Raw genomic sequence first — 115343 nt, forward strand, 5'->3', positions numbered from 1 at the left:
GGGCACGGCGACGATCACCGGGGGAAGCTGTGCCTATCGCGTGGTGTTCGAAGGCGAAAGCCCCATCGAGGGCCAGTTGTTCAATTCCGTCGATTATCGCGCGATGCTCGAATGCCGCCGCGACGGAAAATCCTATGCCTTCGAAATGCCGCTGTTCATCACCGAAGGCCCGTATAACGGCGGCGTCAAGTCGGTCCACCAGATCGGCATGGACGTTCTGGAACTGGCGCAGGAATACGAACGGGTGTTCTCAACCAACCTTTTATATGACGCGGAAAAAGGCGAAGTGCGCCTCGACACCGTCAGCGTCGACAAGTACCTGGCCGCCGGCAAGAAAACGCCGATGCCGGCGAAGGACGTATCGTCGGCTCTGGCCGCCGCTCTCACGCTCGCAGTCCAGTCCTGGTCGCAGGCATTCTGGACCGACTTCGCCAAGGCTCTGCGGGGCTCCGGCGGATAACCTTCGGCCGGGCGTTTCTCACTGATCTACCTCTCAATAGCGTGACTTATTTGCATCGGTCGGGGGCGGGAGCGTTACCTGTCTTATTGCTTGTTTTGTCGCCCGTTTGGGGTGGGCGATCATTTTTGTCCGAATTTTCAGCGTTGAGCGAAACTTCGGGTAAAAATCATCGAATTTGGGTTCTAAAATTGCATAAAAAATAGGCATAAATATTGCGATGCTTTTATTTTGCTCAAAATGATGTGCTATAATTGCAACAATTGGCCTTGAAATTAGCCTTAACTAATTGATTTATATCAATAAAATAATTTGTACGCATCTGGCATCCAATTTGCTACCACCAAGCACAGTGGGGTGTACGCCTCGGGTAAACTGTGAAAAAGGATCAAGAAAATGGCATCTGTGGTGCGGCTTTTTAGTGCCCTCGGTTTTGTGGCGGTGGTGGGTGCGTCCCTCCCGGCGCAGGCCGAAGATATGAAATTCCCCGGTACCTTCTCGGCCAACGCTGGCATCGTTACCGAATATCGCTTCCGCGGTCTGGATCAATCGTCCCAGAAGCCGGCCATTCAGGGCGGTATCGATTGGTCGATGGACACGGGCATTGCTGACACGTCCGTTTATCTCGGCACGTGGGGTTCCAACGTTGACTTCGGCGACAGCGACAAGGCCAGCGCCGAAATCGATTACTACGGCGGCATTTCCGGCTCCGCCGCCAACATCGGTTGGGATGTGGGCTTTATCTACTACTCCTATCCGGGCGCGTCGGATGACGTGAACTACGACCTGTGGGAAGCGACCCTGGGTCTGAGCTACGACATCATGGACGGCCTGTCGATCGGCGGCAATTACGCCTATTCGCCGGACTTCTTCGGCGGCAGCGGCACCGGTCACTGGTTCGCCGCCAACGTGTCCTATGCGGTGCCGATCAAGGTGCTTGCCGGGATCACGCTGGATGCTTCCGTCGGCCGTCAGTTGATTGAAAAGAACGCCACCTTCGCGCAGCCCGACTACACCACGTGGTCGATCGGTGCGTCGCTGGGCATCACGGAAAATGTCTCGCTTGGTGTGCAGTACATCGATACCTCGATCAGCAACAGCCGCCTGGCGGAAGACGTCGTCATCGGTTCGTTGACCGCGTCCTTCTAAGGACGACCGGTTGATCGTCTGAAATCGGCCGACACGGGGGTCGCCCCGTCGTACAGGCCGGTTGAGAAAAGGCCGCAAGCCCCCCCTGCCGGATGATCGTCCGGCAGGGGGACTTGCGTCTTTTTTTGCCTGAATGCCTTCGGCTGCGGCGTGGCGGCGCTTGCCGCCCGGGGATGTCGATGGTAATTTCCGCGCCCGCAGCCGGGCCCTCGAAATGCCCTGCACACCGACCGCCTTTCAAGTCTGGATCCGCCATGTCTCTAGATAAAAACGACGTCCGCAGGGTCGCCTTTCTGGCCCGGATCAAGGTCGACGAGGCCGACCTGGAACCCGTCGCCCAGGACCTGAACAACATCATCGGCTGGGTCGAGCAATTGGCCGAGGTCGATACGGACGGAGTCGCGCCGATGACCGGCGCCACCGGCATGGTTATGACGCGGCGCGACGACGTGGTGACCGACGGGGGTGACCCGGAAAAGGTCTTAAGCAACGCGCCGGACCGGGTGGGTGATTTCTACACCGTGCCCAAGGTGGTCGACTAATGTCCAAGCTGAACGAATTGAGCATCGCCCAGGCCGCCGACGGCCTGGATAAGGGCGAATTTTCCGCCGTCGATCTGGCCGAGGCCTCGCTGGCCGCGGCCGAGGCGGCCAAAGGTCTGAACGCCTTCATTACCCTGACACCCGAGGTTGCGCGGGACCGTGCCGCGGCGTCGGACGCCAGGCGCGCCAAGGGCGGCGCCCTGGGGGCGCTCGACGGTGTGCCCGTCGCGGTCAAGGATCTGTTCTGCACCGAAGGGGTGCCGACCACGGCGGCATCGCACATTCTGGACGGTTTCGTGCCGACCTATGAATCGACCGTCGGCCGCAACTTGATCGACGCCGGTGCCGTGATGATCGGCAAGACCAACCTGGACGAATTCGCCATGGGCTCGTCCAACATGACCAGCTACTACGGCCCGGTGAAGAACCCGTGGACCGGCCCCGGCGGCGAAGACCTGGTGCCCGGCGGCTCGTCCGGGGGCCCGGCCACGGCGGTCGCGGCGCGCATTTGCCCCGGCTCATTGGGCACGGACACGGGTGGTTCGATCCGACAGCCGGCATCGCTGTGTGGCATCGTCGGCATGAAGCCGACCTATGGCCGCTGCTCGCGTTGGGGCATCGTCGCTTTTGCTTCCTCACTCGATCAGGCCGGCCCCTTCGCCCGCACGGTGGAGGACGCGGCCATCCTGCTGGGCGCCATGGCAGGCCATGACCCCAAGGATTCGACCTCGGCCCCCCACGATGTCCCCGATTTCCGGGCGGCGGTTCAAGGCGGGGTCAAGGGCCTCAAGGTCGGCATTCCCCGCGAATACACCATGGACGGCATGCCGTCGGAAATTCAGACCCTGTGGGACCGGGGGGCGGACTGGCTCAAGTCCCAGGGGGCGGAGATCAAAGAAGTCTCTCTGCCGCATACCAAATACGCCCTGCCGGCCTATTACATCGTCGCCCCGGCCGAGGCGTCCTCGAACCTCGCACGCTATGACGGCGTGCGCTACGGGCTGCGGGTTGATGGCGATACGCTCGACGACATGTACGCCAACACCCGTGGCGAAGGCTTCGGCGCGGAAGTCCGCCGCCGCGTGCTGATCGGCACCTACGTGCTGTCGGCGGGCTATTACGATGCCTATTACGTGAAGGCGCAGAAGGTCCGCACCCGCATTCTGGAGGATTTCACCAAGGCCTTTGAGGACGTGGACGTGCTGCTGACGCCCACGGCGCCCAATGCGGCCTTTGCCATCGGCGCCAAGATGGACGACCCCATCGCCATGTATTTGAACGACGTGTTCACCGTGCCCGCCAACCTGGCCGGCCTGCCCGGCATCAGCGTGCCGGCAGGGCTGGACAAGGACGGCCTGCCGCTCGGCCTGCAGCTGGTCGGCCGCCCCTTCGACGAGGAAACGGTGCTGCGCGCGGCAAAGGCGATCGAGGATGCGGCCGGGTTCGACGCGCTGCCGAAATATCTCGGGGGGCAGGGCTGATGAGCTACATCATCCAAGGTGATACAGGTGACTGGGAAGTGGTCATCGGGCTTGAGGTCCATGCCCAGGTGTCGTCCCAGGCCAAGCTGTTTTCGGGCTCGCCCACAGCCTTCGGCGCCGGGCCCAATTCCCAGGTTTCGCTGATCGACGCGGCCATGCCCGGCATGCTGCCGGTGATCAACGGCTATTGCATCGAACAGGCGGTGAAGACGGGCCTGGGCCTGAATGCCAAGATCAACAAGACCAGCGTGTTCGAGCGCAAGAACTACTTCTACGCCGACCTGCCCCAGGGCTATCAGATTTCCCAGTACCTGCACCCGGTGGTGGGAGAGGGCATCGTCACGGTCGATCTGGCCGACGGCACGACCCGCGACATCGGGATCGAGCGCCTGCACATGGAACAGGACGCCGGGAAGTCCATGCACGACCAGGATCCCAAGCGGTCGTTCATCGACCTCAACCGGGCTGGCGTGTGTTTGATGGAGATCGTGACCAAGCCGGATATCCGCAGCCCCGAAGAGGCAGGCGCCTTCGTGCGCAAGCTGCGCTCCATCCTGCGCTACCTCGGGACCTGCGACGGCAACATGGAGCAGGGCTCCATGCGCGCCGACGTCAACGTTTCCGTGCGCAAGGTCGGTGAAGAGGGCTACCGTACGCGGGCCGAGATCAAGAACGTGAACAGCGTGCGTTTCATCATGCAGGCGATCGAGATCGAGGCCGAACGTCAGGTCGACATCCATGAAAGCGGCGGCGAGATCGTTCAGGAAACCCGCCTGATGGATCCGGTGAAGGGCGAAACCCGGTCCATGCGGGCCAAGGAATTCGCCCATGATTACCGCTATTTCCCGGACCCGGACCTTCTGCCGCTCGAACTGACGGATGAGTTCATTGAGGGCCTGCGCAAGACTTTGCCCGAACTGCCCGATGCCAAGAAGCAGCGCTTCATGGATGACATGGGCCTGTCGGCCAAGGACGCATCGGCCCTGGTCGCCGATCGGGAGAGTGCCGAGTATTTCGAGGCCGTGGCCGCCGCAAGCGATCCGAAAAAGGCCGCCAATTGGGTGACGAACGACCTGTTCGGGGCGCTCAACAAGGCCGGTCTTGCCATCGCCGACAGCCCCATTTCGGCGGCCCATCTGAGCAAGCTGCTGGGCCTGATGGACGACGGCACCATTTCCGGCAAGATCGCCAAGGACGTGTTCGAGATCATGTGGGAAACCTCGGGCGATCCGGAACAGATCGTCGAGGACAAGGGCCTCAAGCAGATCACCGACACTGGCGCCATCGAGGCGGCGGTGGATGCCGTCATCGCCGACAACCCGGAACAGGCCGATGAAATCCGCCAGGGCAACGACAAGGCCATCGGCTGGTTCGTCGGCCAGATCATGAAGGCGACCCAAGGCAAGGCGAACCCCCAGCAGGTCAATCAGCTGCTGCGCGAGAAGCTGAAGGGCTGACGGCGGTGCTTATCCGACCCTTCACCCCGGCTGACCACGCCCGGGTCCGCGACATTTTCATCAACTGGAACCGCCACATCACCCAGCCGGGGATGGAGGATCTGTTTGAGTCCTATATCCAGCTTGCCCTGGATGAGGAGATCAACTGCATTCCCGAATATTACGGGCGGCCCGGTTTCGGCTTTTGGGTGGCGGAGATCGACGGCACCGTCGCCGGCATGGTCGGCCTGGAGCGCCTGAACGACAACGAGGCCGAGGTCCGGCGCATGTACGTTGCCGCCGAATTCCGCCGCAAGGGGCTCGGCCGCACGCTGCTGGCCTTTGTCGAGGACCGGGCCCGCGATCTGGGCTACACGCGCATCGTACTGTCGACTTCGGCCCTACAGCCCCAGGCCAAGGCGCTTTATGAAGTTTCCGGCTACGATTTGGAACGCGAGGAAGCGTCCACCACTCAGACCAAGCGCACGGTCGGCTCCGGCCTGACGCGTTACTACTTCGCCAAGCCGCTGGTCTGAATTTCCGAGATTTGAAATGAAGCCTTAGTCGGCGGCGTCGCTTGCGGAAACATCCTCCGCCACGGCCAGCGTGACCGTGAACACGGTGCCGCCGCCGGGATTTTGTTCGATGTTCAGGCGGCCGTCGTTGACCTGCACCAACTGGCGGCATAGCGCCAAACCCACGCCGGTGCCGATTTCGCCCTTGGACCCGGTCGCCAGATCGGCGCTGGCGCCCGACAGCACGCGGCTGACCAAGTCCTGGTCCATGCCGATGCCGGTGTCGGCGATCACGACCTTCGCGTCCTTACCGTCGTGACAGACGCGGACGGTCACTTCCCCGTCTTTGGGCGTGAATTTGAGCGCGTTGTTCACCAGATTGCGGATCACCGTCGACATTTGATGACGGTCGATCCTGACCTTGACCGGCGGCCCCGCCTCGATCCGCAGTGTGACGCCACGCAGGGTCGCGTCGGCGGAATAGACGCCCGCCGTCTGCCGGGCCAGGGCGCCAAGGTCCGTGACCTCCAGGTTTGTCTGGCGCTGGCCCGTGCGCACCAGGGCCCATTCCAGAAGGTTTTCCAGAACCTCGGATGCGTTGCGCCCGGCCTCGTACAGCTTTTCACCGTATTCCTGCACCGTCTTGGGATCAAGCTTGCGGCTGGGATCGGCCAGCAGCTGGGCGTAGATCAGCAGCGGATTGAATAGATTTCGGATGTCATGGCCGATGACGGTCAGCAGGACGTCCTTCTGGCTGTTGCTTTCCTCCAACTCGTCCGTGCGTTGGGCAAGCGCCCCCTGGGCCTGTTCCCGTTCTTCCATTTCCCGGCGCAGACGCTGGTTGAACGCCGCCAGCCATAGCCCGGCCAGCAAGGCCAGCAGAGCGACAATCGTGGCACCCAGAAGCGCCTTGGGCATCCAGGCGGGCAACGTGCGTCTGTCGTCCTGCTCATAGATGAACCCGTCGAGCGACATGTCCTTGGGCAGCAGGCCCAGCCCGGCATAATGCTGAGCGATGCGCTCCCAGCGTGCCGGGTTGATGAAGCCCACGGGGACGACATCGGCCAGGATCAGGTTGGCGGATTGCCGCGCCTCGAACAGCAGGTTGTCGCGTGCCTTCCGCTTGCCGTAGGTGGCGAGGATAAGGTCGACGATCTCTTCCTGGTGTTTCATGGCATAGCGCCAGCCATCAAGCGAGGCATCGAGAAAGGCCTGGACCATCTTGGGGTCCTTTTCCAGCAGGCCTTCCGTGGTGAACAGGTTGTCGCCGTAGAAATCGACACCGCCGTCGATGGGGCGGAACAGGCGAACCGGCCCGACTTCCTTTGCGTATTGATATGGTTCATCCGTGGAATAGATGCTCATGGCATCGACGCGCCCGGACTTCAGGTCCTCGACGTCGAAGGTATGGTCGACAAAATTCATCTGGCTGATGTCGAGTCCCTCGGCGGCGAAATAGGCGCTCAATTCCGTCTCATGCGGGGCGACCATGATCTTGCCGCGGGCGAGCTGATGAATGTTGCGGATATCGTTGCGGGCATCGAGCATCAGGGTCAGCGGCGAATGCTGATAGATCACGGCCAGCACCACCACGGGAATGCCGGCGGCGCGCATCATCAAAAGGTCGGTGGTGCCGACGCCGAACTCGGCCTTGCCTTGGGCTACGGATTCCATCGGCTTGTCGCCGGGCATTGCCGGCAGGATCGTCACATCCAAGCCCCGGTCGCGGTAATATCCCTTGGCCTTGGCCGCGTAATAGCCGGCGAACTGGAACTGATGCGCCCATTTCAGCTGCAGGGTGACCTTGGTCAGCTTGCGCGGGGCATCCTCGGCTGCCCATGTTGGCGCTGGGCGCCCCAGGCCAACGAACAAAGCCGCCGCGAACACGGCAACGAGCAGCCAACGCGATGTCCGCATGTTGCCCCTGTATGCCGCCTTTGCGCCTGTCATGGTCCGCGTTCGTTGTTGGAAGAATGGCACCGGCTCGTATCCGGTGGAAGAGAGCCGCGCACCGTGCCCGGCCTGGAAAGGAATGCTGATCAAATAGGGTGCAAAATTGAGCATAATTTTACAAGGGGGACTAATATGAAAGCCGGATTTTAGGGAGTGGGCCCGTGTTCGATGCCCAACTGGATACCGCAGCTGCGACGAAGTCCGCGGAAAAGCCCGATGACGGCCTTTATTGCGCGCGCTGCGGGCATCTGGTGACGCGCCGCCGCTGGGCATTCGCACCCGACGGCGGGCACGAGCGAATCTGCGCGAATCCGGCGGGCCGCATGTTCACGGTCGTCTGTTTCCTGGAGGCGCCGGGAGCAACCGATCTCGGCGCGCCGACCGAGGAATTCACCTGGTTCGCCGGCCATGCCTGGAACTTCGCCCATTGCCGGGGTTGTGGGGACCATCTCGGCTGGCGTTATACAAGCGATCTTGATCCGCCGGTATTCTGGGGCCTCATCAAGGACCGTCTCAGCAGCTTGTCGAAATAGGAACTACCCATGTCCAAACCGCTTGTCGTGATCACCTATTGCACGCGCTGCCGCTGGCTGCTGCGGGCAGGCTGGATGGCGCAGGAACTGCTTGCCACGTTCGAGAATGATCTGGGCGGTGTGACCCTGGTGCCCGACGACGTGGGCGGGCGGTTCAGTGTGCGCGTCGGCGATACCGTCGTTTGGGACCGAAAGCGCGATGGCGGCTTTCCCGAGATCAAGGTCTTGAAGCAGCGGGTGCGTGATATCGCGGTGCCTGACAAGGAACTGGGGCATTCCGAAGGCGGGTGACCTTGCCCCGTTCCCGTGGCGGGCGAAAAATGGCATAATCGGCCCATGGCAACGACGCTTGAAGGGATCCTGTTCGACCTTGAAGGCGTCCTTTACCAGGGAGGGACGTCCATCCCTGGTGCGGCCGAAACCCTGGCGTGGACCCGGGGCCGGGGCCTGAAAACCCGTTTTCTCACCAATACCACCTTGCGTCCGCGCGCCGCAGTATGGCGGCGGCTGTGCGACATGGACCTGCCCGTGGATGCGGACGATATCGTCACCCCGGCCATGGCGGCGGTGTCGCTGTTGCGCGACCGCGGCCTGCGGCGGGTGCATCTGGCGGCGGAACCGGCCCTGGCCGAGGATTTCGCCGGCTTCGATCTGGTCGACGTCGATCCCGACGCCGTCGTCATGGGCGATCTGGATGCCGGGTTCGATCGGGCCCACCTGTCCGACTTGGCGGGCATGCTGCTCGACGGGGCGGTGCTGGTGGCGCTCCACAAGAACCGCCTGTCGCGGCCGGGCGGAGATCTGATCATCGACCTGGGGGCCTATGTGGCGGCGCTGGAGTATGCCGCCGGGGTGGACGCCGTGATTATGGGTAAACCGTCGGCGGATTTCTTCGCCCGCGTGCTGGTCGACATGGGTATTTCCGCCACCGCCGGCCTGATGATCGGGGACGACGTGGAATCGGACATCGCCGGTGCCCAGGCGGCGGGCCTGCGGGCGGTGCAGGTCATGACGGGAAAGTACGATCCGCGTACGGCGGGCCGCGCCCTGCCGGATGCCATGATCGCCAGCGTCGCCGACCTGCCCGGCGCCATCGCCGCTTGGACCTAGGGGGCGTTTGTTGCTACCGTCCGGGCCGTTCAGTGAAGAAGAAACCATGAAGGAGACAATCCATGGATCTGGTGATCCGAGGTGCTGACATCTATGACGGTCGGGGCGGCGCCCCGTACAAGGGCGACGTCGGCGTCGTGGACGGGCGCATCGCCGCCGTCGGCACGGTTGATGTAGAAGGTACCGAGGAAATCGACGCTTCGGGCTTGGCCCTGATGCCCGGGATCATCGACAGCCATACCCATTTCGACGCGCAGATCACCTGGGACCCCTGGTGCACGCCGTCGCCGGCCTTGGGCGTGACCAGCGTGCTGATCGGCAATTGCGGGTTCACCATCGCGCCCTGCAAGGCGCCGGACCGCGACCTGATCATGAAGAACCTGGTACAGGTCGAAGGCATGTCGCTGGACGTGCTGCGCTCGGGCATCGCCTGGGATTTTGAAACCTTCCCCGAATACCTGGACATGCTGGAAGCGCGCGGCGCGGCGCTCAACGTCGGCGCCTTCCTGGGCCATTCGTCCCTGCGCACCTATGTGATGGGCGATGCGGCGACGGAACGCGCCGCCAACGACGACGAAATCAAGACCATGGCGGACATCGTCCGCGCCGCCATGAAGGCCGGGGCCGTCGGCTTCGCAACCTCGACAGCGCCGCAACACAACGGCTGGGGCGGCGTGCCCATGCCGTCGCGTCTGGCCGACGCCCGTGAATTGGAAACTCTGGTCACCGCCATGGGCGAGGACAGGCGCGGCGTGTTCATGCTGACCAAGGGCAACACCACCGACGTGCCCTACCTGGAAACCGTCGCCGCCAAGTCGGGCCGGCCGGTGATGATCGCGGCCCTGCTGCACAACCCGACCAACCCGGAAGGCACCTTCAAGGACCTGGCCGCCGTCGCCGCCGCCCGTGCCAACGGGCGGGAGTTGTGGGGGCAGGTGTCCTGCTGTCCGCTGTACATGGATTTCTCACTGAAATCCGCCTACCCGCTGGAAGGGCTCGCGGCCTGGAAACCGGCCATGGAGGCCTCGGGCGAGGCGCTCAAGGCCGTCTATGCCTCCGACGCCTTCCGCCAGGCGGTGAAGGATGAACTGGCCGGCCCGGCCGGCGTGCGCCTGTTCAACGGCGAATGGGACAAGATCGAGGTCACGGAAACGGCGCGGCCGGAAAACAAGGCGTTTGATCAGAAGAAGGTCAAGGACCTGGCCGATGCCGCCAGCAAGCATCCCTTGGACTGGATGCTCGACCTGGCCATTTCGGAAGATCTGGAAACGCTGTTCATGGCCGAATTGCTGAACACGGACGAGGACGCCGTGGGCCGCATGATGCAGGACCCCAACGCTTCCGTCGCCCTGTCCGACGCGGGAGCACACTTGACGTTCTTCTGCGACGCCGGTTTCGGCCTGCATCTGATGGGCCATTGGAGCCGCGACCTGGGCAAGCTGACCCTGGAACAGGCGACCCATGAGCTGACCGCCAAGCCCGCCGCCATCTACCGCATCCCGGAGCGGGGCGAGATCAAGGAAGGCTATCACGCCGACCTGTTGCTGTTCGATCCCAAGACCGTGGGACGTGGGCCCAAGCGCCGAGTTCACGACCTGCCCGGCGGTGGTCCTCGCCTGACCACGGACGCCGTCGGTGTGGAAGGCGTCTGGGTCAACGGCGTGCGCGTGGCCGATGCCAAAGGCCCGGTTGGTGCGAAGGGCGACCCGTTGCCGGGCTGCGTGTTGCGCGCCTTCGGCAGCTGAGCAAACAGAGAGGATCGTATACGATGACCGCATCCTGCATCGCCGTCATGGCGCCGGGTGACATGGGCCATGCCGTGGGCAAGGTCCTGGGCGATCACGGACATGATGTCATTACCTGTCTGGCCGGGCGCAGCAAGCGCACGCGAGGCCTGGCGGCCAAGGGAAATTTCCGCGATGTGCCTGACCTGGAAACCCTGGTCACGCAGGCGGATATGATCCTGTCCATCCTGCCGCCGGCCCGGGCCATCAAGCAGGCGAAAGACATGGCGGTGGCCATGAAGGCCCAGGACACGACGGCGGTCTACGTCGACTGCAACGCCGTGTCGCCGGGCACGGCGGCGGAAACGGCGGCGATCCTGGCAGGCGTGGGTGCTCCCTTCATCGACTGCGGCATCATCGGCCTGGCCCCGGGGCCAGGGCGGTCGACCAAGTTCTATGTCTCCGGCCCGGACACGGCGCCGATGACGGCGCTGGACGGGCAAGGCATCACGGTGATCGACCTGGGTGACGGGATCGGCCGGGCGTCGGGCCTGAAGATGGCCTATGCGGGCCTGACCAAGGGGACGAACGCGCTGTACACGGCGGTCCTTATGTTGGCCCAGCGCCTGGACCTGTTCGACGAGCTGATCGACGAGTTCGAAGACAGCCAGCAGACAGCGCTCAAGAACATGCGTGCGCGGGTGCAGCGCCTGCCTGCCGATGCCGGCCGCTGGGTCCGCGAGATGGAGGAAATCGCCGATACCTACCGCGAGGCGGGCCTGCCCGGCGGATTTCACGACGCGGCTGCCGACATCTTCCGCATCCTGGACGCCACACCCTTCGGCGAGGAGACGCGGGAGACCATCGACCCCGACCGCACCATGGAAGACTCGATTCCCGTCTACGTCGATCACATCAAGCCCAAGGCCTAGGGAGCCACCGATGACCGAGTCCGCGACCTTGAAACAGCTGAGCCTGGGCGATGTCCATGATCTTGCCTTCAATTGCCTGATCGCCAACGGCTGCGACGATGCCAATGCCCAAGCCATCGCCGACAACCTGACGGCGGCGGAACGGGACCGGTCGGAATCCCACGGCCTGTTCCGGCTGCCGGGCTATGTCGCGTCCCTGCAAAGCGGCAAGGCCGACGGTAAGGCGCAGCCCCGCATCGAGGACGCGGCCCCCGGCGTGGTGCGGGTCGACGCCCTGGGCGGTTTCGCGCCCCTGGCGTTGGAGGTCGGGCGCAAGCCCCTGGTCGCCAAGGCGAGGACCCAAGGCGTCGCGGCCCTGGCATTGGTCGGCGTGCATCATTTCGCGGCATTGTGGCCCGAGGTCGAAGCCCTGGCCCGTGACGGCCTGGTCGCCTTCGCCTGTACCTCGACCCTGCCGTTCGCGGCCCCGGCGGGTGGTGCCAAGCCCCTGTTCGGGACCGATCCCGTGGCCTTCGCTTGGCCGCGCAAGGACGGCTCCCCTGTGGTGTTTGACATGGCGACCACGTCAATGGCGCGGGGCGAGGTGATGATCGCCGCCCGTGAAGGCCACGACGTGCCGCTCGGCGTCGGCCTGGACGCCGAGGGCCAGCCGACCCGCGACCCCAAGGCGATTTTGGAGGGCGGTGTGATGTTGCCCTTCGGCGGCTACAAGGGATCGGCCATTTCCATGATGGTCGAACTGCTGGCGGGGGCGCTGATCGGCGAAGTGTTTTCGTTCCAGGCCGGGCAGGCCGACAACCGCGACGGCGGGCCGACCCGGGGCGGCGAATTCATCCTGGCCATTGATCCGGCGCGTACGTCCGGCGGGGCCGACTGGCTGGGGCAGGGCGAGGGGTTGTTTCAGCAGATGCTGGAAACGGGGGCCGCCCCCGGCGCCGTGCGCCTGCCGGGTGACCGGCGATACGCCAACCGCGAAAAAACGCCCCGGGACGGCGTGGCCATCCCGGGGGCGCTTTACGACAAGATTGTTGAACTGACGGGTTAGCGCGTCAGTAAGGGCGGTCGCCGTTCACCGTCACGCGGTGCATTTCCCGGCGATGGCCGTGGTAATCGTTGAGCGCGTAGTGATGGGTGCAGCGGTTGTCCCAGAACGCCATGGAACCGACCTGCCAGCGGAACCGGCAGGTGAATTCCGGGCGCTTGATATGAGCCAGCAGGTAATCGAGGATCGGCCGGCTTTCCTCGGCGCTCATGCCGTCGAAGCGGATCGTGAAGGGCTCGTTCACGTAAAGGCATTTGCGACCGGTTTCCGGATGGGTGCGGACCACGGGATGGATCGTCTCCTTGGTTTCCATCTGTCCGCCCCGCAGCTTGGTCGAGCGCGTCGCGTTGCGTTCCGAATTGACCTGGGTCAGGAAGGCGTCGCTGTGCACGGCGTTCAGGGATGACAGCATGCGGCGCATGCCGTCGGTTAGCATCTCATAAGCCAGGTACAGGTTGGCGAACAGGGTGTCGCCGCCGAACGGCGGGACTTCGCGGGCGTAGAGGATTGATCCCATGGGCGGCTCGGGCAGGAAGGTTGCGTCCGAATGCCAGGTGTCGCCGATGTTGTTCAGGGCGTCGGCTTCCTTGACCACCTGAAGGATTTCCGGATGACCGGGCAGGGGTTCGTACACCGGGTGGATGTTGAGGCTACCGAAGCGCAGGCCAAAGGCCTTTTGCTGGTCCGGGGTCAGGTCCTGATCGCGGAAGAAGATGACGAGGTATTCGTTCAATGCCTTGCGGATTTCCGCCAGAACGTCGTCCGAAACGTCCGTCGACAGGTCGACGCCGTCAATCTCGGCGCCCAACGCACCACAGATGGGCGTGACGCCGATGTGTCGATATCCTTCGGGGACTTTCGACAGCGTGGGCACGGGGTTCAGCATTTTAGGTCTCCTAGAGTTATTCCGGTTGTGTCCGTCTGGACATGATCCAACGGGTTCCCAAGTGGCAAATGACGATGGCGATGCCGATCAGGTCCAACCCGTGATCGGGAACGACCAGGCAATAGGCGGCGAACAGGTAGAGGGCTCTTTCCACCATGGTGCGGGCCGGGTAGCCGCTGATCGCGACGCCGAACAGGATTGCGCCGACTGTGGCGGTCAGGATCGACAGGAGGATCGCATACCAGGCGAAATCACTGCCGATGATCAGCAGGTCCGGGTTGAACACGAAGACGAAGGGGATCACGAAGGCCAGGGCGGCATAGCGAATAGCCGCCAGCCCCGTCCCGGTGACCGATCCTTCGGCAAGGGCCGCCGCCCCGAAACTCGCGACCATGACCGGTGGCGTGATCAGGGACAGCACCGCGAAGTACAGGATGAACATATGGGCGGCCAGCACGGGCACGCCGAGTTCGATCAAGACCGGCCCGCCGATCGCAATCGTGATGATATAGGCGGCAACCGTCGGCATGCCCATGCCGAGCACGACACAGGTCAGCATGACGAAGATCAGGGCCAGGAACATCTGGCCGTTGGTGATGTTGATCAGCTCGCTCGACAGGCGCAACCCGAAGCCAGTCATGTTCAATACGCCGACGACGATCCCGGCGGCGGCGCAGGCAATCGTCGCGACCACGGTCGTCTTGGCCGCCGTGTGCAGGCAGCCCAGAATTTCCGGCAGGGACAGGCGGGTTTCCGCCCGCAGGCTGGACACCACGATGGCCGTGGCGATGCCGACCAGGGCGGACATCATGGGCGAGTACCCGGAGACCAGGGCGACGACCAGGGTGACGATGGGCAGCACCATATGGGCGAGCTGCATGATCTCGCCCCGCTTGGGCATCATTTCCTCGGGCACGCCCTGCATGTTGTCGCGCCGCGCCGTCAGGTCGATGGCGACGAACAAGGACACATAGAACAGCAAGGCAGGCACGGCGGCGGCGACGATGATGTCGGCATAGGGAATGCCGGTGATGTCCGACATCACGAAGGCGACGGCCCCCATGATCGGCGGGGTCAATTGTCCGCCCGACGACGCGGCGGCTTCGATGCCGCCGGCGTCTTCCTTGCGGAAGCCGATGCGTTTCATCAGCGGGATGGTAACCGCCCCCGTCGCCATGACGTTGGCGAGGGCGCTGCCCGAAATGGTGCCGAATGACGCACTGGTGACGACGGCGACCTTGGCCGGTCCGCCGGGGGATTTCCCGGTGGCCTTCAGACCGACCCGCTGGATCAGCATGCCGGTTTTACATTTTTCGATATAGGCGCCGAAGATGATGAACAGGAACACGTAGGTCGCCATGGCGGCCACGGGGCTGCCGAAGATGCCGAAGGTGGTCATGTACAGACCCTGGAACACTTCGGGCGTCGGGATCGGCCGATGGCGGAAAATGGAAAAGCTGTCACCGCCCCAGATACCGTAGGCCAGGATGATGACGATCAGAATGGCGATCGGCAGACCAATGCAGCGCCGGGCCAGTTCAACCACCAGCGCGACCAGCGCGACGGCGGCAACGGTGTCCAACGTCGTCGCTTCCGAATAGGCGAAGCGTTCTTCCAGCCCGGTCGGGTCCATGAGGATATGGACCAGGGACAGTGTCAGGGCGACGCCCAGCACGAAATCAATCGCCCAGGTCCAATCAGGCCTGGAGAAATCCCGCTTGCCGCCGCGAATGCTGAAGGAAAGCAGGCCGACAAGGCTGATCAGCAGCAGGTGCAGCGGGCGCAGGACAAAGGTGTCATAGGCTCCGACAATGGGAACGTACAAATGGTACAGGCTGGCAAAGGTGCCGATGGCCACGGTCAGGATCGCGAGAACCTGCCACCACTTGCGGCCCGCGCCGGCGAAAAACTGGCGCGCGGCGGCGAATTCGTTGACCGGAGCGTTTGTCTTGATTGTTTGATCTTGCATCGGTTTTCGCATTTTCCTTACGCCCGCCGCCGCCCGTCATGACGGGTCGGGGCGGAGGCGGGTGCAGGTTGACAGATAAGGATCGGACGGCTGCTTACTTCAGCAGGCCGATTTCCTTCCAATACTGGGCGGCACCCGGATGGAACGGGATGCGCACGCCCTTGACGGCGATCTCTTCACCGAATTCGCCATAGGCCTTGTGCGCCTGGACCATCCGCTTGCGGTTTTCCCAGGTCGTCTTGACGATGTTGTAGGCCCATTCATCGGGCATTTCGGCATAGGTCGTCACCTGGGTGACGGAACCGATGGTCGGGACATCCTTGTCCTGGCCCTTGAAGGTGCCGGCCGGGATGGTGACCTTTTCATAGTTGAAGGCCTTGCCCAGGGCGTCGGCGACGGCGTCGTCGACGGGCAGCAGGTGGCCTTCGGACACGGACAGGATTTCATCGACCACCGGATGGGGGATGGAGCCGATGACGGTGGCGGACTGCACCACGTTGTCCTGGAACAGGGCGGACATTTCGCCGTAACCGGTGTTGACGATTTTCACGTCCTTGGCGACGCCCATCTCGGCGATGATGCGTTCGAAACTGGCGAGGCCGGTCATGCCGGCGCGGCCGGGGGCGGAGCTTTTGCCGGCCAGGTCGGCGTAGCTTTTGATGTCCGGCTTGGCGACCGTCGACAGGTAGGCGCCGTTGGTCGACATCAGGGCGCGCAGGTTCTGAACCGGCTTGCCTTCGAACTTGAGCATGCCCTTGTAGGCGGCGGTGACGTCCATGGCGAAGGCGAAGCCGACTTCGATCTTCTTGGCGCCGACGCCTTTCAAGTTGGAAATACCGCCGCCCGGGGTGACGGTGGTCGCGGCGCCGGGCCAGACCTTTTTGCTCAGCTCGGCGATGGCGGCAGCCCCCAGATACCAGGCGCCGCCCTGACCGCCGCCGACCATGGTCAGGTATTCGGGGGCCGCCGCCGCCGCATGGGCCTTGCGGGCCAGTGCAGCCGGCAGGACCAGGGCTGAACTTAGCGCCAGGCCGGTGCCCATCTTGATGAAATCGCGTCGTCCATAGTCTTGCATGTGTCGTTTCCTCCTGGTGGTGGTTTTGTGGTTGAGATGGATTTATGGGGTCTGTACGCCGCGATAAGGCCGGGGCGGCAGTTGTCCGACCCAGTCGGCGGTTTGGAAATGCCGTGCCAGATCGGTCAGCCGGACCCCCAGGTCCGGCAGGGAATCCTCGGTGATGCGCGACGCCGGGCCGCCGCAGTTGAAGGCCGCCAGAACGTCGTTCGACAGCGTGACGGCGACGCCGACCGCGTTCACATCGTCTTCCCAGATACCGACGGCCGTGCAGTAGCCTTTCTCCGCGTATTCCTTTTCGGCGGCGCGTAAGGTCCGTTCCACGTCCTTGAACCGGGACGGATCGTGGGTCTTGAACTGTTCCAGGATGGCGGCCTGTTCCGCCGTGTCGGCCGCCGCGAAATAGGCTTGGCCCATGGAGGTCGTCTCCATGGGAATGCGCGAGCCGATGTCGAGCGGCAAGGCGCGCACGGTGCGGTCGCGCGAGCGTTCGATTAGGATCATGGACAGCCCGTCGCGGATGCCGAGTGACACCGTGCCGCGCGAATAGTCGGCCAGTTCCTGCATCATGGGCAGCGCGACCAGGCGCTTGTCCATGGACGCCATGACCGGATAGCCCAGCGTCAACACCTTGGGGTGCAGGCTGTAGCGGCCGGAATCGGGGCAGACGTAGATGTAGCCGGTTTCGACCAGGGTATGGACCAAGCGGGCGATCGTCGATTTCGGCAGGCCCGTGGCCTTGGCCAGGTCGCCAAGGCTCATCCGGATACGATCCGGCGAGAACGACGCCAGGACCTTAAGTCCCCGCGCCAATCCGTTCACGAAAGCGCGGTCTTTGCCCGCGCTCGGGTTCGAGCGATCGCTCACAGAAGTTTCCAATCCCCAAGGTGAGTCCGTTTATCGAACTCTTGTTTGCATTCCCGGATTAAACTTCATATCAAATTGCAGTGTCAATATGCGGTACGCTATACCGCTAAGCGGTACGATTTTGGGAGAGCATCAATGAACGCGACGACAGTCGTCACCGGGGCGAACAGGGGCATCGGCCTGGCCACCGCGCAACTGCTGGCCGATCAGGGGCATGAGGTTGTGGGCACGGGGAGAACTGCGCCGGAAGACTTCCCCGGAACCTTTTACGAAGTGGATTTTGCCGATTCCGCCAATCTGGCGGCCGTCGGTGCGGAAATCGCCGAGCGTCACGCCGTCACCGGCCTGGTCAATAATGCCGGTATATCCCAGGCCCGTTCCATCGACACGGTCACCCTGGAGGACATGGACGCCCATTACGACGTCAACCTGCGCGCCTTGGTGCAGATCACGCAAATCATGTTGCCTCGGCTACGTGCGGCGAACGGTAATGGCCGGATCGTAAATATCGCCAGCCGCGTGGTCGTCGGCCGGGCTGTGCGCACGCCGTATGTGGCGACCAAGGCGGCATTGGTCGGGCTGACGCGAAGCTGGGCCCTGGATTTGGCCCATGACGGCATCACCGTGAATTGCATCGCGCCCGGGCCCGTCGCGACCAAGCTGTTCAAGGGGAATCACCCCGACGACTCGAAGGAACTCGCGGATGTTCTCGCGTCCATACCGCTCAACCGCGTCGGCGTACCGGAAGAGATCGCGGGACCGATCGCGTTTCTCCTGTCACCGGCCGCGTCCTACATCACCGGGCAGACATTATACGTCTGCGGTGGTGGCAGCATCGGGCACGTCCCGGTCTGACCGACCGGAGGGCGTTACTGCGTGGGCTTGGTGGCGAGCGACGGGCTTTCGTCGGCCAGGGTCGGGCCATCCGCCGGTGCGCTGATGGCGCCGTTGGAAACCTCCCACTGGCGGTGCTGTTCGTACAGCGCCTTTTCCGTCGTATAGGGATCAAGCGAATTGGCGGTCGCCGCCTTGATCGCGTCCTGGTTCTCTGAATAGTTCACGGTGCCCTGGGCTGCCTTGCCGACGAGCGGCAAAGGGTTGGCGATCGACGTCAGGATGTCGCCCGTGGCGTCGCGCAGGTTGCTGGGGCCCAGGATCGGCAGGACGATGTGCGGGCCCGGCGCCATGCCGCCCGCACCGAAAGCCTGTCCCAGGTCTTCCTGGCGCGACTGCAGGCCCATGTCCGTGGCCGGGTCGCCCAGGCCGCCGACGCCGATGGTCGAATTCACCAGGAAGCGCTTGGTCGCGTTGCCGGCGTTGTCCGTGTCGCCCTGCAGGAACGAGGACACGGCGGTGACCGGTTCCGACAGATTGCTGGCGGCGTTGGCGATGGCTTCCTGCATGCCGTCCGGCGTTACCGCCTTGTAGCCCGAGATCAGGGGATCAAGGATCAGGCCACGGAAGATGGAATTGAATTCCGAGGTCACGCGGTTGATGGATTCCAACGGATCGTCGTCCTTGGCCTCGGCCTCGGGCGCGTGGAACTGCATCTTGATTTCCGCGGGCGGGGTATTGGCCTGCTCCTGGGCAGGTTCCGCAGCATGGATCGTGCTCATACCAACCAGAAATGCCACGGCCGCAGCGGCGGAAAGGCGGGTGAAGCCGTCAGAAAGGTGGGTTTTATCCATGATCAGATCTCCAAACGGCGCGCCCCCGCGCGCCAGCGTCTAAGTCCCCGGATCCTCTTGCATACAACTGTGCCACAGTCTTTCTAGGTCCGGAAAGTTAAATGTTAGAAAAGGGTGGATAACGCGATGGCGTTTTTCAGGCGGTGCGGCGCCGTAATTCGCTGCCGTCAGGCGAAGGCCCGCAGGGCCAGATAGGCCCCCAGCAGCAATAGCCCGAAAAAGAACACCCGGCGGAAGGTCTCGGCGGGAATGCGTCGGCGGATCATTTGCCCGCCGACCATTCCGACCGCCGCCGGGACCAGAGCCGCGGCCGAGGTCAGGCCCAATTCCGTGGTCATGATGCCGTGACCGGTCAGGCTGACGGCCTGGGCCGCCGTTGCGATGGTGAAGGCGATGCCCATGGCCTGGACCAGTTCATCACGGGTCAGGCCGAGTGCCTGAAGATAGAGCGCACCCGGCATGGTGAACGAGGCGACGCTGCCGGTCGCCACGCCGGCCAGGAAGCCGATGATGGGGGCCAGCGGCTTTTCCCAGCGCCCGGGCGGCGGGATCTGCGGCGTCATCAGGGAATACAACGAATAGACCGCCAGCAAAATCCCCAAAGAGCCCGATAGCAGATGGGCGTCGACGATCACCAGCAGAGACGCGCCGAACCATGTGCCGACGCAGGCCGCCGCCAGCAGCGGCCACAAGCGGCGGATCAGGACGGTGAAATTGCCGCCCACGGCCCCTTGCCAGATGTTGGTCACCAGGGCCGGAACGACGACCAGTTGCACCGCTTCGTGCAGACCGATGACAGCGGTCATCAACCCCATGGCGACGGTCGGCAGGCCGACGCCGACGACACCCTTCACGCCGCCCGCAATCAGGAAAATGACACCGACAAGGGCGAGAATTTGGGGTTCTGGCATGGCGCTGTGCGGGATCCTGGGGGTGGCGATGGCGGGATGATCTGCGGGACGGCACTGATAGCATAATATCCCGAGGCGTCCGGTTGAAAACGTTTCGACGGACACCGAAGCGTCCCGCGGTGAAGCCGTGGGCCGAGAATGCGGCTGCCGGTTGTTTTGCGGGGCCGGTCGGGAGTATTGTCCCGGCGTCTGCCATTGCAAACCTTTTGATATTGAAAAGTGAACGCCCGTCCGTGATCAAGCGACTCTGGAATATGTTTTACGGCCCCGAGGCTGAGGCCAAGCGTCTTAACCGCGACGTGACCTATATCGTGCACGCCCTGAACGAGGAGCATTACGGCCCCATCGCCAAGGATGTCGCCACCGACCTGCGTAAGGACATCGACTACACGATTGAGACCTTCATCCGAAAGGATGAGACCTATGGTTTCAAGCGGGGCCTCGACAACCTGAGCCGCATGCACAACGAAGCCCGCAAACGCCACGACCAACGCGCCCTGACGTCCCTGACCCTGGCCATTATTTACATGCGCGCGGGTAAGATCGGCGACCCGGCCAAGCCGGCGATCGCGGCGATCGAGGCCTTCGTCGAGGAATGGTCGCCCGTAACCGAAGAGAACAGCGGCACCCTGCCGCCATCCCCGAATTGAGGGGCCCGGCACGATAAGCAAAGCCTTGCCCGTGCCCGGCGTTCGCTTATGCTGGCGCGCAATGATCAAATACCGATGACGGAGGAGGACCCCCGATGATCGACCTATATACTTGGGCCACGCCCAACGGGCGCAAGGCGTCCATCATGCTGGAAGAAGTCGGCTTGGAATACACCACCCACCAGGTCAACATCTCCAAGGGCGAACAGCACGCCCCTGAATTCCTGAAGATTTCACCGAACAACCGCATTCCGGCGATCGTCGACCCCGACGGTCCCGACGGCAAGCCGATCTCGGTGTTCGAGACAGGGGCCATCCTGGTCTATCTGGCGGAAAAGACCGGCAGTGAATTGTTGCCGCGCGCGGGCCGCGAGCGTGTCGCCACCTTCGAATGGCTGATGTGGCAGATGGGCGGTGTCGGGCCGATGTTCGGTCAGGCCCACCACTTCCTGTTCAACCCCTCGGAAGTCGTGCCCTACGGCCAGAAGCGTTACCACGACGAGACCAAACGCCTGTACATGGTGATGAACGACCGCCGCCTGAACGAAACCGAATACCTTGCCGGCGATTTCTATTCCATCGCCGACATCGCGGTGTATCCCTGGGTGTCGCGCCACGAGCGCCATCAGGTCGACCTCAACGAATTCCCCAACGTGAAGCGCTGGTTTGATACAATCTCGGCGCGCGAGGCAGTTCAGAAGGGCATGGCGGTGCCGTTCGCGAACTGACGCGCCTTCGGCTATAGACGGGAGCGGGCGGCCATGGCGTTCAAGACCAAGAAATCGGTGCAACGGGTCGTCACGGCGCTCAAGGCCGCGGGCCTGGGTGACCGGGTGATTGAACTGACCGCAACGGCCAAGACCGCCGAGGACGCGGCCCGCGCCGTCGATGCCAAGTTGGGCCAGATCGTCAAGTCGCTGACCTTCCGCATCGGCGATCAGCCGGTGTTGGCGCTGATCGCCGGCGACCATACCTGCAACTCGGCGGCATTGCCCCGGGTTCTCAACCTGGAAGGCAAGGTCACGAAGCCGCAGGCCCAGCGGGTCAAGGATGTCACCGGTTTCACCATCGGGGGCGTGTCGCCCGTGGGCCTGGTCAATGAGATGCCGATCGCCATCGACGCCAGCCTGCGCCGTTTCGACCAATTATTCGCCGCCGCCGGGCATCCCCATTGCCTGTTTCCCGTCAGTTTCGATGAACTGAAACGCCTGACCGGCGGGATCGTGTCTTATAACATCGCGGAAGCCATCGACCCCGACGCGGTCGAAATGCCGCGCTTCCAGCGCAGCCGTACATTCATGAAGGCTGAATAAATATTATCTGCGCCGAATATTTAATGCTCAAAGCGCATAATTAGTAATCCATCATTTAAATTAAAAAACCAATACTTGTGGACAGGTGTCCGCCGTCACTGATTCCTCCTAATCTCTCCGTCGCTCGCGCATAGCGGGCCCGTTGCGTGGCTTCGCCCGGATTGGGGGGGAGGAGACCCTGGACGGTTCAAAAACAACGATCCGAGACGATGCGGCTGTTTCCGGCTGGCAGCTCATGATGTCTGCGGACTATCGAGACCACGGTGATGTCATGAAATTCAAGCTTTCCCTGTTCCATGTATTTCTTCTGCTTGCCCTGATCGCCCTGATCGGGGTCGCGACCCTGTCGGGTATCAGCGCCACGACCATGCGCGACACCATGCTGAACGATCGGCAGGACAAGGTTAAACAGATCATTCTGGGCGTTAACACCATTGTCCGGCACGAACTGGCCAAACAGAAAAGTAACGAACAAACACCGGAAGCCACCCGGGAACGCATCTTGAGCGTGATCCGGAGCGTCCGTTTTGACGGCGACAACTACATCTTCGCCATCACCTACGATTTCTGCACTCTGGCCCACGTCGATCCGACGAAGATGGGCAAATGCAAAAAGCTGCCGCGCCGCGAAGTATTCAACGAGCTTGCCAAGAACGGCGGCGGGTTCAGCCGCTACAAGGGGCCGAAACCGGGCTTCCAGGGCGATACCTTCGACAAGGTGTCCTACATCCATCCCGTGCCCGAGATGAACATGTACATCGGCACCGGCGCCTATTTCGACGACATCAACGACGCCTATCAAAAGCGTTTTCTACAGCTTGGCGGGATCGGCCTGGCGATCATCACGGTGATCGTTGCGTTCGGCTCGCTCGTCGGCCGCAGCGTGTCCAAGGCTTTGCGGACCCTGTCGTCACGCATGAGCGAACTGGCCGATGGCAAGCTGGATGTCGCGTTGGACATCTCCAGCTTCGTCCGCGAAGTCGACGAGATGATCGGCTCGGTGAAGATTTTCCGCACGGAGCTTGAACGCAACAGGAAGCTTGAGGAAGAGAAGGTTCAGCTTGAGAAGAAGGCTGAGGAGGACCGCCGCCGGGCGACCCTGAAACTGGCCGAGGAATTCGACGCCTCGGTCGGCGAGATCGTCAAGGCGGTCGGCAATTCGGCCGGCGAAATGGACACCACCGCGACCCTGATGAGCACTGCCGCCAACCAGGCGACGGAACAGGCGATCGGTGTCGCGGCGGCGGCCGAACAGGCCAGCCGCAACACGGCCTCGGTTGCCTCGGCGACGGAGGAACTGTCGTCCTCCATCGAGGAAATCGCCCGCCAGGTTCAGAAGGCGTCCGAGGTCGCCAATCAGGCGGTCGGCGAATCCCAGATGGCCAACGAAAAGGTCAGCGGGCTGGCCGACGCGGTCGGCAAGGTTGGTCAGGTCGTGACCTTGATCACCGACATCGCCGAACAGACCAACCTTCTGGCCCTCAACGCGACCATCGAGGCGGCCCGCGCCGGCGACGCCGGCAAGGGCTTCGCCGTGGTCGCCAGCGAGGTCAAGAACTTGGCCAGCCAGACGGCCAAGGCGACCGAGGAAATCTCGCAGCAGATTGCGGGCATCCAGCAGGCGACCAATTCGTCCGTGGGGGCGATCGGCAATATCGGCGCCACTATTGACGAGATCAATACGATCTCGGCGACCATTGCCGCCGCCATCGAGGAACAGGGCGTTGCGACCCAGGAAATCTCGCGCAGCGTGCACGAAGCCTCTGCCGGAACGGACCAGGTGACGGAGAACATCGCCAACGTGCGCCAGTCCTCGGAAGAAACCGGCCGGTCGGCGGATCAGGTCAAGACCGCGGCCAACGGGCTTTCAGAACTGGCGGCGACGCTGCAGTCCCAGGTCGACCGCTTCCTGGCAGGCGTGCGCGCCTGACGCCCAATATGGTGACCGAACCCCCACGACGGCGCCGCCGCCGTCGTGGGGCGGTTTCGGCAATCGGCAGAATTCCGAACAGGCTTGTTGAAAGCGGGCGGCGGCTTCGTTATGACTGCGGTTCCGCAGGTGTCCGGATGTCTCGTTTCCGGTGCCATGCGGCCTTGGGGACAGGTGCGCGAGTGGCTGAAGCGGGCTCCCTGCTAAGGAGTTAGGCCCCCATAAGGGCCTCGAGGGTTCGAATCCCTCCCTGTCCGCCAATTTATAAAAAGGGTCCCCTTCGACGGGGGCCTTTTTTGTGCCGGGGGTGCTAATCTGGCCCCGGATCATTTGGGAACGGTGAACGCACGCCATGGCGACCACGCCGACGGGAAAAAGCCCCAAGCCGCCCGCCACCCGCCGTCCAGCGGGGGTCATGGGATCGGTCTTGAAGGCGTTCGAGGTGCTTGAGGTGTTCGAGCGCAAATGGCGGCCCCTCGGCGTCACCGAACTGGCGCGCGAAACGGGACAGCCGAAAAGTTCTCTGCATCGGGTGCTGTCAACCCTGGTTCATGCCGGGGTGCTGGAGCAGAACGAGCAGGGGCTCTACTGCCTGACGCTCAAGCTGTGGCGGATCGGCAGCCTGGCGCTGGCCGAGGTCGACTTGGTCCAGGTCGCCTTTCCGTTCCTGGAAGACCTGTGCCGGGCCACGGACGAGACGATCCATCTGGCGGTGCTGGAGCCCGGCGGCGGCGTGGTCTATCTGTCCAAGGTGGAAAGTCCGCGTTCAATCCGCGTGCAGACACAGGTCGGGCGGGTCACGCCATCCTGGTGCACGTCCACGGGGCGCATATTGCTGGCCCATGACGCGGTGCTGCGCGACAGCGTGCTGGCCGGTCCCATGGCCAAGCTGACCCCCGACACGGTGACCGACCCGGCGCAGCTGCGCCGCCTCATCGACCAGGCGGCGGGCGAGGGGATCGCCGTCACCAAGAGCGAGAACAACCCGGAGATGGGCGGCATCGCCGCCCCCATCCGCGATCACACGGGGCGGGTTGTCGCGGCGCTGGGGCTTGGCGTGCCGGCGTTCCGCATGGATGCGGCCCTGATCGCACGCTGTTCGACCCAGGTGGCGCGGACGGCGGCCGAGATTTCCCGGGCGCTGAATTACCGGCCGGTCGACGGGGAATAGACGCTGTTCCGTATTGCGGAACAATATTCGACTTTACGGCGTAATGGTCCTTTTAATCGCCGATTTTAGGGGTTGTTCAGCATTTGATTTGTTCCGCAATATAGAAAAATCTTTTCGTATTTGTCGTGGAATGGTAGCTTGAGGCTGTCGATACCCCGACCTTTGGAGACAAGACATGCAAGCCGCTGAACTGAGGAATGATCCTTTCCGCCGTATCACCGTGGTCCCGTTCACGGGTGTGTTCGGCGCCGAAATTTCCGGCGTCGATCTGAACAACCTTGATGACGAGACCGTGGCCGAGATTCGCGAAGCTCTGCTGCGCTATAGCGTCGTATTCTTCCACGGACAGGATTTCACGCCGGATGCCCAGGCGGCGTTCGGGCGGCGCTTCGGGGTGTTGAACCGCCATCCTTATGTGAAGCCCATGGACGGCTATCCGGAGGTGTTCCGCATCGTCAAGGAGCCGACGGACAAGCATCACTTCGGCAGCGGCTGGCATACGGATCTTGCCTATACGGAAACCCCGGCGCTCGGCACGATTCTGTACGGCGTCGACGTGCCTGAGGCCGGCGGCGATACCATGTTCGCCAGCCAGTATGCGGCCTATGACTCTCTGACCGACGGCATGAAGGCGATGCTGGTGAATGTGAAGGCGGTCTATACCAACGCGAATACCTATGGAAAGGACGCCGAACGCTTCAAGACCGGTGTGTCCAAGGCGATGAGCGTGCAGCCGGCGGCGGTGAAGGAAGTCGCCCATCCGGTGGTCCGCACCCATCCGGAAACGGGACGTAAGGGCCTGTATCTGAGCCCGATCCATTTTTCACGCTTCGAAGGAATGACGCCCGAGGAATCCAAGCCCCTGTTCGACACCCTGGTCGCCCACGCGACGGGGCCGGAAGTCACCTGCCGATTCCGCTGGAAGAACGGCTCGGTCGCCATGTGGGACAATCGCTGCACCATGCATTATGCGATCAACGACTTTTCCGGCGTCGGGCGCACCATGCAGCGTGTCACGCTCGAGGGCGACCGCCCGGTATAAGGAAGCGGTCTTTCCTCTGTCTGTGGGGGGCGGTATAAACGACGGAACAGCCGGGCGGCCCCGCCGCCGGCATAGGAGCATCCGTCGGCTATGCGGGCCTTCGTCTTCATCGCGATTTTTATTCTGAGCACCGGGCCGGCCCTGGCCGACATGGAAGGCCAGCCGGCCGTGATTGACGGCGACAGCCTGTCCATCGCCGGGGTCACCTTCAACCTGCACGGCATCGACGCGCCGGAAAGCGATCAGACCTGCGACAAGGATGGTGAGCGCTATCCTTGCGGCTTCCAGGCGGCCAATGCGCTCGGCTTCATGACCGCCTATCAATGGGTGCAGTGCCGCGACAACGGCACCGGGCGCGACGGGCGCCATACCATGACCTGTTTCCTGGGTGGTCGTTACGACGTGGGTGAGAAGATGATCCGCCAGGGTTGGGCGCTCTATGACCGGGCCTATCGCATCCCGGCCTATATGGCGGCGGAGGATGCGGCCCGGGCCGAACGTGCGGGGTTATGGGCAGGCGGCTTCGTCGCCCCCTGGGACTGGCGCCAGGGAAAGCGTTAGACCGCGATTGCCGGAAACAGATCGTCCAGGCGGTCAAAGCAGACCCCCCAACCTTCCAGCATGGGCGTCTTCATAGCGTTGTCGCGGGCGTTCTGGGACGAATACAGCACCGTGGTGGTGATCCGCGTGCGGGTGCCGCCGTCCAGATCCTCGAAGGTCGTGGTGCAGACGGTTTCGCCCTCGGTCCAGTCCTGGTCGAACAGTTCGGTGACGACCAGACGTTCCGGCGGGACGATTTCAAGAAACCTGCCGCCCATGCCCATGTCGCCCAGCTGCGGGTTGCGCCAGACATAGCGATAGGCGCCGCCTACTCGGCAGTCGATTTCGCATTCCGCCATGGGCCAGTCGTCGGGGCCCCACAGCCAGCGTTGGACGAGGGCCGGATCCGTATAGGCCTTGAATACCAGGCTACGTGGGGCATCGAATTCGCGGCTGACCCGCAATTCGCGGTCGGAGGGCAGGGTGGCGGTGAGGGGAATGCGCGGGTTCATTGGGTATCATCCTTCGGCGTATTTTCGTTATCTGCGGGGGCCTGCAGGTCGGCGAGCAATGCATCCAGGCGCTGGAAGCGGGCTTCCCAGAATTCGCGATAGGCTTCCAGCCAGTCGACGGCTTCGGCCAGGGGGGCTGCCTCCAGCCGGCAGGGCCGGCGCTGGGCATCGCGGTGGCGCGAGATCAAACCCGCGGTCTCCAACACGCGCAGGTGCTTGGACACGGCCGGTTGGCTCATGTCGAACGGGTCGGCCAGTTCGGCGACCGAGGCCTCGCCCAAAGCCAGACGTTGGAGAATGGCGCGCCGGGTCGGATCGGCCAGGGCGGCGAAGGTCGCGTCGAGACGGTCAGTGGAGATCATAATATAACCACATAGTTATAGAACTTCTGAGTTATATAATGATGTTTATTGCCGGTCAAGGCTGCGCAGTAACGGTGGGCCTTGGCGGCGGCGAAAAAATCCCGCAGGATGGTTTCAAGAAGGCGGGGCGCTTTCAACAAGTCCGGGCACGAACCCGGACGGGAGGGGACATGTCTCCCATCAGACTGATGGCTACTACGGGCATCCTCGGTTATGGCTTTACCGAGGAAGCCTTCAACACGGGCATCGCCATGAAGCCCGACCTTATTGCCTGTGACGCCGGATCATCCGATCCCGGGCCTCATTACCTGGGTTCGGGCACGGCCTTCGTATCGCGTGCGGCGGCCAAGCGGGACCTGGGCCTGATGGTCGGCGCCGGGATGGAACATGGCATTCCGGTGATGATCGGCTCCGCCGGCGGCAGCGGCAGCGACGCCCAGGTCGACTGGACGCTGGAAATCCTCAAGGAAATCTGCGCCGAAAAGGGCCTGAAGCCCAAGGTCCGGGTGATCCGCACGGAACAGACCAAGGATGCGATCAAGGCCAAGGTCCGGGCCGGCAAGGTCACGCCGCTGGGCCCCATCGCCGACCTGACCGAGGACGACGTCGATCAATCATCCCGCATCGTCGCCATGATGGGCCCGGAAGCCTATCAGCAGGCCCTGGCTGACGGCGCCGACGTGGTGATCGCCGGGCGCGGCACGGACGCCGCCCTGTTCGCGGCCTTGCCCCTGATGAAGGGCGCCGACCCGGGCCTGGCCTGGCATCTGGCTAAGATCATCGAATGCGGCGCCCAGGTGGTGGAGCCGCGCGAAGGTCAGGACTGCGTCATCGGCACCATCTATGACGACCATTTCACGGTCGAGCCGGGCTCGCCGATCCGCCGCGCCACGGTGACGCGAGTCTCGGCCCATACCTTGTATGAGAACCCGGAGCCCTACCGCTTGAAGGAGCCGGACGGCACCCTGGTCACCGACCGCTGCACATTCGAGCAGTTGGATGATCGTACGGTCAAAGTTTCGGGCAGCCGCTATGAGCCCTCGGAAAAGTACACGGTGAAGCTGGAGGGGGCCCGCCCGCTCGGTTATCGCACCGTGTTCATCGCCGGCATCCGGGACCCCATCCTGATCGACATCATCGACGACTTCGTCGAGGCCTGCCGCGGGCGCATCGCGCGCGATGTCGGTACGCTCGGCATCAATGCCGAGGACTACACCTTGTCCGTCCATCTGTACGGCAAGAACGCGGTGATGGGATCGTTGGAGCCTGAGGCCGATCAGCCGATTCACGAGATCGGCCTGCTGCTCGACGTGTTGGGCAAGACCGAGGACATCAGCCGCGCCGTCCTCGCCAAGTCGCGCTATGCCTTCCTGCACACGGACTTTCCCGGGCGCATGTGCATTTCCGGCAACCTGGCGATCCCGTTCTCGCCGTCGGACATGCACGTCGGGCCGGTCTACGAATTCAACGTCTGGCACGTCATGGAATGCGATCCCATGGAGCCGGTCCGCATGGAATGGCTGGAGGTCTAATCGCAAATCCTGAGCGGGCCGAATTCAGGCCCGCGACGACGCATTTGCGAAAAGAAAAAAGAGGTAATACCCATGAAGATCACCCTGCTGGGCACGGGCACGCCGACGCCGTCGCTGAAACGCATGAGTTCGGGCTATCTGGTCGAGGTCGCGGGCGACGTGATGCTGTTCGACCACGGTCCCGGCGCCCACCATCGCATGTTGGAAGCGGGCAAGCGGGCGACGGACGTCACCCACGTCTTCTTCAGCCACCTGCATTACGACCACTGCCTGGATTACGGCCGCCTGGTCCTGACCCATTGGGACCAGGGCGTGGGCAAACTGCCGGAATTGCAGGTCTACGGCCCGCCCTTCACGGCGCGCATGACGGAACTGCTGTTCGGTGACGACGGCATCTGGGGACCGGACCTGAAGGCGCGCACGGAACATCCGCTGTCGACCGTGATCTACAACGCGCGGGGCGGCGAGGGGGCCAGGGCCAAGCCGAACCCTCAGGTGCCGGAGCTGAAAAGCGGCGACGTGATCGAGACCGACCATTGGAAACTGACCTGCGCCAGTGTGCGGCACGTGCAGCCGTTCCTGCACTGCTACGGCTACCGCCTGGAAACGGACGACGGCGTGTTCGTCTATTCCGGCGACACGGGTCCCTGCAAGGCCATCGAGAAACTGGCCCAGGACGCGGACGTGCTGGTCAACATGTGCCATTACCTAAGCGGCACGGAACTGGGCAAGGAATTCGCCGAAGGCTGCATGGGGCATCTGGAACTGGCCGACCTGGGTGCCGCCGCCGGGGTCAAGAACCTGGTGGTCAGCCACGTGACGGAACAGATGGACCGCCCCGGCGTGCGCGAACGCATCCTGCGGGAAATGGGCGCGCGGTATTCCGGCAACCTGTTCTTCGGCGAGGACCTGATGGAAATCCCCGTCGGCGGACCGGCACCCGCCAAGCTGGATTGACGCGCGAGACACGAAAGATAAGGACGATACATTCATGGCCAAACTGAGAGACATCGCGCGGGTGGTCCGCGGCAAGAACGCAGGCGCGCTTTACCTGACCCTCGACGTCATGTTCGACGACGATGCGACCTACCGCCGGGTGCGCGACTGCGGGGTGCTGAGCCCGCGCGCCCTGGCGCCCCTTTACGGTGTCACCGACAACGAGGTCGCGATCATTCCCTTCGACGTCGCCCGCGCCATCAAGATCACCGTGCCGCGTCGCGTGCGCTCGGGCTCCCCCGGCGACACGGACGTCTACGGCGCTCAGCAGCACGTGCCGCTGATGCAGCTTGAGGTGCCGGAATAGGGCCCCGGTTATTAGAAATCCATGGACATGGATAGTTTGACGGTGAACGGCGCACCTTGCACCAGATAGCCGCCCTGGGACGAGGCCCAGTACCCGCTGTTTGCGATGTTTTCCACATTCAACAGAAAGTTCGCTTCGCGTCCGGCAATATTCCGGACCAAGCGGGCCCCCATGTCGAACCGGGTCCAGGATCCGATTTCCTGGGAATTGCCAGTGTCGATGTATTGCCGGCCGGTATGCAGGGCCCGCGCGCTTAGGGTCAGGCCGTCGAGACAGGGGCAATCCCATTCCACGCTCGCATTCAGTTGGTACAGGGGCACGCCGACCGCGACGTTGCCGTCGTTTGTGCCGCCTGCGGTTTCGGTCAGCTTGGCGTCGGTGACGGACGTTCCGCCCAACAGGCGCAGGCCGGGGACCGGTTCACCGAATACGGAAATCTCGATTCCCCGGTTCCGCTGTTCGCCGTCGGCGGAATAGATGTTCGTTGTCGGGTCGGTTACCGCGCTGGGCTGGGTCGTTTGGAACAGGGCCAGGGCGGCGCCCAGGTTGCCCAAGTCGACCTTGCCGCCCACTTCATATTGAACCGACGTATAAGGGGCCAGCACTTCGCCCGAGTTTGCGGCGCTGGATGGTGCTGAACCGCCCGGTTGGAGACCCTCGATGCGATTGACGTAAAGCGAGACGCTTTCCGCCGGTTTATAGACCAAGCCGACCACCGGGCTGATGGCCGTATCATTAAAGTTGCTGGTCTCCAGGTTGCTTGTCCGGTTGAAGTTCAGGCTTTGAATCTGCTGGTAGCGGACACCTACCGTCAGCAGGACCCGCTCGTCCAGATCAGAGATCGTGTCGGACGCATAGTAGCTGCGCAGCAGGACCTTGCTGACCAGGGGTAGGCGTTCGAAATCACCTCCGCTCGACGTTGTCGCACCGCGTGCCAGTTCGATGGGGTCATAAATGTTGGTGTTTTCGGTGGTGCCGAATTCGTAGGCGTTACGGTTGGCGCTTTTCAGGGCGGACATGCCGGCATTCATCTTGTGCCGCAACGGCCCTGTATCAAGGTTGCCTTTGATTCCGGCCTGGCCGGTGAGGCTCAGATCCTCGCGCGGCACGGTCAGGCGCCGGGCCGTCGCGGTGCCGTCGTTGCTGCTCACCCGGATCGAGGCATAGTCGCCGTCCTCGCGCAGGGTATGCACGCCGAAGGCGGCCTGCAGGGTCAGGTTCTGAAGCAGGTCGTATTCAATCCGTGTCTGAGCAAAGGAATCCTCCAGGTCGCTATAGGAATAGGTTGCCGCGTAGTTGTGGCTGGCGTCCGGCGCATTGGGCACCTGGCTTCCCGTGACGAAAACGGTCGGCCGACCTTGGTCGACTCGTTGGCGTTGGGTTGCGATATCCAACGTCGCGCGGAGTTTGTCCCCCCGGTAATCGAAGGCGCCGGAAGCCATGTGCATGTAGCGCTCTTCGTTTTCAACGGCGGTCTCTCCGGCGCGCAGGGCGCTGTTGATCCGCACGCCGAAGGCATTATCGGGGCCGAAGCGACGCCCCATGTCGGCATGGACCCCGGCCCGCAGGGTCTGGCCGTAGTTCGCGGTCACCCGAGTCAACGGTTCGTCACCTGCGCGTTTGGGGACCAGGTTTATGCCGCCGCCAATGCCCGTAGCGCCCGGAGCCGCACCATTCAGAAAAGCGTTGGCGCCTTTGAAGACCTCGATACGTTCGAACATGTCGGTCGACGAGATTTGCCGGGGCGACGTGCCGTAAAGACCGTCAACGGACAGGTCGTCGTTGTATAGGGGAAAGCCACGGACAACGAAGAGTTCCGAAAAGTTGCCGTAGCCATAGGTGCTGCGAATGGCCGGGTCGTTGTCCAGGATATCGCCGATCGTTTCCGCTTGTTGGTTGCGAATGGCGGTTTCCGTATGGGCTGTCATGGTGAAGGGGACTTCCATCATGTCCTGGTTCCCGAGGACACCGGCCCGCGCACCGCGCGCGATTTGACCGCCGGCAAATTCTGCAGGCAACGTGCCGATCTCCGCTTGGGTGGGAACGATCCGGCCTTCGACGGAAACGGTGCCCAGCGTGAGGCGGTCGCCGCTTGCCTGCGGCCCGCCGAGGGCGACCGTGCGTGCGCCGGTCAGGCGGAAGGTGACGCCCGTACCGGTGAGCAGGCGCGTGAGCGCCGCCGTCGGTGTCAGGCTGCCGGTTACTCCCGGTGACTTGCGGTCGCGGGTGACCTCGGCCGCATATCCGACCTGCCAGCCCGTGGCGGCGATGAAGGCGTCGATGGCGGCGCCGAGCGGCTGGGCGGCGATGTCGAAGGTAACCCGTGAGTCTTCGGCGACTTCCACGGCATGTGCCGTGCCCGGCGTTGTCAAAGCATAGGCAGCGGACAGGCCAACGGCCGTGCAGGTCATCAAGGCCGCCGTGAAGCGGCGGGTGCGGGTGGTGGTCATGGCGCGTTATTCCCCTTATTGGCCCTTATGGTCTTCGCGGCGGCGCGTATTTGAATTTGCGACGCATTCGCATTTATGAAGCCGAGACGAACGAGGGGCAGTCGTCTCCCAACAAAAAATCCAAAAATTTGCTAGTGCAGGACGGTCAGCAAGCCGGGAAGGCGGATGACGTCGGCCCCGGCCACATCGGCCAGAGCGGCGACCACGGCGGCAGGGTCGTTCAGGCGGTAGTTACCACTGACCCGAAGCCTACGCAGGCGGTCCGTCGCCAGGACCACCGGGTCCTTGTGGTGGCGGGCGAGCTGCGTCATGACTTCGGCCAGTGGCCGGTCGTGGAACACCAAGCGACCGTCGATCCAGGCGAAGGTTGTTTGAGGCACAAATGCCGCCGCATCGCCCAAATGGCCGGCGGTGACAGTCACGCCCTCGCCGGGGGTCAGGTCCACCGGCGTGCCGCGATCGTCGCCCGCGACTCGCACATGTCCGCGTTTCACGCGGACTTCGGTATTCCCGTCTTGCAGCGTGACGGAAAAAGCCGTGCCGACGACGCGGGTCAGGGACCGCCCGGCGGCGACCTCGAACGGCCGTTCAGGGTCGGGGCGCACATCGAAGAAGGCCTCCCCTCGGACCAGTTCCACCCGGCGCCTGTCGGCATCGAAGGAAACATTCATGGCACTTTCCGCGTTCAGCACCACCACTGACCCGTCGGGCAGGGAGACTTCGGCGCGTTGTCCCGTTTCTGTCCCATGGTCGGCAGATGGTTGGAACGGATTGCCGCCGAGCAGATGGCCCAGGCCGACGGCCAGAACCAGGGCGGCGGCCAGGGCCAGCATCGGGCGCAACGCGGCGCGCGGGCGGGCGGGGCGGGGCGGGGGCATGGTTGCGGGTGCTTGGGTTTCCACGGCGCGGGTGAATTCCGGCGAGGCCCAAAGCCCGGCTACGCGCTTATAGGCGCGGGCATTGTCCGGGTGGGCGGCGTGCCAGGCGGCGAAGGTGCGCTTCTCGCCCGCCGTCATCGTCCCCGATTGATGGCGCGTGAACCAATCGAGGGCCTCGGCCATTGCCGTGTCGTGATTGGGGTTTTCATCGTCATGGGTCATGGTGATGCGTCGTCGGTGGCCATCCGCAGATGACGCCGCGGATATAGACGAGACGGATGAGGGCGCGGATTCTCCCAAAAGATTCTTGCGAAGACTCACGTTATGTCTCCGTCATCCATGGCGGCAAGACAGCGGGCCAGGGCGCCGCGGATGTCGTTGTAGACCGTGTTTTCGGACACGCCCAGGCGGCGGGCGATCTCGGGATAGGTCAGGCCTTCCAGACGCGACAACATCAGCGCCCGGCGCGCGCGATCCGGCAGGGTCGCCAGGGCGCCCTCGACTTGGGTCAGGTTCTGGGCGTCCATTACCGCCGTTTCCTGGGTTGGCTGCGGTGCGGCGACGGCATCGGTGGTGCCGTCGGGGGCTGCGGACATGAAGGTGCCGCGCAGGCGCTCGCGACGCAGGTGGTCAAGGGCGAGATTGCGCGCGGTCTGGTACAGGAACGCCTGCAAGTGCGTCACCGGGCGCTCGCGGGCCGCCTTGGCGACACGCAGATAGGCGTCGTGGGCAAGATCTTCTGCGGTGTGCAAGCAACCAACCATGCGGTACAGCGTGCCGACCAGCGCGCGCCGCTGGGCCTGGAATATCTGCGTCAGAAGATCACGTTGGCTGTCCGTCGCCATGTCGTCCTCAGAAGTGGGATGGGGGGGGACCGCGAGTCGGCCCGCGAATTTATTGCAATTGATTATCATTATCGTGTTATCGACACCAGAACGAAATCCCGGTGCTCTGCCAACGGCATCTGCTGATGCCGCCTTGACATGGCGCATAAATCAAAGGGTGCAAAATTTCTCTGGAATTGGCGGATTGCCGACGGCATCCGCCCGTACTCTGCCTAAATTGTAACCAAATTCGCGGCATCCCGTCAGCCTGCATGAATCTGACGCATTTTTGTCAATTGGATGTAGCCAACGGGTATGCGGCTGTGCAAAATCGCACTCAATAAATAAATTTGCCTACTACGCCTACCACGCCAACAGGGAGAATTTTCATGAAAAGACGTGAGTTTCTTAAAAAATCCGCAGTCGCCGGTGTCGCTGGTGCGGCCGCTGTAACGCTTGCCAAACCTGCGATTTCGCAGGGCCGCAAGGAGATGATCATCGTCTCCACTTGGCCGCGCGACTTCCCGGGTCTCGGCCTCAGCGCGCAGCGCCTTGCCGCCCGCATTCCGGTCCTGACGGACGGTCGTATCCAGGTCAAATATTTCGCTTCCGGCGAACGCGTCGGCGCCTTCGATTCCTTCGACGAAGTGGCCTCGGGCAATTCCCAGGCCTACATCGGCGCCGATTACTACTGGAAAGGCAAGCACCCGGGCTGGGCCTACTTCACCGCCGTTCCGTTCGGCTTCGCCTATGCGGAAATGGACGCCTGGATGAAGTACGGCGGCGGTCAGCAGCTGCATGACGAACTGGCGGCCGGCTTCGGCCTCAAGGGCTTCCCCTGCGGTAACACAGGCTGCCAGATGGGCGGCTGGTTCAACAAGGAAATCAACTCCGCCGCCGACTTCAAGGGCCTGAAGATGCGTATCCCGGGGCTGGGCGGCGACGTGCTGGCCAAGCTGGGCGCCTCGACCGTGTCCCTACCGGGCAGTCAGATTTATGAAAACCTGGTTTCCGGTTCCATCCAGGCGACGGAGTGGGTCGGTCCCTACAACGACTACTTCATGAAGTTTTATGAAGCGGCCAAGTACTACTACTATCCGGGCATGCACGAGCCGGCTTCCCAGCTGCACATGGGCATGAACAAGAAGTGGTGGGACAGCCTGTCGAAGACCGACCAAGCCATCATTGAAGCCGCCTGTGCCGAGGAAAACTCGCATCAGATGGCGGAAACCAACGCCAACAACGGTACGTATCTGAACAAGCTGATCAATGATCACGGCGTCAAGGTGCGTGCCTTCAACGATGACGTGTATGACGCCTTCGGCAGGGCCGCCGAAGAAGTCTTCGCCGAAGTGCAGGCGCACAGCCCGTTGGCCAAGAAGATCCACGACAGCTTCTTGACCTCGCGTGCCGACCTCGGCCGTTGGATGATCCTGGCCGACTCCGGCTACATCAACCAGCGCAACCGCGTTCTGGGCATCAAAGTCTAATTGCCCGCATAACTGGGTATTAAGGTGGGACGGGGCATAGCCCCGTCCCATCCTTATCCGCCTGGGCTTGTTCTTGTGGGGAATCGGGACAAGGGATTGCCTGTTCATGGCCGCCGAACAAATGACAATTGACGCGACCGGCGGGGATATTTCGCCCGAGGTGTCGCCACGCACGACCATTGCCGTCCGGTTCTTCGGTTGGGCGGTGCTGTCTGCGCTGCTTGTTTTCTTGATCAATAACTACCTTACCTTCTGGCATGGCTGGCCGGGCGAGGGGGCCGCGCTGCAGCTTGGCCTGCACGGTGCCGCAACCCAATCGTCGCCGCTCGCCTGGGTGCAGTTGCTTGCTTACGTCGCCGGCATTGCCGCCGCGGCGATCTATACGGTGAAAAGCTGCTCGCGCACGCTGCGTCAGGACAGCAAGCGGATGTCCGATTTCAACGCGCTTCTCATCCGCATGGCTTTTTTTGCCGTTCTCTACATCGGTGTGGTCGACGCGATCCTGTCGTTCATGCGGGTTGAGGGCCTGTTGCCCGCCGTGTTCGGTGACGCGCTCGCGCTTGAGCTCGGCAAATCACAATTCCGCGGCCCCTATGTGCACCTGCCGCTGACCGCGGCGGCCATAATCACGGCGTTTTTCTCGCGCACGCTGGGCTTTACCTGGCTCGCGCTGCTGATCGTCATCGCCGAATTGCTGATCGTCATCACCCGCTTCATCTTTTCCTACGAACAGGTGTTCATGGGCGATCTCGTGCGGTTCTGGTACGCGGCCCTGTTCCTGTTCGCCAGCGCCTATACCCTGCTGGAGGAAGGACATGTGCGGGTCGATGTGTTCTATGCCGCCTTCGATTCCCGCCGTAAGGGATTGGTCAATGCCTTCGGCTCCATCTTCCTCGGTATCACCCTCTGTTGGGTGATCCTGATCGTCGGCATGGGCGGAAAGAACGCGGTGATCAATTCACCGGTCTTGGCCTGGGAAACGACTCAGACCGGATTTTCCATGTACGTTAAATACATGATGGCCGGTTTTCTCGCCGTCTTCGCCATATCCATGATGATTCAATTCGTCAGCTACATGCTGGACGGTGTCGCCGACGCCAGGGGAGAGCCCGGCGGCCGCGACCATTCAAGTCACACGATCCAGTAAGCGACAGGGGCCGCTAGTCAATGGAACTCGTCTTCCTCGTCATTCTCATGATCACCATGGCCTATGCGCTGGGTGTCGGATTTCCCGTCGCTTTTGCACTGCCGGGATCAGCCATCATCACCATTTCCCTGGCCGCCCTTTGTGGTTGGCTGTTTGCGGGCAATGTCGATGCCTACTTTGCCCAGGGCGGGGCCTGGCAATGGCTCAGCGCCGGGGTAACCAATTTCCGCGGCGTCTATTGGGAGGCTGAGCGCGATACCCTGATCGCCATTCCGTTGTTCATCTTCATGGGCATCATGCTGCAGCGCTCGAAACTGGCCGAAGATCTGCTGGTCACCATGGCGCAACTGTTCGGGCCGGTGCCGGGCGGCCTTGGCATTTCGGTGATTTTCGTCGGCGCCCTTCTGGCCGCGACGACGGGTATCGTCGGCGCCACCGTCGTCGCCATGGGCCTGATCTCGTTGCCGGCGATGATGCGCAACAAATACGCCAATTCGCTGTCGACCGGCACCATCGCGGCGTCGGGTACTCTGGGTCAGATCATCCCGCCGTCCATCGTGCTGATCATCCTGGCGGACCAGCTTGCCAGCGCCGTCGATCAGGCATCGACCACACGTAAGGAGCTGTATAAGGAATCGACAGGCAATCTGCTGATGCCGTCAAGCTTCGACGTGACCTCGACCAGCGCCGGTGAAATGTTCCTGGGCGCCTTTGTGCCGGGCCTGGTTTTGGTCGGCCTGTACATGGGCTATGTCCTGATTTTGGCCTTTTTCAAACCGAAAATGGCGCCTGCCGTGCACCGCGAGGGTGCTCTTGACCGCGCGTTCATGGTCAAGGTGTTCGTCACCCTGGTGCCGCCGCTTACTCTGATCTTTCTGGTTCTTGGCTCCATCATCACCGGTGTCGCGACGGTCAACCAGGCCGGCGCCATCGGTGCGGCGGGGGCGCTGATCATGGGGGGGTATCGCCTGCGCGACGGCCATCGGAACGCCTATTACCCGGCGATCATCGCCCTGGTGTCCCTGGTTGCGCTCGCGGTTATCAGTACGTATTTCAAGATCAACATCAAATCGATCAACAGCGACTTCGACAGGGTCGGTCTGGTTCTCGGTCTGTTTTTCACGGCGACGCTGGTCTTTTCCGTCGGCTGGAGCGGTTGGCGGGCGTGGAAGATCGAAGACACCCTGCAAGGCGTGATGGTTGAAACCGCCAAGACCACGGCCCTGGTGTTCATCATCCTGATTGGCGCCGCAATGTTGACGGCCGCGTTCCGTGCGTTCGGCGGCGAGGAACTGGTGCGTGAATTCCTGACCGGCATGCCCGGCGGTTTCTGGGCTCAGTTCACCATCGTCATGCTGGTCATCTTCATCATGGGGTTCTTCCTGGACTTCATCGAAATCGCCGTCGTGGTGGTGCCCATCGTGGCGCCGATCCTGCTGATGGACCCCTCGGCTAACATCACCGCCGTGTGGTTGGGGGTAATGATTGGTCTGAACATTCAAACCTCGTTCCTGACCCCGCCCTTCGGCTTCGCCCTGTTCTATCTGCGCGGCGTCGCCCCGCCCAGCGTGGCGACCATCCAGATGTACAAGGGCGTGGTGCCGTTCATCTGCCTGCAACTGGTCGCGCTTGTCATCGTCGGCCTGACGCCGCAGTTGGTGAACTATCTGCCGCAGCGCGTGAGCCTGACATCGGAAACGGCGCCACCGCCGCGCAACCCGGCGCTGTCGTCCTGCGTGCAGGACCATCTGTTCAAGGTTTACGACGCCAAGGGTGACGACCTGCGTGCGGCCATCGCCAAGGCGAGGACACTGGATTTGTCGTCGCTTCCCGGCGAACTTCGTGGCGACCTGAAGGGAAGTTTCGACAAGGCTGATAAGACATTCGATCTGGTCGCCAAAATTCGGGCGACGCAAAAGATCATCGACGAGGCCACGCCGGGCTACCTGCCGCTGCATGTGGAGGTGCGTGAAACCCAGCGCCAGGCCCGCCGCCTGAAGGAAGAAATCAAATACCTGCAGTCGACGATCCGCCAACTGCCTCGGAATGAACGGGGTGAGGCGCGGAAGAGCAAGCTGGAGGCAAAGATCGAGGAACTTCGGGCGGAGATCAAAACCTACGATGCCAAGGTCCCCGACAACTGGCGGGCGGACCACGCGGCTTTCGCCAAATTACAGAAGGCGGAGACGCTGGCCATCCGGCTGTATGAACGCAACGTGGACGGGGCCTACGAGCCGCTCCAGGAGGTCACCAAGGTGATCGCCGGGGCGGATACCCTGGCGGCGCTTGGCAAGGACCTGGCGGGCTTGCCCGCCGCCGTCAGTGGCGCGGCCGATCCTGAAAAGGCCATGGACGCCGTCAATGCGGTTGAGAAGGTCATGCGCGAGGTGCCGGGCACCCGCGAGATCCAGAAGCCATTGGCGGATGCCCGTCGTGCCATGCGCGGCGACAAGCCCGATGTGGAGAAATCACTGAAGGCCCTGGCCGATGCCCAGGCGGCGTACGACAAGGACATCGCCTGGCGCAAGAAGGCGGCGGCGGAGCTCAGCGCGGGGCTTGCCGAATATGAACAGGCGATCCGTATGAACATCGGCCTGCGTCTGCAACCGAAACTGTCCAAGGAACAGGCCCTCGACGTGGCTTCCTGCATGGCCAACCCGCGCGACCTGACGTTGCACTTCTAGACCCGGCCGGAGGAGGCAGCCCATCATGCCGCCGGTCCTGAAGGCAGCACTATGGATGCTGGGGACGCTCACGTCCCTGGCGCTCATGGCCATCGCTGGGCGCGAATTGTCGGCTGAACTGTCGACCCTGCAAATCCTGTTCTTCCGCAGCGCCATCGGCCTGCTGATCATCCTGGCCGTGATCTGGCGGGCGGGACGACATCACTTGGCGACCCTTCAGCCTGGTCTGCAGGTCCTGCGCAACGTCGCCCATTACATTGGACAATTCGGCTGGTTCTACGGCATTTCATTATTGCCGCTGGCCCAGGTGTTCGCGCTTGAGTTCACCATGCCGGTCTGGGCGACGCTGTTGGCTCCGCTGCTGCTGAAGGAACAGATCACGCCCAGACGAGCCCTGGTCGTGGCCATCGGCTTTGCCGGTATTTTGATCGTCGTGCGGCCAGGTCTGGTGACGATCAGCCCGGCCGCCCTGGCCGTGCTGATGGCGGCTGTCGGATACGCTTTCGCCTATACCCTGACCAAGAAACTGACGCGCACGGATACGGCGCTCGCCATCGTGTTCTACATGTGTCTGGTGCAGTTGCCGCTTGGCCTGATCCCGTCACTGTTCGATTGGGTCAATCCGTCGGCCGCCATGTGGCCCTGGATCCTGGCGGTCAGCGTTACCGGGCTCAGTGCCCATTACTGCCTTGCCCGCGCCTTCGCGGAAGCCGACGCGATCGTTGTCGTGCCCATGGAATTCCTGCGCCTGCCGCTGATCGCTGTTGCCGGGTTGCTGTTCTACGGGGAGCCCCTGGACCCCTGGGTCCTGGGGGGCGCCGCCGTGATCTTTGCCGGAAATTTCCTCAACATTCTGGGCGAACGCAAGCGCGCCTAGAGGCGCGTGGTATGCATCTGCCCCGCCCGCGATGTTCGCGGCACCGGTGATTTCAGCATTATTTGCAAATTATTCTTATTCCAGTGACTGAGATCACATCCCGTGACATTGGCTTTGCTCAATATATGGAAGCGTCACTGACCTATGTCGTTTGTACGGTTGCGCTTGGGGACAGGCAATAGAGGGAAGGTAATATGATGGATACCCGTTTCGTCGTTCGTGGTCCGCATTCTCCGGAAAAAATAAAAGCATATCAGCGCCTTAAAGGTGCAGGCCGTGATTTGGCCGAAGCCCTCGCCGAGCAGCGGGAGCAGATGAAGCACCTTCAGGGGAATCTGAATTCCTTGGATGAGGCCCTCGACCGGGTAACCGATTCGATGGCACAGGCAACATCGATGGGACGCGATGACGATTGATCGGCGCGCGTTACCGGACATTCTGCATCGAGGACTAGGGCTTGGTCTTTCGCCGGATTGGGGCGCTACTCGGGCAGAGGGATGAACTCCGTCTCGCCGGGCACCTTGGCGAACCGGCCATTTTTCCAATCGTCTTTGGCCTGCTCGATACGGTCCGACGAATGGGACACGAAATTCCAGAACATGAAACGGGGCTGATTCGGCCGCGCGCCCGGCACGGTGTCGAGCGGTGCGCCGCCCAGAACCATGACCTTGGCTGCTGTTTGGCCGGTAATGACCACATCCAGGCCTTCGCGGAAGATCACGGTCTGTCCGGCCTGGAAGGTCTGGCCGTCGATCACCACTTGGCCCTCGGCGACATGGGCCGCACGCTCCGCATGGTCGGGTGGCAGGGTGAAGGCCGACCCTGCGGCAAGGCGTAGATCGGCGTAAAAAATGGGTGAGAAAAATTCCACCGGCGACGTTCGCCCGGCCATGGTGCCGGCGATCAGGGCAACCTCCGCGCCGCCGTCCCGCCAGCGGGGCAGGGCGTCCGCCGGATAGTGAACAAAGGACGGGGCCGTTTCTTCATCCGCGATGGGCAGCGCCACCCAAGCTTGCAGGCCGAACAGCGGGCCGCCTGCCGCCCGCACGTCCACTGGGGTGCGTTCTGAATGGACGATGCCGCGCCCGGCGGTCATCCAATTGATCTCGCCGGGCCGGATCGCCTGATCGAAACCCAGGCTGTCCTTGTGCCCGATCACGCCGTCGTACAGATAGGTGATGGTGGCGAGCCCGATGTGCGGATGCGGGCGCACGTCGATACCCTGTCCCGGTTTGAACACGGCCGGACCCATCTGGTCCAGGAACACGAAGGGGCCGATGCTGCGCCGCTGGGACGACGGCAGCGACCGGCGCACGATCAGCCCGCCGATATCATGTTCCTTGGGCGTGACGACCAGGGCGATCACACCGTCGTCCGGCGCGCCCTTGCATTGCGGATCGTCGGCGGGCTGCCAACTCATGTCCCTGTCACCTTTATTCGGCAAGCCAGCGGTCGCGGATGCGGTTTACTTCGTCGAAATGGTGGCGCGCCATCTTCATGGTCGGGGCCAGGGGCTCCTGATAGAAGAAGTCGGGCAATTCGTCATCCGCGCTGGTAAATCCGGCGGCCTTGTTGAACTTTTCTTCAAGAACCAGGGTTTCCTTACCCAGGCGGTCGAAGAATTCGGTCTCGAAGGTCGTGCCGACGGCGTCGTTGAGGGCGGTGACGATCAGGTCCGGATTGACATTGGTAACGGACCGCCCGAACACGCAGATACCAAGGGAATCGACAGCGGCGCATTTGGCCTGGATCTTCAGGCTTTCCAGGGCCAATTCCTCCGTCGACTTGCCGGCGCATTCGAAGGTCGGCAGGTTGCCGGTCGTGTGATCGGCCCCTTGGGCCGTCAGCATCATGGAAATGCCCGTGACCTCGATGACGCGGGGGTCGTAGGCGCTGAGCGCCTGCTTCTTGATAACCGGCAGGCGCTTGATGCCGTAATGTTCACCGACTCGGGCCGTGCCCTGCGCCAGGATCCGCCCCCGTTCGTTGCCTTCGCGGATGTCGGCCAGGGCTTCCAGCATGAAGTTTTCGTCGCCATATTCGCCGTGCCCCGCGTCCATCAAGGCGCCGAGAAGAGCACCCGTTTCGATGGTGTCGATGGCCAGATCGTTGGCGACCGCGTTGAGGCGGGCCACCTGGTCCGGATGCGTTAGCCCGCAGTTGGTGCCGAGCAGGCCGATGGTCTCGTACTCAAGTGGTGCCACCAATTCGTTGCCGTTTTCATCGGCGTAGACGTTGGAGCACTTGATCATGCAGCCGGGCATGCAGGCATGGGTGGTTTCGCCGCCGCGTTCCAGGTTCTGTTCGCGGATGTAGTCGCCGCCCATCTTCAGGCGTTCCTTGGCCGTGTCGACCAGCTGCCCGGACGAGAAGTTGCGCACCGGCAGGCCGCCCAGGTGGTTGATCACGTCGGCGACCAGCGCCGTGCCGCGGGCGCCTAAGTTCTGGGTCGCCGGATCGTCCTTGATCATGCCGCCGTAGGTCTTGATCGATTGCATCAGCTTCTTGCGTTCGTGGAAGTCGGGCATCTTGTGCTTGTCGCAGACGATGGCCTTGACCTTTTTCGAGCCCATGACCGCCCCCACGCCGCCGCGTGCGGAAATGCGCGTCGGGCGGCCTTCGGGGTCGGTGAACACGATGCCGGAAATCAGGCCGCCGTATTCGCCGACCGGGCTGCAGATGCCCAAGCTGACCTTGTCACCGTATTTTTCAAACAGCATGTCGGCGGTTTCGAAAACGCCTTTGCCCAGATAGGGGGTTGCGTCCTCGAACGTGATGTCGCCTTCCAGGGGGATGCGGATGACGACCCAGTCGTCGGATTGGTTTTCCAGGGTGATCCCGGCGATACCGATCTGGCCCATGGCGAAGGCCATGGTGCCGCCGCCGTTGGATTCCTTGACCCCGCCGGTCAGCGGGCTTTTACAGCCGACGCTGATGCGGTTGGCGTTGGAGAAGTTGGTTCCTGCAAACGGGCCGGCAGAAAAGATCAGCGGGTTTTCTGGTCCCAGAGGGTCGATGTTTGCCAGGTCGCGGTCGACCAAGGTCTTGGCGATCAGATAGCGTCCGGCGCGGGCCAGGGCTTCGCCGGAAAGCTCCTCGCTTTTGATGTCGCGGGTGGCAAGGTCGATGGTCAGGTACTTTCGCATTGTTCGTCTGATCCCCAAGTCATGGTTTGGTCGTCGAGTCACCATCCATCCAATGTCGGCGCCGGTGCCGATGGGAAAAAGGACGATGAAGCGATGAACTTATCTTAAAATGGGGGAAGGCCCGGGGAAATACCAGGATTTCACGGTCCCGCCGGTCAGGCCCCGCCATCGGCGTAGCTGAACCCCTTGATGAACGGCCGCAGGCGCGGCAGATAAGGCGCCATGTGAATTTCGAAAGTGCGCCAGCGGCCGGCAGGCATTGATCCCTCGTCTTCGGCGGCCAGCGGCGCCAAAACCCCGGCGTTCCAGGAAACATCCAGGAATTCCAAAAGCTTCCGCGCGGTCTGTTCATGCCCGGAAATCAGGTCTTCATGGCGGACTTCATGGACCTTCAGCGCCAGGGTCTCGCGCTGCGTTTGCCACAGGGCCATGACCTGTTCGTAGAAGCCGACGGCGTCGTCCAGGCGCGTGAAATGGACCGTACCGTCGTTCATTGCAAAAGGATGCGTGAAGCAGTCCAGACAGATGTCGCAGGGATGGCGTTGCGCCAGAATGAACTTGGCGTCCGGAAACAGGCGATGGATCAGGCCAGCGTCCAGGATATTGAGCGGCAGCGTGTCGACCAGCACCGTGTCGGGCCCGCGCGTAACGGCGCGGTCGACGGCTTGGAAATAAATTTCCCGCAATGCGGTCATATCCGCGTCGGAAATGTCAAACAGGTTGGCCGGAAAATCGTCTCCGCGTGCAAGAAGATGATCGCGGACCACGGACAGGGCCGCCTGTTCCTTCAGCACCTGAATTCCCGGATGAGCGTCCATCATCTGCTCCAGGAGGGCCTCGCCCGATCGGGGAAACCCGACCAGGAATACGGGCGTCCCATCGTCCCCCGGGACGCTGTTGCCGGCAGGTTGGGCCGCCGGGCCATCATAGGCCCGCTTCAGGCGTTCCAGGTATTCTGCCGAGCGGGTGCGGAACATGGCCACGGCCTGCACATCGCGGGCGAGAAAGGCGTTGCCCAATTCAAAATTCTCGACTGCGTCGCCGGGGCGGTTCAGGCGTTCATAAAGCATACCCATTTCAAAGCGGATGTCTCCCAAGGCAGGTGACGCATCCCGCATCGCCGGATCAAGCCCGTTCAGGCGGGCCAGGGCCTTGCCATGGTCACCCGCCCGCTGCTCCAGGCGCGCCGCGACAAGATTGAGGGCCGGGTCGCCGGGATGCTGATCCAGAGCCGGCGTGATTTCGGCCCAGGCATCGTCCGGCCGGTTCATCCGTTCCAGAAGGGTGCCGAGGGCCACGCGGTTTGCCGGGTCGTTGGGCGCGGCCTGGACCGCCTTGCGGAAATGGTCCAAGGCACCCTCGACATCCCCCATGGCGCGTAACGCCGCCGCCTTCGCACGCAGAACCACGGAATCTCCGGGCCGCTTCGCCAACAGCAGGTCGTAGTATTCAACCGCAGTCCGAAAATCGCCCATCATTGCCGTGACTTCGGCATAAAAGCCCAAAATCTCTGGATCGTCCTGTGACAGCGTCAACGCGCCTTCGAGGGTCTTACGGGTCAGGGCGTGGCGTTTGCTCAGGTAATAGGTCCGGGCCAGCAGGACGCGGGCCTCAAGGTCGTTTGGCGCGCGGTCGACCACGCGTTGCAGGATCGCCGCCGCCTGATCGAAATTTTCCAGGTTGTAGTGGCACTGACCCAGATTGAACAATGCGTTCAGATTGTCCGGTTCAAGGTCGGCGGCCTGCTTGTAATGTTTCGCCGCGAGGGGAATTTGGCGGTCGTCACGATAGGCATTTCCCAGGTTGTAATGGATGTTCGCGGCATCCGGCGCGATGTCCAAGGCCTTGCGGAAGTGCCGGATCGCGGCATTGACCCGCCCCGACTGGCGCAGCGCGCAACCGAGCAGGTCATGGGCCTCGGCCGAACCGGGGGCCAGATCGGTCAGTTTCTTCAGGTTGTCCGCCGCGGCATCCGCCTTGTCCTGGCGAAGCTGGGTCAGGGAGAGGAGATGCAAGACATTGGGATTGTTCGGCAAAACCAGCGCCAGCGCCGTCAGCCCCGCCTCGGCGCCGGGGAAATCGCCCGATTGATACATCTGGGCGGCGGCTTGGAATTGCTGTTCTGCGTCCATGTTCCGGTCTGTAAGCGGTGGGTCGGTCGCGGGAATTACGACGAAAAGGGCAGGTCGGCCAGGGTCAGTCGATTGTCCAGCCGCCAGCCACCGGGCTTGTCTACGTCCGGGGCAAGGTCCGGGTCAATGCGTAATGCCGCGGCACGGTCTTGCGCGGCGGCCCCGGCGTCGGTGCGCGCCGCGTGCACATTGGCGCGGCCGAGATACGCACCCGCGAAGCTGCCGTCGATATCAAGGGCGCGGGTGAAGTGTTGCACCGCGTCGCCGTAACGGCGCAGGATTTTCTCCGCTTCGGCTTGGCCGGCCCAGGCCGCCGCGTCGCCCGGATTGATTTCGGTCGCCTTGGTGAAATCGGCAAGCGCGTCGTCGATAAGGTTCAGCGCCAGGCGGGAAAACCCGCGAATGCGCAGCAACAGGGATGTCGGTTTGCCTTCGGCGATCAGGGCGGAGGCGGCAATGGCCGCTTGATCCGGCTTACCTTGGCGGCGTGTCAATTCCGCCTGCAGGGTGCGCAGCCAGGGATCGCCCGGCACTGTGGCCAGTCCGCGCGTGATGTCCGCCCCGGCCCCCGCAAGGTCGTCCGTGCGAAGCCGCAGGAACGCAAGCACGCCATGTGGTTCCGCGTCGCCGGGTCCTAAGGGAACCAGTCGCTCGTAGGCGGCCGAGGCCTCGCCCCAGCGCCCGCCGAACAGGAGCGCGCGAGCTTTTTCCCGCAGTGCGTGGGCTTGATAGGGCTGCATGCGCTGGGCCATGTCCAGGTCGGCGACGGCAGCCTCCGTCTGGTTGAGGCGCCGGTAGGCGCGGCCGCGCAGGATCAGGGCGGCGACGTCCGTATTGCCGCCGCGCGTCCCTTCCGAAATGGCAGCCGTGGCGTCGTCGACGGCGGCATCCGCGTGCCCGGCCGACAATTGCGCCTCGCCGCGCGCCAGCAGGGCCGCCGCATCACCGGGATGGGCAGTGAGAACCTGGTTCAGATCGGCAATGGCGCCGGCGTAATCACCCATGTCCTGGGCGGCGGCGGCGCGCTGGCGGCGCAGGTCCATGGCATCCGGGCGGGCTTCGAGGATGCGGGTCAGGTCGCGGTGGGCGCTGGCCGGTCGGGCGGCCGTGGCGTGCAGGGCGGCGCGAAGGTCGAGCGCGGCCAGATTGGCCGGGTCGTCCAGCAACAGATGGTCGAGGTCTGTGAGGGCGCGCTCCGTTTCCCCGATGTCGCGGTAGGCGGACCCGCGGATCAGCCGGGCGACAGTGTTGTCCGGCGCCAGGGCAAGGGCGGCGGTCATCGACTGCACCGCATGCTGTGGATCGCCCCGCCGGTAATAGGCGCGGCCGCGCAGGACCAGGGCCGCCGTATGGGTCGGGTCCCGGCGCAGGACCGCGTTCATGTCGGCGATTACGCCGGCGAAAGTTTCAAGCTGGAACAATTGCTCCGCACGCATGAATCGGGCGGTTGCATTGTCGGGATCGGCAACGATGGCGGCATCCAGGTCTTCCAGGGCCAAGCCGGTTTCGTCCTGGCGCAGGTGGATGCGGGCGCGCAGCATGTGGTGGCGGCTGTCCTTCGGGGCGAGGGCAATCGCCTGATCGACGTCGTCGAGGGCCAGCTGCAACTGCTCCATCTTCAGGAAGGCTTCGGCGCGGGCGGTCCAGGTTTCCGGTGCCGTGGGGTCGGCTTCAAGCGAGGCTGAAAGATCGGCGCGGGCGGCGGCCAGACTTCCGTTGGCGAGATGAGCTTGTCCGCGAAGTCGCAGAAGTGCCGCGTCCATGGGGGCCATGTCCAGGGCCTCGCCGAAGTCGGCGACGGCCAGCTCAAACTCCTCGGTTGCCATGTGCACAAGGCCACGCTCGCGGTAGCTTTCAAGGGGGCGGCGCAGTTGGCGGATCGACAGGTCCAGGTCGGCGATGGCCAAGCGGTGCAGGCCCATGCGGCGCAACAGGGCACCGCGCACCTGCAATGCCTCGCCGTTATTCGGGGCCAGGGTGACGGCGGCGTTGAGATCGGCCCGCGCGAGCTGGTGGTGGCCCTGCGCCAGATGGGCAGCGCCCCGTTGGGTCAAGGCGCCGACATGGTGAGGGGAGGCATCGAGCGCCCTGGCGGCGCTTTCAGCCGCGTCGCCATATCGGCCAAGGGCGATCAGGATACGCGCGCGGAGCGCCAAAGCATCGGCATTGCGGGGGTCGAGCGCCAAGCCCGCATCGGCATCGGCGAGCGCCACCATGTCGCGTCCGGCGGCATGATTGATGCGGGCACGCAGGAAGTGCACGCGTTTGCGCCGGGGCGTCAGGCGCACGGCGCTGTTGAGGTCGCTCAGCGCCTTGTCGGGAAAGCCTTCGTCGATCAACGCGTCGGCCCGGTTGATGAACAGGTCGGCGAATTTCTCGGGATCGGTTTCGCCCTGCGTGATGGCCTGCGTGCAGGCGAAAACACGCATGGCGGCAGGAAGGGCTGCGTCCATGCAGTCAGGCGTTTGCGCGTGTGCGGCCTGGGCCGCCGTCGCCGCCCAGGCCATTACGAATAGGGACGCCCCCCGGATCAGCCGCATCGCTGCCTCGTTTCCGCCAAGTACCGAAAATACTTAGCAAAAAACCAGAGGAAACGCCATCCGGGCCAGTCCGGGGGCAACCGTTCGTTCAGGTTTCCGTGCCGCCGTTGATCTGGATCAGCTGGCCGTTCATGAATCCGCCCTGATCGGACACTAGATAGGCGATCATGCCGGCGATTTCCTCGGGCGTGCCCAGGCGGCCCACCGGCACCCGTGCCTTCATGGAGGCAATGTGCTCGGCCATGGCCGGGTCGGCGTGATCGCCGGCGATGGGGCCGGACGAGATGATGTTGGTGGTGATGCCCTTGGGCCCGAACTCCTTGCCCAGGGCCTTGGTCAACCCCCAGGAGCCGTGCTTGGATACGCTGACATGCGCCCGCCCGTTGTAGCCGTGGATGGCGTTCATGCCGGCGAAATTGACGATGCGCCCCCAGCCCCGGTCGACCATGCCCGGCAGGCATGCGCGGGCCAGCCGGAAGGCGGCGTTCATGTTGACGTCCAGCACCCGTTCCCAGGTCTCGTCGGTGATGTCGAGAAAGCTGTGGCTGGGGCGGATTGCGGCATTGTTGATCAGCACGTCGATGCCGCCGAAATGGCCGATTGCCTCGGCCGCCATGGCGTCACAGGCGGCCTTGTCGCCGACGTCGGCCATGATGACCAGGGCGTCCGCGCCCAAGGCCCGCGCGGCGTCCGCGGTGGCGTCGCAGGACGCCCGGTCGCTGGAGCCGTTGATGACGACATTGAAGCCGTCCCGCGCCAAGGCCAAGACACAGGCCCGGCCGATATTCTTCCCCGACCCTGTGACCAGGGCCGCGCGCTTTCGTTCAGTCATGAATGGTGTTCCTCCCGGATGTCGATGCCACGACCCTACGCAAGGTGGCGGAGGCTGGCAAGCGGACGCGACGGGAAGGTGGATAACACAGGGCGGTTAGCCGCTATAATCCGACGATGGGGTGAACAGATTTTTCAGAGTTTCAGTGACGCCTCGCCGGCCGACGAAGGCGAACATCTGGGTAATGGTGTGACCGTCTTCCGACAGCGGCATGCGCAGCGACCGCAAGGGTTCTTCCACCCCTTCGTAGGTATTGAGAAAGACCAGGGGGCGGCGGGCTTCGAATACGGCCATGTATTGCCGCGTCAGCAAGGTCGTGGACCAGGCGTCGGCCATGTCGGTCAATTTCTTCCCGGTGTAATCGCGCCGATGATAGTGGGTATGGCCGGATCCCCAGTAGCGGTAGGTGAATTCCGCCGGATCGCCCGTGACGTCGAGTACCAGCGCATAAGGTAAAACCCGTGCCGGCAGTTCATGCAGGTGGAAGTTCGCCCAACAGGGCGCGAAGGCATCGCCCTTCACGTCGGTCCAGTACGCCATGCAGGCCTGGATGTGCGGATCGTCGACCGTTTCCGGTTCAATCGCAACCGTACTTACGACAGGTGGCATCTGGCCGTCCAGCACGATGGGAGGCAGGATTTTCATATCACCGTGGTCTCGATCTTCCGACGAATTGGGGAGAATGTCGGTTTATTAGACAAGACTACAGCGCCCAACCCTGCGGGGGTAACCCTGACTTTGGTCTATATTTTGGGGAATTCTAATGTATGTGATGCGCGGGTGAAGCGGCGGTATCAGGCATGACGGTCGAGCCGGCCAATGGCCTCGGCGACGGCATCCAGGTCTGAGCCGTCGGCGTCGAACTGAACCGCGAAACCGCCATCGTAGGTCCGCGCGACATGGCCGGAAAGATGTCCCAGGCCCTCGACATGCATGTCGACGAAGGTGCCGTTGTCGACCGTCACCCCGGCCTCGCCAAGGGCGATCGCGGCCCCCGTGGCGGAGACGTTTTTCACAGAGCCGTGGAAGGCACGGTTACCGTACCGGCCGTGGGCGGGCTGGTGATAGGGATGGCGGGTCGGGCGGGCGACGTGGTTGTTGGCCGCGACGTGCATGAGAATTTTCCCTGGCGGCGGCCCGAACGGCGGACCTGTCCAATACGGCGGACAGGATCACGCAGCTACATTAATAAAACGTAATTAATTGACGGAACGCGAGGTGTTATCCCGCCTGGCGGGGCGCTTCCTGGGGGATGGTCGGAACTTCGTCGGAAATGGTGGTTCGGCGCATGTCGCGGACGTCCGCCGGGTCGTGCCAGCGGCCCCGGTGCATGGTGCAGCGATTGTCCCACATGACCACGTCTCCGGGTTGCCAGACATGGCTGTAGACATATTTGGGCTGCGTCGCGTGCTCCATAAGGTCCATCAGGATGATGCGGCCTTCGGGCACGGGCAGGCCCTCGATGCTGCCGGCGTGGGACGCCAGATAAAGGCTCTTGCGTCCCGACCCCGGATGGGTGCGTACCAGGACCTGGCGGACAGGCGGCAGGCCCGTGCGTTCGCCCTCGTCGAAATCGGTATATCCCAGACGTTCCCGGGAATTCATGATGGAATGGATGCAGACGTAATGTTCGATGCGGGCCTTGGTGGCATCGTCCAGGTCGTCGTAGGCCGCGCGCATGTCGGCGAATTCCGTGTTGCCGCCGCCGCTCTTGGGCAGGACATGGGCCGCCAGGATGGAATAACGGGCGGGAATGGGTTTGAACGACGAATCCGTGTGCCACAACCGGTTGGCGTACATGTTGAGCAGGCGGAAATCGTCCTTCGGCAGCGGCTTGCCGCTTTCGTCCAGGTTGGAAATGTCGCTCATCTTCGGATCAAGCCGCGGGACATATCCCTTGCGATGCAGCTTGCGGCTGGTTTCCAGGGGGCCGAAGTTTTCCGAAAACCGCCGTTGTTGCGCGTCGTCCAGGGACTGGCCGCGAAATGCCAGAACCCCGTAGGTGTCCATGGCGGCACGGATGTCGGATACCTGGTCTGCGGTCAATTCGGCGGCAAGGTCGATGTCCGTGACCTCTGCGGCCAGAACCGGATGAAGGGGCGTGATTTTCACGGTCGAATGTCCTCCCAAGTCGTGCGTGGCGTCGGGGCGCCCTGACCCGTTTTGGGTCCATTATTGTATACAATGTACCTATTTTAGGGGTGACGATCCAGCGTTCCGTGCAGGTCGCTACCTTTACGGCCCGGCGTTTAAGGCTCTAAGGTCGCCGGTAAGGCGGGGACATGTATCCCCGGCGCAAACCACCGGGTGGAGACGACCATGACAGTCAGAATGGCCCCAGCGCTGGCCGTGGCCGGGATAACCGCCATAACGATGATGTCGAGCCCCGTTGCGGCAGACAGTCTGGTGTCGCACAAGGCGGTCTATCACCTTCTGCCCGGCCCTATTTCCGGACAGGTGCCCTATGACGGGGTCGAGGGCCTGGTCACCCGTTCGGTCGAGCGGACCTGCGACGGCTGGATCGTCGCCGAGCACATGGTCATGCATATCCTGACCCGGGTGGGTGGGGTGATTGACAGGGAAATCCGCTTCACCAGTTGGGAATCGACGGACGGCACGCGCTATCGTTTTGCCGCGACGATCAAAAGCAAGGCAGGCGATGAGGATATCAAGCTGAATGGCCGTTTGGAGGTCGCCGGCGAAGGGGGTGGTGGCGAAGCGGTCTATGCAGCGCCGGACGGCAAAAAGGTGAAAATCCCCGAGGACACCTATCTGCCGGTCGGGCAAGTCCGCAAGCTTTTGGCCGCCGCCCGGGGCGGGGAGAAACAGGTGCGGTTTCACGTTTTCGACGGGACCGAGGATATCGGCCCTCAATTGATGTCCAGCGTGATTACCGGCCGCTTCAAGGCGGGTGAGGGCAAGGGTCTGCAGACGGCCTGGGGCCCTCTGGGCACCGGGCCCGGTTGGCAGGTGTCGTCAGCCTATTTCGAAATCACGGGCGCACAGCCGCAATCGACGCCCAGTTTCCAGTTCACCATGGAGTTGCTGGACAATGGCGTGCCGCGCCGCATGGAGATGGACCTGGGCGGGTTCGTCGTCATTCAGGCGCTCAAGGAAATCCATCCGCTGCCGGAACCCAGCTGTGGCTAACGTGCGGCCAGCGGCAAGCCGCGGAGGCGTCAGCCCTTGCGGGCCTTGGCGATCAGTTGGCGCAGGGTGTCGACATCGACCGCGCCGGGCACCAGTTCATCGCCGACGATGAAGGCCGGTGTGCCGCGAATGCCGAGGGTTTCGGCGATCTGGTGATTGCGGTTGATCTCGGCGGTGACGGAATCGGACGCCATCTCTTTCTTGAGCTTATCAGCGTCGTATCCGGCGGTTTTGGCGATCTTCAGGATGCGGTCTTCGGGCAGGCCGCCCGAGGTCGCCATCAGGGCGGCGTGGAAGGCCAGGTATTTGGCCGGATCAAGCTTCCAGGCGGCCAGCGCGGCGCGCGACGCGGTCACCGATTCCGGGCCCAGGATGGGGAATTCCTTGAACACCCAGCGCAGGTTCTTGTCCGAATCCAGAAGTTCGCGCAGCACTGGAAACACCCGCTTACAGTAGCCGCAGTGGTAATCGAAAAATTCGACCACCGTGACGTCACCCTTGGGGTTTCCGGCGACGGGGGCGTTGGGGTCGTTGATCAGGCTGTCCTTATGCGCCGACAGCGCCATTTTAGCCTGGTCCGCCTGGGCCTGCTGTTCGCGCTCACGGTAGATGCGGATGGCGTCGACGATGACCTCGGGATTGGCGAGGAGATATTCGCGAACAACGGTCTCGATGGCGCCGCGCTGCTGTGGGTCCATGACGGACGTCTTGTCCTGGGCCTGTGCGGCCGGCGCGATGAGCAGAATCCCTCCGACAAGAGCGGTGGCGATGAGCGAGACGCCCGGCAAGGCGGCAAACCGAAAGGTCATGGTCATTCCTTATCCAAATGGTGGGCGCATATTGGTCCAGACCGCGGCAAGGGGCAAGCGGGTGCGCAGGCCGTCATGTCACGATCCCGTCAGCGCAGCAGGCGAATGTCGGAAATCAGGGCCGCTGGAACGGATGTGCCGGGCCGGGTTGGCGGCGCGGCGGCCACGCGCACGGCGACGAACACGATCCGCGTATGGCTGGTCGACAGGCCCGGCCAGGCCGTGTCGTGCAGGGAGATCAGGTCGATGCCTTCCTGCCAGCGCTTGCCCAACGCTTCCTCGCCGCCGCGCACTGTATAGCGCGCGGGGGTGCCGTCCTTGGGCATGTCCATGGTCCCGCGGCGCAGCGCCTTGTCGTTCCACACCAATTCCAATACCCGCACATCGTCCGGCAGGCGGCGCAGGGTTACGTCCTCGGGGTCGAGCGGGCGGGACGTGTCGGTGAAACCGACGATCACCCGGACCGGATGATAGGGCGGGGCATGGGGAGACATCTTCCAGTTCCAGGTCAGAAAGGGGGCGGCCAGAAGGTGCTGGTCGATGCGACGACCCAAGATCAGGTCGTCCGGCCCCGCCGACAGGTGGACAACCGGCAGGCCCTCATCCATCGCCATGCGCGCGCGCCCACCCAAGGGATCGCCGACGATCAGCCAGCGGTCCCCCGGGTCCAGGCCCGCGAAAAGGGGCGAGGGGCCCAGGGTCGCCATGATGTTCTGGATGTCGCTGGGCGATTGGCCGGGAGCAAGGCGGTCGCCGCCGTGCTGGCCGGCCATGCAGCCGGTCAATGCCGCACTCAGCACCGCTGCCGCGACAATCATCCGCACGGCCACGGGGTGCCGCCGGGGGGCCACGCCTATTGTTCCTTCCGCTTCTGCTGCTGGATTTCGGCGGCGTTGATGATGTCCTTGGCGCGCACCCATTCAGGGCTGCCTTCGGGGAATGAACGGGCGGCGACCTCGCCGTTGTAGATCGCCTTTTCCATTTCGCCCCGAAGGAATGCGGCGTCGGCGTGGTAAAGGCGGGCCCGCGGCTCGTCGCCTTTTTTGTAATAGGCATTGCCGAGCAGCTGGTAGATGGATGGTGAAAACCGTTCGTAATGGGCCGCGAACTTCAGATTCTCGATGGCGTCGTCAAGAACCGTATCGTCGCCGGTCGCCAGTTCGATGCGGGCCAGTTCCAGACGCAGCAGGTCCGATTCCGGCTTCAATTTCACGGCTGTGGCGTAGGACGGCATGGCGTCCTTGGCATTGCCGTTTTCATACAGGCCCTGGCCCCTGATCTCGTGAAAATAGGGATCATCGGGATACTCGGCGATCAGACCGTCGATGGCCTTCAGGAACTCGTCGACCCGCGCGGTGCGGAAATAGGCGATGGCCCGGGCATATCGGGCCGGCACGCTGGTGTCGTCGCTCTTGAACTTGCGCAACGCCTGCCCCGGCGTGAGAAAGGCAAGCAGCTTGGCCTGCATCCGCGCATGCCGGGCGACCAACTTCGGGTCATCCTGGACCTTGGAATAGGGGGACCGCGCCAGATGCGCTTCCAGCGCGTCGATACGTTCGCGGGTCAACGGGTGGGTCAGCAAATAGGGGTCGCGGCTGGCGCTGATCAGAAGTTCGTTGGATTCCAATTTGCCCATGAAGTCCAACAGGCCCTTGGTCGATTGTTTTGTGCGGTCCAGGTAGGTCATGGCGGCCTGATCGGCGGCCGCTTCATGGCCGCGGTTGTAGGCCAGAAACGAACGTTGCAACATGCTCTGCCCGCCGCCCAGGATCGCCGCACCCGCATCGGGGGCGCCGGCGATGACCGCGGCGCCGCCCAGGATCATGGACAGGATTTGGGCGGCCGCCGTGCGTGACAGGGCCTCGTGGGTCCGTGCCAAGTGGCCGCCTGCAATATGGCCCGTTTCGTGGGCAATCACGCCGATCACCTGCCCGGGGGTGTCGGCCTGCAGCAATAGCCCCGTATTGAGGAACATGTTTTGGCCGCCCGCGACAAAGGCGTTGAGTCGGTGGTCGTTTACGAGGTAGGTCTTGATGGACTTGGGATTCAGGCCCGCGGCCTCGAAAACTGGCGTCGCGTATTCCTGGATGATATTTTCGATCTCGACGTCCCGAATCATCGATAAACGCTGGGCAAGGGAAGCCGTCGACCAATAGCATAGGCCGATGCCAAAAATAATGATTAAAAACAACGGTTTAAAGATGCGGCTTTTCAAAGCAATCAGCGCCGGTTGGGACGCGTTCCCTTCTGTTTCCGGGCCCGGTAAACGTAGTCACGGTCCGGGGCCCCGTCAATTCACCATGCCGATAGTGACCGTTGCACTTTGCGCCGGGCTTGTCGCCGGCTGTTCGGGGGGCATTCCCAATCCGTTCGGCGGAAGTAAGAAGGAAGAAAACACCAAGCAGTTGGGCGAAACCGGCTTCGTGCGCGGTTTCCTGGGCGGTATCGTCGCCGACGATCCGCAGGCGGCCCTCGTTGGGCGTGACATCCTGTCGGCCGGCGGGTCCGCGGCGGATGCGGTGACGGCCATGTACTTTACCCTGGCGGTGACCAAGCCGGCCCACGCAGGCCTGGGCGGCGGCGGTGTCTGCGTCATTCGCGATAACGTCAATAAGCGCAACGACGTTCTGTCCTTTCCGGCGCTGGTTCCCCAGGGCGCCGGCGGTGCCGACCGGGGCAAGGTGCCCGTGCCGGGCAATCCCAGAGGGTTCGCGGTGCTGCATGCGCGCCTCGGCAGTCTGAAGTGGGGGCAGGTGGTGCAGCCGGCGGAAAACCTGGCGCGGTTCGGCGGCATCGTGTCGCGTGCCTTCGCCACGGATTTGCGCCAGCAGGCCGGGCGCCTGGCGGGACTGCCCGACGCGGTGGCCCTGTTCCGCAAGGCCGGGACGCCGAACCTGGCCAAGGAAGGCGACCGCATGGACCGCCTGCGCATCGCGGGCGTGCTTGGCCGTTTGCGGGTGCGCGGGGTCGGCGATTTTTATCAGGGCCAGCTGGCGCGTGATTTCGTCGACGACGCCAACAGCCAGGGCGGGGCGCTGACCATCGAAGACATGCGGGCCTACCTGCCCGAGGTTCGGCCCGCGATCACGCTGCCTTATATCGAACGCACGCAATTCCTGTTTCCCTCGCCCCCCGTTCTGGGCGGTGCCTTGGCGGCGGAGCTGACGGGCATTCTTGCCCAGTCCAAATATTTCGAACTGGACGGCGCGGCCCGCACGCATGTGTTCGCCGAAGCGGCCCTGGCGGCACAGGCGCGGCGCACGGATTGGCTTCGGCGGGACGGTCTTGTGACGCAGCCGGCCTATTATCTTGCCGATGCCGAACGCCATGCCTTGATCGCCCGCGCGCTTGATGAAGATCGCCACGCTCAGCGTCCGCCCGCCGGGGACGCGGCGATTCCGCTGCCGCCGGGGGCCGACGCAACGGGTATTGTTGCGATCGATCAATTTGGTTCGGCCGTCGCCTGCACCGTATCCATGAACGGGGCTTTCGGCTCCGGCAAGGTTGCCCCCTCGCTTGGGTTTCTTTTGGCCCGGCCGTCGGGCAAGGACAGCCTGCCGCCGGTGACGGCGACGCCGCTGTTGTTGGTTGGTGAGGCGCGCGTCAAGAAAGACGAGGAACGTGTGTTCATGGCCGCAACGGTGACCGGTGGGCCCGGTGCCACGGAGGCCCTTGCCGATCTGGCCCTTCGGGTGTCCGGTGGCGGACAGGGCCTGGAATCGGTGCTTGCGGGCCCACGCCTCTATTATGCCGAAGGCACGGATGCCTTGGTCATCGAACCCGGCCTGCCCAAGGACCAGCAGGCGGCGCTGCGCGAACGGGGCCATACCTTGCATCCCGGTGCCTCGGGCGTGCGCATCAATGCCATCTATTGCGACAGCGGCGTGCCGAATGAAAACCAGGCCTGTGCCGCCTTTGCCGATCCGCGTGGCTTCGGGCTCGGCGCGGTCGGCGACCGCTAGGCCGGGGATCGGCCGCAGGCATATGGCGTTGAAATCATCCAATCGCGGCCAGGTGCCGCCGTTCATCGTCATGGACGTCATGCGCGCCGCCGAGGAACGCGAACGCGCCGGTGAAAAGATTCTTCACCTGGAAGTCGGCCAGCCTGGCACCAGTGCCCCTTCCAAGGTGATCGAAGCGGCCCGCCAGGCCCTCGACCAAGAACGCATCGGCTATACCAACGCACTTGGTATGTGGGGGCTGCGCGAGGCCATCGCCCGCCATTACGGCCGGGCCTACGGCGTTGCCGTGGATGCCGAGGACGTGGTGGTGACGACCGGCTCGTCCGGCGGGTTCGTGCTGTCCTTCATGGCCGCCTTCGACCCCGGCGACCGGGTCGCTCTGGCGTCGCCGGGATACCCGGCCTACCGCAATATCCTGACCGGCCTGGGGGTCGAGGTGATCGATCTGCCGACGACGCTTGAGGATAATTTCCAGCCGACAGTGGCGCGGCTCAAGGCACTCGACCAAGACCCCGATGGCCTGATCGTCGCCAGCCCGTCAAACCCGGCGGGGACCATGATCGCTCCGGCGGAGTTCAAGGCCTTGGTCGATCATTGCCGGGAACGCGGCATTCGTCTGATTTCCGATGAGATCTATCACGGCATCACCTATGGCGTGCCGGGGGTGACGGCGCTGGCCCATACGCGGGATGCCGTGGTCATCAACAGTTTCTCGAAATACTATTCCATGACCGGCTGGCGGCTGGGCTGGATGGTCGTGCCCAAGGATCTGCATCGGGCCATCGAATGCCTGGCGCAGAACCTGTTCATCTCGCCGCCCGGCATTTCCCAGCACGCGGGCATGGCCGCCTTCGATTGTACCGAGGAACTGGAAGCCAACGTCCGCCATTATGCCCGCAACCGGGCGCTGTTGTTGGACAAGCTGCCGAAGGCGGGGTTCACGCGTCTGGCGCCGGCCGAGGGGGCGTTCTACATCTACGCCGACGTCTCGGACCTAACCAACGATTCCACGGAATTCTGCCGCCGCATGCTGGCCGAGGTCGGCGTCGCGGCGACGCCGGGCGTTGATTTCGACCCGACCCGAGGCGACCATTTCGTGCGGTTTTCCTTCGCCGGCGGCGAGGACGAGGTATCGCAGGCCGCCGATCGTCTTGTGAGTTGGAAACGCTAACGAAAAACGCCGGCGAGTGAGGCACCCGCCGGCGTTTTCTTAACGTCACTTACCGTTCAGATCTAATCGACCAGTCGGTTCCACCAGCCACGGCGGGGATTGGGCGGAGGCGTGTCAGCCCCGACTTCGATCACTATGGTCTTGGCGCTGTCTGCTTCCGGCTCGGCCGGTTCGGGTTCGGCCGCCGTCGCCACGGCCGGAGCAGCGGCGGGTTCAGGCTGAGGAGCGGGCTCCGGGGCCGGTTCCGGCGCAGCCTCGGGCTGGTCCGCGACGGGGGCGTCCGCCGTTTCCGCGGCCTGCGTCTCGGCAGGCGTGTCCTCGGCGGCTTTCTTGGTCGTCCGCCGTCGGCGCGGCTTGGCGGGCTTGTCCTCGCCGTTGCCGTCCTCGGCCGCTTTCGGGGCGCGCCGTGTACGGGTCCGCTTCGGCTTTTCCACGACCTCGTCCACGACCTCGGGGGGTGTTTCGCCTGCCTCTGCGTCGGCAGCTTCCGCCACCGGCGCGTCGCCGGATTCTGCCACCGACGCGTCGCCAGCTTCTGCATTTACTGCAGGGGCATCGCCATCACCATCGGCATCGGCAGCCACACCATCGGATGCAGGGGTGTCGGGTGTGGGAGTATCGGAGGCCGCATCATCGGCCTGGGGCTCGCCACCGGCGCCCGCTGCGACCTCGGTCTGGCCATCTTCCGAACGGTTTTCCTCCGGCCTCCGCCGCCGGCGTCCGCCGCGGCGTCCGCGTCGGCGTCGCTTGGGCGCGCCGTCTTCCGATTGTTCGCCTGCGCCTTCCCGCGTCTCGCGCGGCTCGCCGTCGCTGTCGGTTTCCTCGCCGGCTTCGGTGGGCTCGTTGGCGTCACCGTCCGTCCGCGTCTCCTGCGTGTCGTGGGCATCGCCCTCGCCACCACGCTTGCGCCGCCGTGAGCGCCGCCGGCGCCGCCGACCGCCTTCTTCCTCGGACTTTTCGCCGTCGCCGTCGCCATCGGCGGTTGTCGTTGTCGCTGCTGCCGGGGTTGCCGCGGCGGGGGCTTTCGTCACTGTTTCCACGGCACCGTCGGACTTGATGCGCTCAAGCCGGTGGTCGGGCGGGATCAGGGTATCGTCGGCTTCGATGCGGATGGTCAGGTCGAACCGCTGCTCCATGTCGGTGATGGCATGGCGCTTGTTGTTGAACAGATAAAGCGCCACCGCCGTCGGCGTGATCAGGGTCAGCTGCGATGAGCGGCCCTTCTGACCTTCCTCACCCAACACGCGAAGCATTTGCAGCGCGGTCGATTCCGTCGACCGGCGGATGCCCGAACCGCCGCAGTGGGCACAGGGCTCGAAGCTGGTTTCATGAAGGGCCGGTCGCAGGCGCTGGCGCGACAGCTCCAACAGGCCGAAGGGGCTGATGCGGCCGATCTGGATGCGAGCGCGGTCGTTGCGCATGGCGTCCTTCAGGCAGCGTTCGACCTTGGCCTGGTTGCGGCTGACCTCCATGTCGATGAAGTCGATGACGATCAGGCCGGCAAGGTCGCGCAGGCGCAATTGCCGGGCGATTTCCTCGGCCGCTTCCATGTTGGTCTTGAGCGCCGTTTCCTCGATGTTGCGCTCTTTCGTCGCGCGGCCCGAGTTTACGTCGATGGAGACCAGGGCTTCCGTCGGGTTGATGACGATGTAGCCGCCCGAGCGAAGCTGAACTTCGGGCTCGTGCATGGCGTCCATCTGGCTTTCGACCTGGAACTGCTGGAACAGCGGGATCGCGCCTTCTTCGTGAGGCTGGACCTTTTTCGCATGGCTGGGAATCAGCAGCTTCATAAAGTCTTTGGCCGCGCGGTAGGCCTCGTTGCCCTGGACGATGATTTCGTCGATGTCCTTGGTATAGAGGTCGCGGATCGCGCGTTTGACGATGTCGCTTTCCTCATGCACCAGGGCCGGGGCGATGGATTTCAGGGTCTTTTCCCGAACCTCGCCCCACAGGCGCAGCAGATAATCGTAATCACGGCGGATTTCCGCCTTGGTCCGCTTCGATCCCGCCGTGCGCACGATTACCGCCATACCCTGGGGGATATCCAGTTCGCCGAGAATCTGCTTGAGCTTCTTACGGTCGCCCGATTGCGCGATCTTGCGCGAAATGCCGCCGCCGCGTGCCGTGTTCGGCATCAGCACGCAATAACGTCCGGCCAGCGACAGATAGGTGGTCAGCGCCGCGCCCTTGTTGCCGCGCTCTTCCTTGACGACCTGGATCAGCAGGATCTGGCGCCGCTTGACGACTTCTTGAATTTTGTACTGGCGGCGCAGGTTGACCGGCCGGCGAACGGGGATTTCCTCGTCCTCCCCACCGAGAACCTCGACGCCTTCGCCGTCGTCCTCGTCGCCGTCCTCGTGCGCCTTGGCTTCCTGTTCCTGATGCTCGGCGACCAAGGCTTCCCGGTCGGCGATCGGAATTTGGTAGTAATCGGGATGGATTTCGCTGAAGGCCAAGAAGCCGTGACGGTTTCCGCCGTAGTCGACGAAACAGGCCTGCAACGAGGGTTCAACCCGCGTTACTTTGGCCAGATAGATGTTTCCCTTAAGCTGCTTCCGTGACTCTGACTCGACGTCAAATTCTTCCAGGCGGCTGCCGTTTGCGATCACGACCCGGGTCTCTTCCGGATGCGACGCATCGATGAGCATTCTCGTGGTTGGCATAAAAAGGTGTTCTCCAGTGCCCGGCGGCGCGCACATTCGCCGGTTCCGGCAGGAAGTCGTTCCGCCGCGGGGCACATTTCTGTGATGTTAAACTGGCCGCGCGCGCAGACATCCGGGCGTTCGCAAGCGAATACGCCAAAACTCTTTCCGGAGACTGCACGGCCGTTGCCAGCATCATTGTTCCTTAGGTGAGGTAAACCTCGTTCGGACACTCGTGGGCTCCGGCGAAAATCGCCTCGACATCGCCATGGACAGAGGGGGAGACCCATGCCCAGACGGTTCCGGCTACGACGGAGCCATTCCTCGCCCGTTTCCCCTACGATCGGGGAGAGGCGGGCCGGTGGAATTCTTCGCTTACTAACATAGACAGTGACCGCCTGTTCCACAACGCTGTTTATGCCCGGCGCGACGATAGGAGACTGGGATTGCTCGGGAATTCCGGGCGGCCCCGAAGAATGCCGCAACTGCGATAAAAAAGCGGACGGAATCAAAGGATTATCCTAAAATGCCGGCGGCATGACAGCGAACCGAACCATCGACGTCGCGGCACGGGGGGGCGTGAGCACGCGGCCCCTTTATCGGGCCGTGGGGATTGGCGAGCGAATCCGCCGTTATGCCACGATTTTCAGTGCTTTATGCCTTGGGGCCTTGGCCGCGGGCCAGGTTCGCGCGGCGGACGCCGTGGTCACCGATCTGCAAAGCGGGATCAGCGGGAACGGGGCCCGATTCGCCCTGCATCTGGACCGCCGGGTCGCGTTCCGCCTGTTCACCTTGACCAACCCTTACCGTGTCGTGATCGATCTGCCGGAAGTCGGCTGGCAACTGCCGGCCAAGCCGTTGCCGGGCAAACAGGGCGTGTTCAACGGCTTGCGCTATGGCTTGTTCCGGCCGGGCAATTCAAGAATTGTATTTGAATTTCAACACCCGGTGCAGGTGGCGGACGCTTACGTCACCCCGGGGACGGGCAGCACTGCTTTCGAACTGGTAATCGACGCCCAGCGCACCACCGACGACATCTTTGCGGCGTCCGTCGCCATGCCGCCCCGCGAGATCGCGGGCCTACGCCCGCGTGGGGCGGTCAAGCCGCCGACCGCTGCCGCGTCCAGCCGGCTGGAATCCGTTGCGCGGCGCACCGCCGCCCTGGTCACGCCCGCGAAGGCGGCCCCGGTCCCTGCCGGGGGGCAAGCCCAAGTCGCCAATTACCTGCCCATGCCGCCGCGCCGGCCGGGTGGGCGCCCGTCCGCCCATCGTCCGATGGTGGTCATCGACCCGGGTCATGGTGGCGTCGATCCCGGCGCGCAGAGCCGCCACGGCATTTACGAAAAGCATGTGGTCTTGGCGCTGAGCCGGGAAATCACCCGCCAACTGCGTGCCTCGGGCCGCTACCGGGCGGAACTGACCCGCGACCGCGATGTGTTCATCCGCCTGCGTGACCGGGTCGCCATCGCGCGCAAGAAGGGGGCCGATATCTTCATTTCCGTGCATGCGGATTCCATCCGAAATTCCAAGGTTTCCGGACCCTCGGTCTATACCCTGTCGGAAAAGGCGTCGGATAAGGAAGCGGCCGAACTGGCCGAGCGGGAAAACAAGGCCGACCTGATCGCCGGCATGGACCTGAGCCACGAAAGCGCCGATGTCGCCAACATCCTGATTGATCTGGCGCAGCGTGAATCCATGAACCAGTCGGCGCGCTTCGCGGGATATCTGGTCAGCGAACTGGGCAACAAGACCGAGGTTCTGGCGCGGCCGCACCGCTTTGCCGGGTTCGCCGTGTTGAAGGCGCCCGACCTGCCGTCGGTGCTGCTGGAAACCGGGTTCCTGTCGAACCGCGACGACGAGCGCCGCCTGACCAGCAAGTCCTACCGCCGGCAGTTGGCGTCCGCGATCGTCGCCGCGATCGACCGATATTTCGGCGCCGTCGAGCAAGCCAAGGTTCGTCAGCCGTAGCCGTGGCGCCATAATTTGTTCATAAACCCCTGGAAATGTGCAATGAACCCGCCCGCCGGTCCTGTCCGGGGGCGGTTTCTCGGGCGATTGCCCGGTAAAACGAAAGTGCAGCGTTAGCATGCTCCGCCTGTTGTCCTCGATTGTCGGATTGATCGTCATCGGCGCCGTGGTCGGCGGGGCGGGGCTGCTCTATGTGCTGTACATCTATGGCCAAGATCTGCCTGACTACCGGCAGCTTGCCAATTACGAGCCGCCGGTGATGACACGGGTGCATGCGGGCGACGGGCGTCTGTTGGCCGAATTCGCCCGCCAGAAACGCGTGTTCGTGCCGATCGAGGCGATCCCAAAGCGGGTCATCAAGGCCTTCCTGTCGGCCGAGGACAAGACGTTCTACGAACATCCGGGTATCGACATTCCGGGTGTGATGGCGGCGGCGCTGCGCAATTTGAAGAACATCGGCTCCGACCGCCGGCCCCAGGGGGCGTCGACCATCACCCAGCAGGTCGCCAAGAACTTCCTTTTGACCAACGAGGTCTCGATTGAGCGCAAGATCAAGGAAGCGATCCTGGCGTTCCGCATCGAGCGTGCGTTCTCCAAGGACCGGATCCTCGAACTTTACCTGAACGAGATCTATCTGGGGCAAGGGTCCTACGGGGTCGCGGCGGCGGCGCTCAACTATTTTAACAAGTCCATGGACGAACTGACCGTGGCCGAGGCCGCCTACCTGGCGGCCCTGCCGAAGGCACCCAATAACTATCATCCGATCCGCCATCTTCAGGCGGCGCAAGCGCGCCGTGATTGGGTCGTCAATCGCATGCTCGAAGACGGCCTGATCACCGATGAAGAAGCCAAGCACGCCTGGACTGAGCCGCTGCGCGTCAGCCAGCGCATTGATACGGAATTCGTCGAGGCCGATTATTTCGCCGAGGAAGTGCGCCGCGAACTGCTTGACCAATACGGCGAAGACCAACTTTACAACGGCGGCCTGTCGGTGCGCACCACCCTGGACCCGCGCCTGCAGCGGATCGCCGAGAAAGCGCTGCGCGACGGCCTGGAGAACTTCGACCGCCGGGTCCGCGCCTGGCGCGGGCCGCTGGCCCGGGTGCCCGACGGGGTCAGTTTCGGCGGCGCGCCGGAATGGCGCTCCATCCTGGCGGCCTACAAGGCGCCCAAGGGGCTTGAGCATCATAAGATCGCCATCGTTACCGCCGTCGACGGCGAGGCGGCCCATCTGGGGCTGGCCGACGGCACGGTCGGGCGGATGCCGATGTCCCTGATGTCCTGGGCGCGGCGGCGGATCGACGAGGATACCTGGGCGCCCCGGCCCAAGCGCCCGGCGGATGTCGTGGTGCCGGGCGACATCATCGCCGTCAGCGCCGAGACCGAGGACGAAGACGGCAAGCCCGTGCCGCAAGGCAGCTACGCGCTGCGCCAGTTGCCGGAAGTCCAGGGCGGCATCGTCGCCATGGACCCGCATACGGGCCGCGTGCTGGCCATGGTCGGGGGCTATTCCTTCCAGATCAACCAGTTCAACCGGGTGACGCAGGCCTGGCGGCAGCCCGGCTCGGCGGTCAAGCCGTTCGTCTATCTGGCCGGGTTGGATGCCGGCTACACGCCGTCGACGCGCATCCTCGACGCGCCCTTCGTGGTCGACCAGGGCCCCGGCCTGCCCAAGTGGCGGCCCGGCAACTACACCAACAAATTCTACGGGCCGTCGACCATGCGGCTGGGCATCGAGAAATCGCGCAACCTGATGACCGTGCGCCTGGCCCAGACCATCGGCATGGAGAAAGTGTGCAGCTACGTCGAATCGTTCGGCATCGTCGACCATCTGCCGCGGGCCCTGTCCATGGCCCTGGGCGCCGGGGAGACGACGCTGCTACGCCTGACCACGGCCTACGCCATGCTGGTCAACGGCGGCAAGCGAATCGAGCCGACCCTGATCGACCGCATCCAGGATCGCAAGGGACGCACCGTGTTCCGCCATGACGACCGGCCCTGCCCGCACTGCCGCACGGGGGCCTGGACGGGGGCGGAACGGGTGCCCGACGTGCCCGATATCCGCGAACAGGTCGCCGACCCGGCCAGCGCCTATCAGATGGTGTCCATGCTGGAAGGCGTGGTCAAACGCGGCACGGGGGTGCGTATCGGCCGCGAGGTAAACAAGACCCTGGCCGGCAAGACCGGCACCACAAACAAGAACCGCGATGCCTGGTTCATGGGGTTCTCGCCCGATCTGACGGTCGGCGTGTTCGTCGGCTACGATACCCCGGAAACCCTGGGCCGCCGGGAAACCGGATCGTCCGTGGCCGCGCCCATCTTCGCCCAGTTCATGAAACAGGCGCTTAAGAACACGCCCGCCATCCCGTTCCGAATTCCGCCCGGCATCCGCCTGGTGCGGGTCGACGCGCAGACCGGCCTGCCGGCTTTGATCGGCCAGACCGAGGATGTGATCTGGGAAAGCTTCAAGCCCGGCACCGTGCCGAAGGAGGACACGGAAGTCATTTCTGCCGGCCAGGGCATGTCGGGCGGCGGCGACGCCACCCAGCAACCCTTCGGCGGCACGGGCGGGCTGTACTGATCCTGCCTTTGCACCCATATTGATCCGGCGGCCCGTGTCCGCTACAACCCCCTGCCGACCCAACAACGGAAGCCACAGAGCCCCGCCATGCGCGCCGAAATCACCAGCATCGTTCAGGACATCGAGCAGTCATTGGAACTGCTGAGGAGGCATCTTTGACTACGACGATGCCGTTCTTAAACTCCAGGAACTGAACGCCCAGGCGGAAAACCCCGAACTGTGGAACAACCCGGAAAAAGCCCAGGCCCTGATGCGCGAGCGCAACCGCCTGGAAGCCGGGATCAAGGACATTGACGCGGTCGAGCGTGAACTGACCGACAGTGTCGAGCTGATCGAAATGGGCGAGACCGAGGGCGACGACGCCATCGTCGCCGAAGCCGAAGCGGCGCTGACGGCGCTGAAGGTCCGCGCCGACGCGGCGGAGCTGGAAACGCTCCTGTCAGGCGAGGCCGACGCCAACGACGCCTATCTTGAAGTCCACGCTGGGGCCGGCGGCACCGAGGCCCAGGACTGGGCCGAAATGCTGCTCCGCATGTACGCGCGCTGGGCCGAGTCCCATGGCCACAAGGTCGAATGGCTGGAAGAAAGCCCCGGTGAAGAAGCGGGCATTAAGTCGGCGACCCTGAAGATTTCCGGTCACAACGCCTATGGCTGGCTCAAGACCGAAAGCGGCGTACACCGGCTGGTCCGTATCTCGCCCTACGATTCAAGTGCCCGCCGCCATACCAGTTTTTCCTCGGCCTGGGTCTATCCGGTGGTTGATGACACCATCGAGGTCGTGATCGAGGACAAGGACCTGCGCATTGACACCTACCGGGCGTCGGGTGCGGGCGGCCAGCACGTCAACAAGACCGACAGCGCCATCCGCATTACCCACTTGCCGACCAATATCGTCGTGCAGTGCCAGAACGACCGCTCGCAGCATAAGAACCGCGCCCAGGCCTTCGCCATGCTGAAGGCGCGGCTGTACGAGCATGAACTGCGCAAGCGTGAGGAAGAGGCCCAGGCCCAGGCGGACGCCAAGACCGACATCGGCTGGGGACACCAGATCCGCTCCTACGTCCTGCAGCCCTACCAGATGGTCAAGGACCTGCGCACCAACGTGGAAACGTCCAACACCCAGGCGGTGCTCGACGGCGACCTCGACGAATTCATGGCCGCTGCCCTGGCCCAGCGGGTCAAGGGATCGGACGCGGCGGCGGGCTAGCCCGAGGGCGGGTTACTGGATGATCAGGTCCTTGAACAGGACCGTATGGGCCTTGACCGGGGCGATCGCGAAATTGATGACGTTCAGCAACTCGAAGCGCAGGCGCTCCGAGCCTTCCTTGCCGATCACGTCCTTGTATTCCAGGTCGCGCAGCTGGGTTTTGATGTTGTCCACCACCAGCGCCATTTTCGCCTCGTCCTGAAGGGCGGGTAGGTCGTGTTCATCGACCTGCACGATCAGGTTCAGCTTTATGAAATGATTGCGCCTGCCGATCTTCTTCAGGTCGGTGCGGATTTCCGGCAACTGGTGAATGACCGGCTTGCCGATTTCCAGGGTCACTTCGGTGATGGCGGGCTTGCCGAACACGACTTCGGTCGCGCCCATCATATGGGCCGCCAGGCCGCCGCCGATCAGGAGAAGCAGGATCCCGGCGATGGCCGCGATCTTGAGGGTCTTTTTCTTCTTGGCAGCCGCAAGCTCTTCCTCGGTGGGTTCAGCGTCTTCGTCGTCCTCCCACTCTTCGTCGTCGTCTTCCCACTCCTCGCCGTCCTCGAGTTCGTCGTCGTCCTCGTATTCCTCGCCGTCTTCGAGTTCGTCGTCGTCTTCGATTTCTTCGGTCTTGTCGGCCATCGATATTTCCCCAGAGGACGCCGACCCGATGGTGCAGCGGGCCTGACGCGATTTTATCGCGGGCGGAGACTAGCGCAAAATCAGCGCCGTCAAAACCATCCAATGGTCGAGGGCGCGGCCAATCAACGCGGAGGGATCTAGAGCGCCTTGACCGCCGTCAGCACCTCGTCGGCGTGTTCCTTAACCTTCACCTTGGGCCAGATGTTGCGGATCACGCCCTTTTCGTCGATCAAAAAGGTGGCGCGTTGAATGCCCATGTACTTGCGACCGTACATGTTCTTCTCGACCCACACGCCATAGCTGTCGCAGAGCGTGCCGTCCTCGTCGGACACCAGATGAAAGGGCAGGTCGTACTTGGCCTTGAACTTGTCGTGGCGGGCGACCGAATCCTTGGAGGCGCCGACGATCACGGTCCCTTCCTTTTCGAACTTCTTGATCGCGTCGCGGAAGCCCTGGGCTTCGGTCGTACAGCCCGGCGTGTCGTTCTTGGGATAGAAGTACAGCACCACCTTCTTGCCCTTTAGGTCCTTCAGGGCAAGCATGCCGCCGCCGTCCGCGGGCAGGGTGAAATCGGGGGCCTTGTCGCCGATGGAAAGGGTCATATCCGGGGTCTCCTTATGCGTGGTAGTCTCATTCGGTTGCGTCCTCGGCGGGCGGCAGTTCCCCCGCCGGGCCGTCGATCAGGTCCTGGTATATATCGAACACGGCCTGGGCCGTTTCCATCATCATGCGTTTCAGGCCCGCGAAATCGTCCGCCCCCGCGACGCGCATCAGGTCGTCTGCCAGGGCGCCGGAAATCAGGTTTTCCTTTTCCTTGGTCAGGGTGCCTTCGATGGTTTCGGCCAGCAGGCCGAGGATGCCCATCCAAAGTTCCTGGGCCCGCGTCAGGGTCTGCCAATGGGCGGTGGCGAGCACGCCCGCCGATTTCAGCTTGTCCAGGCTGGCCGCCGTATTGGCGTCGCGGATATCAGGATGGTCGCCGATATGGCGCAGGGTCAGGTACTGCACGATGAAGGCGATATCGACCAGGCCGCCGCGCAGGTTCTTGACGTCCCAGATACAGTCCGACGTCTTTTCCCGGGCGATGCGTTGGCGCATGTCGGCGGCGTCGCGCAGCAGCTTCACCGGGTCGACGGGATCGCCCAGGATGGTGGCGATGGCGTCCTCCACCCGGCCGCGAAGGTCGCCCGTTCCGGCCACGGCGCGGGCGCGGACCAGGGCCATGCGCTCCCACGTCCAGGCCGATTCATCGTGGTACTTACGGAACGCGGTCAGCGAGGTCGCCAGCGGACCCTTGGTGCCCGACGGGCGCAGGCGCATGTCGACCTCGTACAGCGGCCCCTCCACCATCATCGCCGTGACGGCATTGATGGTGCGCTGGGTCAGGCGGCCGAAATACTGCGCCGGGGCAAGGGGCCGGTCGCCGTCCGATTCTTCGGCGTCGTCGTCGGTGTCGTAGACGAAAATCAGGTCCAGGTCCGAGGCCGCAGTCATTTCCCGGCTGCCCAAACGGCCGAGCGCCACAATGGCGATCTCGCCGCCGGAAATGCGGCCGTGGCCGGCGGCGAAGTCGTCGGCGACGCGGGTCAGCACCGCGCCCAACGCCGTTTCGGCGATGTCCGAGAGGGCGCGCGAGGCATCCAACGGATGGATCCGGGCGTCCAGACGCTGCACACCGACCTGAAAGCGCCGGTCGTTGGCCCAACGGCGGCAGGTAATCAGCACATCTTCCAGGTCGCGGCAGGCTTTCAACTGGGCTTCGAGTTCGTCGTGCAGGCCCAAAAGGTCCGGGGGCGGGTCAAAGAAATCGGCGGTCAGCACGCTGTCCAGGATCGACGCATGGTTGCCCATATGCTCCGCCAGCTTGGGCGCCTTGCCGGCGATCTCGACCACCAGGGACAACAGGTGCGGGTTGGAATGGAACATGGAAAACAACTGCACGCCGCCGGGCAGCACCTTGAGGAAGCTGTCGAAGCGCAGGAAGGTCTTGTCCGGTTCCGGCGTCTTGGCGATGGCGCGCAACAGCACGGGCATCAGTTCGGTCAGCAATTCGCGGGACCGGGTCGACCGCATCGCCCGGTAGCGCCCATGGTGCCAGGCCCTTATCTGGGCATCGACACGGGCCGGTTCCTCGAACCCCATCTTACGGATGGTCGCCAGCGTGTCCGGATCGGCCTCGCCGCCCGTGAACACAAGATTGCCGCCGGCACCATCCTGGTCCGCCTCGGCGCTAAGCGCCGGCGCGTCGCCGAACAGGGCCCCGTAATGGGTCTGCACGCGCTCAAGGTGGCCGGTCAGGACCTCGGCGAAGGCGTTACCCGTGGCATAACCCAAGAAGCCCGCGAAGGCGTCGAAGGCCTCCTGTTCGTCCGGCAGGGTATGGGTCTGTTCGTCATTGACCATCTGCAGGCGGTGTTCGACTTGGCGCAGGAAATCATAGGCGGCCTTCATGTCCGCGGCGGCCTCGGGCGTGACCTGTTCCAGGCTGACCAGGCAGTCGATGGCGGCCTTGGTGCCGGACAGGCGCAGTTCCGGAATACGCCCGCCCCAGATCAGCTGTTGGGTCTGGGCGAAGAATTCGATCTCGCGGATGCCGCCGCCGCCCAGCTTGACGTTATGGCCAAGCGCCTTGATCGCGCCGATGCCGCGATGGGCGTTGATCTGGCGTTTGATCGAATGAATGTCCTGGATCGCCGCGAAGTCCAGGTGCTTGCGCCAGATGAACGGGCGCAGCCATTCCAGGAAGCGTGTGCCGGCCTCCAGGTCGCCGGCCACGGCGCGGGCCTTGATCATGGCGGCCCGTTCCCAGTTCTGGCCCAGGCTTTCGTAATAGCTTTCGGCAGCCAGGACCGAAATCGCCAACGGCGTGGCGCTGGGGTCCGGGCGCAGGCGCAGGTCCGTGCGGAACACGTAACCATCGGCCGTGCGCTCGTCCATGATCCGCAGCATTTGGCGGACCAGACGGACCATGGCCGGCTGTAGATCATCGGGCTTGGTCGTGCGGATGACCTCGGGGTCGAACAGCACGATGATGTCGATATCCGAGGAATAATTCAGTTCCCGTGCACCCAGCTTGCCCATGCCGAGAACGACCAGACCCGATCCTTGCGACGGTGATGCGGGATCGGCCAATTCCAGGGCGCCGCGCCGCGCCATTTCCCCGAGACAGAAATCGCAGGCGGCCTTAAGGCAGGCTTCGGCGACATCGCTGAGCCCGCTGGTGACCTGTTCAAGGGACCAATCGCCGCTTATATCCGCCATGGCGATGGTCAATGCCGCGCGTTTCTTGGCGATGCGCAGACGCGTCTTGATGGCGGGTTCGGTCTCGCCCTCGGGGGGGGCGGCAATGTCCGACAGGATGCCGGCCAGGGCCGCGTCGGGGCCGTCGGATAAGATGCGCAGGGTGAACGCCGGATCGCCCGAAGCCAGGCGGCCGAGGAACGGGCTATGGGCAAACACCGCATCCAGCAGAGCCTTTTCCGGGCCGCCGTCGGCGATTTTCACCGCCGCCGATTCGGTGCTTGGATCGGCGCAGCGAGAAACGGCGGAATCCCAATGTTCCCAAGCAACTGCCAGGGATTCGGGGTTTCCCGGGCTTGGCAGATCGGGTTTACTGTTGAAGGCCGAATTTTCAGGCATACTAGTCACTTGTTTCTCAGGCCTTGGGGGCCTGAACACTGCGGTAAGCAAAAACTGGGGTCAAGCGCGCTAACGGAGGCGTGGTGACAGATAACGTCGAACAACACGGCGGTCAGGGTGAGAATCGGACGGGCGGCCATCTGAAGCGGTGGTGCCGGGGGGCCGTGCATCTTGCTGGCGGCCTGCTGGCGGGCGTGGCCATCGTCGCGGGCCTGCTGTCGTGGCAGTTGTCAAAGGGGCCGATTTCCCTCAGTTTCCTCACGCCCTATATCGAACAGGCGCTCAACGAACGCAGCCCCGACATGCAGGTCGAACTGGGCGACACCATCCTGACCTGGGCCGGGTGGGAACGGGCCCTCGATATCCGCGTCCTCGACGTCCTGGTGTACGATAATCTGGGGGCCATCGTCGCCGCGATCCCCGAAGTCTCGTTTTCGCTGTCCAGCCGTGCCCTGATTCGGCGCGGCGCGATCGTGCCGAAAAGTGTCGAGCTGTTCGGCCCGCGTTTGGTCCTGCGGCGCGGCGCCGACGGTACGTTCGAGGTCAATCTTGGCAACGCCCGATCCGACGGCCAAGGTCTGTCTGACGGCACGGGGTTGGGCAGTGGGTTGCTCGACCTTCTGATCGCCAAGGCCGGGGCGGGTCCGGATGCGGGTGCGCAATTGGCCTATCTGTCGCGACTGAACATCATCGGTGCGGAAACGGTGATCGTCGACGAAATCCTGGGCCGCCGATGGACCGCACCGGTCGCCGACATCCGACTGGTCCGCGACGATGCGGGTATCCAGGGCGAGGTCGCCTTGCAGATGGATTTGAACGGCCGCCGCTCCGAGGTTACGGCCAAGGGCAGCTACCTCGTCAACGAGGGACGCGTGGCCGTCAGCGTCGCCTTCGCCGATCTTGACCCGAAGGCGCTTGCCGGATTCCACGAATCCCTCAAGCGTTTCGAAAGCATCCAGCTTCCGCTTAAGGGCACGGTCGCCCTGGGCATGACCGTCAACGGCCCGCCCGAGGACATCGGGTTCCGCTTCACGGGCGGTGAGGGTGAAATCCGCACCCCTGATCCGTATCAGGAAGCGATTGCGGTCAAATCCCTTGTTCTGGCCGGCCGTTATGACGGCCGTGCCCGAACAGCGGAGATCTTCGATTTCACCATTGCCACGAAGGACGGGGCGAGTGTGCGCTCTCCGGGTTCGGCGGCGCACCGCCTGCCGGTCGCCGGTCTGCAGTTTTCCGGCAAATACTGGATGGATGATGACCGGTTGGAAATTTCGCGGCTTGCCGTCGACACGGGCGGTCCCCAGGCCGTGCTGGCCGGAACCGTGGAAGACGCGACGGGTGCGGCCGTGGGCGCCTTCGACGTGGCACTGCGGAATACCCCGCTGAAGGACATCCGGAAGTACTGGGCGCCGGAATGGGCGCCCGATGTCTACAACTGGTGGACGGAAAACATTAAGGACGGCGTTGTCCCGACCCTCAACATGAAGGTCCGTGCCAGCGGCGGGACGGGCGGCTGGGCGCTGACCTCGGTGGTTGGCGACATGGATTTCCGGGACACGGTCCTGTCCTACCTTCCCGGCATGCCGGACATCACGGACCTGGCGGGTAAATCGACCTTCACCCATAAACGCTTTGACGTCTTTGTCAGCCAGGGCAAATCGGGCGGGATGGTGCTCAGCGAGGGGCAGTTGTTCATCACCGGCCTGTCGACCGGCAAGGAACAGGCGGAAATTCAGGCCACGATCGCGGGTCAGCTCGACAAGGCCCTGGCCTTGATTGACCATCCGCCGCTCGCCTATGCGACCAAGATGGAGGTCGACCCCAAGGGCACCAAGGGGGCAGCCAAGGTTCGTCTGCGTATCGGGTTTCCGCTGATCCTTGATCTAAAGCTGGAAGACGTGAACATCGCCGCCGACGCGCGCCTACGTGAGGCCGCGATCCCCCATGCCCTGCACGGTTTCGATCTGGACGCCGCCGACTTGACCATGTCCATCGACAAGCGCGGGATGGAGGTCAAGGGCAACGGCATCGTCGCCGGCATGCCGGCGGATATCTCCTGGCGTGAAAACTTCGGCGATAAGGTCGCCTTCCGCACGATCCTGGACCTGTCCGGGCGTATTCCCGATGTCGAGCGCATCCGCGAATTGGGCCTGAACGTCGGCCTTCTGAACGAGGAATACGTCAGCGGCGCCGTCGGCGCCAACTTGCGCTTCACGGTGCTGAACAATGACGAAACGCGGGTCGAAGTCCGCGCCGACCTGGCCGAAGCACAATTGGCCGTCGACCGGGTGAAGTGGAAGAAGCCCTTTGGGGCGGCCGGCCGGGCGGAAATGAACGTCACCTTCAAGCAGGATAAGGCGCGCGAGATCACCCATTTCGCGCTTTATGCCGAAGACCTGGCCGTCGCCGGGCGGGGGACGTTCGAGGACGACGGAAAGTCCGTTCAGCGCATCGATTTCACCCGCATCAACCATGGCCGCACGGACATGAAGGGGGCGCTGATCCGGCGCGCCGATGGCGCCTGGGATCTGGGGTTCCATGGCGCCGGGCTCGATCTGTCGCCGGTGTGGAAGGACCTGACCGAAAGCGAGGGCGGGGAGGTGTTGGGGGACTTCGTACTCGCCGCCGAGTTCGACAAGGTCTGGATCGACGACAAACGGGCCCTGAGCGACGTATCCGGCACGTTCCAGCGTGAAGGCAATATCTGGCGTACGGTTTATCTGAAATCCATCCTCGACGGCGCCACGGCGTTGAACGTGGAACTCAAGCCGGGCCTGAACGGCGCCAACCGCACGGTTGATATCAGCACCGCCGATGCGGGCGTCGTGCTGCGCACGCTCGGCTTCTACGACAACATGCAGGGCGGCGCCTTGCAATTGACTGGCACCTTTGATGACAGCCACCCCGATCATCCCCTGAAAGGCCGCTTGCTGATCCGCGATTACCGCGTGCTGAAGGCCCCGGCCTTGGCCCATCTGGTCAGCATCATGGCGTTGACCGGCATCCTTGATGCGCTACAGGGTGATGGCCTGGGCTTTGCCGTGCTCGACATTCCCTTCACCATGCGTTCGGGCGTGGTTGAAATCGCCGATGCCCGCGCGGCGGGGACGTCCCTGGGCTTCACGGCCTCGGGCACGGTCTATACCCATGCCGACATTGTCGATCTGGAAGGCACGGTGGTGCCGGCCTATGCCATCAACTCGGCCCTGGGGCGCATTCCGATCCTGGGCAACATCTTCACCGGCGGCGAGAAGGGCAGCGGTTTGTTCGCCGCCAACTTCCGCATGACCGGTCCGCAGGAAGATCCAAAGGTTGACGTCAACCCGTTGTCGGCGCTTGCCCCCGGGTTCCTGCGCCGCCTGTTCGGCGTATTCGGGGATTCACCGGCGGCGCCCAAAGACCTAAACCCCGTACCGACGCCGAAATGAACGCTTTGACCGGCCGGATCATTGCCGCCGGCCCGGGCCGGTTGGCCGTGGCGTTGGCGACCTATGTGACGGTTTTGCTGGTCCTGCGCTTGACGCTGTTTCCGGGAGGCTCCGACGATGACGCGGAAATCCTCTATTACACACAGTCCTGGGCGCTGGCCTATAAGACCGGCCAGCCACCACTCTATGCTTGGCTGATCCGCGCGGCCGAGGCTGTCATGGGCCCGACCATGGGGGCGGTGGTCGGGGTCAAATATGTGCTGCTCGCCGCGTTCTATGTATTTGTGTATCAGGCCGCGCGGCGGCTGTTCGCGGACAATCTGTTCGCCGCCCTGGCGCCGCTGTCGCTGCTCGCTTGTTATTTTATCGGCTGGGAAACGGTCGTCAATTATTCCCACACGGTCCTGCTGCTGGCGGCCATGGCGGCGGCGTTCTGGCTGGTCCTGCGCCTGGAAACGCGATCCGGCTGGACTGATTATTTGTGGGTCGCCTTGGCAATCGCCACGGGTCTGCTCGCGAAATACAATTTCATCCTGTTCCTTGTGCCGCTGCTGGCTGCCGCGTGGCGGCACCCCGGGTTGCGGCCTCGGGTGTTCTGCCTGCGCTTTTTGGCGGCGCTCATCCTGGCGGCGGGGGTCGCGGCATTGCCTCTGGCCCATTTCCTGACCGATGCCGACGCCGTGGCGGGCGCCGCCGGGGCCGGGCGCCTGTTTCCCGTGATCGACGACCGGCTGGCGGCGGCGGGCCGGGGGCTTTGGCAATTCGTCTTGGCGACCCTCGGCCTGGTATCGCCGTTCCTGCTTTTTGCCTTTGGGATGTTTCCCGGCGCCTTGGCGCCGTTGCCCCATCCGTCGGCGCGGCTGATCAATTCGGGACGGTTTCTGGAAGCCTATCTGCTGGTTCTATTGGTGGTTTGCGTCACGGCGATCCTGGTCATGGGGGCGGCGGACGTGCGCAACAACTGGATGGTGGTGTGGTTCCCGCTGCCGCTTTACCTGTTGCTGCGGATCAAGGTGTTCACCGATGACGGCGGGGCAAAGCGCCGCCTGCATTGGTTTACGGCCGCCCTTGTGGTTGTCGCGCTGGCCGTGCCGGCGGGCCTTGTCGGACGGGGGCTTGTGGGGCCGGAAACCTGCCGCAAGTGCAATTTCTTCATTCCTTACGAGGAACTTGCCCGCAGTCTGGTCGTCGCCGGGTTCAGTGCCGGGACCATCGTCGCCGTGGATCGTCCGAACCAGATTGCCGGAAATCTGCGCCGCTATTTTCCCCACGCCCGCGTAATCAGCACCCGGTGGCGCGATTACATGCCCCCCCCGAACGCTGCCGGGCAGGCGGGGGTGGGCGGCAAATGCGCGCTGATCTGGTCCGGTGGGCCGTCCGGCGGTGGGGAGGGGCGGATGCTGATCGAGGAATTGCGGGGTGGCATTCCCGTGCCCAAGCAGACGATCTTCCGCCGCACCTCGCATCCCCTGCCGCGCAATCCGGACAAACGTCTGTCCTGGTCTTTCGTGGTGCTGGAGGGTGAGGGCACCTGCCGTTAGGCAGGGCTTAGCGGCAATCGCCCGTGCCGGGGGTCAGGATCACGCCGAGGGCCGCCGTCTTGCCGCTGGTCAGCATCGGCAATCCCTCCAGCGGTGAAATCACCAGACGCTGCGGCGTGTCCGGGGCGATGCCGGCGTTGAGAAGACTGTTGGCGCCGGCGATGGCGGTGGATCGGTTGTCCCGCGCGGCATCCGCGGACCAGACCACCAGGCATTGACCTGCGGCCTCGGGGGCCAAGGACGGGATGATGTCGGGATGCTTCAGGCTGATGACCCGCGTGCCGGGCAGGGCCGCGCGCAGGTTGCCGGGCAGAGGGTCCGGATGCCAGTAAGCGACGATGGTACCGCCAACGAAACCCAAGCCCTTTATCTTGGCGGCAAGGTCAGCGTAGGGAATGTGGTGCTGGCAGCGCCCACAGGACAGGGGTTCGAACAGATATTTGGCGATCAGGGCCGAGGGCTGAGCCCATAGCACCAGGGTGATCAGGGCGGCGAGCGTCCGTTGGCGGGACACCGGGATGCCCGCGGTCTCGGCCCGTAGAAGTACCCAGAACGGCGCAAACAGCAGCACGAACATGTAATGGGTGCGGATGCGGAAGTCGGGCTGGATCAAGGTGCCGACGGCGGTTACGGCCAGGACCAGGATCATGTAGGTGCCGAGAACACGGACCATGGGGTGGGCGGGTGCTTTGAGCGGGCGGAACGCCATGGGAAAATAGATCAGGGCGATCAGCCAGTACGGCGACAGAAACCCCGCCGCCGCCTTCACGCCGTGACCCAGACCGGTCAGGGAGAATCCGCCATGAGCGGCGGCCGTGTCGCCGGCCTGTGCGGCCAGGACGTCCAGACGGTCGGCCAGCCACAGGTAATGAGGCGCCAGAACCGCCGCCGCCACGGCGAGCGACAGGACCAGCCAGGGCGATAAAATTCGGCGGCGCAGATCGCGGTCCGTCAATGCCGCCGCGAGAAGGCAGACGAGAAATATCCAGAAGGCGTACTTGGCGAGACCGCCCAGGCCGATGGCGACGCCCAAAAGGGCGTAATCCGCCAGGCGGCCATGCGGGGCATCGCGCAGGCGCAGCAGTATCCAGAGTACCGCCGCATAGAGGCAGGCTGTCAGGACCGTATGGCTGAACCCGGTGACGACTTCCCAGGCCACGAAATAGAACAGCACCGGCGCCAGGGCGGCCAGCCCGGCCAGGGCCCGTGTGGCGAACAGACGCAACGCCGCCCGCCACAGAAACAGATACATGGCGTAAAGCAGGCTGAACTTGACGATGTTGACGGCCCACAGGCCAGGGCCCGTGACCTGGGACACGGCCATGACCAGCCAGGTGTAGAGCGGCGGGTTGCGGACCTGATAGCCCCAGGCGAAGAATTGAGAGAAGATCAGCTGTTCGCCGTCGTCACCGCCGGTGCCGGGAAACAGGGTGGCGCGGATCAGCGCCATGGCCAGGATGATCGCGCCGACCACCAGGGGCGGGCCCGGCTGGTCGGTCAGGATCGCTAAGTTGCGGTCGAGCAGGCGGGACAGACGCGATGCGCTTTCCGCCATCGAGCCTGTCAGACCGCCCGTACCAGGGCGTGGCGTTTCTTGCCGGCGCTGAGCTTGAATACCCCGTCCTTGAGGTCACCGGTCCCGGCAGTCGCCGTTTCAGAGGCAATTTTTTCGTCGTTCAGGCGCGCCCCACCGCCTTTGATCAGGCGCCGGGCCTCGCCGTTCGACGCGGCCAGGCCGGCCTCGCGGAGCAATTCGAACAGGGGCACGCCGGCGTCCAGGCGGGCGGCCGGCACGTCGATGGTCGGAAGATCATCGCCAAGCGCCCCTTGCTCAAAGGTCTTGCGTGCCGTTTCCGCCGCCCTTTCGGCGGCGTCGCTGCCGTGGCAAAGGCGCGTGATTTCCGTTGCCAGGATCTTCTTGGCCTCGTTCAACTCGGCCCCTTCAAGGGCTTCCAGGCGGGCGACCTCGTCCAGGGGCATGTCGGTGAACAGGCGCAGGAATTTGCCGACGTCGGCGTCCTCCGTGTTGCGCCAGTACTGCCAGTAATCGTAGGCGCTCAGCATGTCTTCGTTCAGCCACACGGCCCCGGCGGCGGTCTTGCCCATCTTGGCGCCCGACGACGTGGTCAGCAGCGGCGTGGTCAGGCCGAACAGGCCCCGGTTGTCGACCCGGCGCGCCAGTTCGACCCCGTTGATGATATTGCCCCACTGGTCCGACCCGCCCATCTGCAGGGTGCAATCGTGACGGCGCGACAGTTCCAGGAAATCATAGGCCTGGAGGATCATGTAATTGAATTCCAGGAAGGTCAGCGGCTGTTCCCGCTCCAGCCGCAGCTTGACCGAATCAAAGGTCAGCATGCGGTTGATGGAGAAGTGCCGGCCGACGTCGCGCAGAAACCCCAGGTAGTTGAGATGATCCAGCCAGTCGGCGTTGTTGACCATGACCGCGTCGGTCGGCCCGTCACCGAACGTCAGGAACTTGGCGAACACCTGTTTGATGCCGGCCATGTTGGCGGCGATGTCGTCGTCGGTCAGGGCCTTGCGCATTTCGTCCTTGCCGGACGGATCGCCGACCTTGGTCGTGCCGCCGCCCATCAGGACGATGGGTTTATGCCCGGACTTTTGCAGCAGGCGCAGGGTCATGATCGACATCATGTGACCGGCGTGCAGAGACGGCGCCGTGCAGTCGAATCCGATGTAGGCGGTGATCGTTTTCGTGGCCGCCAGGGCGTCCAGGGCGTCCATGTCCGTGCACTGATGGATGAAACCGCGCGCCTGGGCGTCGTTCAGAAATTGGGATTTCAGCTTGGTCATGGCGGCTTTTACCGCGCCCGCGCGGGTTGGGCAATATTCCCGTCGTCACGGCGGCGCATTCTGGCCTTGCCCGGGCGGGAACAGGCCGACACAATCCGGCGCATCTTTTCCGGGGGGAACCCATGCCTGAAGACACCTGCCTTGCCGTCGGCCTGATGAGCGGCACGTCCATGGACGGCATTGATGCGGCGCTGATCGAAACGGACGGCGAGGCCGTCGTTTGGCGCGGCCCGGCCCTGACCCATCCCTATGACGCCGATTTCCGCCGCGACCTGCGCGCCGCCCTTGGGCATGATCCCTTGATCCGGGTGCCGGAAAACGACCTGATCGGCCGCCTGACGGACCGTCACCGCGATGCCGTTCGGGCACTGTTGGCTGCGGCAGGAAAATCGCCCGGCGACATCCGCGTCATCGGCTTCCATGGCCATACGGTGCTGCACCGTCCCGAATTGGGGGTGACGCGGCAGATCGGCGACGCGGGGCGGCTGGCGCGGGAAACGGGGATCGATGTGGCCGGCGACCTGAGGCTGAACGATGTCGCGTCGGGGGGCGAGGGAGCGCCGCTGGCGCCTGTCTATCACCGTGCGCTGGCGCGGGGCCTGGAAAGGCCGCTTGCCGTTCTCAACCTGGGTGGGGTCGGCAACGTGACCTGGATCGGCCCTGACGAGATCGGCAACGGCGGTACGCTTCTGGCTTTCGATACGGGGCCGGGCAACGCGCTGCTGGATGACTGGATGCAGGAAAAGACCGGAGAACCCATGGACCGGGACGGCGCCGTGTCGGCCCAGGGAACGGTCGACCAGAGCGTTCTTAAGCGTTTGATGACCCACGATTATTTCGAAATGCTGCCGCCCAAGTCCTTGGATCGGAACGCGTTCGACCTGGCCCCTGTTCAGGGGCTTTCGACGGATGCCGGGGCGGCGACGCTGGCCGCTTTCACGGTTGCCTCCGTGGCCCGTGCCGCGCAGTTCTTCCCGCAGCCCGCGAAACGCTGGCTGGTCACCGGTGGTGGGCGGCATAACGCGGCCCTGATGCAGGGCCTGCGCCGGGCATTGGGGGCTGAGGTCCAGCCGGTCGAGGACGCGGGATGGAGCGGTGATACGCTGGAAGCCGAGGCCTTCGCCTTCCTGGCCGTGCGCGCACTGAAGGGATTGGCGCTGACCTATCCGGGTACCACGGGGGTTGGCGAGCCGCTGTCAGGCGGCCGCCTGTATCCTGCTCAGGGATAAGGGGCCGGCCTGGGGGCTAGGCCGCTTGCTCCACCAGACGCTTGTCCAGATAGTCCTCGACATGCTTCAGCATGTTGTCCAGATGCTCCGAGAAATAGTGGTCGCACTTGTCGATGGTGCGGTAGTCGATCTCGATGTTCTTCTGTGACGACAGCTTTTCCACCAACTTGTCGACCGAGCCCACGGGCACGACTTCGTCAGACTTGCCGTGAATCAGCAGGCCCGAGGCCGGGCAGGGGGCGAGGAACGAGAAATCGTAGATCGAAGCCGGCGGCGAGGCCGAAATGAAACCGGAGATTTCCGGCCGGCGCATCATCAACTGCATGGAGATCCAGGCACCGAAGGAGAATCCGGCGATCCAGCAGGTCGAGGCATTGGGATTATGCCCCTGCATCCAGTCGAGCGCCGTGGCGGCGTCGCTCAATTCGCCCTGGCCGTTGTCGAATTTGCCCTGGGACCGTCCGACACCGCGGAAATTGAAGCGCAGGGTCGAGAATCCGCGCTTCACAAAGGCCTGATACATGGCATAGACGACCCGGTTGTTCATGGTCCCGCCGTATTCCGGGTGGGGGTGGAGCAACAGGGCGACCGGCGCATTCGGGTCATTGGCGTGGTGATAACGGCCTTCGATGCGGCCTTCAGGCCCGTTGAAAATGACTTCTGGCATGGGTGTTATAGGTCCTTGAAACGGGTTCTTCCGGTTAATATCCGAGTGGAAAGCTATGGCTTAATATGCGTACGGGCTTAATTAAGCCGCCGATTGCCTGGAAATACTTGATAGGATTAGTCGGGCATCTTATATTCCGGGTAACGACGCCTGGGCCACCCAGGGGCGCGCAGACGCGCCTTGCGGAAAGCCCCGATAACATAGTGTGAAGCCCATGATTTTCAAGAGTATTCAAGAAGATATCCGCGCCTTTCAGGAGCGCGACCCGGCGGCCAAGGGGCCGCTTGCCATCTTCTTTACCTATCCGGGCTTCCACGCGGTCGTCTGGCACCGCGTTGCGCACTGGCTGTGGGGCCATAAACTGTTCTTCGTCGCGCGTCTGGTTTCCAATTTCGCGCGCTGGGTCACCCTGATCGAAATCCACCCGGGGGCCCAGATCGGTCGACGTCTGGTCATCGACCATGGCGGCGGTGTGGTGATCGGTGAAACCGCCGTGGTCGGTGACGATGTGACGATCTATCACCAGGTTACCTTGGGCGGTGTGGCTCCTTCCGTGGATGCGGACAGCCAGCGCGGCCAGAAACGCCATCCGACGGTCGCCGACGGCGTCATCATCGGCTGCGGCGCGGCGATCCTGGGGCCGATCACCGTCGGCCGGCAATCGCGGGTCGGCGCCAACGCAGTGGTCACAAAGGATGTGCCGCCGGGCGTCACCGCCGTCGGCAACCCGGCCCAGGTGGTTCTGCCCAAGGACAAAGAGCGGGCGAAGGCGTTCCAGGCCTATGGCACGCCGACCGACGGCCAGGACCCGGTCATGCAGACCATCGAAAACCTGCGTTCACAGTTGAACGTGCTGATGAACCGGGTCGCCGAATTGGAAGACCACGAAAAAGCCGCGGAAGACGACAAAGAAGACAGCGAACCAACCCGGGGCATGCGCCCCAAGGCCGCCGCCGGGGACAAGTAGCGGGGAATATGATCGATGCCGCGCACGGATACGCCGTACATGGTGCGATCTTTGAAGGAGACGGAACGTGAAACTTAGTACAAAAGGCCGATATGCCGTGATGGCCATGGTTGATCTCGCCGCGAATGCATCGGCGAAGCCCGTGGCGCTGGCCGATGTGGCCGACCGGCAGGACATTTCCCTGTCCTACCTGGAACAGCTGTTCGGCAAGCTGCGCAAGGCCGGCCTGGTCAAGAGCGTGCGCGGCCCGGGCGGCGGTTATCTGCTGGCCTACGGCGCCGCCGACACCCGCGTCGCCGACATCATCATGGCCGTGGACGAGCCCATCAAGACCACGCGTTGCACGCCGGGGCAGCCCACGGGCTGCCAGGCCGACCGGGCGCGCTGCCTGACCCACGACCTGTGGGAGGAACTGGGCAACCAGATCTACCTGTACCTGTCGTCCGTATCGCTGGAAGACGTTGTCGAGAAGAAGGTGCTGGGCACCTCCGGCCGCCTGTACCAGCAGGAACAAGACCGCAACAACGCCGCGACCGTCGCGGCGCAATAGAGAGTTCGAGGCAAAACCGAGACCCCGATGACCGTCTATCTTGACCATAACGCGACCACGCCGGTCCGGCCCGAAGCGGCCGAGGCCGTGGCCGCGGCGCTGACCGCGACGGGCAATCCGTCGTCGGTGCACGGCGCCGGCCGCCGGGCGCGCATGCTGGTTGAGGATGCGCGCGAACAGGTCGCGGCGCTGGTCGGTGCCCGGGCCGAGGATGTGATCTTCACCTCGGGCGGAACCGAGGCCAATAACCTGGCCCTGGCCAACGCACCGCAGGGCGGGGCCGAAGGGCCCGTGTTCGCCTCGGCGGTTGAGCATGTGTCGGTTCTGGACGGTGCCGATAACGTCATTCAGGTGCCTGTCGACGCCGATGGCGTGGTCGATCTGGCGGAACTGGGTGTCTGCCTGAAGGATGCGCTGAATCGGGTCGAGGGCGGCCGTGCCCTGGTGTCGGTGATGCTTGCCAATAACGAGACCGGCGTGATCCAGCCCATCGCGCGGATTGCCGAACTGGCGGCGGAATACGACGCCGTGTTCCATTGTGACGCGGTTCAGGCGGCGGGCAAGCTGGCCATCGACTTCCCTACCCTGGGCGCCCATATGATGACTCTATCGGCGCATAAGATCGGGGGGCCGCCGGGCGTCGGCGCCTTGATCGTCGCCCCCGGCCATCAGGCAACCGCGGCAATCCGCGGCGGCGGGCAGGAACGCTCACGCCGGGGCGGTACGGAAAACGTGCCGGGCATCGCCGGTTTCGGCCGTGCGGCCGAGGCGGCCAAGGCCGACGTCGACCGCTTGCAGGGTCTGATCGTTCTGCGCGACCGTATGGAGGCCGAAATCACGGCCGCCGTACCGGACGCCAAGATTTTTGCCAAGGATCGTGACCGCCTTGCGACGACAAGCTGCCTGACCATGCCGGGTGTGTCGTCGGAGACCCAGGTCATGGCCTTCGACCTGGCGGGCATTGCCGTCAGCGCCGGGGCGGCCTGTTCGTCCGGCAAGGTCGCGCCCAGCCATGTGCTGGCGGCGATGGGCGCGGACGAAGACGATTTGAAATCCGCCATCCGGGTCAGCCTGGGATGGACCACGACCGCAGACGACATCGACACATTCACCGCCGCCTGGACGGGCCTTCATGCCCGTATCGGCGGAGGCAGCCTGGCTGCCTGACGCAGTAACTAGACGACGACACCTGGAAGGAATTGACGCAATGAGCGCCATGACAACACAAGAAAAGAACGAACTTCCGCACACGCTGAAGAATCGGAAAGCGCCCATCTATCTGGATTACCAGGCGACCACGCCAACCGATCCGCGGGTGGTGGAAAAGATGCTGCCGTTCTTCTCTGAACAGTTCGGCAATCCGCACTCGCGCAGCCATTTCTTTGGTTGGGAAGCGGAAGACGCGGTCGAGATCGCCCGCGAACAGGTCGCCTCGATCATCGGTGCCAACCCGAAGGAAGTGATCTTCACCTCAGGTGCGACGGAATCCAACAACCTGGCGATCAAGGGCGTTGCGCATTTCTACAAGGAAAAGCGCAATCATATCGTGACCGTGGTGACCGAGCATAAATGCGTGCTCGACAGCTGCCGCCACCTGGAACAGGAAGGCTTCGAGGTCACCTATCTGCCGGTCAAGGAGAACGGTTTGATCGACCTGGACGTGCTGCGCGAGACGGTCACCGACAAGACCTCCATCGTGTCCGTGATGGGGGTTAACAATGAAATCGGCGTGATCCAGCCCTTGAAGGAAATCGGCGCCATCTGCCGCGAGAAAGGGGCCTTCTTCCACACCGACTGCGCCCAGGCGGTGGGCAAGATTCCGCTCAACGTGGAAGACATGAACATCGACCTGATGTCGATCTCGGGCCACAAGATTTATGGCCCCATGGGCATCGGCGCCCTTTACGTGCGCCGCCGCCCGCGGGTCCGCCTGGTGCCGATGATCAATGGCGGTGGCCAGGAACGCGGCATGCGGTCCGGCACTTTGCCGACGCCGCTTTGTGTCGGTCTGGGTGAAGCCTGCGCCATCGCGGAAAAGGAAATGGGGGCGGAGAACGAACGCCTGCGCCGTCTGCGTGACCGCATGTATCAGTCGATCGTCGGCCGCTTGCCGGAAGTCTACCTGAACGGCGACATGGATCAGCGCATCCCGGGCAACCTGAACATCTCCTTCGCCTTCGTCGAGGGAGAGGGCCTGATGATGGGGATCAAGGATCTGGCCGTATCGTCGGGTTCGGCCTGTACCTCGGCCTCGCTGGAGCCCAGCTACGTGCTGCGCGCGCTCGGCGTCGAGGTCGAAATGGCCCATACCTCCCTGCGCATCGGCTTCGGCCGCTTCACGACGGAGGAAGAGGTCGACGAGGCCGTGGAATGCATCATCCGCGAGGTCGAGCGCCTGCGCGAAATGAGCCCGCTTTGGGACATGCACAACGAGGGGATCGACATCTCCTCCATCGAATGGGCGGAACACTGATCCGCCTCCAAACGACCACAATAACCAAATACAATAAGTTCTTAGGAACAGGAGACTAAAATGGCCTACAGCGAAAAAGTCATCGACCATTACGAAAAGCCGCGCAACGTTGGAACGCTGGACAAGAACGACACCAGCGTCGGCACCGGTTTGGTGGGCGCGCCCGCCTGCGGCGACGTCATGAAGCTGCAGATCAAGGTCTCGGAGGAGGGCATCATCGAAGATGCCAAGTTCAAGACCTTCGGTTGCGGTTCGGCCATCGCCTCGTCGTCGCTCATCACCGAGTGGGTGAAGGGCAAGACCATCGAGGAAGCCGGCTCGATCAAGAACACTCAGATTGCCGAGGAACTGGCGCTGCCGCCGGTCAAGATCCATTGCTCCGTGCTGGCGGAAGACGCCATCAAGGCAGCGATCTCAGACTACAAGGCCAAGAAGGGCGCTTGATCCGATCCGCCGGAACGGCAGGGGGTGCTTGCCTCCTGCACGCCGGCGGGGTTAAGCAAAGGCCCAGAACAGAAGTAGGCGACCATGACTGAACGACCACAAATGATGACCATCACGGATCAGGCCGCAGAGCGCGTCAAAGCGCTTTTGGCCAGCCGTGGCAAACCGTCCGCCGGTGTGCGCATCGGCATCCGGACGAAGGGCTGTTCGGGCATGTCCTATACCCTTGAATTCGCGGACGATAAGAACGAGTTCGACGAAGTCGTGGAGGACAAGGGCGTGCGTGTCTTCATCGACCCGAAAGCCACCATGTTCATCATCGGGACCCAAATGGACTTCGTGGAGGACAAGCTGGAATCCGGCTTTACCTTCGAGAACCCGAACGAAAAGGGGCGCTGCGGCTGCGGCGAGTCGTTCCACGTGTGATCACCCGACCGGGGGTAATCCCGGCGCATGAATGCAACTTCTGAATATTCGGCGAAAAGGAAAGTGACGCTGGTGCAAGCGAGAGCAGACGGCGCGGCCCGACGTGATCCCAAAGAGGCCCCCGAGGACCGGATCGTCCAAGCCTGTTGGTCCTGTCAGGGACCGGTGGCGCTGGGCGAACCCTTCTGCTCAAGCTGCAAGGCCGTGCAGCCGCCGGGGCAGGCCGATCATTTCCAGCGTTTGGGCCTGCCGCGTGGGTTCGAAATCGATACCGCAATGCTTGAAAAATCTTATTTCCAAATGCAGCGCCTTCTGCACCCCGATCGTTTCGCCACCCGCACGCCCAAGGAGAAGACCCTGAGCCAGCAACAGGCAACCAGCCTTAACGATGCCTATGAAACCTTGAAAGACCCGTTGGCGCGCGCCGCCTACCTGGCCAACCTGATGGGCCGGGACGTGTTGAAGGAAGACGGCAATGCGCCGGTCGACCCGATGATCCTGATGGAAGCGATGGAAATGCGCGAAGCGCTGGCCGAGGCGGAAACCGCCGAGGACGTGGCTGCTGTGACCAAGCGCGCCCAGGGCGAGATCACGGACTGTGAAAACGAACTGTCCGATGCCTTCGCCGCGGCCGACCTTGAGCAGGCTGCGTCCCTGATCACGCGCCTGAAATACCTGCGCAAGCTGGCCGATGACACGCGTGCCCGCCGTGCCGAGTTGCGCGGAAGGGGCTGAGCCATGGCGCTGTTGCAGATTCACGAGCCGGGCGAAACCCCGGCCCCCCATGAAGGTGACGCCAATGTCGCCGTCGGCATTGACCTGGGCACCACCAATTGCGTGACTGCCGTTGTCGTCGACGGCAAGGCGGAAGTGCTGCGTGACGAAGACGGACAAGCCCTGGTGCCTTCCGTCGTCGCCTATGCGCCTGACGGTTCCCCCATCGTCGGCGGGTTGGCGAAAAGTCTGATCGCCATGCGCCCGGACAGCGTCGTCAGCTCCATCAAACGCCTGATGGGCCGCGGCATCGGCGACATCAAGGCGGTGGCCGGCCATCTGCCGTTTCAGGTCGAACCGTCGGAAGACGGCACCGCCATGGTGCGCATCAACGTCGGCGGCCACAAATTGACCCCGGTGGAGATTTCCGGACATATCCTTACGGCGCTGAAGGAACGGGCCGAAGGCGTGCTTGACCGCGAGGTGACCCGCGCCGTCATCACCGTGCCCGCCTATTTCGACGACGCGGCACGCACGGCGACCAAGGATGCGGCCCGGCTGGCAGGGCTCGAGGTTCTGCGCCTGGTCAACGAACCGACGGCGGCGGCGCTGGCCTATGGCCTGGATAAGGAGGCCGAAGGCCTTTACGCCGTTTACGATCTGGGCGGTGGTACTTTCGACATCTCGCTACTGCGCATGGAAAAGGGCGTGTTCCAGGTTCTGGCGACAAGCGGCGACGCGGCACTTGGCGGTGACGATTTCGACCACGCCATCGCCGAACATTTCCTCAAGGACTGGACCGGTGAAACGCCGGGTGCCGGCGCGGTCAAACAGGCCATCGCCATCGCCCGCCAGGTCAAGGAAGATCTGAGCGATGCGGAAAGCGGTTCCTGGGCGATGGAGATGGGAGACGAACAGCAATCGTTCTCCCTCGACCGCGCGGCCTTCGAGGAATTGATCGCACCCCTGGTTGCCCGTACGCTCAGCATCTGTGAGGACGTTCTGGACGACGCTGAGGTCACACCGGACGACGTCAAGGGCGTGGTCCTGGTCGGTGGCTCGACCCGCGTCCCCCTGGTCCGCCGCAAGGTCGCGGAATTGTTCGGCCGTGAACCGCTGGCCGATATTGATCCGGACGAGGTTGTCGCCGTGGGTGCGGCATTGCAGGCCGAGGCCTTGACGGTGGGCTCGGACACCCTGCTGCTTGATGTCACGCCCCTGTCCCTCGGGATCGAGACCATGGGCGGGCTGACGGAAAAGATCATCCCCCGCAATACGCCGATCCCCGTGGCCAAGGCGCAAGAGTTCACGACCTATCAGGATGGCCAGACCGCCATGGCCGTGCATGTGGTTCAGGGCGAGCGGGAAATGGTCGACCAGAACCGGTCCCTGGCGCGCTTCACCTTGCGCGGCATTCCGCCCATGGTCGCGGGTGCGGCGCGCATCCGCGTGACCTATGCGGTGGATGCCGACGGCTTGATGACCGTCAGTGCCCGCGAGGAAATCACCGGCACGGAGCAGAGCATCGAGGTCAAGCCGTCCTATGGGCTGTCCGAGGACGAGATGTCGCAGATGCTTTACGACAGCATGAAGAATGCCAAGGAAGACATGACGCAGCGTCTGATCGCCGAGGCACGGGTCGAGGCCGGCCGTGCCCTGGGCGCGGTCAAGGCCGCGATGGAGATCGACGGCGATCTGTTGGACGATGGCGAGCGCACGGAAATCACTGCACTTTTGGCGATGACGGAGGCGGCGATCGCCGGCGACGACCGTGACGCCATCAACGGCGCGGTCGAGAAATTGGAAGAAGGCACGCGATCCTTCGCCGAAAAACGCATGGACCGCGGTATCCGCGCGGCCCTGCGCGGTGTCGAGGTCGACCGCCTGGATGAGGCCGCCCACGAACGGGACGATGTCGTGCGCGATTACAACCATGCGCGCAAGTCCGCCGACGTCGGCGACTGACGGAACGAGGAACGAAAAAAATCATGACAAAGATGTTCAAAATGACCTTCGTGCTGCCCGACGGCACGCCCAAGGAAGTCGACGCACCGGAAGGCCTGTCCGTCCTTGAGGTCGCGCACCGCAACGGTATCGACCTGGAAGGCGCCTGCGAAGGCTCGCTTGCCTGTTCGACTTGCCATGTGGTTGTCGATCCGGATTTTTACGCCAAGCTGGATGAGGCGAGCGAGAACGAAGAGGACATGCTCGACCTTGCATTCGGGCTGACCCATACCTCGCGCCTCGGCTGCCAGATCGTCATGAGCGAGGACCTGGACGGCCTCAAGGTGACCTTGCCGAAGGCGACCCGCAACATGATGGTCGACCGCAAGGTCTGACCCGGATTAAGGGAGGTTCCGATGGGACTGCGCTGGACCGACACCATCGACATCGCCATCGAGCTGGAAGAGGCCCATCCCGACGCGGATGTGGTCAACCTGCGATTCACGGACCTGTGGAAATGGGTCCAGGAACTGCCTGGCTTCGACGACGACCCACAGAAATCCAACGAAAAGGTTCTGGAGGCCATTCAGATGGCCTGGCTTGACGAGCGGGATTGACCGTCAGCCGCTTTCCATGACCCGAAGCCGCGCCGCTGGGAAGCGGACGGTGACCGCCGTGCCTTTGCCGGGTTTGCTGTCCAGTTCCAACGTACCGTCGTGCATTTCCGCCAGGTTCTTGACCAGCGGCAACCCCAGGCCGACACCCTTGAAACGCCGTGCAAGGGGGCCTTCGGCCTGGCCGAAGGGGCTGAGGACTTTTTCCCAATCCTTTTCGGCGATGCCGATGCCGGTATCAGAGACACGGATCAGCAGGCCGCCTTCGGCGGTTTTTTCAAGGTCGACCCGCACGGTGCCGTTGTCGGGCGTGAATTTGATCGCGTTCGACATCAGGTTGATGACGATCTGACGCAACCGCCGCTCGTCTCCCATGAACGGAGGCATTGTTGCCAAGTGGGCTTCCAAGGTGATGTTTGCCTGTTTGGCCTCTTCCTCCATCAAGATGACGCAGGCCTCGACCGCAGCGCCGATGTCGAATACTTCCTCCTGAAACTGAATCTCTCCGGCCTCGATCAGGGAAATGTCCAATACGTCACTGATGAGTTCCAGCAGGTGACGTCCCGAGTGTTTGATGTTGGCGATATATTCGGCATATTTCTCGTTGCCCAGGGGGCCGAGGGTGCCCATGCCGATGAGTTCCGAATATCCGATGATCGAATTCAGCGGCGTACGGAATTCATGGCTCATGTTGGCGAGGAATTCGGTCTTGGCGCGGTTGGCGCGTTCGGCTGCTTCCTTGGCTTGGGCTAGGTCCCGTTCCGCGCGCCATTGCTTGGTGATGTTGCGCCCCGTGCCGCGATAGCCCATGAAGGCACCGTCCTTGTCGTAGACGGGCTTGCCGCTGATGGACAGATAGTTGATTTCTCCGTCGGGACGGACGCGGGAATGGATGAAATCGCGGAACGAACGATGTGCCTCCAGGTCGGCGATATGGCTTTTCCAGGGTTCTTCGTCCGGATTGTCCCACAGGGATTCCCGGCGCGACCGGCCCAATAGCTGTTCCGGACGCACGCCCGATGCCCAGTAGAAGCGGTCGGAGAAATAGGAGAAGCGCAGATTCTCGTCCATTTCCCACAGCCAGTCCTGGGAGGCTTCGGCGAAATCACGGAACCGTTCCTCGTTCTCACGCAGGGCCGTGGTGACGGCGATCCATTCGCTGACGTCGCGGCGGATGGTCAGGATACCGCCGTCCTGCAGGCGGTATTCCATGAGTTCGTACCAGATGCCGTTGGCGAACCGGTGTGCCGGCAGGCCCATGGCATTACGGTGACGGTCCAGGCGGATGCGGATGAATTCCTCCTCGCGGCCGACTGCCTGGTCGATCAGGCCGCGGTCCGTATGGGCGCGGACAAGGTCTTCGAACACGGCACCCGGGACATAGATCGCCTTCAGGTCTTCGGGTAGGTATCGCAGGTAGGCCTTGTTGACGAAAACCAGGCGGTCCTCGGCATCGTAGACCACGACACCGTCATCGACCCGTTCCAGGGCGCCGATCAGGGCGGGGGCGGTCTGCGCGGCAGGGCCCCTCGCGGTCGGCAACGGGATGTTTTGCGAACGGGCATGGGCGCGCAGCTGCGCAAGCTCGGCCTCCAGAGCCTCGACCCTGGCGATCAATGCGCTTTCCGTTAGGCTTCGCGGCTCTTTCTTCCCCGGCATCCCGGCCTCTTAGACCTGCTTAGGGCGAAATTCGTGTGTAACCTATTTGCAGACCGAATGACATAGACCGATAGTGCAGGTCGACGTTCCAGTTGATGAGGGGGTTTCATGTCGCTAAGCGAGACCATGTTGTTAAACACGTCCATTCCGCTGCTGGATGCCCTGGCGCTTGCCTGGTTTTTCGCCGGGGCGATGCTTTATACAATGCTTGCCGACCAGATTGCCTGGGGCAAGCGGCCGATGGCGGTCGTGCTGCACGATTATCGCCTGCGCTGGATGGAACGCATGCTGGAGCGCGACAACCGCATGGCCGACGTGCAGATCGTCAATTCCTACATCCGATCGGGTAGTCTGTTCATTTCCACCACGTTGCTGGTATTGGCCGGGATCGTGGCCTTGTTGGGCCAGATCGAGGATCTGCGGGTCATCATCCATGACGTGTCCATGGCCCAGCCGGCATCCCGGCGGCTGATGGAATTCCGCGTGTTCATCCTGGTGCTGGTGTTCGTTTATGCCTTCTTCAAGTTCGCTTGGTGTCTGCGCCAGTTCAATTACACCCTGGTGATGATCGGGGCGGCCCCCCAAGCGGGACAATGCGATGCCGCGATCACGGCCCAGTTCCCGCCCCGCGCGGCGACGATCCTGTCGCGCGCCCAGGACAACTTCAATCGGGGCCTCCGATCTTATTATTTCGCCTTGGCGCTGCTGCCCTGGTTCATTCATCCGCTGATGCTGTTCGGCACGACGGTCTGGGTTCTGCTGGTGCTTTATCGCCGGGATTTCCGCTCCGTCACGTTGAAGACCCTCGATGAACTGGGCGCTGCTGACGAGGCGGCGGCGGACACCAGGGGCGCGCGCACGCCGCCGGTGGCATAGATGCTTTGTGCGGGTGCCTTGTTTCCCCCGGCGAAAGCCCTATATTCCGCCCCATGAGTACTCCCGTGATCGATCTGGCCTTGGGTAAAAACCCTAAGGACACCCGCGTCGTCGTCGCCATGTCCGGCGGTGTCGATAGTTCGACCGCGGCCGCGCTCGTGCGGGAAGCGGGCTACGACGTGGTCGGCATGACCATGCAGTTGTACGACCAGGGTGAACCAAGCCCGGGACAGAAGACCTGCTGTGCCGGCAAGGACATCTTCGACGCGCGCCGCGTCGCCGACCAACTGGGTTTTCCCCATTACGTCCTGAACTACGAAAGCCGGTTCAAGGACCAAGTCATGGACGATTTCGCCGACACCTATCTGCGCGGCGAAACGCCCATTCCCTGCGTGCGCTGCAATCAGACGGTGAAGTTCAAGGACATGCTGGGCCAGGCCCGCGAACTGGGCGCCGACGCCCTGGTGACCGGCCATTACGTGCGCCGCGTGCAGGGAGAGGCGGGGTCCGAGCTGCACCGCGCCGCCGATGCCTCCAAGGACCAGAGCTACTTCCTGTTCGCCACCACGGGCGCGCAGTTGGATTTTCTGCGCTTTCCGCTGGGCGGCATGGACAAGGCGGAAACCCGCGCCCATGCGACACGCCTGGGGCTGGCGGTTGCGGATAAGCCGGAAAGCATGGACATCTGTTTCGTGCCCGACGGTAATTATGCCCGCATCGTTGAACGCCTGCGCCCGGAAGCCCATGACCCCGGCGACATCGTCGATCAGACGGGCAAGGTGCTGGGCCGCCACGACGGCATCATCCACTTCACGGTCGGCCAGCGAAAAGGCATCGGCATCGGCGGGATGGGCGATCCGCTTTATGTGCTTCGGCTGGAACCCGAAACCCGGCGCGTCGTCGTCGGGCCCAAGGCCGCCTTGGGCCGGGAAAGCCTGAACGTGCACGAGGTCAATTGGCTGGGCGACGGTCCCTTGCGGGCCAAGGTGCATCGGGTCGAGGTCAAGATCAGATCGATGTTCAAACCCGTGGCTGCCACCCTGTTCGGCACCGGCGACGATACGGCCGCCGTCACTTTCGATGAACCGCAGAACGGTGTGGCGCCCGGCCAAGCCTGCGTGTTCTATCAGGGCGACCGTGTGCTTGGCGGTGGCTGGATCGCGCGCTAGGCGGCACCGCTCAGCCCGGCCAGACGATGGCCACGATCATGGAAACTCCGGAAAACATCAGCAGCGCCAGGACGACCTGATTGAACGAGCTGTCGCCGAGGCGGCCGTAGATTTTGCGCCCGATCCAGGAACCGGCGACCGTGGCGGGGAAGGCGATCAGGGCCACCCGCCCGACTTCCAGCGTCATGAATCCGCCGATTGCCTGGGTGACCACGGCAAGCAGCAGGATCGCCGTGTTGTAGCCTTGGAACACGCCCCGTTTTTCGTCCTTGGACCAGCCGCCCAGGGTCGCCCAGATGGTCGGCAGTGGCCCGGACAGGCCCGTCAGGCCGCCCAACACCCCACCGCCCAGGCCGACGATGGCATTGGCCAGCTTGCCGCCCCAGGCAAGCTTGGGCGCGGATCGCTGCGCCAGGGTGAAGGCGCAATAGAGCACCAGGAAGATCGCGAAGAACAGCTTGAAGCCGTCGACCGAAACCATCGGCAGGATCATCGTGCCGAGCGGCACGCCGACCACGCCACCGACGATAAACGGCAGAACGCGCGGCCAGGAAATGGCATGCCAGATCGCTGGCAGGGTGAAGAATTGGGAGATCAGCGAACAGATGACAACCAGAGGAGCGGCGACCGCCGGCTCGATCACCGTCAGCCAGACCGCCAGCGCCGTCAAACCGGTCCCGAACCCGGTTAGCCCCGATACGAAGCCGCCCGCAAGCGCGCCGGCCAGGATGGTGATTTCCAACAAGCCCATTAGTGTTCCTTCGTCTGGGGGGGGGGAGCCCGAACGCTATGAGGGAACGGGGGGAAAGGCTAGGGCCATTGGTTCGCTTTCCGCCGTACCATTCACGCTTTGCGCTGCCGTCAGTCCCACAGCCATTTGAGGCAGGGATCAGCGGGAAAAATCAAACGTGAGCATACGGGGAGGGCTGTCGCCGGCAGGGCTTTTCAAAAATACCTTCAGGTTATGCCGGCCGGGGGGCAAGTCGCGCAGGGTGATATAGCGATGAGCGGCGGTCTCCAACCAGCCCAAGGGTGTTTCCCGCCAATCGTCGTCGTTCAACTTCCAATGGATGACTGTCTCGTGCCCCATGGCGTTGGCGCGGATCTGAATGGTGGCCTTATCAGACGTAGTCGTTTGAAGGCGGACATCGTGAAGAAGCGGCGTATCGTCGGCGGGAATGGAAATGCTACCCATCTCGCCTTGTTCCACCTTGTTCCGACTGCGGCATGTCACCCGATAGTATACGGTCGACCCGGGGTGCAGCCCTGCGATTTCCTCGCTGACAGATACCGGAACCGTGCTGGGCGGCGGGACATAATCCGCCGCGAACAGCTCAACGGCCTCCAACCCGAGGCCGTCGGTGGTGGCTCCCTCCAGAAATTCGAGAAAGAACGCCTCACAGGGACCGACGCCGGGAAGGCGGATAACAAGCTGACGCAGACCGGTAAGGGGATCGTTGTCGCAGGGCAAATCGATTTCCCATGAATGGGTTTGTCCATCCGCCGTTGTGACGCCGATCCGACATTTCCGCGTGGGCCAGACCACATCCTGATGCAGCACCAGGGTGCTGATGCTCCAGGGTTTGGCCAGGCGCCAGTGAAACACCAGCGGCTTGGTCACGGGGCCTTTGTGGAACCATCCGCCGTCGGGGTCGCCGCGCCGGCCGTTCGTGAGATTTGCAGGGTCGCATACAGCGGCGTCGGGGCTTTCGATCAGCGTAGTGCCGCTGTCCGGATGTAGGATGCTGTTGTCTCGGTATTTCAGAATAGCTTGCTTGATGCTTATACGGCCGGTCGGGGTGTCCCGCCAGTCGCCGAACGGTGCCATAAAGACGAAATTGCCGACATGCCGGGACAGGACTTCATCGAGCGAGCCGTGCTGATAGCGTTCGAAATTGGCCTGCTCCTGCGGGTTGTTGCCGAATGCGGTCCATGCTGCCGGGTCGGACGATAGGCGGAAGGTGACCTGGATGTCATCGCTGCCGCCCCCGGCCCCCAAGTCCACAGGTTGGGCAGTTAGCATCCAATAGACGGAGGTGTTCCCCAGCCCGAGGCAGTGCAGGAAATCTTTGGCATCGAAATTTTCGGTCTTGAGACTGAGTAACAGTTCAGCGTCACGCAGATCCGACGATTCATAGGGATGGATTTCTTGGTTGCCGTCGATCTGGCAGCTGTTCGGGTGTAGCCCGAAGACCAGTTCCATGAAGCCAAGCCCGGATATGTGATTGGGATCTTTGCCGAACGGCCAATCCAGGACATATGCTTCCGTATCCGGTGCCCAGAACAGGCGCCCGGCATAGAGCGAATAGACTGCAGGTGTCCAGTGGGGGGAGGTTACGAATTCGGCATTCAATTTTCCGGGCACGGGTCGCCACGGGGTTGAGAACGTCAAACCGTCTGGCGAATTCCCATATTCGAAACGGTATTCAGCACCGTCTTCTGATGACGCCACTGTCCCCGATGCCGTGATGCGGGATGTGCCGATCTCGGACGCACCGAGAATTCCCCTCGCTGTGGCATTCTCGTGCGCGGGTTCGACGACTGACACGTTCCCCTGATTCAACCGCCGCCGGGAGATGTCTGCGATACACGACCGGTGCCGGGCCCGGTGCGCGTCAGCTTCTTCCGATGATAGAAACAGGGATGGATGGCCGCCGGCCTGCCAGCTCAAGTGATGGCCATCAGCGATACAGCGCTGTGCTGCGCGGATTGTTTCGCGCAGATGCTCCAGGTCGCGCGTAAATAGATATCCCCAGCATAGCCGCCCCCAGGCGGGCGCCCGGTCCGGGAAGCGGGCACAGAGAAATTCATAATGCGGAATGCACTCGGCATAACGCTTTTGTTGGTAGAACAGTTCGGCAAGGTGGTCGTGTGCGGCTTCGTGTTCGGGCTGATCCTTCAGCAGGATCAGCAGCAGAGCCTCCGAAACGTCGTGGAGCCCCAAGGGTAAGGCGCCGGCCACAAGGTTCTCAAGGGATAGAGATGGGTTGGCATCAAGAAACTCCCGGACCACTTCGTCCGCATTTCCGTTTCGAATGCCTTGGATTAATGCATCGGTATCCATGTGCCTTCCGCGCTTTTTTCGTCCTCTTCTATCCCTCCGCCGGGCTCTCAGCGGCGGCGCGTATGCTGATGCCCATATCGCCATCGGCCAAGGCCTCGCGGGCCTTTTCCTGCTGTTGTTGACGGGCCCACATGTCTGCGTAGCGCCCATTTTTCTTCAGCAGGTCCGGATGGCTGCCGCGTTCAACGATGTGTCCGGCTTCCAGCACCAGGATTTCGTCGGCATCAACCACGGTCGACAGACGGTGCGCCACGGTGACGGTAGTGCGGTCCTTGGATACGGTCTTCAACGCTTGGACGATGTCCTGTTCCGTGCGCGAGTCGAGCGCCGAGGTTGCCTCGTCAAAGATCAGGATCGCCGGTGCCTTCAGCACTGTGCGTGCGATGGCCACGCGTTGTTTTTCGCCGCCGGACAGTTTCAGCCCCCGTTCGCCGACCGTGGACTGATAGCCGTCGGGCAGGGCCATGATGAAGTCGTGGATCTGCGCCGTGCGGGCGGCACCCTCGACTTCGGCCGGGCTGGCGCCGGGGCGGCCGTAGGCGATGTTATAAAACACCGTGTCGTTGAACAGCACCGTGTCCTGAGGGACCATGCCGATGGCGGCGCGCAGGGACACCTGGGTCAGGTCACGGACGTCCTGGCCGTCGATGGTGATGCGCCCGCCGGACACGTCATAGAACCGGAACAGCAGGCGTGAGATGGTCGACTTGCCGGAGCCCGAGGGGCCGACGATGGCGACAGTTTTGCCCGCCGGCACGGTAAAGGAAATGTCGTTCAGAACCTCGCGCCGGGCATCATAGGCGAAGGACACGTTCTCGAACCGCAGTTCACCGCCCTTGATCGCCAGCGGGGCTGCGCCGGGGGTGTCGGCGACTTCGGGGTTTTCATCAAGCAGACGGAACATCTGTTCCATGTCGATCAGCGATTGTTTGATCTCGCGATAGACGAACCCCAGGAAGTTGAGCGGCATGTACAGCTGAATCAGGTAGGCGTTGACCATGGCGAAGTCGCCGATGGTCATGGTGCCGGCAACCACGCCCTCTGCGGCCATCCACATGATTATCGTCAGGCCGACGGCGATGATGGCGCCTTGGCCGATGTTGAGCAGGGCCAGGGAGGTGTTGGACTTCACCGCCGCGTCCTCATAGCGCGCCAGGGCCTTGTCGAAACGCCTGCTTTCGTGATCCTCGTTGCCGAAGTACTTCACCGTCTCGAAGTTCAGCAGACTGTCGATGGCCTTGGTGTTGGCCTCGTTGTCGGTGTCGTTCATGGTGCGGCGGAACTGGATACGCCATTCCGTGACGGCCAATGTCCAGAAGATGTAGATGCCGATGGTCAGGAACGCGACCAACGCCATCCAAATGCCGAACAGGTACCACAGGATGCCGCAGGTCAGGACGACCTCGACCAGGGTCGGGACGACGTTGAACAGCATGAAGCGGAGCAAGAATTCAATGCCCTTGGTGCCGCGTTCCACCGCGCGGCTGACGCCGCCGGTTTTGCGGTCCAGGTGGAAGCGCAGGCTGAGCCGGTGCAGGTGGCGGAAGGTCTTGAGCCCGGCCTGGCGAATGGCGCGTTGGGCGACCTTGGCGAACACGGCATCGCGCAGTTCGCCCAGGGCCTGGGACAGCACGCGGGCGACACCATAAGCGACCAGAATCATGACCGGCACGACGATCACCGCGCCGTCCTTCATGTCCAGGGCGTCGATCGCCTGCTTGTAGACGTAAGGGACGGCGACGCTGGCACCCTTGGCCGCGGCAAGAAAGACCATCGCGAGCACGACGCGCAGACGCAAGGATGTTTCCCCCGGGGGCCATAAGTAGGGCGCCAGGGTCTTGATGGTCTGCCAGTCGTTCCGGCGGGGGCTATTGGCGGGGTCAGCGTGATCGCGCCGCATGGGCCGTGTCATCCTGAAAAAGAAGTCGGTTCATATAGTTGGGTTTACGCGGGCCGATCGCAAGCAACGATGTCGACTAAAGTCATATAAGGAACGCCGAATAATCCGTGTATAAGCCGGGTCAATTGGACAAACAGTCAAATAACGCACCACGAAAACGTGTCGCGGTGTTCAGGTTTTTGTCAGTTTAAGCTGTAGGATTGCCCTAGGGGGCAAAAGTTTGGATAGTGGCCCATGAGCCTTGAAACGAGTTGGGAAAGCGTCCCGGCATCCGCCGGTCATAAAGCATCGATGAGCGACGGATACGACTTCAGCGCATTGCGGATTTTGGTGGTGGACGACAGCTTCCACATGCGGGAGCTTGTGCGCACCTTCCTTGAAGGATTCGGAATCAAGGAAGTCACGGTGTCGTCGGATGCCGAGGAAGCTTATGACCTTGTGGTCAACATGGACCCGGACCTGATCATCACCGATTGGAACATGGCGCCGGTGTCGGGGTTGGAGTTCGTTGAGCGCATCCGCAAGGGCGCCAACGTGCCCAATCGGTTTGTGCCGATCATCATGCTGACCGGTTACACGGAAATGAAGCGGGTCGAGGAAGCGCGCGACGCCGGCATCAATTCCTTTCTGGCCAAGCCGATCTCGGCAGCGTCCCTGTACAAGCGTTTGGTCACTTCGGTGCAGGACAAGCGCCAATACGTGGAATCCACGGGCGGATATTTCGGCCCGGATCGTCGGTCGACCAAGCGGCGCGAATTTCGCGGCAAAGAACGACGCGGCGGGGCATAAGCACAATCATGGCAGAAACCCGCTTCCTGAAGCCGCAGAAGCACATCAGCCAGAAGGTTCGTCCCGGTGGGCCGTCCATGGAACAGGCGATCCTGCAGGCGGTGAATGCCGCCGACGACCTGATCGGGCAATATCAGGGTTGGGCGGTCGATGACCTGGAAAAACTCTGGCAGTCCTTTGTCGAGACCTCACGGTCCGGGCGGGCCGACCCGGCGCGGCTCAAGCAGCTTTACGACATGACGCACGAGGCCCGCGGGCAGGGCGGCAGCTTCGGCTTTCCCCTGATTTCCGTGGTCGGTGATTCGATGTGCAAGTATTTGGAAGGGCGGCCACGCCTGAAGGCCCGCGATCTTGATGTCATTCGCGTTCACATCATGGCCATGAAGGCCGTGTTCCGGCAGGGCCTGAAAGGCCATCAGGGGGCGCTGAGCAAGGAACTGCACGAACTTCTCGGCATGTTCCGCGCCAAGGTCGCGCAACAGCAGGCCGGCTGACGCCGGCCCGCCGCCGCATCCTCAAGAGTATTCCTTAGAATTCAGCCCGTTCGAGAAACCCGGTCTGCGCCAGATGGGCGTCGAAGATCAGGTAGTCGCGCACCTTGTAGCGGCGCGCCAGTTCCCGTTCGGCGGCCTTGAAGGGGTTTTCGCCCCGCCGCGCGGCAAATGTCCGCGTCATGCGGCGACCGAGCGCCTGGTTCTTCAGAACGGGATAGTAGGTAACCTCGACCGTTTCCCGGTCGGGTTGGTCGAAGCCGGTGTCCGGCTGCGGGAGGGCTTGGGCTTGGTGGTGGGCGTTCATGGCAAACTCCAATCTGACTCCCAAAATGTTCTTATTTTGTTCTCATGTCAAGAGCCTGTGGATAACTACGCTTGCAGGGCCTCATATTCAATAGGCCTTAAGTATGTATATCCTCCGTATAGGGTATATGCGGCATAATTATGACCATTAGGCACTATATATTGTGTTTATGCGCAGAGAGGGGATGTGGCCTGTCAGATTCGCATGACGAACAGACATGGCGCCGCTGCTGGCGGGGGCCGGTGCGGTCCGTTTCGGCCGCCGGAACGGACGGATTCGCGAGGTTCCGTTAGCGGGATGGGGTGCTGCGGGCCGCGTGGGCCAGGCGGTCGACCGCTTCCGGGTGGGGGTCGTAGGCGCCGGTCCGGATGTAATGCTCGATGGTCGGGCACATGCGTGTGGCGAAGACGTCCTGCGGCATGCCGTCGTGGGCTTGGCGGGCGTTGTTCCGGCCGGGTGTCAGCAGATCAAGGATCCGCGTCGCGTCGGTGATGATGGCGGCGTGACGTGCCTGCCAGCGTACGATGTCGCGACGCATGTCGGTGGCGCAATCGCGCTTTGCGCGGGTCAGCACGCTGTCGTAGCTGTCGATCATCGCCGCGTAGACGAAGGCTTTTTGCGTGTCGGTCAGGCGAATGGTGTCGGGCACGCGGCCGTCCGGCATCAGGGTCAACTTGGCCGGAATGCCGCGCCGGGTGAACGCGGCCGGGTTCCAGTCGTAGGCTCCGTCAGGGGCGGTTGCCGGCTCATCCATGGCGGGCGCTGCCGCTTGCGGGGCGACGGAGGGATGGTCGACGATGATGCCGAGGAGCACCCGCAGGACGCCGAGAAACAGGATGCCTAATATTAAGAACCGTTCAATTGGTGTCATTGAACGACTTTAGGGAAATTGGTCGGAAATGGCGATGGTATGGCACGCGAAATCGAAGATTATCGGCGTCGGGTTCGGACAAGCACCATGCCGATGCTGACAAACGCCGCCAGGATGGTTGCCCAGCGCAGCCAATGGAACGTGTAGCCGCGTTGCAGCCCGATATAGAGCGTTGGTTCCAGCAGATAGCGCTGTAGACGATATGCCAGTTTTGTCGCGAACGGCGGGTTTATTTGATGAACGAACCGGTCATGCGCCCCCCAATATTGCAGGATTGCATTGCGTGTGAATACGCCGGCCAAGCTATGGCGAATGTCGGCGGAAAGCGGCGCGCGGGCTTCTCCGGATGCGGCGAGTTGGGTCGGCCATTTCGCCGCCGTATCCGATAGGGCGCCGCTGGAAATCAGGAACAGCATGTCGGCGGCGTTCAGCACGCCGCCGTCAGACCCGGTCAGATAGTCGATATTGTGGCTGAGGTCCGAGTAGGCCCAACGGCCCTGTTCGGCGACGAAGCTTTCCGTGAACGCATGACTGCTCATAAGGACACCGTCGATGGTCCGGCCAGACCACACCAATCGTGTCGGAACCCCGGCAACGTTCAACAGAAAGGCTTTCATCAAGGCGCGTTGGCGGCAGAACAGGGGAATTCCTTCTCCCTCGGCCACATTCAGAACCTGCATCGGCGACATGGTATCCAGATCGGCGGGAGGTTGGCCTGATTTTATGCGCGCTGTAAGGCCGACCGAGACGGCGGTAATTTTCTCACGCGATGTCATGTCCGGCGTGATGCCGATGCGTTTGAGGAATTGTTGGGCCTGTGCCGTGTCGGCGGCGGGATAATCCTCAAGCGGTGGTATCCAGCGTGTGAAATCGGGGCCGGCCTGTTGTGCGACCTCCAGAGGCGCACGATATAGATTGATCAAATCCGGGTGCGGCGCATCTGTCGGTGCATCGGCCTGCGGCGTAAAGGCGATATCGAATTCCAGGGGGCGCGGAATGATCAAACCGGGGCAATCCTGGGGATCAACCCGATATATGTGGCGGCCCGGCACGAGGGGGATGACAGGAACCGGACTGTCGATGGTTTGCGTTGTGCCGTCGCCGCGGACAACCCGCCAGCGCCCGCACATGCCGGCGTTGGTCAGAAGGACGGTCAGGCGGTTGCCGTTTTTATCGAAACCGGAAATGCGGGCCCCTGCAGAGGGTGGTGGGGCGTAAATCTCGCCAAGGGTCGCAGGCTGATATTCAAGCCACAGGAGATCGCCGCGAAAGACGAAGACGGCGATTGCGGCGGCACCGCTTATGCAGGCGGAAAGAAACCAGAACGGTGCGGCGGCGTAAGCCTTTCTGAGGGGCGTTGGCAAGACTGTTCGCTCCGGTTGGCGGGCCGGTCGCGCTCGGCTATTCCCACTCGATCGTGCCGGGCGGCTTCGACGTCACGTCGTAGACGACGCGGTTGATGCCCTTGACCTCGTTGATGATGCGGTTGGCCGTGCGGCCCAGGAATTCGTGGTCGAAGGGGTAGTAGTCCGCGGTCATGCCGTCGGTCGAGGTCACGGCGCGGAGCGCGCAGACGAAATCATAGGTCCGGGCATCGCCCATCACGCCCACGGTCTGCACCGGCAGCAGCACGGCGAAGGCCTGCCAGATGGTGTCGTACAGCCCGGCATTGCGGATTTCTTCCAGATAGATCACGTCGGCCTTGCGCAGGATGTCGAGCTTATCACGCGAGATCGCACCCGGAATGCGGATCGCCAGGCCGGGGCCGGGGAAGGGGTGGCGGCCGACGAAGGTTTCCGGCAGGCCCAATTCGCGGCCGAGCGCGCGGACTTCGTCCTTGAACAGTTCGCGCAAGGGTTCGACCAGGGCCATGTCCATGCGTTCCGGCAGACCGCCCACATTGTGGTGGGATTTGATGGTGACGCTGGGCCCGCCCGTGAACGACACGCTTTCGATGACGTCGGGATACAGCGTGCCCTGGGCCAGGAACTTGGCGCCGCCGACGTTCTTGGCCTCTTCCTCGAACACGTCGATGAACAGCTTGCCGATGGTCTTGCGCTTGACCTCGGGGTCGGTCACGCCGTCCAGTTCGCCCAGGAACAGGTCCGAGGCGTCGCGATGGACAAGCGGAATGTTGTAGGTATCGCGGAACAGGGAGACGACCTGATCGGCCTCGCCCTCGCGCATCAGGCCGTGGTCGACGAACACGCAGGTCAGCTGATCGCCGATCGCTTCGTGCAGCAGCACGGCGACGACGGAGGAATCGACACCGCCCGACAGCCCGCAGATCACCCGGCCGTCGCCGACCTGGTCGCGGACCTTCTGGATGGCTTCGTCCTTGAACGCGGCCATGGTCCAGTCGCCGGCGCAGCCCGCGATCTTGTGCACGAAATTGGCCAGCAACTTGGCCCCGTCGGGGGTGTGCACGACCTCGGGGTGGAACTGCACGCCGAACATGCGCCCGCTATCGTGGGCGATGGCGGCGAAGGGCGAGCCGTCGGACACGGCGACGGGGCGGAACCCGTCCGGCACGCGGATGATCTTGTCGCCGTGGCTCATCCACACCTGATGCTTTTCGCCCTTGGCCCAGACGCCCGCGAACAGGGGGCAATCCTCGGTCACCTGGATGAAGGCGCGGCCGAATTCCCGGTGGTTGGAGGGTTCGACCTCGCCGCCGGTCTGGGCGACCATGGTCTGTTCGCCGTAACAGATGCCGAGCACGGGCAGGCTGCCCAGGGCCGAGGCCGCGTCGAACAGGGCCTGGGGCGCGCGGGGCGTCGTTTGTTCGTGGACCGAGGCCGGCCCGCCCGACAGAATCACGCCCTTGGGGCCGAACGCCTTGATGAAGGCTTCGTCGACGCTGTTGAAGGGGTGAATTTCGCAGTAAACGCCGGATTCCCGGACCCGGCGCGCGATCAATTGCGTCACCTGGGAGCCGAAATCGACGATCAGGATTTTTTCCGCGTGAAGATCGCTGTGTGATGCCTGAGACATGGGGTGCTTCTATCGCGAACCCACCCGTGAGTCACGCCCGGAGATGTCCTGATACGTCGGAAAAATGCGGTTGCGGAAGGCGCCGGGCTACATGCGTGCCAGGCGGGCGCAGTTGACCGGGCGTTCGCCCACGCCTTGGTCGCCTGCGGCCATGAACACACGGTCGACAACATGGCGGCCGAGGGCGCTGTTGACGCGGTCGGCCAGCTTCTTGTCCAGGCCCGATGCGGCGATGTTCGGCCAGGAGAACGGCCCTCGCACATTGGTCTGCATGAAGGATTTGACTTCCATCTGGATGCGCGCGAGGTCACGGCAGAACTCGGTCCCCGCCTGCTTGTCGGTCACCCGGAAGGCGATGGAAATGGGCACCAGGGCCGATGATCCGCCCTGGTAATCGACCCGCGCCAAATAGGGCGAGACCTGCATGTCATAGACCTGGCCGAGGCGCGCTGCCGATTGCGCGCCGACGCCGTCGATCGAGCCGCCCGGACCGAGAATCCAAACGGCGGCGACGGCCGCTGTCATCGTGCCGCCAAGAGCAGCCCCTGCAACATAGAGGTTCACCGTTGCTCCCCTTTATCCATGCCTCTCCCTACGCATCCACCAAGCATCCAATGGGAGGGTATGGTTAATATTATCACTCAATCATGAACGTTGCCGCCCCTTTTTCAGGGATGTGCCGCTCAATGATGTAATTTATTGAATTCACGCCCATATATCTTGTGCCGAGCAGCGCGGCAGGGGCGTTCGGCGTTAACGGAATCGATACGGGATCCGGGGAAAATGGCCGCAATCGGGCCAGGGACAGGCAACGGACACATGGACATGACGGCATTAAGATACGCATCCTGTTCGCTGGCGGCCGCCGTTCTGGCGGCCGTTCTGTCGGCCGGCCCCGCCGCCGCGCAAACCCCGCCGGGGGCCGCTTCGGAAGCGCCGCCGCCTGCCGCCAAGGCACGGATCACCAAACGGGACTGCCGCCGGGTGCTCCGCCATCAGCCCAGCGGCGACGTCGCCTACAAGCCGGGCGTCGACGCGCGCGGCAAGGCCGTGGCCCCGGCGGATCTGTCGGGCGGCTTCAAGATGGTGCTGCCCGACGTCTTCGAATTCAACGTGACCAAGGACCTGACCGCCTATCTGGGCGGGGCGGAGGATCAGTTGGCGGCGGATAAGGCCGCCGCCCTGGCCGCCGAAAAATCGGCCGCCGCGACGGACGCTGCCGTGTCGTCGGCCACACAATCCCTGGCCGCCGCCCAGACCACCTACGACAATGCCGCCGCCGCCGCCGAGGCCGCCACGACCGCCGCCGCCGCAGCACCCAATGACGCGGCCCTGGCCGAAGCCGCCGCCACGGCGACCGCCGCCGCCGAGACGGCGCAGACGGGACTTTCCGCCACACAGTCCTATTACACGGCGACCCAGAACGCGGCCTCCGCCAACGATGTGTCGGCGGCTCTGTCGGGCGCCAACGCGGCGCTCAGCGCGGCCGAAAGTGCGGGTTATGTCTCCGGCGCCGATGATCAGACCGCCGTCACGGCCGCCGCGACGGCGGCCTCGGCCTCGACCGCCGCCGATGCGGCGGCCTTATCGGCGCGGGAAACCGTAGCGAAAAGTGCGGGGATGGAACTGAATGTCGGCACCGTGCGCTTCAACATCAACACCGGCGCCATGACTTTCAACGGTCAGCCCCTGAACGACGCCGCCACGGGCGAATTGGCGGTGATCTGTAAGGAAATCCTGTCCGGCAAATAGGGCCGGGGGGCGCGGGCTGTCTTAGCCTAATAGCACTGCTTGCGCGCTTCGCGGCACTGGGTCTGGCAGGCCTTGTCCGACCCGCAGGCCTTGCGGCATTGCTTGAACAATGCCCCGCAGTCCTTCTGCCCCTGGCCCATGCCCGATCCCGAATTCCCCGCAACGCCGCATTGCATGGCGCAGGAGGCCTTGGCGTCCGCACCGTTCTGTTCGATGCAGTTGCTGAAACAGACATGGCCCGGGGCTTGGCCCAATTGTTCGCCGTGGAAGTGCAGCTTGCCCGTGTCATGGGCGCTGACCGTGGCGGGCAGAGCAAAGATCAGGGCGGCGACGGCCAGGGCGGCGAGCAGGCGTTTCATGGGGGGCTCCCGATTTTTATGTGATCGACGCCCCATGGTAGCGCGGGTGGGCGCAGGCGGAAACCGGATAGGTGATGCGGGCCACGAGGGGGGTTCCGTCCGGCCCGTCGGGATTGTATACAATGATGATGAAAGGGCGGCCAAAACGCCCGCAACCGGCCTAAGCCGGACTAGGGAGGAAATACAAAAGATGTCCAAGCATCCCCACGACGAGTGGTCGCAGGTTCTGTTCCGTCAGTTCAAGGACGCGGGCGTGGACCTGTTCACCTATATCCCTGACGCCGGCAACGCGCGCCTGGCCGAATTGGCCGAGGAAGACAACGAAACCCGGCTGGTCCTTTTGACCACCGAGGAAGAAGGCGTCGCCATGGCAGCGGGCGCCGATCTGGTGGGCAAGAAGTCGGTGCTGATGATGCAGTCGTCGGGTGTCGGCAACTGCCCCAACTACCTCAGCTTTTCCAAGGGCGGCAATTTCCCCTGCCTGATGATGGTCTCCATGCGCGGCGACTATGGGGAGCAGAACCCCTGGCAGTACCCGATGGGGCAGGCCGTCGATAAGATTTTCGAGGCCATGGGCGTGATGGTGTTCCACGTCGACCGCCGTGACGAGCTCGAGGCCGCCGCCCAAGCCGCCATCAACGCCGCCTTCCGCAACAACCAGGGGGCGGCCCTGATCCTGACCCAGAAATTCCTGGGCGCCAAAGCGTTCTGATAGGGGAGAGACATATCATGGCAAGCATTACCCTCGACCGCCGCGACCTTCTGGCCCCCCTGTTCCCGGACAAGGACAACTGGCTGTTCGTCTCGGGCCTGGCGGGCTCGTCCAAGGATGCCGCCGGGCTGACCAACGACGGCCCGAACCTGTTCACCATGGCCGGCTGCATGGGCTCGGCCGTCGCCACGGGCCTGGGCATGGCGCTCTCGGCCCCGGAAAAGCAGGTCGCCGTGATCACCGGCGACGGTGAATTGCAGATGGGCCTGGGCTCCCTCAACACGGTGGCGACGCAGGCCCCGGCCAACCTGACCATCGTCTGCATCGACAACGGCACCCACGGTGAAACCGGCGGCCAGGAAGGCCACACGGCCCAGCGCACCAACCTCGCCATGATCGCCCAGGGCTCGGGCATCCCCAGCGTGATGGAAATCACCTCCGCCGACCAGATCGCGGATGCCCATGACTTCATCCGCAACCAGCCCGGCCCCCGCTTTCTGTGGTGCCGCGTGCTCCCCGGCGACCCCACGGCCTTCAAACGCAACTTCAACCCGGCGGAATGCCGGATCGCGTTTCGGAATGCTTATCTCGGGGCTTGATTGCCAGATGACAGATACAAAGAAAAGGCCGGGCAATGCCCGGCTTTTTTATCACCACCCGAGCGAATAGAACTCTTCATTCGGCTACATTGACCGAAGTCATGAACGGGCTTCTTCCGTCTATCGACAGGATTTTGCGGTGAGGCGTTTGGCTGGCCATGGTGGGGGTAGTCGCGATGTGCTTCGCTCGTGAAAGACATTAAGCGGGTGAAATTATAGATAGAAGAATGCCTTCCTGGATTCATCATCGTGAAGATGGTGGAAGGCAGTATGGGTGTGTGCTGGAGCTACAGCATCGGAACAAAGTTGAAATGGAAGCTCATCTATTATGATCTCAGCAGTTATTGCTGTGAAATCTTTATCATAGCAATCCTGTAAAACCTTCATATTTGTTGAAGGAAAACTATTTTTGAATTCTATGTTGAAATGAGGTTTGAAGTACCGGATTAAAGATGCTTCGAACAAAGTAACTCGTTCGTGTAATGTTGTATCGTATAATTTATCTAGTCCAGCAGCTATTCTCTCATCGTCGTCGTCAATGTTTTTGGCAAAAGGGTTGAATACCGTCATTACCCGATTATCCGCGATCCCCAACATTAGGAGGACAAGGTGATATCCATCCTTGGCACCTTGGAGAGAAATTTTTTGCAACGTTTCGTGTTTTAATAAACGGTCATGAGCGTTCCGCTTCCCATCTTTGCCCAAGGATTGGCCTATATACTGGACCTGAAAAAAAATTTCAGACGTTTCCATGCTAAGGCGCTTTGAAATTTCTTCGGTACTTGGGAAAAACCTCTGACCAATTGCATCGCGAACAAAGTAGTAACCGTCTTCGTTGCACACTTCCATCCCGTCGTCTAACGGGTAAAAAAGTTGATGCGCTTTTCCGAGATACTCCAATGACACAACTAACGTCGTGTCTTCTTGATGGGCAGAGGTAAGAGAGATTTTAGGAGTTTGGCCAATCAAATAGATGTGACAAAGGTCGATAGTATCTTGAATTTCAGCAATCATTTCCTTTTCGTAGATCGCCCATGCTGGCATGTGAACGTAATCCAGCGCATATAAGTTAAAAGCGTTCTCCACGCCGAATGCTTTGGCAGCAAGTGTTTGATATGGGTCGTCTCCAGCCGACATTGCGTTGCCTCGCTTCATATATGTTGAAACTCGATTGGGCGTGAGACCTTAAATCTAGGAGGCCAAGTGGCATGTCCTCCGCCTTGAAATCAGCACCCGAAAACTGAGCCTGTTCAGACCCAGGGGCGCCATGCGGGTGCGTGCCGGAGGCACGCACCCATTATTCCCGGGGCTATCCCGGGCGCTGACTTGGTAATGGACGCCAGGGCGTCGCGGATGGCTTAGTCGTCGTCGCCCGCCGCTGCCTTCTTGTCCAGGTAGTCTTCCTTGTAGAGCTCCGCGCCCTCTTCCTTGAACTTCTCGCTCATTTCATCCATGCCTTCTTTCGCATAATCACGAACCAAGTTCGTGATTTCCATGGCGCAGAACTTGGGGCCGCACATGGAGCAGAAGTGGGCGGTCTTGTGGGCGTCTTTCGGAAGCGTCTGGTCGTGGAAGTCGCGCGCCCGGTCCGGGTCGAGGCCGAGGTTGAACTGATCTTCCCAGCGGAATTCGAAGCGGGCGCGGGACAGTGCGTCGTCGCGGGCGGCGGCCCCCGGGTGGCCCTTGGCGACGTCGGCGGCATGGGCCGCGATCTTGTAGGTGATCACGCCTTCCTTGACGTCGTTGCGGTCGGGCAGGCCCAGATGTTCCTTGGGCGTCACGTAGCACAGCATGGCCGTGCCGTACCAGCCGATCATGGCCGCCCCGATGCCCGACGTGATGTGGTCGTAGCCGGGGGCGATGTCGGTGACGAGCGGCCCAAGCGTATAGAACGGGGCTTCGCCGCAGACTTCCAGCTGCTTTTCCATGTTGACCTTGATCTTGTGCATGGGCACGTGGCCGGGGCCTTCGATGATGACCTGGCAGTCCTTTTCCCAGGCGACCTTGGTCAACTCGCCAAGCGTTTCCAGTTCGGCGAACTGGGCCGCGTCGTTGGCGTCGGCGGAGGAGCCGGGGCGGAAGCCGTCGCCCAGCGAGAACGACACGTCATAGGCCCGCATGATGTCGCAGATGTCCTCAAAATGGTCGTAGAGGAACGATTCCTTGTGATGGGCCAGGCACCACTGGGCGATGATCGAGCCGCCGCGTGAGACGATACCGGTCACCCGATCGGCGGTCAGGTGGATATGCTTCAGGCGGATGCCGGCGTGGATGGTGAAGTAATCCACGCCCTGTTCGGCCTGCTCAATCAACGTGTCGCGGTAGATTTCCCAGGTCAGGTCTTCGGCCCGGTCGACCTTTTCCAGCGCCTGATAGATCGGCACCGTGCCGATCGGCACCGGCGAGTTGCGGATGATCCATTCGCGGATGTTGTGGATGTTGCGGCCCGTCGACAGGTCCATGACCGTATCCGCACCCCAGCGGGTCGACCACACCATCTTGTCGACTTCTTCGGCGACGGAGGACGTCACGGCCGAGTTGCCGATGTTGGCGTTGATCTTCACCAGGAAGTTCCGGCCGATGATCATCGGCTCCGTTTCCGGGTGGTTGATGTTGTTGGGGATGACGGCGCGGCCGCGGGCGACCTCTGAGCGGACGAATTCCGGTGTGATGAAATCGGGAATTTCGGCGCCGAAGCTTTCCGCCCCGTCGCGGGCCTTTTTCAGGACCTCTTCGGGCAGGCGCTCGCGCAGCATGTTTTCGCGGATCGCGATGAATTCCATTTCCGGGGTGATGATGCCCTGGCGGGCATAGGCGATCTGTGTCACCGCCTTGCCGTCCTTGGCGCGGCGCGGCGCGTTGCGCACGGGAAATTCGGGGACCAGATGGTCGTCGTCGACGTTCCCGTTGTCTTCCGGCTTCACGTCGCGGCCGTCATAGGGCTCGGTGTCGCCGCGGGCCTCGATCCATTCCTGGCGCAGCTTGGGCAGGCCGGCCTCGATATCAATATAGGCGTTGGGGTCCGTGTAGGGGCCGGAGGTATCGTAGACCACCGTCGGCGCTTCCATGGCGCTTTCGTGGACGTGGATTTCGCGCATGGGCACCTGCACGCCCGGCAGGGTGCCTTCGACGAAAATCTTGTTCGACGCGGGCAGCGGCCCGGTGGTGACATCGCCGGTGGTGGGCTTGCGGATGACGTTCATGGATCAGGACTCCCAAGGTCGCGTTATCAAATGGTCGCTCAAGCGATCCGGCGGATAGCGGCGCGTGGGAGAAAGAATAGAAGAGCCCCTTTGGGGGTTCCGTTCCCTACGCCGGTATTGCTCCGGATCAGGTTCGAAGGGTCACCGCGTTGCCCGCCTTCGCCAGTTTGGCTACGGCGCGGCCGTCGGAATCTCAGCCCCCTATCGGGGCCCCCCGTCGGAACAGGGGGAATCTGAGGGTTAACGCGGGCAAGGTCAAGGGATTCCGCCCGCGGGCGGGCCTGTCTTTACGACGATATCGCGGGTTATTCCGGATTCTGGTAAAATCGCGCCATGAAAAAGGGTTTGGTCGTAACGGCTTGCCTGCTATTCCTGGTGTTCGCCTGTTCGCCCGACGGCGATGACGGGGGGCTGAAGGGGCGTGCCTGCGTGATGGACGGCGATACGCTGATGATCGGCGGTACGCGCCGCCACACGAAATGCATCGAGGGCCAGATCGTCGATCTTTGGGGCATCACTGCCTTCGGCCTGGATCAACTGTGCCCGCATCCCTCGGGCCGGATGATTCGCTGCGGCCTCTATGCCGCCGCGCAGTTGCAAGAAAAGGTCAAGACCAGCGAGATCCGCTGCGAGCAAAAAGAAAGCAAGTTCGGCGGGGTTCTGGTGGCGCAGTGCTTCGTCGGCGACGACGACATCGGTCAGTACATGGTCGCCAACGGCTTTGCCAAGGCGAACGCGGCGGTCACCGAACGCTATACCGGTCATGAAGCCCAGGCCCGGGCCCAGCGCCGTGGTTTATGGGAGACGGGCAGCAGGTAATCCGCTGCCGATTATTCTGTCGCCAGGCTACGGGCCGACCCCTAATATCCCTGCATGCTGTCGATCCGAAATCTTCGCGCGCACCTGGTACAGGTTGACGACCTGGACCTGGACGCGGGCGACTGCATCGCCGTCATGGGGCCATCCGGTTCGGGCAAAAGTCTCATGTTAAGGGCGCTTGCCGACCTTGACCCGGCGGAGGGCGAGATCACCCTGGACGGTCACGAGCGCATGTCCATGACCGGCCCTGATTGGCGGCGGCAGGTGATGTACGTCGGCCCGGAATCGGGCTGGTGGGAAGACCACGTGGGTGATCATTTCGAGGACCCGGAGGCGGTCACCGGCGTGTTGCAGCGCCTTGGTTTCAAGGCGGATGCCCTGTCCTGGCCGGTGTCGCGCCTGTCGACCGGCGAACGCCAGCGCCTGGCCATCGCCCGCGCCTTCGACCGGGGCCCGCGCGTGTTGCTGCTGGACGAACCCACAGGCGCCCTCGACCAGGCGGCGACGGCGCTGGTCGAAGGCGTCATCCACGATTTCCTGATGGACGGCGGCATCGTCATCATTGCGACCCATGCCAAGGATCAGGCGGCGCGGCTCGGCAAGCGGCTTCTGACCATGACCGACGGCAGGCTGTCCGCATGACCAGTCAGGCCATTCCCCTATCGGCGATCGACCTGGCCCTGGCGGCTCTGCTGCTGGTGATCAACGGCGGGCTGTCCATCTGGCTCGGCCTCGGCATCACCCGCTCGCTGGTGATCGCCGCCGTGCGCATGACGGTGCAGCTGCTGCTGGTCGGCCTGGTCCTCAAGGCCCTGTTCGCACAGCAGTCACCCTGGCTGACGCTCGGCGTGGTCGGGATCATGGTCGGCTTCGCCGGCTACGAGATCATGAACCGCCAGGACCGCAAGCTGACCGGCTGGTGGTCCTACGGGATCGGCGTCTCGACCATGACCTTCGCCGCCATTTCCGTGACCTGCCTGGCCTTGACGACGCAGCTCAAGCCCGATCCCTGGTGGGATGCGCGCTATGCTGTGCCCATTCTGGGCATGATCCTGGGCAATGCCATGACCGGGATCAGCCTGGGCCTGAACACCCTGTTCAACACGGTGGTCCGCGAACGTTGGGCCGTGGAGGCACAGATCGCCCTCGGCTTTCCGCGCCAGGTGGCGCTGCGTCCCTTCATTCGCCGCGCCCTCAAGACCGCGCTGATGCCGACCATCAATTCCATGGCGGCGACGGGGGTGGTGTCCCTGCCGGGGATGATGACGGGCCAGATCCTGGCCGGGGCCGACCCGGTCGAGGCCGTGAAATATCAATTGCTGGTGATGTTCCTGATCGGCGGGGCGACGGGCATCGGCGCCGTCATGGCGATCTATGCCGCCGTGTGGCGCATCACCGATCCACGCCACCGCCTGCGCCTGGACCGAATAGAAGGATCCGACCAATGACCGACACCATCACCGCCGTCCGCGCGCGCCCTGTGGTCGTGCCCATGCGCCGGCCGCTGGCCACGGCGGGGGGCGTGGTATCTGAGGCGCCCCTGATTTTGGTCGATGTCGAGACCTCGGGCGGGATCACCGGCCGCGCCTATTCCTTCGCCTATCAGGCCTGGGCGCTCAAGCCGCTGATGGCCATGTACGCGGTCCTGGGCGAGCGCATTATCGGCCAACCGCTCGATCCCCGGGCGGTGCAGGCGGACCTGATGGCCATGACCCGCCTGGCCGGGGCCAAGGGGGCAGCGGGGCAGGCGATCTCGGGCCTCGACATGGCCTTGTGGGATGCCGCCGCCAAGGATAAAGGTCAGCCGCTGTACCAACTGCTCGGCGCTGATCCGGTGGCGACGCCCGCCTATAATTCCAAGGGCCTGGGCATGATCGGCGTGCAGGCGGCGGCCAAGGAGGCGCGGGACCTTCTGGATGAAGGCTTCGCTGCCGTGAAGCTGCGCCTGGGCTATCCGACGCTGGAAGAAGACGTCGCCGTCGCGCGGGCCGCGCGGGTGGCGATCGGCCCCGACGTGCCCTTGATGAGCGACTACAACCAAAGCCAGGAGGTCGAAGAGGTCATCCGCCGGGTCAAGGCGCTGGCGGCCGTGAACCTGTATTGGGTGGAAGAGCCCGTTCATTACGACGACTTCTACGGCCATGCGGCGCTACGGGCCGTGGTGAAGACACCGGTCCAGACGGGCGAGAATTGCTGGTATCCGGGCGAGATGGCGAAATGCATGGCTGCCGGCGGTTGCGACTACTTCATGCCCGACGCGGGCAAGATCGGCGGCGTCACCGGCTGGCTGGGGGCGGCCAAGTTGGCGGCGGCGGCGCATCTGCCGCTGTCGAGCCACCTGTATCCAGAAGTCAGCGTGCACCTTCTGGCGGCGACGCCGACCCGCCACTGGCTGGAATACGTCGATTGGGCCGAACCGATCCTGTTGGAACCGCTGCCCGTGACCGACGGCCATTGCCATCCTGCGGAAAAACCCGGCATCGGCATTGAATGGAACGACCGGGCCGTCGATAAGTATGGGGTGTGATCCCCAGCCTGAAAGTTCCCGCCATGACCGATACCATCGTCTTCCTTGATCACGGGTCCCTTGCCCCCGGCACGGTGCTGCGCCCGCCCGCCTTCGCCCATCAGTGGATCGACCATGACGAGACCAAACCCGGCGAGGTCGCGGCCCGCATCAAGGACGCGGCCATCGTGGTCACCAACAAGATCAAGGTGGGTGCCGCCGAGATGGATGCCGCGCCGGGGTTGAAGCTGATCGCCGTCTGCGCGACGGGAACCGACATCATCGACCTGGCGGCCGCCAAGGCGCGCGGCATCACCGTCTGCAACGTGCGGGGATACGCGGAACATTCCGTGCCGGAACATGCCTTCGGCCTGATCCTGACCCTGCGCCGCCAGATCATCGGCTACCTCGCGGATGTTGCGGCGGGAAAATGGCAGCAGGCCGGCACCTTTACCTTCTTCACCCATGAACTGCGCGATCTCTACGGCACGCGGCTGGCCGTGGTCGGGCGCGGCTCGCTCGGGCAGGGCGTGGCGACGATCGCCCGCGGCTTCGGGATGGAGGTCGTGTTCGTCGGACGCAAGGGTGATGCCGCGCCGGAAGCGCCCCTGATCCCCTGGGACGAGGCGATCGAGACGGCGGACGTGCTGACCCTGCATTGCCCGCTGACCCCGGAAACGCGGGACATGATCGGGCTGGACGAATTCAAGCGCATGAAGAAATCAGCCCTGATCATCAATACGGCCCGCGGCGGGCTGATCAACGAGGACGCCCTGGTTCAGGCCTTGACCGACGGCCTGATCGCCGGGGCCGGAATCGACGTGGTGTCAAGCGAGCCGCCGCCCGCCGATCATCCCTTCATGGCCCTGGTCGGCCGGCCCGATTTCATCCTGACCCCGCATACGGCCTGGGCCGGAAACACGGCCCGCGAGGCCATGGCGGAACAGTTGATTCAGAACATCGAGAACTTCAAGAACGGGACGCCGACCAACGTCGTTTAGACGTCGTCATGGCCGGGCCTGACCCGGCCATCCACGGGGACCCCCGGGTCAAGCCCGGGGGTGACGGGAAGGTTGCGGTTGTGGAGGGCAACTGGTCTCCGGGATCTAGTCCTTCTTGTCGGAGAAATCCACGTCCGTTGCGGGCCGCTTGGCGACGTCGGTCGTGCCGGTGGCGGGGGCTTCCGCCGTGGCGCTGCCGTCAGGCGGGGCCCAGTCGCCGGGGCCGCCGGAAAAGCCCGCCGATCCCATGCCCGCCATGCCCGGCTTGGGATGGCGCAGGGTTTCCGGATCCTTGTAGCCGCCGAAGAACCGCCGGATGCCGCGCCATATCTTGGGCACCAGCCAGATCACCAGCAAAGCGAACAGACCGAGGCCGATCAGGAAGGCGACCGGGTTGAATACGGCGAGCGCCAGGCCGCCGAACACCATCACATCCTCAAGCAGGCTCATGCCCCAATTGGAGAACGGTTCGGGTGAGGTATTGATGACGGCGCGTGATCCCGCCTTGGCGGCGTGGGTCCCGGCGGCAATCATGCCGCCGCCCAGAAGGGCCGCCACGGTCTGCAGTTCCGCGTTCATGAAATCCAGCCCGCCGACGGCGCCCGCCGCCATCAGGGCGCCCGCCGGGATGCGGATGAAGGTGTGGATCAGGTCCCAGATGGAATCCAGGCCGGGAATCTTGTCGGCGAAGAATTCGATGAAATATAGCAGTGCCGCCGCCGCCAGCACCCAGGTCGAGGACAGTACGGCCATGCTGTCCGGCAGTGAGATCACGCCGAAGGCATCCAGCCCGCCCAGGATCAGCACGGTGGCGTACAGGTTCAGCCCACTGCCCCAGGCGGAGCCCAGGGCAACGGCGAGGGCGGTCAACGGTTCCATGCGGGGCTCATGCCTTTTCGTCGGGAATGTTGGGGAGGTCATCCACGTAAAGACCGAGTTCCTTCGGCTCGATGCCTAGGCGCGAACACAGGCTGACGACCTCGATCTGTTCGGTCAGGTTGTCTTCGCCTTCGACCTCGAGAATGCCCATGCAGACACGCAGGATGAGCGACGCCGTTTCGGGATTGTCGGCCACGG

Annotated in this window: 103 protein-coding genes, 1 tRNA gene and 1 riboswitch (2 of these 105 cut by a window edge); of the genes, 60 read left to right on the forward strand and 44 right to left on the reverse strand. The window is 63.2% G+C overall.

Annotated features, from left to right (window positions below; translation table 11 throughout):
* The 6 genes from KFF05_05390 to KFF05_05415 form a co-directional block, all read left to right on the forward strand.
* Positions 1-460, forward strand: the 3' portion of a protein-coding gene (locus tag KFF05_05390) for an SH3 domain-containing protein (protein ID UTW52797.1). The gene continues 230 nt to the left of window position 1, outside the view; the window shows 460 of its 690 coding nt (coding positions 231-690); its start codon lies off the left edge, out of view; it ends in the stop codon at positions 458-460.
* Positions 461-853: 393 nt separating this feature from the next.
* Positions 854-1606 (forward strand): TorF family putative porin, encoded by a 753-nt coding sequence (locus tag KFF05_05395; protein ID UTW52798.1) that lies wholly within the window; start codon positions 854-856, stop codon positions 1604-1606.
* 254 nt (positions 1607-1860) lie between these two features.
* On the forward strand, positions 1861-2148 hold the full coding sequence (gene gatC / locus KFF05_05400) for an Asp-tRNA(Asn)/Glu-tRNA(Gln) amidotransferase subunit GatC (protein ID UTW52799.1): 288 nt from the start codon (positions 1861-1863) through the stop codon (positions 2146-2148).
* Positions 2148-3629: an Asp-tRNA(Asn)/Glu-tRNA(Gln) amidotransferase subunit GatA gene (gatA, locus tag KFF05_05405; protein ID UTW52800.1), complete on the forward strand. Its 1482-nt coding sequence runs from the start codon at positions 2148-2150 to the stop codon at positions 3627-3629. The genes gatC and gatA overlap by 1 nt, the downstream gene beginning before the upstream one ends.
* Positions 3629-5086 (forward strand): Asp-tRNA(Asn)/Glu-tRNA(Gln) amidotransferase subunit GatB, encoded by a 1458-nt coding sequence (gene gatB, locus KFF05_05410; protein ID UTW52801.1) that lies wholly within the window; start codon positions 3629-3631, stop codon positions 5084-5086. The genes gatA and gatB overlap by 1 nt, the downstream gene beginning before the upstream one ends.
* 5 nt (positions 5087-5091) lie before the next feature.
* Entirely contained in the window at positions 5092-5601 is a 510-nt protein-coding gene (locus KFF05_05415) for a GNAT family N-acetyltransferase (protein ID UTW52802.1), read from the forward strand.
* A gap of 24 nt (positions 5602-5625) precedes the next feature.
* On the opposite strand, the gene KFF05_05420 is transcribed toward KFF05_05415, so the two are convergent.
* Positions 5626-7497 (reverse strand): ABC transporter substrate-binding protein, encoded by a 1872-nt coding sequence (locus KFF05_05420; GenBank protein UTW52803.1) that lies wholly within the window; start codon positions 7495-7497, stop codon positions 5626-5628.
* 197 nt (positions 7498-7694) lie between these two features.
* Between KFF05_05420 and KFF05_05425 the strand changes: the two genes are divergently transcribed.
* The 6 genes from KFF05_05425 to KFF05_05450 all read left to right on the forward strand — a co-directional run bounded on the left by KFF05_05425 (position 7695) and on the right by KFF05_05450 (position 12877).
* Positions 7695-8066, forward strand: coding sequence for a hypothetical protein (locus tag KFF05_05425; GenBank protein UTW52804.1), 372 nt, complete (start codon positions 7695-7697; stop codon positions 8064-8066).
* Positions 8067-8075: 9 nt separating this feature from the next.
* Positions 8076-8357: a SelT/SelW/SelH family protein gene (locus KFF05_05430; protein ID UTW52805.1), complete on the forward strand. Its 282-nt coding sequence runs from the start codon at positions 8076-8078 to the stop codon at positions 8355-8357.
* A 45-nt stretch (positions 8358-8402) separates the two neighbouring features.
* Positions 8403-9176 (forward strand): TIGR01458 family HAD-type hydrolase, encoded by a 774-nt coding sequence (locus KFF05_05435; GenBank protein UTW52806.1) that lies wholly within the window; start codon positions 8403-8405, stop codon positions 9174-9176.
* Between the two features lie 62 nt (positions 9177-9238).
* The gene (locus KFF05_05440) at positions 9239-10921 is read left to right on the forward strand and encodes an amidohydrolase family protein (GenBank protein ID UTW52807.1); all 1683 of its coding nucleotides are present in this window, start codon (positions 9239-9241) and stop codon (positions 10919-10921) included.
* A gap of 23 nt (positions 10922-10944) precedes the next feature.
* The gene (locus KFF05_05445; GenBank protein ID UTW52808.1) at positions 10945-11832 is read left to right on the forward strand and encodes an NAD(P)-dependent oxidoreductase; all 888 of its coding nucleotides are present in this window, start codon (positions 10945-10947) and stop codon (positions 11830-11832) included.
* A 10-nt stretch (positions 11833-11842) separates the two neighbouring features.
* Entirely contained in the window at positions 11843-12877 is a 1035-nt protein-coding gene (locus KFF05_05450) for an Ldh family oxidoreductase (GenBank protein UTW52809.1), read from the forward strand.
* Positions 12878-12881: 4 nt separating this feature from the next.
* Here the strand turns inward: KFF05_05450 and KFF05_05455 are convergent, their stop codons facing one another.
* The 4 genes from KFF05_05455 to KFF05_05470 all read right to left on the reverse strand — a co-directional run bounded on the left by KFF05_05455 (position 12882) and on the right by KFF05_05470 (position 17671).
* A complete protein-coding gene (locus tag KFF05_05455) occupies positions 12882-13760 on the reverse strand; it encodes a TauD/TfdA family dioxygenase (protein UTW52810.1) in 879 nt (292 codons plus the stop codon).
* A 16-nt stretch (positions 13761-13776) separates the two neighbouring features.
* On the reverse strand, positions 13777-15729 hold the full coding sequence (locus tag KFF05_05460; GenBank protein UTW52811.1) for a TRAP transporter fused permease subunit: 1953 nt from the start codon (positions 15727-15729) through the stop codon (positions 13777-13779).
* A 94-nt stretch (positions 15730-15823) separates the two neighbouring features.
* Entirely contained in the window at positions 15824-16804 is a 981-nt protein-coding gene (locus tag KFF05_05465) for a TAXI family TRAP transporter solute-binding subunit (GenBank protein UTW52812.1), read from the reverse strand.
* Positions 16805-16846: 42 nt separating this feature from the next.
* Positions 16847-17671, reverse strand: coding sequence for an IclR family transcriptional regulator (locus KFF05_05470; protein UTW52813.1), 825 nt, complete (start codon positions 17669-17671; stop codon positions 16847-16849).
* A 135-nt stretch (positions 17672-17806) separates the two neighbouring features.
* On the opposite strand from KFF05_05470, the gene KFF05_05475 reads away from it, so the two are divergent.
* Entirely contained in the window at positions 17807-18526 is a 720-nt protein-coding gene (locus KFF05_05475; GenBank protein UTW52814.1) for an SDR family oxidoreductase, read from the forward strand.
* Between the two features lie 14 nt (positions 18527-18540).
* On the opposite strand, the gene KFF05_05480 is transcribed toward KFF05_05475, so the two are convergent.
* Positions 18541-19359 carry a VacJ family lipoprotein gene (locus KFF05_05480; GenBank protein UTW52815.1) on the reverse strand — a complete coding sequence of 273 codons (819 nt, stop codon included), beginning with the start codon at positions 19357-19359 and terminating at the stop codon, positions 18541-18543.
* A 167-nt stretch (positions 19360-19526) separates the two neighbouring features.
* Positions 19527-20270, reverse strand: a complete 744-nt coding sequence (locus KFF05_05485; protein UTW52816.1) for a sulfite exporter TauE/SafE family protein — start codon at positions 20268-20270, stop codon at positions 19527-19529.
* A 233-nt stretch (positions 20271-20503) separates the two neighbouring features.
* Here KFF05_05485 and KFF05_05490 point away from each other — a divergent pair, with 233 nt between their 5' ends.
* From KFF05_05490 to KFF05_05525, 8 genes are all read left to right on the forward strand, one after another.
* Positions 20504-20920 carry a hypothetical protein gene (locus KFF05_05490; GenBank protein ID UTW52817.1) on the forward strand — a complete coding sequence of 139 codons (417 nt, stop codon included), beginning with the start codon at positions 20504-20506 and terminating at the stop codon, positions 20918-20920.
* Between the two features lie 95 nt (positions 20921-21015).
* Positions 21016-21648 (forward strand): glutathione S-transferase N-terminal domain-containing protein, encoded by a 633-nt coding sequence (locus tag KFF05_05495; GenBank protein ID UTW52818.1) that lies wholly within the window; start codon positions 21016-21018, stop codon positions 21646-21648.
* 33 nt (positions 21649-21681) lie between these two features.
* Positions 21682-22233, forward strand: coding sequence for a YbaK/EbsC family protein (locus tag KFF05_05500; protein ID UTW52819.1), 552 nt, complete (start codon positions 21682-21684; stop codon positions 22231-22233).
* 271 nt (positions 22234-22504) lie between these two features.
* Complete coding sequence (locus KFF05_05505) at positions 22505-24163, forward strand: cache domain-containing protein (protein ID UTW52820.1); 1659 nt, start codon at positions 22505-22507, stop codon at positions 24161-24163.
* Positions 24164-24331: 168 nt separating this feature from the next.
* Positions 24332-24423 (forward strand) — tRNA-Ser (locus KFF05_05510).
* A 92-nt stretch (positions 24424-24515) separates the two neighbouring features.
* Positions 24516-25334: an IclR family transcriptional regulator gene (locus tag KFF05_05515; protein UTW52821.1), complete on the forward strand. Its 819-nt coding sequence runs from the start codon at positions 24516-24518 to the stop codon at positions 25332-25334.
* A gap of 175 nt (positions 25335-25509) precedes the next feature.
* Positions 25510-26376, forward strand: a complete 867-nt coding sequence (locus tag KFF05_05520) for a TauD/TfdA family dioxygenase (protein UTW52822.1) — start codon at positions 25510-25512, stop codon at positions 26374-26376.
* Positions 26377-26466: 90 nt separating this feature from the next.
* On the forward strand, positions 26467-26937 hold the full coding sequence (locus KFF05_05525) for a thermonuclease family protein (protein UTW52823.1): 471 nt from the start codon (positions 26467-26469) through the stop codon (positions 26935-26937).
* On the opposite strand, the gene KFF05_05530 is transcribed toward KFF05_05525, so the two are convergent.
* Both KFF05_05530 and KFF05_05535 read right to left on the reverse strand, forming a co-directional pair.
* Positions 26934-27428 carry an SRPBCC family protein gene (locus tag KFF05_05530; protein UTW52824.1) on the reverse strand — a complete coding sequence of 165 codons (495 nt, stop codon included), beginning with the start codon at positions 27426-27428 and terminating at the stop codon, positions 26934-26936. The genes KFF05_05525 and KFF05_05530 overlap by 4 nt on opposite strands.
* Complete coding sequence (locus KFF05_05535) at positions 27425-27790, reverse strand: winged helix-turn-helix transcriptional regulator (protein UTW52825.1); 366 nt, start codon at positions 27788-27790, stop codon at positions 27425-27427. Before KFF05_05535 ends, KFF05_05530 begins: the two co-directional genes overlap by 4 nt.
* Positions 27791-27960: 170 nt before the next feature.
* On the opposite strand from KFF05_05535, the gene KFF05_05540 reads away from it, so the two are divergent.
* From KFF05_05540 to KFF05_05550, 3 genes are all read left to right on the forward strand, one after another.
* Entirely contained in the window at positions 27961-29322 is a 1362-nt protein-coding gene (locus KFF05_05540) for an acyclic terpene utilization AtuA family protein (GenBank protein ID UTW52826.1), read from the forward strand.
* Between the two features lie 72 nt (positions 29323-29394).
* The gene (locus KFF05_05545; GenBank protein UTW52827.1) at positions 29395-30279 is read left to right on the forward strand and encodes an MBL fold metallo-hydrolase; all 885 of its coding nucleotides are present in this window, start codon (positions 29395-29397) and stop codon (positions 30277-30279) included.
* 34 nt (positions 30280-30313) lie between these two features.
* Entirely contained in the window at positions 30314-30625 is a 312-nt protein-coding gene (locus tag KFF05_05550; GenBank protein UTW52828.1) for a DUF4387 domain-containing protein, read from the forward strand.
* Positions 30626-30636: 11 nt separating this feature from the next.
* Here the strand turns inward: KFF05_05550 and KFF05_05555 are convergent, their stop codons facing one another.
* The 3 genes from KFF05_05555 to KFF05_05565 all read right to left on the reverse strand — a co-directional run bounded on the left by KFF05_05555 (position 30637) and on the right by KFF05_05565 (position 34798).
* Entirely contained in the window at positions 30637-33075 is a 2439-nt protein-coding gene (locus KFF05_05555; GenBank protein ID UTW52829.1) for a TonB-dependent receptor, read from the reverse strand.
* Positions 33076-33206: 131 nt separating this feature from the next.
* Positions 33207-34175: a FecR domain-containing protein gene (locus KFF05_05560; protein UTW52830.1), complete on the reverse strand. Its 969-nt coding sequence runs from the start codon at positions 34173-34175 to the stop codon at positions 33207-33209.
* A 95-nt stretch (positions 34176-34270) separates the two neighbouring features.
* Entirely contained in the window at positions 34271-34798 is a 528-nt protein-coding gene (locus KFF05_05565; GenBank protein ID UTW52831.1) for an RNA polymerase sigma factor, read from the reverse strand.
* Between the two features lie 368 nt (positions 34799-35166).
* On the opposite strand from KFF05_05565, the gene KFF05_05570 reads away from it, so the two are divergent.
* The 5 genes from KFF05_05570 (at position 35167) to KFF05_05590 (ending at position 41391) form a co-directional block, all read left to right on the forward strand.
* Entirely contained in the window at positions 35167-36267 is a 1101-nt protein-coding gene (locus tag KFF05_05570) for a TRAP transporter substrate-binding protein (protein ID UTW52832.1), read from the forward strand.
* A 121-nt stretch (positions 36268-36388) separates the two neighbouring features.
* A complete protein-coding gene (locus tag KFF05_05575) occupies positions 36389-37414 on the forward strand; it encodes a TRAP transporter small permease subunit (GenBank protein ID UTW53595.1) in 1026 nt (341 codons plus the stop codon).
* Between the two features lie 20 nt (positions 37415-37434).
* The gene (locus tag KFF05_05580; GenBank protein UTW52833.1) at positions 37435-40098 is read left to right on the forward strand and encodes a TRAP transporter large permease subunit; all 2664 of its coding nucleotides are present in this window, start codon (positions 37435-37437) and stop codon (positions 40096-40098) included.
* 55 nt (positions 40099-40153) lie between these two features.
* On the forward strand, positions 40154-40975 hold the full coding sequence (locus tag KFF05_05585) for a DMT family transporter (protein ID UTW53596.1): 822 nt from the start codon (positions 40154-40156) through the stop codon (positions 40973-40975).
* 194 nt (positions 40976-41169) lie between these two features.
* Positions 41170-41391: a hypothetical protein gene (locus KFF05_05590; GenBank protein UTW52834.1), complete on the forward strand. Its 222-nt coding sequence runs from the start codon at positions 41170-41172 to the stop codon at positions 41389-41391.
* Between the two features lie 65 nt (positions 41392-41456).
* On the opposite strand, the gene KFF05_05595 is transcribed toward KFF05_05590, so the two are convergent.
* From KFF05_05595 to KFF05_05630, 8 genes are all read right to left on the reverse strand, one after another.
* Complete coding sequence (locus tag KFF05_05595; GenBank protein UTW52835.1) at positions 41457-42395, reverse strand: pirin family protein; 939 nt, start codon at positions 42393-42395, stop codon at positions 41457-41459.
* Between the two features lie 13 nt (positions 42396-42408).
* Positions 42409-44121, reverse strand: coding sequence for an aldehyde ferredoxin oxidoreductase (locus KFF05_05600; protein UTW52836.1), 1713 nt, complete (start codon positions 44119-44121; stop codon positions 42409-42411).
* Between the two features lie 155 nt (positions 44122-44276).
* Positions 44277-46253, reverse strand: a complete 1977-nt coding sequence (locus KFF05_05605; protein ID UTW52837.1) for a tetratricopeptide repeat protein — start codon at positions 46251-46253, stop codon at positions 44277-44279.
* 35 nt (positions 46254-46288) lie between these two features.
* The gene (locus KFF05_05610; protein ID UTW52838.1) at positions 46289-48793 is read right to left on the reverse strand and encodes a tetratricopeptide repeat protein; all 2505 of its coding nucleotides are present in this window, start codon (positions 48791-48793) and stop codon (positions 46289-46291) included.
* An 88-nt stretch (positions 48794-48881) separates the two neighbouring features.
* A complete protein-coding gene (locus KFF05_05615) occupies positions 48882-49625 on the reverse strand; it encodes an SDR family oxidoreductase (protein UTW52839.1) in 744 nt (247 codons plus the stop codon).
* A gap of 96 nt (positions 49626-49721) precedes the next feature.
* The gene (locus tag KFF05_05620; GenBank protein UTW52840.1) at positions 49722-50270 is read right to left on the reverse strand and encodes a hypothetical protein; all 549 of its coding nucleotides are present in this window, start codon (positions 50268-50270) and stop codon (positions 49722-49724) included.
* Between the two features lie 149 nt (positions 50271-50419).
* Complete coding sequence (locus KFF05_05625; protein ID UTW52841.1) at positions 50420-50740, reverse strand: PilZ domain-containing protein; 321 nt, start codon at positions 50738-50740, stop codon at positions 50420-50422.
* A gap of 106 nt (positions 50741-50846) precedes the next feature.
* Entirely contained in the window at positions 50847-51737 is an 891-nt protein-coding gene (locus tag KFF05_05630; GenBank protein UTW52842.1) for a TauD/TfdA family dioxygenase, read from the reverse strand.
* Between the two features lie 207 nt (positions 51738-51944).
* Here KFF05_05630 and KFF05_05635 point away from each other — a divergent pair, with 207 nt between their 5' ends.
* Positions 51945-52775 (forward strand): DUF1849 family protein, encoded by an 831-nt coding sequence (locus tag KFF05_05635; GenBank protein ID UTW52843.1) that lies wholly within the window; start codon positions 51945-51947, stop codon positions 52773-52775.
* Between the two features lie 29 nt (positions 52776-52804).
* On the opposite strand, the gene KFF05_05640 is transcribed toward KFF05_05635, so the two are convergent.
* The 3 genes from KFF05_05640 to KFF05_05650 form a co-directional block, all read right to left on the reverse strand.
* Positions 52805-53584, reverse strand: a complete 780-nt coding sequence (locus KFF05_05640; GenBank protein ID UTW53597.1) for a DsbA family protein — start codon at positions 53582-53584, stop codon at positions 52805-52807.
* A gap of 89 nt (positions 53585-53673) precedes the next feature.
* Complete coding sequence (locus KFF05_05645) at positions 53674-54435, reverse strand: hypothetical protein (protein UTW52844.1); 762 nt, start codon at positions 54433-54435, stop codon at positions 53674-53676.
* A 2-nt stretch (positions 54436-54437) separates the two neighbouring features.
* Complete coding sequence (locus tag KFF05_05650; GenBank protein ID UTW52845.1) at positions 54438-55703, reverse strand: M48 family metallopeptidase; 1266 nt, start codon at positions 55701-55703, stop codon at positions 54438-54440.
* Between the two features lie 181 nt (positions 55704-55884).
* Between KFF05_05650 and KFF05_05655 the strand changes: the two genes are divergently transcribed.
* The gene (locus tag KFF05_05655; GenBank protein ID UTW52846.1) at positions 55885-57546 is read left to right on the forward strand and encodes a gamma-glutamyltransferase; all 1662 of its coding nucleotides are present in this window, start codon (positions 55885-55887) and stop codon (positions 57544-57546) included.
* 22 nt (positions 57547-57568) lie between these two features.
* Positions 57569-58717 carry an aminotransferase class I/II-fold pyridoxal phosphate-dependent enzyme gene (locus KFF05_05660; protein ID UTW52847.1) on the forward strand — a complete coding sequence of 383 codons (1149 nt, stop codon included), beginning with the start codon at positions 57569-57571 and terminating at the stop codon, positions 58715-58717.
* A gap of 62 nt (positions 58718-58779) precedes the next feature.
* On the opposite strand, the gene KFF05_05665 is transcribed toward KFF05_05660, so the two are convergent.
* Entirely contained in the window at positions 58780-61380 is a 2601-nt protein-coding gene (locus tag KFF05_05665) for an Rne/Rng family ribonuclease (GenBank protein ID UTW52848.1), read from the reverse strand.
* A gap of 516 nt (positions 61381-61896) precedes the next feature.
* Between KFF05_05665 and KFF05_05670 the strand changes: the two genes are divergently transcribed.
* The 3 genes from KFF05_05670 to prfB all read left to right on the forward strand — a co-directional run bounded on the left by KFF05_05670 (position 61897) and on the right by prfB (position 67115).
* A complete protein-coding gene (locus KFF05_05670; protein ID UTW52849.1) occupies positions 61897-63327 on the forward strand; it encodes an N-acetylmuramoyl-L-alanine amidase in 1431 nt (476 codons plus the stop codon).
* 118 nt (positions 63328-63445) lie between these two features.
* Positions 63446-65908 (forward strand): penicillin-binding protein 1A, encoded by a 2463-nt coding sequence (locus KFF05_05675; GenBank protein ID UTW52850.1) that lies wholly within the window; start codon positions 63446-63448, stop codon positions 65906-65908.
* 87 nt (positions 65909-65995) lie between these two features.
* Positions 65996-67115, forward strand: a protein-coding gene (prfB, locus tag KFF05_05680; protein UTW52851.1) for a peptide chain release factor 2 whose coding sequence is annotated in 2 segments (ribosomal slippage) — positions 65996-66064 and positions 66066-67115 — 1119 coding nt in all. Because the reading frame shifts where the segments join, the coding sequence is not laid out codon by codon here.
* A gap of 12 nt (positions 67116-67127) precedes the next feature.
* On the opposite strand, the gene KFF05_05685 is transcribed toward prfB, so the two are convergent.
* The 3 genes from KFF05_05685 to KFF05_05695 all read right to left on the reverse strand — a co-directional run bounded on the left by KFF05_05685 (position 67128) and on the right by KFF05_05695 (position 71384).
* Positions 67128-67745 carry a flagellar basal body-associated FliL family protein gene (locus KFF05_05685; protein ID UTW52852.1) on the reverse strand — a complete coding sequence of 206 codons (618 nt, stop codon included), beginning with the start codon at positions 67743-67745 and terminating at the stop codon, positions 67128-67130.
* 137 nt (positions 67746-67882) lie between these two features.
* Positions 67883-68347: a thioredoxin-dependent thiol peroxidase gene (bcp, locus tag KFF05_05690; protein ID UTW52853.1), complete on the reverse strand. Its 465-nt coding sequence runs from the start codon at positions 68345-68347 to the stop codon at positions 67883-67885.
* Positions 68348-68375: 28 nt separating this feature from the next.
* Complete coding sequence (locus KFF05_05695) at positions 68376-71384, reverse strand: bifunctional [glutamine synthetase] adenylyltransferase/[glutamine synthetase]-adenylyl-L-tyrosine phosphorylase (GenBank protein ID UTW52854.1); 3009 nt, start codon at positions 71382-71384, stop codon at positions 68376-68378.
* Between the two features lie 83 nt (positions 71385-71467).
* Here KFF05_05695 and KFF05_05700 point away from each other — a divergent pair, with 83 nt between their 5' ends.
* Both KFF05_05700 and KFF05_05705 read left to right on the forward strand, forming a co-directional pair.
* Positions 71468-74812: a hypothetical protein gene (locus tag KFF05_05700; GenBank protein UTW52855.1), complete on the forward strand. Its 3345-nt coding sequence runs from the start codon at positions 71468-71470 to the stop codon at positions 74810-74812.
* A complete protein-coding gene (locus KFF05_05705; protein UTW52856.1) occupies positions 74809-76353 on the forward strand; it encodes a glycosyltransferase family 39 protein in 1545 nt (514 codons plus the stop codon). Before KFF05_05700 ends, KFF05_05705 begins: the two co-directional genes overlap by 4 nt.
* Before the next feature lie 7 nt (positions 76354-76360).
* Here the strand turns inward: KFF05_05705 and KFF05_05710 are convergent, their stop codons facing one another.
* Positions 76361-77908, reverse strand: a complete 1548-nt coding sequence (locus KFF05_05710; GenBank protein UTW52857.1) for a glycosyltransferase family 39 protein — start codon at positions 77906-77908, stop codon at positions 76361-76363.
* A gap of 8 nt (positions 77909-77916) precedes the next feature.
* Complete coding sequence (locus tag KFF05_05715; protein ID UTW52858.1) at positions 77917-79167, reverse strand: tyrosine--tRNA ligase; 1251 nt, start codon at positions 79165-79167, stop codon at positions 77917-77919.
* Positions 79168-79289: 122 nt separating this feature from the next.
* Between KFF05_05715 and KFF05_05720 the strand changes: the two genes are divergently transcribed.
* A complete protein-coding gene (locus KFF05_05720; protein ID UTW52859.1) occupies positions 79290-80396 on the forward strand; it encodes an anhydro-N-acetylmuramic acid kinase in 1107 nt (368 codons plus the stop codon).
* Positions 80397-80412: 16 nt separating this feature from the next.
* Here the strand turns inward: KFF05_05720 and KFF05_05725 are convergent, their stop codons facing one another.
* A complete protein-coding gene (locus KFF05_05725) occupies positions 80413-81063 on the reverse strand; it encodes an alpha/beta hydrolase (protein UTW52860.1) in 651 nt (216 codons plus the stop codon).
* 214 nt (positions 81064-81277) lie between these two features.
* Here KFF05_05725 and cysE point away from each other — a divergent pair, with 214 nt between their 5' ends.
* The 10 genes from cysE (at position 81278) to iscX (ending at position 89198) form a co-directional block, all read left to right on the forward strand.
* Positions 81278-82030: a serine O-acetyltransferase gene (gene cysE / locus KFF05_05730; GenBank protein ID UTW52861.1), complete on the forward strand. Its 753-nt coding sequence runs from the start codon at positions 81278-81280 to the stop codon at positions 82028-82030.
* Positions 82031-82097: 67 nt separating this feature from the next.
* On the forward strand, positions 82098-82580 hold the full coding sequence (locus tag KFF05_05735; GenBank protein UTW52862.1) for an Rrf2 family transcriptional regulator: 483 nt from the start codon (positions 82098-82100) through the stop codon (positions 82578-82580).
* 27 nt (positions 82581-82607) lie between these two features.
* On the forward strand, positions 82608-83747 hold the full coding sequence (locus tag KFF05_05740) for a cysteine desulfurase (GenBank protein ID UTW52863.1): 1140 nt from the start codon (positions 82608-82610) through the stop codon (positions 83745-83747).
* A gap of 49 nt (positions 83748-83796) precedes the next feature.
* The gene (locus KFF05_05745; GenBank protein ID UTW53598.1) at positions 83797-85053 is read left to right on the forward strand and encodes an IscS subfamily cysteine desulfurase; all 1257 of its coding nucleotides are present in this window, start codon (positions 83797-83799) and stop codon (positions 85051-85053) included.
* Positions 85054-85113: 60 nt separating this feature from the next.
* Positions 85114-85497, forward strand: coding sequence for a Fe-S cluster assembly scaffold IscU (iscU, locus tag KFF05_05750; protein UTW52864.1), 384 nt, complete (start codon positions 85114-85116; stop codon positions 85495-85497).
* A gap of 105 nt (positions 85498-85602) precedes the next feature.
* The gene (locus KFF05_05755) at positions 85603-85923 is read left to right on the forward strand and encodes an iron-sulfur cluster assembly accessory protein (protein UTW53599.1); all 321 of its coding nucleotides are present in this window, start codon (positions 85603-85605) and stop codon (positions 85921-85923) included.
* A 27-nt stretch (positions 85924-85950) separates the two neighbouring features.
* Positions 85951-86658, forward strand: coding sequence for a Fe-S protein assembly co-chaperone HscB (gene hscB / locus KFF05_05760; GenBank protein ID UTW52865.1), 708 nt, complete (start codon positions 85951-85953; stop codon positions 86656-86658).
* 3 nt (positions 86659-86661) lie between these two features.
* The gene (gene hscA / locus KFF05_05765; protein ID UTW52866.1) at positions 86662-88602 is read left to right on the forward strand and encodes a Fe-S protein assembly chaperone HscA; all 1941 of its coding nucleotides are present in this window, start codon (positions 86662-86664) and stop codon (positions 88600-88602) included.
* Between the two features lie 32 nt (positions 88603-88634).
* On the forward strand, positions 88635-88976 hold the full coding sequence (locus KFF05_05770; protein UTW53600.1) for a ferredoxin family 2Fe-2S iron-sulfur cluster binding protein: 342 nt from the start codon (positions 88635-88637) through the stop codon (positions 88974-88976).
* A gap of 21 nt (positions 88977-88997) precedes the next feature.
* Positions 88998-89198, forward strand: coding sequence for a Fe-S cluster assembly protein IscX (gene iscX, locus KFF05_05775; protein ID UTW52867.1), 201 nt, complete (start codon positions 88998-89000; stop codon positions 89196-89198).
* A 3-nt stretch (positions 89199-89201) separates the two neighbouring features.
* On the opposite strand, the gene KFF05_05780 is transcribed toward iscX, so the two are convergent.
* Positions 89202-90854 carry a PAS domain S-box protein gene (locus tag KFF05_05780; protein UTW52868.1) on the reverse strand — a complete coding sequence of 551 codons (1653 nt, stop codon included), beginning with the start codon at positions 90852-90854 and terminating at the stop codon, positions 89202-89204.
* A 108-nt stretch (positions 90855-90962) separates the two neighbouring features.
* Here KFF05_05780 and KFF05_05785 point away from each other — a divergent pair, with 108 nt between their 5' ends.
* Together KFF05_05785 and mnmA are read left to right on the forward strand one after the other, a co-directional pair.
* A complete protein-coding gene (locus KFF05_05785) occupies positions 90963-91730 on the forward strand; it encodes a DUF599 domain-containing protein (protein ID UTW52869.1) in 768 nt (255 codons plus the stop codon).
* 53 nt (positions 91731-91783) lie between these two features.
* A complete protein-coding gene (gene mnmA, locus KFF05_05790) occupies positions 91784-92899 on the forward strand; it encodes a tRNA 2-thiouridine(34) synthase MnmA (protein UTW52870.1) in 1116 nt (371 codons plus the stop codon).
* 10 nt (positions 92900-92909) lie between these two features.
* Here the strand turns inward: mnmA and KFF05_05795 are convergent, their stop codons facing one another.
* From KFF05_05795 to KFF05_05805, 3 genes are all read right to left on the reverse strand, one after another.
* A complete protein-coding gene (locus KFF05_05795) occupies positions 92910-93650 on the reverse strand; it encodes a sulfite exporter TauE/SafE family protein (protein ID UTW52871.1) in 741 nt (246 codons plus the stop codon).
* Positions 93651-93788: 138 nt separating this feature from the next.
* Positions 93789-95963, reverse strand: coding sequence for a hypothetical protein (locus KFF05_05800; protein UTW52872.1), 2175 nt, complete (start codon positions 95961-95963; stop codon positions 93789-93791).
* A 28-nt stretch (positions 95964-95991) separates the two neighbouring features.
* The gene (locus KFF05_05805) at positions 95992-97863 is read right to left on the reverse strand and encodes an ABC transporter ATP-binding protein/permease (GenBank protein ID UTW52873.1); all 1872 of its coding nucleotides are present in this window, start codon (positions 97861-97863) and stop codon (positions 95992-95994) included.
* 234 nt (positions 97864-98097) lie between these two features.
* On the opposite strand from KFF05_05805, the gene KFF05_05810 reads away from it, so the two are divergent.
* The gene (locus KFF05_05810) at positions 98098-98652 is read left to right on the forward strand and encodes a response regulator (protein UTW52874.1); all 555 of its coding nucleotides are present in this window, start codon (positions 98098-98100) and stop codon (positions 98650-98652) included.
* Positions 98653-98660: 8 nt separating this feature from the next.
* Complete coding sequence (locus tag KFF05_05815; GenBank protein UTW52875.1) at positions 98661-99146, forward strand: hypothetical protein; 486 nt, start codon at positions 98661-98663, stop codon at positions 99144-99146.
* A gap of 34 nt (positions 99147-99180) precedes the next feature.
* Here the strand turns inward: KFF05_05815 and KFF05_05820 are convergent, their stop codons facing one another.
* From KFF05_05820 to KFF05_05840, 5 genes are all read right to left on the reverse strand, one after another.
* Positions 99181-99450 carry a hypothetical protein gene (locus KFF05_05820; protein ID UTW52876.1) on the reverse strand — a complete coding sequence of 90 codons (270 nt, stop codon included), beginning with the start codon at positions 99448-99450 and terminating at the stop codon, positions 99181-99183.
* Positions 99451-99739: 289 nt separating this feature from the next.
* A complete protein-coding gene (locus tag KFF05_05825; GenBank protein ID UTW52877.1) occupies positions 99740-100321 on the reverse strand; it encodes a hypothetical protein in 582 nt (193 codons plus the stop codon).
* A gap of 59 nt (positions 100322-100380) precedes the next feature.
* A complete protein-coding gene (locus KFF05_05830) occupies positions 100381-101685 on the reverse strand; it encodes a hypothetical protein (protein UTW52878.1) in 1305 nt (434 codons plus the stop codon).
* Between the two features lie 37 nt (positions 101686-101722).
* Positions 101723-103315, reverse strand: coding sequence for a glutamine-hydrolyzing GMP synthase (gene guaA, locus KFF05_05835; GenBank protein UTW52879.1), 1593 nt, complete (start codon positions 103313-103315; stop codon positions 101723-101725).
* Positions 103316-103402: 87 nt separating this feature from the next.
* Positions 103403-103879, reverse strand: coding sequence for a hypothetical protein (locus KFF05_05840; protein ID UTW52880.1), 477 nt, complete (start codon positions 103877-103879; stop codon positions 103403-103405).
* Between the two features lie 261 nt (positions 103880-104140).
* Between KFF05_05840 and KFF05_05845 the strand changes: the two genes are divergently transcribed.
* Complete coding sequence (locus tag KFF05_05845; protein UTW52881.1) at positions 104141-105067, forward strand: hypothetical protein; 927 nt, start codon at positions 104141-104143, stop codon at positions 105065-105067.
* Between the two features lie 26 nt (positions 105068-105093).
* Here KFF05_05845 and KFF05_05850 read toward each other — a convergent pair whose 3' ends face one another.
* Positions 105094-105426 (reverse strand): hypothetical protein, encoded by a 333-nt coding sequence (locus KFF05_05850; GenBank protein ID UTW52882.1) that lies wholly within the window; start codon positions 105424-105426, stop codon positions 105094-105096.
* Positions 105427-105616: 190 nt separating this feature from the next.
* Between KFF05_05850 and KFF05_05855 the strand changes: the two genes are divergently transcribed.
* Together KFF05_05855 and KFF05_05860 are read left to right on the forward strand one after the other, a co-directional pair.
* The gene (locus tag KFF05_05855) at positions 105617-106138 is read left to right on the forward strand and encodes a phosphonopyruvate decarboxylase (GenBank protein ID UTW52883.1); all 522 of its coding nucleotides are present in this window, start codon (positions 105617-105619) and stop codon (positions 106136-106138) included.
* 17 nt (positions 106139-106155) lie between these two features.
* A complete protein-coding gene (locus KFF05_05860; protein ID UTW52884.1) occupies positions 106156-106737 on the forward strand; it encodes a thiamine pyrophosphate-binding protein in 582 nt (193 codons plus the stop codon).
* A gap of 213 nt (positions 106738-106950) precedes the next feature.
* Here the strand turns inward: KFF05_05860 and KFF05_05865 are convergent, their stop codons facing one another.
* Together KFF05_05865 and thiC are read right to left on the reverse strand one after the other, a co-directional pair.
* Positions 106951-107892: a hypothetical protein gene (locus KFF05_05865; GenBank protein UTW52885.1), complete on the reverse strand. Its 942-nt coding sequence runs from the start codon at positions 107890-107892 to the stop codon at positions 106951-106953.
* Positions 107893-108095: 203 nt separating this feature from the next.
* Positions 108096-109940 carry a phosphomethylpyrimidine synthase ThiC gene (thiC, locus tag KFF05_05870; protein ID UTW52886.1) on the reverse strand — a complete coding sequence of 615 codons (1845 nt, stop codon included), beginning with the start codon at positions 109938-109940 and terminating at the stop codon, positions 108096-108098.
* A gap of 86 nt (positions 109941-110026) precedes the next feature.
* A riboswitch (TPP riboswitch) is annotated at positions 110027-110167 on the reverse strand.
* 106 nt (positions 110168-110273) lie between these two features.
* Here thiC and KFF05_05875 point away from each other — a divergent pair.
* The 5 genes from KFF05_05875 to KFF05_05895 are packed head-to-tail and all read left to right on the forward strand — an operon-like array spanning position 110274 to position 114266.
* On the forward strand, positions 110274-110759 hold the full coding sequence (locus tag KFF05_05875; protein ID UTW52887.1) for a thermonuclease family protein: 486 nt from the start codon (positions 110274-110276) through the stop codon (positions 110757-110759).
* 54 nt (positions 110760-110813) lie between these two features.
* Positions 110814-111401: an ATP-binding cassette domain-containing protein gene (locus tag KFF05_05880; protein UTW52888.1), complete on the forward strand. Its 588-nt coding sequence runs from the start codon at positions 110814-110816 to the stop codon at positions 111399-111401.
* On the forward strand, positions 111398-112207 hold the full coding sequence (gene fetB / locus KFF05_05885) for an iron export ABC transporter permease subunit FetB (GenBank protein UTW52889.1): 810 nt from the start codon (positions 111398-111400) through the stop codon (positions 112205-112207). The genes KFF05_05880 and fetB overlap by 4 nt, the downstream gene beginning before the upstream one ends.
* Positions 112204-113286, forward strand: a complete 1083-nt coding sequence (locus KFF05_05890) for a mandelate racemase (protein UTW52890.1) — start codon at positions 112204-112206, stop codon at positions 113284-113286. The genes fetB and KFF05_05890 overlap by 4 nt, the downstream gene beginning before the upstream one ends.
* Before the next feature lie 23 nt (positions 113287-113309).
* Positions 113310-114266 (forward strand): D-2-hydroxyacid dehydrogenase, encoded by a 957-nt coding sequence (locus KFF05_05895; protein ID UTW52891.1) that lies wholly within the window; start codon positions 113310-113312, stop codon positions 114264-114266.
* A gap of 105 nt (positions 114267-114371) precedes the next feature.
* Here the strand turns inward: KFF05_05895 and KFF05_05900 are convergent, their stop codons facing one another.
* The gene (locus tag KFF05_05900; protein UTW52892.1) at positions 114372-115145 is read right to left on the reverse strand and encodes a DUF4126 domain-containing protein; all 774 of its coding nucleotides are present in this window, start codon (positions 115143-115145) and stop codon (positions 114372-114374) included.
* A gap of 7 nt (positions 115146-115152) precedes the next feature.
* Positions 115153-115343 carry the end of a tellurite resistance TerB family protein gene (locus KFF05_05905; GenBank protein ID UTW52893.1) on the reverse strand. Its footprint extends 286 nt past the window's final position, so only the last 191 of its 477 coding nucleotides appear in the window; the start codon falls outside the window, past its right edge; its stop codon occupies positions 115153-115155.

Source organism: bacterium SCSIO 12827 (genome assembly GCA_024397995.1).
Classification (GTDB): domain Bacteria; phylum Pseudomonadota; class Alphaproteobacteria; order Rhodospirillales; family Casp-alpha2; genus UBA1479.

What these genes read in the sequence shown, in the direction of transcription:
- KFF05_05395 (UTW52798.1), top strand. Translation starts at nt 854, where the DNA reads ATGGCATCTGTGGTGCGGCTTTTTAGTGCCCTCGGTTTTGTGGCGGTG.
- gatC (UTW52799.1), top strand. Translation starts at nt 1,861, where the DNA reads ATGTCTCTAGATAAAAACGACGTCCGCAGGGTCGCCTTTCTGGCCCGG.
- gatA (UTW52800.1), top strand. Translation starts at nt 2,148, where the DNA reads ATGTCCAAGCTGAACGAATTGAGCATCGCCCAGGCCGCCGACGGCCTG.
- gatB (UTW52801.1), top strand. Translation starts at nt 3,629, where the DNA reads ATGAGCTACATCATCCAAGGTGATACAGGTGACTGGGAAGTGGTCATC.
- KFF05_05420 (UTW52803.1), bottom strand. Translation starts at nt 7,497, where the DNA reads ATGCGGACATCGCGTTGGCTGCTCGTTGCCGTGTTCGCGGCGGCTTTG.
- KFF05_05430 (UTW52805.1), top strand. Translation starts at nt 8,076, where the DNA reads ATGTCCAAACCGCTTGTCGTGATCACCTATTGCACGCGCTGCCGCTGG.
- KFF05_05435 (UTW52806.1), top strand. Translation starts at nt 8,403, where the DNA reads ATGGCAACGACGCTTGAAGGGATCCTGTTCGACCTTGAAGGCGTCCTT.
- KFF05_05440 (UTW52807.1), top strand. Translation starts at nt 9,239, where the DNA reads ATGGATCTGGTGATCCGAGGTGCTGACATCTATGACGGTCGGGGCGGC.
- KFF05_05445 (UTW52808.1), top strand. Translation starts at nt 10,945, where the DNA reads ATGACCGCATCCTGCATCGCCGTCATGGCGCCGGGTGACATGGGCCAT.
- KFF05_05450 (UTW52809.1), top strand. Translation starts at nt 11,843, where the DNA reads ATGACCGAGTCCGCGACCTTGAAACAGCTGAGCCTGGGCGATGTCCAT.
- KFF05_05455 (UTW52810.1), bottom strand. Translation starts at nt 13,760, where the DNA reads ATGCTGAACCCCGTGCCCACGCTGTCGAAAGTCCCCGAAGGATATCGA.
- KFF05_05460 (UTW52811.1), bottom strand. Translation starts at nt 15,729, where the DNA reads ATGCAAGATCAAACAATCAAGACAAACGCTCCGGTCAACGAATTCGCC.
- KFF05_05465 (UTW52812.1), bottom strand. Translation starts at nt 16,804, where the DNA reads ATGCAAGACTATGGACGACGCGATTTCATCAAGATGGGCACCGGCCTG.
- KFF05_05475 (UTW52814.1), top strand. Translation starts at nt 17,807, where the DNA reads ATGAACGCGACGACAGTCGTCACCGGGGCGAACAGGGGCATCGGCCTG.
- KFF05_05480 (UTW52815.1), bottom strand. Translation starts at nt 19,359, where the DNA reads ATGGATAAAACCCACCTTTCTGACGGCTTCACCCGCCTTTCCGCCGCT.
- KFF05_05485 (UTW52816.1), bottom strand. Translation starts at nt 20,270, where the DNA reads ATGCCAGAACCCCAAATTCTCGCCCTTGTCGGTGTCATTTTCCTGATT.
- KFF05_05495 (UTW52818.1), top strand. Translation starts at nt 21,016, where the DNA reads ATGATCGACCTATATACTTGGGCCACGCCCAACGGGCGCAAGGCGTCC.
- KFF05_05500 (UTW52819.1), top strand. Translation starts at nt 21,682, where the DNA reads ATGGCGTTCAAGACCAAGAAATCGGTGCAACGGGTCGTCACGGCGCTC.
- KFF05_05505 (UTW52820.1), top strand. Translation starts at nt 22,505, where the DNA reads ATGAAATTCAAGCTTTCCCTGTTCCATGTATTTCTTCTGCTTGCCCTG.
- KFF05_05515 (UTW52821.1), top strand. Translation starts at nt 24,516, where the DNA reads ATGGCGACCACGCCGACGGGAAAAAGCCCCAAGCCGCCCGCCACCCGC.
- KFF05_05520 (UTW52822.1), top strand. Translation starts at nt 25,510, where the DNA reads ATGCAAGCCGCTGAACTGAGGAATGATCCTTTCCGCCGTATCACCGTG.
- KFF05_05525 (UTW52823.1), top strand. Translation starts at nt 26,467, where the DNA reads ATGCGGGCCTTCGTCTTCATCGCGATTTTTATTCTGAGCACCGGGCCG.
- KFF05_05530 (UTW52824.1), bottom strand. Translation starts at nt 27,428, where the DNA reads ATGAACCCGCGCATTCCCCTCACCGCCACCCTGCCCTCCGACCGCGAA.
- KFF05_05535 (UTW52825.1), bottom strand. Translation starts at nt 27,790, where the DNA reads ATGATCTCCACTGACCGTCTCGACGCGACCTTCGCCGCCCTGGCCGAT.
- KFF05_05540 (UTW52826.1), top strand. Translation starts at nt 27,961, where the DNA reads ATGTCTCCCATCAGACTGATGGCTACTACGGGCATCCTCGGTTATGGC.
- KFF05_05545 (UTW52827.1), top strand. Translation starts at nt 29,395, where the DNA reads ATGAAGATCACCCTGCTGGGCACGGGCACGCCGACGCCGTCGCTGAAA.
- KFF05_05550 (UTW52828.1), top strand. Translation starts at nt 30,314, where the DNA reads ATGGCCAAACTGAGAGACATCGCGCGGGTGGTCCGCGGCAAGAACGCA.
- KFF05_05555 (UTW52829.1), bottom strand. Translation starts at nt 33,075, where the DNA reads ATGACCACCACCCGCACCCGCCGCTTCACGGCGGCCTTGATGACCTGC.
- KFF05_05560 (UTW52830.1), bottom strand. Translation starts at nt 34,175, where the DNA reads ATGACCCATGACGATGAAAACCCCAATCACGACACGGCAATGGCCGAG.
- KFF05_05565 (UTW52831.1), bottom strand. Translation starts at nt 34,798, where the DNA reads ATGGCGACGGACAGCCAACGTGATCTTCTGACGCAGATATTCCAGGCC.
- KFF05_05570 (UTW52832.1), top strand. Translation starts at nt 35,167, where the DNA reads ATGAAAAGACGTGAGTTTCTTAAAAAATCCGCAGTCGCCGGTGTCGCT.
- KFF05_05575 (UTW53595.1), top strand. Translation starts at nt 36,389, where the DNA reads ATGACAATTGACGCGACCGGCGGGGATATTTCGCCCGAGGTGTCGCCA.
- KFF05_05580 (UTW52833.1), top strand. Translation starts at nt 37,435, where the DNA reads ATGGAACTCGTCTTCCTCGTCATTCTCATGATCACCATGGCCTATGCG.
- KFF05_05585 (UTW53596.1), top strand. Translation starts at nt 40,154, where the DNA reads ATGCTGGGGACGCTCACGTCCCTGGCGCTCATGGCCATCGCTGGGCGC.
- KFF05_05590 (UTW52834.1), top strand. Translation starts at nt 41,170, where the DNA reads ATGATGGATACCCGTTTCGTCGTTCGTGGTCCGCATTCTCCGGAAAAA.
- KFF05_05595 (UTW52835.1), bottom strand. Translation starts at nt 42,395, where the DNA reads ATGAGTTGGCAGCCCGCCGACGATCCGCAATGCAAGGGCGCGCCGGAC.
- KFF05_05600 (UTW52836.1), bottom strand. Translation starts at nt 44,121, where the DNA reads ATGCGAAAGTACCTGACCATCGACCTTGCCACCCGCGACATCAAAAGC.
- KFF05_05605 (UTW52837.1), bottom strand. Translation starts at nt 46,253, where the DNA reads ATGGACGCAGAACAGCAATTCCAAGCCGCCGCCCAGATGTATCAATCG.
- KFF05_05610 (UTW52838.1), bottom strand. Translation starts at nt 48,793, where the DNA reads ATGCGGCTGATCCGGGGGGCGTCCCTATTCGTAATGGCCTGGGCGGCG.
- KFF05_05615 (UTW52839.1), bottom strand. Translation starts at nt 49,625, where the DNA reads ATGACTGAACGAAAGCGCGCGGCCCTGGTCACAGGGTCGGGGAAGAAT.
- KFF05_05620 (UTW52840.1), bottom strand. Translation starts at nt 50,270, where the DNA reads ATGAAAATCCTGCCTCCCATCGTGCTGGACGGCCAGATGCCACCTGTC.
- KFF05_05625 (UTW52841.1), bottom strand. Translation starts at nt 50,740, where the DNA reads ATGCACGTCGCGGCCAACAACCACGTCGCCCGCCCGACCCGCCATCCC.
- KFF05_05635 (UTW52843.1), top strand. Translation starts at nt 51,945, where the DNA reads ATGACAGTCAGAATGGCCCCAGCGCTGGCCGTGGCCGGGATAACCGCC.
- KFF05_05640 (UTW53597.1), bottom strand. Translation starts at nt 53,584, where the DNA reads ATGACCTTTCGGTTTGCCGCCTTGCCGGGCGTCTCGCTCATCGCCACC.
- KFF05_05650 (UTW52845.1), bottom strand. Translation starts at nt 55,703, where the DNA reads ATGATTCGGGACGTCGAGATCGAAAATATCATCCAGGAATACGCGACG.
- KFF05_05655 (UTW52846.1), top strand. Translation starts at nt 55,885, where the DNA reads ATGCCGATAGTGACCGTTGCACTTTGCGCCGGGCTTGTCGCCGGCTGT.
- KFF05_05660 (UTW52847.1), top strand. Translation starts at nt 57,569, where the DNA reads ATGGCGTTGAAATCATCCAATCGCGGCCAGGTGCCGCCGTTCATCGTC.
- KFF05_05665 (UTW52848.1), bottom strand. Translation starts at nt 61,380, where the DNA reads ATGCCAACCACGAGAATGCTCATCGATGCGTCGCATCCGGAAGAGACC.
- KFF05_05670 (UTW52849.1), top strand. Translation starts at nt 61,897, where the DNA reads ATGACAGCGAACCGAACCATCGACGTCGCGGCACGGGGGGGCGTGAGC.
- KFF05_05675 (UTW52850.1), top strand. Translation starts at nt 63,446, where the DNA reads ATGCTCCGCCTGTTGTCCTCGATTGTCGGATTGATCGTCATCGGCGCC.
- KFF05_05685 (UTW52852.1), bottom strand. Translation starts at nt 67,745, where the DNA reads ATGGCCGACAAGACCGAAGAAATCGAAGACGACGACGAACTCGAAGAC.
- bcp (UTW52853.1), bottom strand. Translation starts at nt 68,347, where the DNA reads ATGACCCTTTCCATCGGCGACAAGGCCCCCGATTTCACCCTGCCCGCG.
- KFF05_05695 (UTW52854.1), bottom strand. Translation starts at nt 71,384, where the DNA reads ATGCCTGAAAATTCGGCCTTCAACAGTAAACCCGATCTGCCAAGCCCG.
- KFF05_05705 (UTW52856.1), top strand. Translation starts at nt 74,809, where the DNA reads ATGAACGCTTTGACCGGCCGGATCATTGCCGCCGGCCCGGGCCGGTTG.
- KFF05_05710 (UTW52857.1), bottom strand. Translation starts at nt 77,908, where the DNA reads ATGGCGGAAAGCGCATCGCGTCTGTCCCGCCTGCTCGACCGCAACTTA.
- KFF05_05715 (UTW52858.1), bottom strand. Translation starts at nt 79,167, where the DNA reads ATGACCAAGCTGAAATCCCAATTTCTGAACGACGCCCAGGCGCGCGGT.
- KFF05_05720 (UTW52859.1), top strand. Translation starts at nt 79,290, where the DNA reads ATGCCTGAAGACACCTGCCTTGCCGTCGGCCTGATGAGCGGCACGTCC.
- KFF05_05725 (UTW52860.1), bottom strand. Translation starts at nt 81,063, where the DNA reads ATGCCAGAAGTCATTTTCAACGGGCCTGAAGGCCGCATCGAAGGCCGT.
- cysE (UTW52861.1), top strand. Translation starts at nt 81,278, where the DNA reads ATGATTTTCAAGAGTATTCAAGAAGATATCCGCGCCTTTCAGGAGCGC.
- KFF05_05740 (UTW52863.1), top strand. Translation starts at nt 82,608, where the DNA reads ATGACCGTCTATCTTGACCATAACGCGACCACGCCGGTCCGGCCCGAA.
- KFF05_05745 (UTW53598.1), top strand. Translation starts at nt 83,797, where the DNA reads ATGACAACACAAGAAAAGAACGAACTTCCGCACACGCTGAAGAATCGG.
- iscU (UTW52864.1), top strand. Translation starts at nt 85,114, where the DNA reads ATGGCCTACAGCGAAAAAGTCATCGACCATTACGAAAAGCCGCGCAAC.
- KFF05_05755 (UTW53599.1), top strand. Translation starts at nt 85,603, where the DNA reads ATGACCATCACGGATCAGGCCGCAGAGCGCGTCAAAGCGCTTTTGGCC.
- hscB (UTW52865.1), top strand. Translation starts at nt 85,951, where the DNA reads ATGAATGCAACTTCTGAATATTCGGCGAAAAGGAAAGTGACGCTGGTG.
- hscA (UTW52866.1), top strand. Translation starts at nt 86,662, where the DNA reads ATGGCGCTGTTGCAGATTCACGAGCCGGGCGAAACCCCGGCCCCCCAT.
- KFF05_05770 (UTW53600.1), top strand. Translation starts at nt 88,635, where the DNA reads ATGTTCAAAATGACCTTCGTGCTGCCCGACGGCACGCCCAAGGAAGTC.
- iscX (UTW52867.1), top strand. Translation starts at nt 88,998, where the DNA reads ATGGGACTGCGCTGGACCGACACCATCGACATCGCCATCGAGCTGGAA.
- KFF05_05780 (UTW52868.1), bottom strand. Translation starts at nt 90,854, where the DNA reads ATGCCGGGGAAGAAAGAGCCGCGAAGCCTAACGGAAAGCGCATTGATC.
- KFF05_05785 (UTW52869.1), top strand. Translation starts at nt 90,963, where the DNA reads ATGTCGCTAAGCGAGACCATGTTGTTAAACACGTCCATTCCGCTGCTG.
- mnmA (UTW52870.1), top strand. Translation starts at nt 91,784, where the DNA reads ATGAGTACTCCCGTGATCGATCTGGCCTTGGGTAAAAACCCTAAGGAC.
- KFF05_05795 (UTW52871.1), bottom strand. Translation starts at nt 93,650, where the DNA reads ATGGGCTTGTTGGAAATCACCATCCTGGCCGGCGCGCTTGCGGGCGGC.
- KFF05_05800 (UTW52872.1), bottom strand. Translation starts at nt 95,963, where the DNA reads ATGGATACCGATGCATTAATCCAAGGCATTCGAAACGGAAATGCGGAC.
- KFF05_05805 (UTW52873.1), bottom strand. Translation starts at nt 97,863, where the DNA reads ATGCGGCGCGATCACGCTGACCCCGCCAATAGCCCCCGCCGGAACGAC.
- KFF05_05810 (UTW52874.1), top strand. Translation starts at nt 98,098, where the DNA reads ATGAGCCTTGAAACGAGTTGGGAAAGCGTCCCGGCATCCGCCGGTCAT.
- KFF05_05815 (UTW52875.1), top strand. Translation starts at nt 98,661, where the DNA reads ATGGCAGAAACCCGCTTCCTGAAGCCGCAGAAGCACATCAGCCAGAAG.
- KFF05_05820 (UTW52876.1), bottom strand. Translation starts at nt 99,450, where the DNA reads ATGAACGCCCACCACCAAGCCCAAGCCCTCCCGCAGCCGGACACCGGC.
- KFF05_05825 (UTW52877.1), bottom strand. Translation starts at nt 100,321, where the DNA reads ATGACACCAATTGAACGGTTCTTAATATTAGGCATCCTGTTTCTCGGC.
- guaA (UTW52879.1), bottom strand. Translation starts at nt 103,315, where the DNA reads ATGTCTCAGGCATCACACAGCGATCTTCACGCGGAAAAAATCCTGATC.
- KFF05_05845 (UTW52881.1), top strand. Translation starts at nt 104,141, where the DNA reads ATGACGGCATTAAGATACGCATCCTGTTCGCTGGCGGCCGCCGTTCTG.
- KFF05_05850 (UTW52882.1), bottom strand. Translation starts at nt 105,426, where the DNA reads ATGAAACGCCTGCTCGCCGCCCTGGCCGTCGCCGCCCTGATCTTTGCT.
- KFF05_05855 (UTW52883.1), top strand. Translation starts at nt 105,617, where the DNA reads ATGTCCAAGCATCCCCACGACGAGTGGTCGCAGGTTCTGTTCCGTCAG.
- KFF05_05860 (UTW52884.1), top strand. Translation starts at nt 106,156, where the DNA reads ATGGCAAGCATTACCCTCGACCGCCGCGACCTTCTGGCCCCCCTGTTC.
- KFF05_05865 (UTW52885.1), bottom strand. Translation starts at nt 107,892, where the DNA reads ATGAAGCGAGGCAACGCAATGTCGGCTGGAGACGACCCATATCAAACA.
- thiC (UTW52886.1), bottom strand. Translation starts at nt 109,940, where the DNA reads ATGAACGTCATCCGCAAGCCCACCACCGGCGATGTCACCACCGGGCCG.
- KFF05_05875 (UTW52887.1), top strand. Translation starts at nt 110,274, where the DNA reads ATGAAAAAGGGTTTGGTCGTAACGGCTTGCCTGCTATTCCTGGTGTTC.
- KFF05_05880 (UTW52888.1), top strand. Translation starts at nt 110,814, where the DNA reads ATGCTGTCGATCCGAAATCTTCGCGCGCACCTGGTACAGGTTGACGAC.
- fetB (UTW52889.1), top strand. Translation starts at nt 111,398, where the DNA reads ATGACCAGTCAGGCCATTCCCCTATCGGCGATCGACCTGGCCCTGGCG.
- KFF05_05890 (UTW52890.1), top strand. Translation starts at nt 112,204, where the DNA reads ATGACCGACACCATCACCGCCGTCCGCGCGCGCCCTGTGGTCGTGCCC.
- KFF05_05895 (UTW52891.1), top strand. Translation starts at nt 113,310, where the DNA reads ATGACCGATACCATCGTCTTCCTTGATCACGGGTCCCTTGCCCCCGGC.
- KFF05_05900 (UTW52892.1), bottom strand. Translation starts at nt 115,145, where the DNA reads ATGGAACCGTTGACCGCCCTCGCCGTTGCCCTGGGCTCCGCCTGGGGC.